The following is a 115,343-nucleotide window of genomic DNA, read 5'->3' as shown; positions in this document are numbered from 1 at the left end:
ACCAGGCCGAGCGCTCGCCAACACTCGGTGACCGCCTCCTGCCAGGGCAGCGTCCGGCCGGGTGGACCCGCGCCGTGCAGGCACGCCCCGGCCCGGTCGGCGGCGGCGATCGTGGCCAGCCAGGCGCCGCGCAGGTCGTCCACCGTGTCGCCGTGGCGCGCCCGCGCGGCCCGCTGCCCGTCGCGCGGGTCCGGTGGTCCGCCGTTCACTGCCCGGCCTCCGCGGTGGCCTTGACCAGGCGGGCGAAGAGGACGTCGGTGCATGGATAGTCCGCTCCGCAGCCGCAGACCCACCTGCGGACCACTCGTGGCGGATGGGCGAAGAGGGTGTCGTCGGCGTCCTCGACGTCCTGCTCGGACACGAGCCGCCGGGCTGGTGGGGATGCGGAGGGTGGTGGGTCGGTGGGCTGGTCGTCGGGTCGATCGGGCATCGGGTACTCCCGTCCGGTCGTCTCCTCGCTGACGCGCCCGGCCGGACGGGGGGACCGGCCGGCCGGGCGCTCCACCTGTGCGGTGGGGAAGAACCGTCTCCGGGTGTGCAGACCAAGGAGCCGGCAGCACCGAACTTTGCCACACTAGTATGTACAAGTCAATGACAGCACTAGTCCGTTCTTGTCCTGACTAGTGGGGTGTGATCAAATGGCGGTGCAGACCAGGGAGACAAGATGCCCGCCAAGCCCAAGTGGGCGCAGCTCGCGGACCACATCCGAGAGCAAATCGCGTCCGGTCAACTCGCCCCAGGGGACAAGCTTCCGTCCACCGCCCAGCTCCGTGTAGAACACGGCGTCTCGGCTGGGGTTGTGCGTCAAGCGATTCTTGTCCTGCAAACCCAAGGCCTTGTGGAAGGCGTGCACGGCCTCGGCGTGTTCGTCGCCGAGCGCTGACCGCTCGACGCCGCTAGTCCTGGCGAGTACTTCGAGATCTTGGACAGTCTCCGTTAGCTCAGGACGGAAGGTGTCCAAGATCTGGTGAATCCGGCCGGAATTCCTTCCGCAGGTCATGCGTGGGCGATCGAGCGGTCGCGCTCCGTGCGCGGATCTCGTACGCTCCCTTGTGGTCTCCGCCAGTGCGGTGGTGGAGGCGATGGTCGACCAGGGGGAGGATGCGCGTGAGCGCAGCACAGATCATCGCGAAGTTGGCGGCGGCGTCGCAGAAGCTCGAAGAGGCGAAGGCCAAGACCGCAGCGGCGGCCCAGGACGCGGCCGAGGCGCGGAGCCTCGTGGCCGGCGCGCTGGAGGGCGTCGCGGCCGGGCCGCTGGTCGGCATGATCGACGCGTACCGGCAGGCGTTGGCGCAGGCATCCCAGGGCGGTGAGCCGGCAAAGCAGCACGTCCAGGAGACGATCGCCAAGGTCCGCGCGCTGGGAAACTGACCACGGGTGGTGGTAGCGCAACCCACCGACTACCACCCGTGCGGCCAGCAGTTCCACCGCCCGAGCCAGGGGTTGGTCGACCTGCCCGTCCGTCGCCGGAGGCCCTCCAACCGCGCGAGCGAGATTCTGAGGCTCCCCGGTGGGAGCGCCGGGTAGACGCGGTCGTCGCCTATTCCCCACAAGGAGTCGGGCTGACCAGCGGCATGCCAGGTGTGCTGGTGGCGCCGAACAAGATCGTGGGTGTTGGGCTCGTGATACTCGGGTCCACTGTCGATACAGTCACCACCTGGTGGGACAGGCGACAGAAGCGGAGGAGCAGCGGTGCGGATTGACGAGCGTGTGGAGGGGGCGGTAAGGGAGGCCTACCGTGCTGTCATCGCAAAGGATGGCGACCGTCTCGCCGCGGCGTTCGCTGGCCTGAATGACGAAGAGGCTCAGATGGCCGTGAGCTACGCCGTCTTCGTCGTCGGGTTCATCGTCAGGGATGTCTTCCGTAACGGCGCGACCGAGGCTGACCTGTCGGACCTGGCCGACAAGATCATCGCTAGCGAGCGTACGTGGGTTGACCTAGGTGCCCGTGACGAACTTGCCGGGCTCTTGGCCGCAGCTACCAGCGGCAATGTTGCTGCTAGTTCGACTGCTCGGGCCGACGTTGTCGGCAACACCCTCGTGGCAGGAGGATTTCTGCTGACGAGCTTCCGGCTTGATGACCAGCGCTGGTGGGACTACCTCGATGAGATTTGGGCCGCCGTGGAGGCGGCGGGGTAACCAGGCACTCCTCGTCGGGCTCCGACCACTCCAGATTCCAGGGCGGAGAGCATCAGCTCAACCGGCGGACGACTGGACGCAGGACCGCGACGAGCCTGCTGGTGTCGGTCGTGGCGAGGTGTACCCGACACGCTTCGATGTTGTCGGCTTCGTTGAGTTCCGACCAGTCGAGGAGGAAGCCCGCAGCGGCGGCGAGCTGCCGAAGGAAGGCGCGGATGGTCCGGCCGTTGCCCTCGCGAAACGGGTGACACACGTTCAGCTCGCCGTAGTACTGCGCGAGAGTCTCGACGAACACCTCGTGCTTGAGACCGAGGAGGAAGCCGTCCGCCGTCAATCCACCAAGGACTGCGCTGACCTGGTCGTCGATGAAGCGCCAGTGACAGAAGCGCGCTCCCGGCTTGCTGATGTCAACGGTTCTGGTCTGTCCGGCCCACTCGTAGAGATCGCCGAAGAGCTGCCGGTGGAACGTCTGAAGATGGTCGAGGCCGTAGTTGCCGGGAATGATCATGCGCGATGCCTGAACCTCCCGGATCGAGGTCAGGCGAAACTCCGCTTCCCGCAGGAGATCCGGGTCGGTGATGCCCAGCTTGTTCTTGAGGCAGTCGGTCCCCGGCCAGCAGTACGGATCACTCACCCTTGAGGCGAGCAATCTCTTCGGAGATCAGGTCGTCCGCGCTGATCACCCCTGCTGCCACGTCGCGAAGCTTGTCCTGCCAGTTCTGGTCGAACTCAGCGCCTTCCAGGGCAGCGTTCGCGGTCGCGAGGCCGACGGCAGTTTCCGAATCTGCGATCTGCCGGGCGTAGTAGGTACGCATGAGATCAGTACTGATCCTCGCCGAGGAGTTGGCCGCCTCGGGAAGTCCGCCTCGGGCAGCCCGCCAGGGAAGCTCATTATGCGTCATAACGGACAGTTGGCTCGCCGAGAACTGCCCGTACTGATCCGTGACCCAACGGACGGTTCTACGCTCGTCCGGGGTTAGGCGGGACGCCTGCCCCTGCGGCCAGTCAGACACCGTGAGCTGCCCACGGTGGTGCCGGTAGAGGGGTGGTACGACCGGCCCTTCCCGCCAAGCCTCGATCGGTTCGGGGAACAGCAAGGCGCCCTCGCGCGCGAGATGCCACCCCTGGCAGTAGTAAACGAGCTTTTCCAGCTTCATGGCGGTGACGCTGCCGAGGTTGCCAAGCACTGTGGCAGCGACATCGTGCGCGGTAGCCATACGCTTACCACCTCCCACCTCAGCTTGCTCTCGACGCTAGCTACCAAAAGCGATGCTGTCGGCACTGAGCTGTCATGTCGAGCCCGATTTCGATCCTATCGGTCCGGGCGACACCGTCGTAGGACGCAGGTTGTTCTGCCAGAAGGTGCTGTCGGATAGGTGTCACCGCGTGTGTCGGGGGCTGTGCTCTGCGGTGATCTTCCCTATCCTGGCGTGTTCACCGCCGGCTAGCGACGTGGAGTGTCGTGGATCCTCGACAGGTACGACGTCTGGCAGAGCAATCCGCCAACTTCGGGTTCCTCCGTGATCACAAGCTACTGGTCTACTACGGAGCGAGCGCCGAGCTGCTCGTCTACGTCGACGCCCAGGCCGCGATGTTCAAGAGCCGGACCTTCGGCGACGAGCTTGCCAAGGAGCTGATCCGCCGTACCGGCGCGAAGCCGCAGAAGAACTTCTTCCAGCGGGTGCAGGCGCTGCACGCGGACGGAGCGTTCACTCCGGAGATCTACCGCGCGTTCGACCTGCTGCGTGACCAGGGCAACAAGGCCGTACACGATCACCTGGGTGAGGTCCGCGCGGCGCTCGACATGCTGCGGACATGCTTCGAGCTGGGCGTCTGGTTCCACCGGGCGCTGACCGGCGACCGCACACCGATCGGCTTCGTGCCTCCGACCCCACCTGCCCGTCAGGTGTCGCAGAGCATCACGGACGGCCTCCAGGCGGAGATCCAGCGTTACAAGGACGAGCTGGCCGAGACCAAACTCCTCCTGGAGGGCAAAGCGTCGCTGGCGCAGGCCCAGGCCGACGCGGTGGTCGCCGCGGATCGTGCCGTTCGTGATGCCGACGCCCGTCGTGATCAGGCCGCTGCCCTGGTGGCGAGCCTGACGCCGTCCGCCGAGGCCGAGCAGGCGGCGCTCGACAGCAAGGGGACGCCGAAGGTCTCGGCCGCTCGACGCGAGGAGTTCATCGCCCGCGCGCGTCGTGCATCGCACGAACCGCTCAACGAGATGCAGACCCGGGTCGAGATCGACCGGCAGTTGGGCGCGGCCGGCTGGATCGTCCAGAACGAGAGCCAAATCAACCTGTACGCCGGCACCGGTGTCGCCGTTCGTGAGGTGACCCTGGCAACCGGACGAGCCGACTACCTGCTGTACGTCAATCAGCGGCTGGTGGGTGTCATCGAAGCCAAGCGGGAGGGGACCGCGCCGCGCGGCGTGGAAGCGCAGCTCGACCGCTATCTCAACGGGCTCACGGCAGGGCAGAAGCTCGCCGCGTGGCGTCGGGACGATCCGCTGCCGTTCGGCTACGTCGCTACCGGCACCGAGACGGCCTTCGTCAACCGGCTCGACCCGTTTCCGCGTACCCGGGAAGTTTTTGCCTTCCACCGGCCCGAGACGTTCGCGCGATGGATGCGGGAGGCCGACGACGACCCGGCGGCGCCGACGCTGCGTGCCCGGCTGCGGCGGATGCCGGCGCTGGACCGGCTCGGCCTGCGCCCAGCTCAGGTGGACGCGATCGACGGTCTGGAGCGTTCGCTCGCGGAGGACCGTCCGCGCTCGTTGATCCAGATGGCGACGGGTGCCGGCAAGACGTTCACCGCCGTTACCAGCAGCTACCGGCTGCTCAAGCACGCTCGCGCGACGCGCATCCTCTTCCTGGTCGACCGGAACAACCTCGGCAAGCAGACCTTGCGGGAGTACGCGGGCTACCAGACCCCGGACGACGGGCGGAAGTTCACCGAGCTGTACGTCGTCGACCGGCTCTCCGGAGCCGGGATGCTCGAATCGTCCACGGTGGTCATCTCCACCATCCAGCGGCTCTACGGGGCGCTGCGTGGCGACGATTTGCCGGACCCCGACCTCGACGACCGGGCGTACGACGACTACGAGCTGGACGAGCCGGCCGAGGTCGCCTACAACCGGCTGCTGCCGCCGGAGACGTTCGACCTGATCGTGGTCGACGAATGCCACCGCTCGATCTACGGCAAGTGGCGGGGTGTCATCGAGTACTTCGACGCCTTCGTGGTCGGGCTGACGGCGACGCCGGTCAAGCAGACCTTGGGCTTCTTCCAGCAGAACCTGGTCTCCGAGTACACCTACGAGCAGGCAGTCGCCGACGGGGTGAACGTCAGCTTCGACGTATACCGGATCAAGACCGAGATCACCGAGAAGGGCGCCGACATCGAGGCCGGCACGGTAGTGCCGCTGCGCGACCGCCGCACCCGGGCCGAGCGCTACCAGGAGTTGGAGGACGACTTCACGTACGGCGGCAGCCAGGTCGGTCGATCGGTGATCTCCAGAGGGCAGCTCCGGCTGGTGCTGGAGACGTTCCGAAGGAAGCTCTTTGACGAGATCTTCCCCGGCCGCTCGACCGTGCCCAAGACGCTGATCTTCGCTCGGGACGACAACCACGCCGAGGAGATCGTGCAGATGGTTCGGGACGTCTTCGGGCGCGGCAACGACTTCGCTGCCAAGATCACTTACGCTTCGCGCAAGGGCGGCGACAACCCGGACACCCTCATCCAGGCGTTCCGCAACAGCCCGGAGCTGCGCATCGCGGTGACCGTCGACATGATCGCCACCGGCACCGACGTACGCCCCCTGGAGTGCGTGTTTTTCCTCCGGCCGGTCCGCAGCGCCACCTACTTCGAGCAGATGAAGGGCCGTGGCGCCCGCACCATCGATGCCGCAGAATTCCAGGCCGTCACGCCCGACGCCGAGGTCAAGGACCGCTTCGTCATCGTCGACGCGGTGGGCGTCACCGAAGCCGACCTGGACGAGGCGGTGCCGCTGCAACGCCACTCGGAACGGCAGATCTCCCTGCGCGACCTGCTCAAGAAAGCCGGCACCCTGACCGCCGACGCAGACGAGGTGGCCACCCTCGCCGCCCGGCTGGCGCGGCTGGAGCAGCAGTTGACCGACGACGAGCGCGCCGAACTGGCCGACCTCGCCGACCAGCCGCTGACCGGTATCGTGCGGGGCCTCGTCGACGCGATTGCCCCCGAACAACTCAACCCGGCCAAGGAAGCTGGCCCAAACGCCGTACGCGACCTGCTGGCCGGCGCGCTGCGCCCGCTCGCCGCGAACCCGGCCCTGCGCGAGCGCATCCTGGAGATCCGTCGCGCGCACGACATCACTATCGACGAGGTGAATGCGGACAAGCTGATCTCGGCGGCCGGTGTGCCGCCCGAGGAACGCGCCCAGGTCACCGTGAAAAGCTGGCACGACTACCTGGAGCAGCATCGCGACGAGATCACCGCGTTGCAGGTCTTCTACGAGGGGCGCGGGAGGGTCGGGTACGCCGAACTCAAGGAGTTGGCCGCGCGGATCGCCCGTCCGCCGCAGGCCTGGACGCCGGAGTCGCTGTGGAAGTCGTACGTGCTGCTCGGCCGCACCTCAGATGCCCCCGGCAGCAGGGGGGTGACGGATCTTGTCAGCCTCATCCGGTATGAGTTGGGGCTCGATCAGGAGCTGCGCCCGTACCGCAACCTCGTCGAGGAGCGCTTCCGTGGGTGGCTGCTCCGGCAGGAGCAGTCGGGCGCTACGTTCACTGCCGATCAGGCGTGGTGGCTGGAGAGGATCAAGGACGTGATAGCGGTGAGCGTGGAGATCACCCCCGACGACCTGGAAGGCGCGCCGTTCAGCGAGCGGGGCGGGATCGACGGGTACGCGGGCGTTTTCGGGAAGCGGGCCGAGCCGCTGCTCGACGAACTGAACCAGGAGCTGTCCGCGTGACAAATCTGCCTGCTGGCTGGGCTATCGCGCCCCTCGATGATCTCGTTGACGTCCTTGACAGTAGGCGGGTTCCAGTTAGTTCGAAAGAACGGGCGCAGCGTCCTGGACCTGTGCCGTACTACGGAGCGACAGGCCCGGTCGGCTGTATCGACGAGGCATTATTTGACGAAGATCTTGTCTTGCTCGGTGAAGACGGCGTGCAGTTCTTTGACCCGAGTAGGCCGAAGGCGTATGTTATCTCGGGTCCGGCGTGGGTGAACAATCACGTGCACGTTCTACGGCCCGGGAACGCAATTACCCTGGAATACTTACACCACTTTCTCAACTCCTTTGACTATCGAGGATTCGCGAACGGAACTACGCGGCTTAAGCTCACTCAGGCGGCAATGAAACGGATTCCGGTTACACTGCCGCCGCTCTCTGAGCAGCGGCGTATAGTTGCGGCCCTTGATGAGAGTCTTTCCCGGTTGGCGTTGGCTGAAAGCCAGGTTGCCCAGGCTTCTAGACGGCTTTCGAATCTGGAGCGTGCTTTCTTGCGGGCGATTGAGGAGGAGGTAACCCTTGCGCCAAATACTCCGCTCGAGAGCTTGCTGGCTGAGCCGCTTCGTAACGGACACTCCGCTCCAGCGTCCCAACAGGGAAAAGTGCGGACCATTAGTTTGACTGCTGTGACCCAAGGGGAGTTCAGCGAGCGTTTTTCGAAGATGACCGACGCGGATATCGTGCGGGTTCGGGATCTGTGGCTAAAGTCGGGAGACATACTAATCCAGCGGTCTAACACTCCGGAGTTGGTTGGCACTGCTGCCCACTATCGAGGTCCAGAGGGCTGGGCTGTCTTCCCTGATCTGCTTATTCGAATACGTCTGCGAGCCGGCGTCGAGACCGACTACGTGCTTATGATGCTGCAATCGCCTCGCGCGCGACGCTACTTTATTTCGAAGGCGAAAGGGCTCGCCGGGTCGATGCCTAAGATCGACCAGAAAACCATACGTGAGTTCTCGCTCAGGCTTCCCGAGATTGATAAGCAACGGGAAGTTGTGCGCAGAGGCAGCAGCGTGCGGGGTTATCTCGGGCGTCTCAAATTGACGTCAAAAGCGGTTACAAGAAAGGCCGCGCAGTTGCGGACGGCGTTGCTAGCGGCGGCGTTTTCCGGTCGGCTCGTGCCGCAGGACCCTAACGACGAGCCGGCGTCGGAGCTGCTAACACGCATCCAAGCCGAGCGAGCTGCCGCGCCACCCAAGCAGAGGCTGCGCTCCCGTACCCAGAAAGAGCTGGCGGCTCCGCCGACCAGGGTGACCGGCGACGACTATCAGCAGGAGGCACTGCCGCTGTGAGCACTGTGGATTCGCGCCGGCTGGTGCAGAAGCTCTGGAACTACTGCGACGTGTTGCGTGACGACGGCGTCTCGACCATCGACTACGTGGAGCAGTTGACGTTCCTGCTGTTCCTCAAGATGGCCGACGAGCGGGCCAACCGCCCGATCCGTCCCGAGCAGATCGTGCCGGACGAGCTGAGCTGGCAGACGCTGCTCGATGCCGAGGGCGACGCCCTGGAGGTGCAGTACCGGCACATCCTCACCGGGCTGGCCCACGAGGGCGGCACCCTCGGCACGATCTTCCGCAAGGCGCAGAACAAGATTCAGGACCCGGCGAAGCTGAAGCGGTTGATCGTCGATCTGATCGACAAGGAGCAGTGGTCGCAGGCCGGCGTCGACGTCAAGGGTGACGCCTACGAGGAGTTGCTGGCCAAGGGCGCTGAGGACGCCAAGTCGGGTGCGGGGCAGTACTTCACCCCGCGTGCGCTGACCGCCGCCATGGTCGACTGCATGCAACCCACACCTGACGACACGATCACCGACCCGGCCTGCGGCACCGGCGGCTTCCTGCTCGCCGCGTTCGACTTCATCCAGCGGCACCACGGCAGCGACCTCACACCGGACCAGCGGCGGCGGCTCGCCAACGGCGCGATCACCGGCACCGAACTGGTCGACGGCACCGCCCGACTGGCCGCGATGAACATGCTGCTGCACGGCATAGGCACCCCCAGCGGTGAATCTTTGATCACAATCGGGGATGCGCTCGGCAAGGAGCCGGCACGCCGCTACAGCCTGGTCCTCGCGAACCCGCCGTTCGGCCGCAGCTCGTCGATCCGGATGATCGGCGAGGATGGTCGTTCCTCCCGCGAGGAGCGCGAAATCGAGCGGAACGACTTCTGGGCCACCACCGCCAACAAGCAGCTCAACTTCGTCCAGCACATCGCCTCGTTGCTGGAGATCGACGGCCGGGCCGCGGTCGTCCTGCCGGACAACGTGCTCTTTGAGGGCGGCGCGGGCGAGACCATTCGCCGCCGGCTGCTCAAGCAGTACGACCTGCACACCATGCTCCGTCTGCCCACAGGCATCTTCTACGCTGGCGGGGTCAAGGCCAACGTGCTGTTCTTCGAACGCAAGCGGGCTCGTGAAGAGCCGTGGACCCAGAAGCTTTGGGTGTACGACTTCCGCACCAACCAGCACTTCACGCTCAAGCAGAATCCGCTGCGTCGCGAGCACCTCCAAGACTTTGTCGACTGCTACCTGCCGGGCAAGGACAGGACTGAGCGGGTCGAGACCGAGCGGTTCCGGGCCTTCCCCTACGAGGAGCTGATCGCCCGGGACAAGGTGAACCTCGACATCACCTGGCTCAAGGACGCCTCGCTGGAGGACGCCGACGCGCTCCTGCCGCCCGAGGTCATCGCGCAGGAGATTGTCGAAGATCTGGAGGCGGCGTTGCGGGAATTCGCCGCCATCGCGGACGCCCTGTCCTCACGCGCCGCTCAACCGACGGATAGCTGACGAGGTCGGAGTGCTCGCGGGAGAGTCACGCGAGCACTCCGGGTGGTGGTCAGCGGGTGATGCGGATCTCGCCGTCGAAGCGCGTCGAGTAGTCGCAGTCGATTTCGGTGCACAGCTCGATGCCCCCGTTGACGAGCGCGGTGCCCCGGTTGAAGGCGTAGCCGCCGGCTTCCGCGTAGACCCGGCCGGTCACGGCCTGCGCCGACCCTGTGCAGTGGACGGGCGCCCAGCCGCTGCCGTACGCGACGTGGTCGCTGGCGCGCTGACGCAGACTGAATTCTGCGCCGCCGTTCTGACCGGAATCGCAGGTCACGGTGATGGTGATGTCGACGGCGACGCCGCGTGCGACCAGTTTCGCCGAGGTGACCTCGACGGTAGTGGCCGCGCTCGCCGGCGTCGGTACGAGCAGCGCGAACAGGGACAGGCAGAGCAGGGCGATGGTGGTGGTGACGCGGCGCACGGCGGTCCTCCTCAGTGGAGTGGGTGCGTTTCCACGGTCACCGTAGCCATCGGCCGGACTCGCCACCATCGATCGATCGTGCGGGTGCTGGGCGGCCGTCGGGTGGGGGTGGTCGGCCGGGTGAGCGTGATGCCTGTGGGTCATCTTGATGACGCACAGGCATCAGAGAGTCAGGGGACATCGCTCCCCGGCAGCCGCAACAGCCGCACAGCCCCACAACCGCAACAGCCGCACAGCCCCACAACCGCACAGTCCCACAACCGCACAGCCCCACAACCGCAACAGCCGCGCAGCCGCGGTCAGGCGCGCGAGCGGGGCAGGCAGCACTTCTTGTACTTCGTGCCCGAGCCGCACCAGCAGGCGTCGTTGCGGCCCGGCGGCCAGGAGGTGATGCCGGCGTCGTCGAGGCTGTCGGCGTACTCGTCGAGGGTTTCCTCGTCGATGGGGTCGGCGCCGGCGAACGCCGCGAGACCCTCGACGGTGCCCGCCACGACGCCCAGGCCGACGCCGCCGCCGAGGCTGGACGCGTCGGCGAGGGCGCGCTCGGTCTGGGCGCGGTGCTCGTCCCAGGTGCTCGGGTAGCTCTCGGTCAGTGCCGGCCAGCGCACCAGCAGGGCGTCGAACTCCGGCTTCGGCCAGAACAGCAGCGTGGCCGGCCCGTCGTCGAGCGCGTCGGCGGCGTGGCTGGTCGCGTCGCGTAGCCGGTCGGCGAGGTTGTCGTGTTCGTCGTGCGGCAGGCCCAGCTCTTCGCGCAGGTCGTGCCGCCGCTGGGCCAACCCGTAGATCATGGCGGCGGCCGTGTCCTGGGCGTCCTCGGACTCGTGCTGGTGGGCGCGGCTGCGGTCCACCATCGCGTCGAGTGCGGCGGTGAGCCATTCGACCGCCGTCTCAGCATGGCCGGACTCGGTCAGCTCGTCGACCAGGTGGACGGCGTCGGGATCTGTCTCCAGCAGCGGACGCAGCTCGGACAGCTCCGCCAGGCCCTCGTCGACCCGGCCGAGGCGCAGCAGCAGGCCGCCGCGTACGGCACGGACGTACGTGTTGTCGTCGGGCTGTTCGGCGATGGCGCGGGTGGCCAGGGCGAGCGCGTCGTCGAGGTCACCCGCCTGCTCCAGGATGTCCGCGGCGACCAGCAGGGCGTACCCGGTGTCGGCGGGATCGGCGACCCGGCCCTCGTCGACGGCGCTCACCAGCTCGGTGACCAGCGCCGCCGGGTCGGGGCTCCCCGATCCGAGGGTGCCGATCTCGTCGATGCGGTCGGCGGTGAGCAGGTCGGGCATGGCACATCCTGACGAACGACGGGTGACGACCGGCCAGCGTACCCGGCACACGGCGCAGCCCGGGCGGCGAACCACCCGGGCTGCGACGCGGACCTCAGCGGGTCGCCGGCATGGTGGCGAACTCGCCCGCTAGCTCGGACTCGACGATCGCCGTGGCGGACGGCCGGCGACCGGCCGACGCCCGCCGGGCGGACGGGACGGCGAGGGCCGCGAGCGCGGCGGCGAGGGCGATCGCCGTGAGGAGGAGAAATCCGGCCGTGAAGCCGGCCTCCCGGGGCAGGCCGCTGGCCTGCGGGTGAGCGGTGATCACGCCGCTGACCACGGCCGCGCCGATCGCGCCGCCGATGGTACGGATGTTGGCGTTCATGCCGGTCGCCACGCCGGTCTGGCTGGCGGGCACGCTGGCGACGATGAGGTTGGCCATCGACGCGAAGGCCAGGCCGATGCCGAGGCCGACCAGGCCACCGGCGACGGCGACCTCCCAGCGGGTGGCGTGCGCGGCGGCGAGCATCGCGGACGCTGCCACGTTGAACGCCGCGCCGGTGGCGAGCTGCGCCTTGGCGCTGAACACGGCCTGGAGCCGGCCGGCGACGAGGCCCGCGACGAACATGGCGACAAGCATCGGCAGCATGAGCAGACCGGCCTGGCTGATGCTCGCGCCGAAGCCGTAGCCGGCCGCGGTCGGGGTCTGCACAAACTGGGGCAGGAACGCGTACACGGAGAACATCGAGCCGCCGTAGAGCAGGGCGACCAGGTTGGTGGTCCAGACGCCGGGCAGGCGCATCATCCGCATGTCGATCAGCGGGTTGGCCGAGCGCAGCTCGGCGGTCAGCCAGCCGACCAGCAGCACCACGGCGAGGGCCAGCAGGCCGAGCACGCGGGTGCTGGTCCAACCCCAGGCCGCGCCCTGGCTGATGGGCAGGAGCAGCGCGACCAGCCAGCCGGAGAGCAGCAGGGTGGCACGCCAGTCGATCCGGCCCGGGGTACGCACCGGGGACTCGGGGATGAACAGGTGTGCGGCGACGGCGGTCAACCCCACCACGACCAGCGGGATCCAGAACAGCCAGCGGTAGTCCAGCGCGGTGACGATCGGGCCGGCCAGCACGACGCCCAGGCCACCGCCCGCGGCGACAATCGCCGAGATGGCGGCGACGGCGCCGCCGACCCGCGCGGTGGGGAACTCGTCGCGGATGATGCCGAAGGACAGTGGGAAGACCGCGCCGCCGATGCCCTGTACGACCCGGGCGACGATGAGCACGCCGATGTTCGGCGCGACGGCGGCCACCAGGCAGCCGAGGGCGAGGGCGGCGAGCGAGACGACGAGCATCCGCTCCTTGCCGACCATGTCGCCGACGCGCCCGAGGATCGGCGTGAAGATCGACGCGGAGAGCAGGTAGGCGGTCAGGACCCAGGTCACGGTGTTCTGGGAGGTGTGCAGGTCCTGCTGGATGGTCGGTAGCACCGGGGTGATCAACGACTGGAGCATCGCGAAGAACCCGGCGCCGGCCGCGAGCACGGTGAAGGTGAGCCGACGCGAGCCGCGTCGGGAGGTCACTGCCACGAGAGAAAACTCCTGAAATGGTACGGAAGGAGACGTGTGTCACCCGTCGTCGGCGGCGGGCAGGTTGTCGGGTCCGGGCGATCGGGTGGCCAGGCGGATCGGGCGGGTCCCGAGGTAAGCTATCCGGAGGCAGGCCTCCGGGAGTTCCGGAGGGGTGCCTCCACTAAGCTAGCGGAGGGTTGCCTCCGGATGCAACCAGGACGAGGTGACGCACGTCATGACCAGCGCGGGGCAGGTGCCCGAGGTCTTCGCGCAGCGGCCGAAGCGGGCCGATGCGCGGCGTAACTACGACGCCCTGATCGCCGCCGCACGTGACGCGTTCGCCGAGAACGGCGCGGCCGCCTCGCTGGAGGACGTGGCCCGCCGGGCCGGGGTGGGCATCGGCACCCTCTACCGCAACTTCCCGACCCGGCGGCACCTCTTCGAGGCCGTCTACGTCGAGGAGGTCCGGGCGCTGAGCCGTTCCGCCGAGGACCTGGCCGGGCTGCCCCCGTGGGACGCCCTCGTCGCCTGGCTGCACCGCTTCGTCGCGTACGTCGCCACCAAGCGGGCGCTCGCCGAGCAGTTGCTGCACGACTCGGAAATCTTCGGGACCTGCCGGACGGAGATCTACGCCGCCGGCGAGCCGCTCATGAGTCGCGCCCAGGCGGCCGGCGTGGTCCGCGACGACATCGGCTTCGACGACGTGGTGCGGCTGATCAGCGGGCTCACCATGGCCCAGTTCCCGTCGCCCGAGCAGCGCGACCGCGTCCTCGGTGTCGCCCTCGACGGGTTGCGCCCGACGGCGGCCACCCGCTGACGACGCTCACTTGTCGACCAGCACCAGCCACTCGTCGTCGAGCCGTTTGACGATCGTGCCCGCCGGCCACCGGTGACCGGAGTCGACCACCGCCCGGGCCTGCTCGACCTGTGGTGGTCGGCTGAAGTGCGCGTCGCGGAAGCTGGCCATCCGGTGGAACCGGGCCCGGCCGAAGTTCGCGGCGTCGGTGAAGCGGGCACGGTCGAACAGGGCTTCCGCGCCGAAGGCCGTCCAGCGGAACAGTGCCATGTTCGCGAAACGGGCGGAGTGGAAGCTGGCCGGCCCGGCGAACCTGGTGTGCTCCATCGACAGCGCGCCGTCGAAGGCCGCCTCCTGAAACGTGGCGGCCTCCTCGAAGTGGGTCGCGTCGAAGCTGGTCGGCTGACCGAACGTCACCCGGTGCCACGAGGTCGGACCGGCGAAGTGGGACCGCCGGCAGGACAGGCCGTCGGCAAACTCGGCCCCGTCGAAGCTCGCGGTGCCCCGGACGTGGATGTCGTCCAGGACCACCTCGCCGCCGGCAGTGAGGCCGGCGAACACCACGTCGCCGAAGCTCGCCGCCCCGAGCAGCAGCCGTCCCCGCGTCGTCGCGCCCGCGAAACTGGTCGTGCCGCCGAACGCCGCCCCCGTGCAGGTCGCGTCGACGAGCGTGCAGCCCGCCGCATCGAAGTCGACGAGCGTCGCGCCGGTCAGGTCCAGCACCACACCCGGCCAGTACTCCGCCTCGTCCCGGGCGCGCAGGTGCCGGGTCAGGACCCGCTGCGCGGTCCGCCGGACCTCCGTCTCGCGCGGCTCGTCGTCCGGTGGGGACATCCGCAGGTACGCGCAGAGCACCGCCACGATCGTCGACCGCTGTGACGGATTGTCCTGGCCGAGGCGTTCCAGCGCGTGCAGCCCGCCGAGACGTACGGCCGCGCTGTCGTTGCCGAGCAGCTCGACCGCCCGGGTGTACAGCTCGGTCAGCCGGCGTTCGGCCGCGTCGTGTTCGGCGGCGGACGACTGCCGGTCCTGCTGGCGCTGCGCGGCCTCGGCCACCGACTCGGCGTGCGCCTGCACCCGGTCCCGGTGCGCCTGGTCGCGGGCGGCGACGGCCTCCTGGTGGCGCTGGGCCCGCTCGGCGATCCACTGCCGGCGCGCGGCCAGCAGCAGGGCCAGCCCGCCGCCCGTGCCCGCGACCACGGTCAGGCCGGTGCGGATCGCGTCGATGCGCAGCGTGGCCCGGGTGTCCGGCAGGACGGCCCGGTCGGCCTCGGTGAGCAGCAGGCCGAGCACCAGCCAGCCCAGTACGGCGGCGAGCAGCAGGCCGACCAGCACCAGCCACCACGGCAGCACCCGCAACTGACGCTCGGGGGGTTCGTCGGCGGCCACGGCCACAGCATGCCATCGGTCGTCGCGGCGCGGGGGTGCGCGGGTTCCTCCGGTGTCCGGTGTGGAGTGTGACCGATTTGCCGGTTCACGCCGTCGACGGGACAACGGGTTACCGGCGCGTAACAAGTCATTGACGTTGCCGAATTGTTGCGGGCATCATCGTCGCACGGTCGACCGGACACCCCCACCCACCTGCCCGGATCGTCGGGCGCCTCCCCCCGGAGGTGCAGCCATGCTGCTCCGAAAGACCGTCCTCGTCGTGTCCCTGGCCACCGCCGCCCTCCTCGCCTCGGCGGGAACCGCGACCGCCGCCCCCACCGCCGTCGCTCCGGCCTCCACCACCGCCGCCGCGGCCAACCCCGTCATCGTGGTCGGCGGGCTCAGCGGCGTCGCCGTCGCGTACGAGCCGATCGCCACCCGGCTGCGCGCCGACGGTTACCGGACCTTCGTCTACCAGCTACCCGGGCTGGGCCTCGGTGACATACCCGCCTCGGCCCGCGCGTTCGCCGGGTACGTCGAGCAGGTGCGGGCCAGCACCGGCGCGACGACCGTCGACGTCGTCGCCCACTCCGAGGGCGGCCTGGTCAGCCGCTACTACCTCAAACGGCTCGGCGGTACCGCCGCCGTCGGCCGGTACGTCAGCCTGGGCACACCCCAGTACGGCACGTACGTCGCCAACATCGCGGCGATCCTCGGCCTCGGTAGCTGCGCCGGCGTCGTCGCCTGCCAACAGATGACCATCGGTTCGGCGTTCCTCGCCGACCTGAACTCCGGCGACGACACCCCCGGCTCGGTGCGCTACACCACCGTCCGCACGCTCCAGGACGAACTGGTCCGCCCGACCGGCAACGCCGCCGTCAACGACGGCGCGACGAACGTGCTCATCCAGTCGTACTGCCCGCTGCGGGTGGTGGGGCACCTGGGCCTGGTGCTGGACGGCACGGCGTACACCATCGTGCGCGGCGCCCTGGTCGACGGCCCGGTGCGACCCAACTGCCTCGCGGTCTGAGCACGTCGGTGCGGCGGTCCCTGCGGGACCGCCGCACCGCGCCCGCGACGGCGACTGTCGGGTGCGTGACGATCCCGGGAAAGGGTGTGGCAGACATCAGACGACCTCGATAGCCTGCTCCGGCCGTCCACTCCGGACGGTGTGCACGTGGTCCGTCGAGAGGGAGCAGTGGGCATGACCGAGCCGCAGCGTGTGCCACCGGAGAGCACGCCGCCGACAGTGCCGCAGCTCGACGTCCGGGCCGCCGAACCCCCGGCCGCCGACATCCCGCCGCCCACCGGCGGGTTCGCCGACCGGCCACCGGGTTACCCGAACGCCCTGGTCTGGCTGCGCGCCGGAATCCTGCGGGACTGGCGGGGCGTGCTCGGCGCGTTCGTCGCCACCTGGTTCTACCTGCCGATCGCGCTGCTCCTGGCGTTCTGGGGCGGTCTCAGCTTCGCCGCCGTCGGCCTCTTCGCCGGCGGCACCGGCATGGACGACCAGATCCCCACCGCGCTACGCGACACGCCGCTGATCGGCTCACTGCTGGACGCGTTCCTCAGCCGCTCCGGCGGAGTGCTGGGTGGCGTGGCCGGCTTCGCGGTCGGTTTCCTCGCCGGCTTCATCTCGGTGCTGGTGCTGCCCTGGCTGCCCGTCGCGGACGAGCCTCTCGCACTGCTCACCGGCCTGGTCGGCACGGTCGTCGCGGCAGCGCTGATCGGCGTCGTCTACACGCTGTACCGGGTGCTGCTCGAACCGAGCCTGCTGGTGGTGTCCGGCGCGCGCCAGCCCAGCCGCCGGGAGAACGCGCGACTGCGTCCCCTGCTGGACGACTGCGCGCGACGACTCGGCCTGCCGAACGTGCCGCGGCTGCTCATGGAGGACGACCCGGTCCTGAGCAACGCCCGCACGTACGCCCGGCACGTGGTGGTCACCACCGCCGTGCTCACCGAGCCGGACGACGAGGTCGCGGCGCTGCTCAGCCACGAGCTGGTGCACTGGCGTACCGGGGACGAGATCACCAGTGCCTTCGTCCGCGGCGTCGGCCTGCCGCTGACCCTCACCCACGCCCTGCCCACCTGGCTGATGCGGACGTTCCCGCACCCGGCCACCAACTTCGTGGTGTTCCTGTTCTTCTGGCCGGTGCTGCTCACCATGCGGTACGTGGTGCTGCCCCTGCACGCCCGCGACGTCCGGGCCGCCGAGTACCGGGCCGACCTCGGCGCGGTGCTGACCGGGCACGTCGACGGGCTGCGGCGCATCCTGGAGCGGCGGCTCTCCTTCGAGAGCGGACGCAGCGGCTGGGACGAGGCGGTCTGCGCCACGCACCCGCCGCACGAGCTGCGGCTCGACGCGCTGGAGCGGGCGTCGGAGGCGGGCGCGGCCGCCCACGCCGGGGTACCCGCCGACGCCGCCGCGGCCGTCACCGCCGAGCGGCTGTTCGGCCACAGCGGCCCGGTCGGTACCCGCCGCACCTGGCTGCTGGTCGGCGTTCTCGCCCTCGTCGCCTGCCTCGGCGCGAGCGGGTTGAGCGTGGTGCAGTGGGCGTTCTTCCGCCCCCAGGCGACGGTCGACGGATTCTTCTCCGCCCTCGCCGATCGGGACAGCGAGGCCGCGCTCGACCACCTCGCCGACTCCGGCGACGGCACCGACCACAAGCTGCTCGCCCAGCTGCTGGGCGGCAAGGGTTACCAACCACCGACCGACGTCGAGGTCACCTCGGTGCAGCGTGCCGACGACACGGCCACCGCCACGGTGGCGTACCGGCTCGCCGACACGCGGCAGACGGCCACCCTCACCCTGCGCCGCGAGGACGAGACCACCGCCGGCCTGTTCCACGGCTGGCGTCTGGCCGGTGGGCCGATAACGCTCAACTCGTCGATCGCCGAGCCGGGCGTACGCCTCAACGGGGTGGAGCTGCCCGTCGCCACCGAGGGTCCGCCGCCGGTGCTGCTGCCCGGCCTCTACACGGCGACCGGCCCGTCCAGCGCGCTGAGCGAGACGCCCACCCAGACCCTGCTGGTCGGCCCGGGGGAGGGCTCGGCGATCCTGGAACTGGCGCCCGTGCTCAAGCCGACGGCGGTCGAGGCCGTCCAGACCCGGGTACGCGCCTGGTTGGACGAGTGCGCCAAGCAGACGGTCGCCGCCCCGCCGGGCTGCCCGTTCCGCTACTACGGCGGGTCGGCGCAGAAGATCACCTGGAAGATCCTGGAGTACCCGAAGGTCGCCGTCGAGCTGACCGGCCCGAGCACCGCCCAGGTGTCCACGCCGCTGGAGGGTCAGGGCCGGGTGCAGGTCAGCGGCACCACCACGTACTTCGGCACCAGCTCACCGTTCAGCGACGACAGCGCGCTGACCGTCGCGGGTGTCGCCACCGCCGACGGTGACACCGTCACCTTCCAACCCGCCTCCGACTGACCGGGAGACCCACCGTGACCGACAGCGACGCCGCTGCCCGGCTGCCCGTACGGCTGACCATCAACCCCCGGCAACGGCAGCCCGCGGCGGTCGACCTGCTGACCTGGATCCATCGGCGGCCGGAGTACCGGCCGGTGGTCCGGGCGGCCGGCGGTGGCGGGGGACGGCCCGGCTTCAGCGACGCCGTGATCATCGCGGTGCTGGCCCAGGGGCTGCTGCCGGGGCTGTTCAACCTGTTGCAGTCCTGGGTGGACCAGCAGCGCACGGAGGCGAGCATCCGGATCCAGTCCGGGGACACCGAGGTGGAGTTGCAGGTCAGTGGGCGCACGGACTCGGCCCGCCTGCTGGCCCAGGCCACCGAGGCGCTGCGCGCCGCCCAGGCCACCGAGGCGCTGCGTGCCGCCCGCGAGATCGGCCCGGACGCCGCCGACTGAGTCCACGACGTCCGGGCCGGCGCGGTCAGCTCGCCTTGGCCAGCGCCTCGAACTCGTCGTCGGTGAGCCGTACGTCGGCGGCCCCCACGTTCTCCTCCAGGTGCGCCACCGACGACGTGCCCGGGATCGGCAGCATCACCGGCGACCGACGCAGCAACCAGGCCAACGCGAGCTGCGCGGGCGTCGCGCCGTGCGCGTTGGAGATCGCGTCCAGTGGGCCGCCCGGCCGGGCCAGCTCCCCGGTGGCGATCGGGTACCACGGGATGAACGCCATGTCGTTGCGCTCGCAGTAGTCCAGGACGTCCTCGGCGCTGCGGTTGGCGAGGTTGTACAGGTTCTGCACCGAGACGATCTCGGTGATCGCCCGCGCCTGCTCGATCTGCTCCACGCTGACCTCGGACAGCCCGATGTGCCGGATCTTGCCCTCCTGCCGCAGCAGCGCCAGCTCGCCGAGCTGGTCGGCGAGCGGGACCTGCGGGTCGATGCGGTGCAGCTGGTACAGCGGGATGCTGTCCAGGCCCAGGTGACGCAGGCTCAGCTCGCACTGCTGGCGCAGGTACTCCGGCCGACCCACCACCCGCCAGTCGCCCGGCCCGGCCCGGGTGAACCCGGCCTTGGTCGCGATGACCAGGTCGTCGGCGTACGGGTGCAGAGCCTCGCGGATCAGCAGCTCGGACACGAACGGCCCGTACGAGTCGGCGGTGTCGATGAACGTCACGCCCAGCTCGATCGCCCGGCGCAGCACGCGTACCGCCTCGGCCGGGTCCTTCGGATCGCCCCACACGCCGGGGCCGGTGATCTGCATCGCTCCGTAGCCGAGGCGGTTGACCGTGACGTCGCCGCCGATCCGGTACGTGCCGGACGCCTTCGCGGGCTGCTTACTGATGTCGGTCGCCATACGCCCATCCTTCATCGTCGTGCCCTGTGGCGGGGACAGGTCGACACTCCGCCAACTGGTGATCGTCCCCCGGGATCCGCCCGTCATGCCGCCCCCCGCCCGATTGTGTAACGGGACACGCCCTAGCGCTCTCCGTGTCCGGTCTGCTACGCCTGATCCTGGTCGGCGCGGCCGGCCGGGGGAGGCACGATGTGGCGACGGTTCAGACCCGATCCCGTGGGTCGGTTGCGGGAGCGGCTGGACCGCTTCGGGGCCACCGGCGACCGGCGGGCGGTCCTCGACTCCGGTGCGATCCACGACGCCGAGGCCGTCGTCGACCTGGTGACGGCCACGCCCACGGACGGGCCGCTGCCCGAGCGGGTCGCCGAGGGCATGTCCCTCCTGGCCAGCCTGCACTGGTACCGCTACCAGCTACTGCCGTCGGGCGAGGACGCCGACGACCTCGACCAGGCGCTGCGGCTCACCGAGTTCCTGCTGCGCGTCGCGCCGGATCGGGTGCCACCGCCGCTGCGGGAGCTGCTGCGCTCCCGGCCCGCCCCGGGGGAACCGGCCCGCCGCACCTCCGGGAGGTCGGCCCGACACGTCCCCGGCGATGCGGGCACGTCATCGCAGGCGCGACCCGTCCGCCCCGCCGGCGCCGCCCGCGACGGCACGGCGAACGCCCGGTACGTCGAGGCCGTCCTCCTGATGGCCGCCGCCGAGACCAACCGTGACTACCGGGCGGCCGACCAGGCCGAGGCGCTGCTGCGACAGGCGCTGGCCGCCACGCCCGCCGGCGCGCCGGAGCGACTGCACTACCTGTCGGCCCTCGGCAAGGTGCACCGCGACCAGTTCCAGCATCTCGGCCGTCGTCGGGCCCTGGCGGCGGCCGTCGAGGCGCACCGGGAGAGCCTGGAGGCCACCGGTGCCGGCGACCCGGACCGGCCCGTGAGGCTGTTCAACCTCGGCAACGTCCTGGGCGACACGTACGAGGTCGACCGTGACCCGGCCGCGCTGGACGAGGCGATCACCGCGCTGCGGGACGCGGTCCGGGCCGCCGCGCCGGGCACACCGGTGCGCGCGATGGCGCGGATGAACCTCGGCCAACGGCTGCGCGACCGGTGGCGGCTGCACCGGCGGCCACGTGACCTCGACGAGGCCGTCGACGCCTTCGCCGCGGCCCGGGACAGCGCCGATCCCCGGGTCGCCGCGCTGCACGGCGCCGCGCTCGCCGAGCGGTTCACGCGCGACCGGACGCCCGCCGACCGGGACGCCGCCATCGAGGCGTACCGGTCGGCGTTGTCCGGGTTCGGTGGGCTCGCCCCGGACCTCGCCGGCACCGCCCGGTTCGGGCTCGCCACCCTGCTCGCCGAGCGGCACCACACCACCGCCGACCCGACCGACCTCGACGGGGCGATCGACGCGTACCGGGCCGCCGACGGGTCCGGGCCGACGCCCGACGGGACGGACGGCGACGACCTGCGCCACGTCGCGGCCGGTCTGCTGGTGAGCCGGTACGAGCTGCGGCGACGGGCCGACGACGTCACCGAGGCGGTACGGGTGCTGCGCGCCGGGGTGGCCGCCGCCCGGGACCCGGTCCAGCGGGCGCGTCGGCTCGCCGACCTCGGCCACGCGCTCGCCCTGGGCCACGCCGACCTCGGCGGGTTGAGCGCGCTGCGCGCCGGCCGCGACGCGCTGATTGAGGCGGAACGGCTGCTGCCCCGTACCGACCCGCTGCGACCGCACGTGCTCAACAACCTCGGCGAAACCCTGCGCCAACTCTCCGACCTGGCCGGCGAGCCGGCGCTGCTGGAGCCGGCCGCGGTCGCCCTGCGCTCGGCCGTGGCCGCCGCGGCGCCGGATGACGCGTCCCTGCCCCGCTACCGCTCGAACCTGGGCCTGGTGCTCCAGGCGCTGTTCGCCTCGACCCAGGACCTGGCGACCCTGACCGAGGCGATCCAGGTGCTGGCCCAGGTGACCGACACGACGCCGCCCGGGCACCCGGACCGCCTGCCGGCGCTGACCAACCACGGCTCCGCGCTGAACCGCCGGGTCGAGCTCTTCCTCGACGGCGCGCTGCCCGTCGACGGCCGGACCGCCGACGAGGTCGCGGCCGGCGTCGCCGAGGACTCCGACACCGCCGTGGCCGCCCTGCGCGAGGCCGCCGAGCTGGCCGAACAGGAGGCCGACCCCACCGAGTACGCCCAGACGGTCGGCACCCACGCGCTGGCCCACCTGCTGCGGCATCGCCTCAACGGCGACCTGCCGGCGCTGGACGAGGCGGTCCGGCAGCTCGATCGGCTGAGCCGGCGGCCGTCGGCCGACGCGGACCGGCACCGGATCCTCACCAACCTCGGCAACGCTCTCCTGCTGCGCCACCAGGCCGGCCACGCCGACGCAGACGCCACCGCCATGCTGGCCGCCTACCGGGGCGCGGTCGACGAGCTGAGCCCCGAGCATCCCGCCCGCACCATGTGCCTGAGCAACCTGGCCACCGCCCTGGAGCGGGTCGCCGAGACCGGCGCGGGTGACTCCGGCGCGTTGGCCGAGGCGACCGCCGCGCTGCGCGCCGCCGCCGATGTCGAGTCCGCGCCGTCGCTGCTGCGGGCGACAGCCGCCAGCCGGTACGCGTCCCACGCCGCCCGGGCGGGCGACCTGCCGGCCGCGCTCGACGGGTATACCACCGCCATCGAGCTGATCGACCTGGTGGCCTGGCACGGCATGGACCCCGACGACCAGACCCGCCTGCTCGCCCGCTTCCCCGGGCTGGCCAGCGACGCCGCGGCGGTCGCCATCGCCCTGGACCGCCCGGAGCGTGCGGTCGAGCTGCTCGAATACGGGCGGGGAGTCCTGCTCACCCGCGCCCACGACGCGGGCGCGGACCTGGCCGCGCTCCGCGCGCAGGCGCCCCGCCTCGCCGACCGCCTCGCCGACCTCCAGGCCGCCCTCGACGACTTCCCGTCGCCGTCGCCGTCGCCGTCGCCGTCGCCGGCCGGGCCGGTGCCGCCGGTCGCGTGGGGCGGCGGTGGGATGGCGACCTCCGGCACGGGAGCGACGCCGGAGCAGCGGTACGACCTCGCCACCCGCCGCCGTCACCTCCTGGCCGAGATCCGCGACCGGCCCGGCTTCGCCGACTTCCTCCGTCCACCGCCCTTCGACGAACTGGCCCGGGCCGCTGCCGGGGGTCCGGTGGTGCTGGTCAACGTCGCCGCGCGGCGCTGCGACGCGCTGGTCGTCGCCGACGGTCGGGTCACCGTGGCGCCGCTGCCGGAGTTGACCCTCGCCGATCTGGTCGTCCGTACGGCGAACTTCCTGACCGCGATCGCGACGCTCACCACGCGCCCGGCAGCGGACGTCCCCCCACCGCAGGTGCGGCGTCGGCACGCGGTGGCCCGCGCCGAGGTCACCCAGACCCTGGACTGGCTGTGGCGCGTCGTCGCCGTACCCGTACTCGACGTGGCTCTGCCCACCCAGCCGGCCACCGACGCCGAGCCGCCGGTCGGCGGTTGGCCCCGGCTGTGGTGGTGCCCGACGGGCGTGCTCACCCTGCTGCCGCTGCACGCGGCCGGCCCGGCCGGCGGCGGCGACGGGGTGCTCGATCGGGTGACGCCGTCCTACACCGCCTCGCTGCGGGCGCTGACGCACGCCCGCCGGGGCGGCCCGACACCTTCCGGGCCGGTCGACGCGGCGCTGTTCGTCGGCATGCCGCAGACCGCCGGCCTGGCCGACCTGCCCGGCGTCGCGCGCGAGGAGGAGATCGTCCGGCGGCACCTCGGCCGGGTGCGTTCGCTCATCGGCCCGGAGGCCAGCCCGACGACGGTGCTCGACGCCCTGCCCGAGCAGCCCGTCGCGCACCTGTCCTGCCACGGTACGCAGGACCTGCGCGCCCCGAACCGGGGACGCCTCGAGCTGGCGGGCGGCGCGCTGAGCGTCCGCGACCTGTGGCGGCCGGCGGGACGCCCGGCCGCGTTGGCCGTCCTCTCCGCCTGCGAGACGGTACTCGGTGGGGCGACCCTGCCCGACGAGGCGCTCACCCTCGGCACGGCCTTCCAACTGGCCGGCTTCCGGCACGTCATCGGCGCGCTGTGGTCCATCTCGGACGCGCTGACGGTCCGGCTCTGCGCCGACCTGTACGACGGGCTGGCGGTCGACGGGGGGATCGAGGCCGATCGCGCGGCCGTGGCCCTGCACGCGGCGGTCCGCCGCCTGCGCGCCGCCCTGCCCGACCACCCGGACACCTGGGCCGGCTACGCCCACCTGGGCCCCTGACCGGCGCCTGCCGCTGACGCCGACGGCGGGGGATCAGCGGCCGGGGGCGTACCAGGTCACACCGACGGCGGGGGATCAGCGGCCGGGGGCGTACCAGGTCACACCGACGGCCGCGACCAGCAGCGTCGTGCACAGCAGCACCAGCCCCACCCCGATGCGCAGGGACCGGACCGCCGCCGCGGCCTCCTGATGGTCACCGAGCGGAGCCGGTGGGAGGGCCGCCACGGGAGTCACCGTCAGCCGGCCGTGTGCCGCGCGCAGCAGCGCCAGCGCTCCGGCCACGCCCGCGGCCAACGCGGCGAGCAGCAGCAACCCGACCAGCGCGCCCCAACCGGCCGCGAGCGTGGTCACGTCGGAGCGGCCCCGGATCAGGCTGAACCCGACGAGCGCCACCAGCAGTCCACCCAGACCGTTGCGCCAGGCCACCGCCGCCGCACGTACGCGCTCCAGCTCGCCGCGCAGCAGTCCGGCGAGTTGCTGCGCGCGGCGCAGGTCGGCCACGGTCGCGGGCGGGCCGGGGCGGAGGCGGATCATGCCTCGACCTCCAGCCACAGCGTCCAGTACGCCCCGCAGCCCCGCAGCCCGGCGGGACACCCCGGGTGCTCGACCTCGCACTCGCACAGCAGCGTCCGGTAGCCCTCATCGGGGGTCGCGGCGTCCTTGCGGTAGACCTCGTCGACGAGGGTGGTGGCGCTCGCGTGACCGCACCGGGGACAGCGCCCGCTCAGCACCACCGCGAACTCGAACTCCTCGGCCCGGAAGTCCGCCGCGGCCCGCGTGGCGTACGCCTCGTCGGTCACCTCGGCGTACGGCAGTGGGCTCGGCGTCGGCCCGTCGTCACTCATCCCGACCTCCCGCCACCGACACCTGGACCGTCCACCGTAGCCGGTGACCACACCCGGGTACGCCCACGTGACCGTCCGCGTGCCGTCCGTTCCGGCGACCGACCCGGGGGAGTTGCGCGGAGCGCCGGGTGCCGCCCCGCTCGGCGTGCGAGGCTGGGCGCGTGCCGGTGACGCCGGCTCGGGCGGCCGGCCCGGTGCGTGCCGGCGACGGCGAAAGGGAGCGCCATGGCGGGAGCGCCGCAGGTCGACTTCGCACTCGACACGTACGAGTGCATCGTGATCTATCCCGGTGCGGCCGGACGGGCCCTGCCCCCGGAGACCGTGCAGCGGTTGCAGGCCGAGCACGCTGAGCACATGCAGGCGCTGCAGCGCAGCCGGATCATCCTGGTCGCCGGCTCGGTGGACGGCCCGGCCCGTACGCCGGAGCCGCCGATCGGCTTCGGGCTGGCCCGCACCGGCAGCGTCGAGGACGTGCGCAGCGTGCTGGAGGCCGACCCGGCGGTGCAGGCCGGCCTCTACCGGGTGGACGTGTTGACCTTCCTCTGCCCGGCCGGCTCGCTGGAGTTTCCGCTGGTCAAGGCCGGTAGCTGAGCGTCGGGCCGTACGACGGGTGTCGTGCCGTTGACGGCGTCGGGGCCGGCGCCGGTGTTACGGTCGCGCGTACGGCGGAAAGCCCTCGTCCGCGTCCGGCCGAACGGCCCACGACCCGGGTGACCTGCTCACCGGCGTGCCCGCTCGGCCCGTCCCCGGGGCGTCGGAGAGGGCCGTCGCCGGGAGCGGCCCGACACCGGCTCGGCGCGGAGGCGTACGATTCCCGGCGCGCGGTCGCCGTTGCCCGTCGCCACAACGTTCCGGTGCGCTTACGCCCGCCGGCCCGACGCGTGCCACGCGTCGTTGGACATCTGTTCCGCTGCCTGCAAGGGGTCGGCCCCGAGTCCGACCCGAAGGAGAGACTAGCCTGATGGGCGTGACACGCCGCGCGAAGATCGTCTGCACTCTTGGTCCCGCCACCTCGTCACCGGAGCGCATCCGGGGCCTCGTCGAGGCCGGTATGAACGTGGCGAGGCTCAACTTCAGCCACGGCAGCCACGCCGACCACGAGGCCGTCTACCGACTGGTCCGGGAGGCGTCCGAGGCGGCCGGCAAGCCCGTCGCCGTCCTCGCCGACCTTCAGGGCCCCAAGATCCGGCTCGGCAAGTTCGCCGACGGCCCGCACGAGTGGCGCACCGGTGACTCGGTCGTGATCACCGGCGACGACATCCTCGGCACCAAGGAGCGGGTTTCCTGCACCTACACCAAGCTGCCGCACGAGGTGAAGCCCGGCGACCGGCTACTGATCGACGACGGTCGGGTCGCCGTCGAGGTCACCGACGTCACCGGAAACGACATCCGCTGCCTGGTCACCGAGGGCGGCCCGGTCTCCAACAACAAGGGTGTCTCGCTGCCGAACGTGGCGGTCAGCGTGCCCGCCATGTCGGACAAGGACGCCGAGGACCTGCGCTTCTCCCTGGGCCTCGGTGTCGACCTGGTGGCGCTCTCCTTCGTGCGCTCGGCCGAGGACATCAAGCTCGTCCACAACATCATGGCCGAGGAGGGCGTCTTCCGTCCGGTGCTAGCCAAGGTCGAGAAGCCGGAGGCCGTGGAGCACCTCGAGGCCATCGTGCTGGCCTTCGACGGCGTGATGGTCGCCCGTGGCGACCTCGGTGTCGAGATGCCGCTGGACGAGGTCCCGCTGGTCCAGAAGCGCGCCGTGCAGCTGTGCCGGGAGAACGCCAAGCCGGTCATCGTGGCCACCCAGATGCTCGACTCCATGATCGAAAACTCCCGCCCCACCCGGGCGGAGGCGTCCGACGTCGCCAACGCGGTGCTCGACGGCGCGGACGCGGTCATGCTGTCCGGCGAGACGAGCGTCGGTAAGTACCCGGTGCTCACCGTCAGCACCATGGCCAAGATCGTGACGACCACCGAGGCGGGTTCGATCGGCGTGCCGCGGTTGCAGCACGACCCGCGTACGCACGGTGGCGCGCTCACCGTCGCCGCCTCGTCCATCGCCCGGGCCATCAACGCCAAGGCGCTCGTCGCGTTCTCGCAGACCGGCGACACCGTGCGGCGGCTGTCCCGCCTGCACTGCGACCTGCCGCTGCTCGCCTTCACGCCGGTTCCCGAGGTGCGCGACCAGCTCGCCCTCACCTGGGGCGTCGAGACCTTCCTCATGCCGTTCGTGCAGCACACCGACGACATGTTCCGCCAGGTCGACCAGGCGCTGCTCGGCCTCGACCGGGCCAACCCCGGCGACTACGTGGTGATCGTGGCGGGCAGCCCGCCCGGCACCCCCGGCTCGACCAACACGCTGCGCGTACACCAGCTCGGATCGCTGGTCGACGCCGCGTCGGCGCGGGCGCTGCAGTGAGCGACGGTCGGGTCGCGGTCGGCCAGGCAGCGGTCGACCAGCTGCTGGAGGTGCTGGACCTCGACCCGACCGGGGAGATGACCTTCCGGGGGATGAGCCCTCCGGTCGGCCCACAACGGGTGTACGGCGGCCAGGTTGCCGGTCAGGCCCTGGTCGCCGCCGGCCGCACGGTGGACCCGGAGCGGTTCGTGCACTCGCTGCACGGCTACTTCGTCCGCCCCGGCGACCCCGCCGAGCCGATCGAGTACCAGGTGGAGAACATCCGCGACGGCCGGTCGTTCTCGGTGCGCCGCGCGGTAGCCCTCCAGCACGACAGGCCGATCTTCTTCATGTCGGCGTCGTTCCAGCGGGCCGAGGAGGGGCTGGACCACCAGGCCCCCGCCCCGCTGGACGTGCCGCCGCCGCAGGACGTGCCGACGATGTCCGACCGGCTCTCCCGCTACCCGGAGCGCCTGGGCATCTGGGGCCAGATCCCCCGGCCCATCGACGTGCGCTACCTGGGGGAGCCCGGCTGGGTCCGCCCCGGCGACCGGCCGGCCGACCCGCACCAGCGGGTCTGGATGCGCATCGACGGCAAGTTGCCCGACGACCCGCTGCTGCACGCGTGCGCCCTCACCTACGCCTCGGACCTCACCCTGCTGGACTCGGTGCTCTCCGTGCACGGCGAGGTGTGGGGGCCGGGCGGCGTGGTCGGCGCGAGCCTGGACCACGCGCTCTGGTTCCACCGGCCGTTCCGCGCGGACGAGTGGTTCCTCTACGACTGCTGGAGCCCGTCGGCGTCCGGCGCACGCGGGCTGGCGACCGGCCGGATATTCACCACGGACGGCCGCCAGATCGCCAGCGCCGTGCAGGAGGGTTTGCTGCGCCGCGTCGGCGCCTGACCGGACCGCTCACGCCTGGTGGATGGCCTCGCCGGCGATCTCGATCTGCACGGTCTTACCGACGAGCACGCCGCCGCTCTCCAACGCGACATTCCAGAGCAGGCCGTAGTCCTCCCGGTTGATCTCGGCGGTCGCGCTGAATCCGAAGATGTTCTGACCGTACGGATCCTGGCGGGCGCCGCCGAAATTCACCTGCAGGTTCACCGCGCGGGTGATCCCCTTCACCGTCAACTCGCCGGCGAGCACAAATCGATTGGGCTCGGCTTGCGGTGGAGGATTGTGACTTCTGCCTCGTCCACCGAGTCTGTTGCTGCGCAGTCGTGCCCAGTAGAAAATCGGGTCGTCGTTGCTCTGCCAGGTGATGCCCGTGCTTCGATATTCGAGAGTGGGATAACGCTCCACATCGAGGAAGTCGGCGCTTTTCAGGTGGGTGTCCCGGTCGGCGCTCCCGGTGGAGATGCTCGCCGCCATGATGGTGGCGGTCACGCCGGAGCGCAGCGGATCCTCCGCGACCGTGATCTCCGCGGTCGCCTCCGCGAACTCGCCGCGCACGGGGCTCACCATCATGTGACGGGACAGGAAACCGATCCGCTTGTGCGCCTGATCGAGGCGGTAGGTGCCAGCGATCGGGATGGTCATGCCATCCCAGGTGCGTGTGGCGACATCGGTCATCGTGTTGCCTTCCCCCGGGGTTTGTCTATGTCCGGCCCGAGCCCAAGAAACCGGTCGGACTGGCATTCCGCCCGCCCAGCATAAGGACGCTTCGAATCGGCCTTTCGGGCCCCACCAGGTAGTGGATCACGGCGTACCGCGTTATTGGTTGTTCGTCGATGCGTGACCGATCGGCCGAGGGTCGCCGGTACCGGCGGATGACCTGCGGGCTAACCTTGCCGGCATGCGTCTCTCCGCCCGGGTCGACTACGCCCTCCGCGCGGCCGCCGAGCTGGCCGCGACGGCCAGCGGCCCCGGGCGAGGTCGGCCGGTCACCGCTGACCAGATCGCCCGTGCGCAGGAGATCCCGCCGAAGTTCCTGGAGAGCATCCTGTTGCAGCTGCGCCGGGGTGGCATCGTGCACGCCCAGCGCGGTCCGGAGGGTGGCTACTGGCTGGCCCGCCCGGCCGAGGAGATCTCGCTCGCCGAGGTGATCCGGGTGATCGACGGGCCGCTCGCGCACGTGCGTGGGCAGCGCCCCGAACAGCTCGGCTACCACGGTCCGGCGCGTGCCCTCCAGGAGGTCTGGATCGCGCTGCGCGCCAGCGAGCGCGAGATCCTGGAGCTGGTCAGCGTCGCCGACGTGGCCGCGGGGGCGCTGCCCGCGCGGGTCATCGAGCTGGCCGCCGACCCGCGCGCCTGGATCTGACCTCTCCCCGGGCTGACGCCTCGGCGTCGACCTGGTGGCGTCCCATCCACCGATCAGACACTTGACCCCGGCTCCACCGTGCCGCATTGTCGACCAAGTCGATAGGAGATACCGAAAAGTCAGGGGGCGCTCGTGCGCAAGCTGCTGGTCCTCGCTCTGGTCGGGCTCGTCGCGCAGTTGATCGATGGTTCGCTCGGCATGGCGTACGGGCTGACCTCGTCCACGTTGCTGCTGGTCGTCGGGGTCGCTCCCGCCGCCGCGTCGGCGTCGGTGCACCTGGCCGAGATCGGCACCACGCTCGCCGCCGGGGTCGCGCACTGGCGATTCGGCAACGTCGACTGGCGGGTGGTGACCCGCATCGCGCTGCCCGGCGCGATCGGCGCGTTCGCCGGCGCCACCCTGCTCAGCTCGATCTCCACCGAGTCAGCCGCGCCGTGGATGGCCGCCATCCTCTTCACCCTGGGGACGTACCTGCTGGTGCGCTTCGCCCGACCGCTGCGTACCGGCCGGGTCGGCGGACGGCTGCGCGGACGCTTCCTCGGCCCACTCGGCCTGGTCGCCGGCTTCGTCGACGCGACGGGCGGCGGGGGCTGGGGTCCGGTGGCCACACCCGCGCTGCTGGTCTCCGGGCGCATGGAGCCCCGCAAGGTGATCGGCTCGGTCGACACCGCCGAGTTCGTGGTCGCCGGCGCCGCCAGCGTGGGCTTCCTGATCGGGCTGGGCACGGAGGGGTTCCTGCTCCCCACCGTCGTGGCCCTGCTGATCGGCGGGCTCATCGCGGCTCCGCTGGCCGCCTGGCTGGTACGTATCGTTCCCGCGCAACTGCTCGGGGCGGCCGTCGGGGGCGTGATCGTGCTGACCAACGCCCGCACCCTGATCCGGTCCGCCGAGCTGGACGGCCCGCTCCGCCCCACCCTGTACGCCCTGCTGGCCGCCGGCTGGCTGACCGCGCTGTTCTTCGCCGTGCGGGCCCTGCGCCGTACCCGCCGAGCCCGCGCCACCGCCGCCGCTGCCACCGTGACGGCCATGGCACCCGCCGCTGGATTGCCGGTGCTTCCTGAGTCGGTCTCTGCCATCCCCAGCGCTGCCGCCGGTAGCACACCGGCCGATCTCAGCGTGGCGGGAACGCCGGGATTGCGTTGACCCGCGCGACGGCTGGCTGGGGCGAATCTCCCCAGCCACCCGTCGGTGCTCGCGGCGGGTGCCTTCCCTGTAGTGAGCGTGATGCCTGTGAGTCATCAAGATGACTCACAGGCATCACGCTCATGTGAGTCCTCGCCCCCACCCGGGGGGAGATGCGGCGTTGCCGCCGGCCATCAGCCCTGCCGAGCGGCAGCCCGGGACGCGGCTCCTCTGCCGCCGTCGCGGCGGAAGGTCGACCGCGGATCGGTCATGTGGCGGTGTCTGCAGGCGGCGACGCCGCGACGTCGGCGATCTGGCGGGGTCACCGCGCCGTGATGCCGCCACATCGGCGACCTGGCGGGGCCCGTCGATCGGTGGCGATCGGGCAGGCGGTAGCGCCCGGGCTGTCAGCGGGCCAACAGCTTGTCCGCTGCCTCGGCGAGCAGCGTCCACGTCTCGTCGATGTGCGCCTCGGTGGTCTGTGGTGCGCCGACGGCCAGGCGCAGCGTGTACCGGCCGGCCACCCGGGTGTGGGTCAGGTGTGCCCGCCCGGTGGCGTTGACCGAGGCCAGCAGTGCGGTGTTCGTGTCGTCGTCGGTCCGTAACCGGAAGCAGACCAGTGAGAACGGGTGCGGCGCGGCCAGCTCGAACCGGTTGTCGGCGCGGAGGTGGTCGGCGAACCGGGCGGCCAGGGCCACGCCGGAGCGGATGTGCGCCCGCAGCCCTTCGACCCCGTACCAGCGCAGCACGAACCACAGCTTCAGGGCGCGGAACCGCCGGCCCAGTGGCACCTGCCAGTCCCGGTAGTCGAGCACCGCTCCCGACTCCGAGGCGGCGTTGCGCATGTACTCCGGCAGCACGGTCAGCGCCTCGACCAGCTCGCTGCGGTCGGCGACCCAGAACGCGTCGCAGTCGAAGCCGGTGAGCAGCCACTTGTGCGGGTCGAAACAGTAGGAATCGGCGTACTCCAGGCCGGCGTGCGACCAGCGCAGCTCGGGGCAGACGGCGGCGGCGCCCGCGTACGCCGCGTCGACGTGCAGCCAGACGCCGTACTCGGCGCAGATCGCCCCGATCTCCGCCACCGGGTCGATGGCGGTGGTGGAGGTCGTGCCGATCGTCGCGACCACGATGGCGGGTACGTCTCCGGCGGCCAGATCCGCCTCGATCGCGGCGCGCAACGCGTCCGGGCGCAGCGCCTGGGTGTCCGGATCCACGTTGAGCGTCCGGACCCCGTCCGCGCCCAGTCCGGCGATCCGCGCGGCCTTCTCGATGGAGGAGTGCCCGTGCACCGACGTGTACGCGCGGTAGCGCCGGTCGATGCCGGTGGTGCGCCAGCGACCCGCGCTGGCGCGGTGCAGCGCGGCGAGGGTGGCCACCAGGGTCGCCGAGGACGCCGAGTCCTGGATGACGCCGCCACCGGGCCCGGTCGACGAGAAGCGCGACGGCAGGTCGAGCAGCTCGGCCAGCCAGTCCATCATGACCGTCTCCAGCTCGGTGCAGGCCGGGCTCGTCGCCCACATCATGCCCTGCACTCCGAGCCCGGAGCTGACCAGGTCGCCGAGCAGGCTCGGTCCGGACGTGTTCGCCGGGAAGTAGCCGAAGAAGCCGGGGTGCTGCCAGTGCGTCAGCCCCGGCAGGACGATGGTGTCCAGGTCGGCGAGGACCGCCTCGACCGGTTCGCCGCCCGTGGTGGGCGGCGAGCCCGCCAGGGCCTCGGCCACCGTGCCCGGCGGGTCGACGGAGGTGACCGGTCGTTGGTGCAGTGTCGTCCAGTAGTCGGCGATCCAGTCGACGACGGCGTGGCCGGCGCGGCGGAACTCGTCCGGGTCCATGTGCGGGGCGCTCATCCGGTCGAGTCGATCAGGAGGCGTGGGGGACGGTCAAGAGCCGTACGGGGTGACGGCCGTCGATATTGCGGACCGGAAAGCGCTTGCCCTACGATGCGGCTGAGCCGGATCCGAGTACCAGGGCGTCAACCCCCGACCAGATCGCCGTTCGTCGCCGCCGCGGCGGACCGTCCACCGTGCCACCCGGGCAGGGCAGGTGGGCCAGAGCGATCACCACCGGATCCCCGGAGGCAGTTCATGCACCCGTCAAGACAACGGCTGACCGTGCTCGCCGCCTCGACGGCGGCAGCCGTCGTGGCCGGCGCCGTCGGCGCGGTCGTCGCCTCGGCCGCCGCCGTCGGCTGCCGCGTCGACTACCAGGTCACCAACCAGTGGCAGGGCGGCTTCGGCGCCAACGTCACCATCACCAACCTCGGCGAGGAGGTCAACGGCTGGACCCTCGCCTGGTCGTACACCGCCGGCCAGCAGATCTCCCAGGCGTGGAACGCCACCGTCAGCCAGTCCGGGGCGCAGGTGAGCGCGCGCAACGTCGACTACAACGGCGTGCTCGCCACCAACGGCACCGCCTCGTTCGGGTTCAACGCTTCCTGGACCAGCAGCAACCCGGCGCCGGCCAGCTTCACGCTCAACGGCGTCACCTGCACCGGAGCGCCCCCCACGGGCGACCCGACCACGCCGGCCCCGACCACCCCACCGCCGACCACCCCACCGCCCACGACGCCTCCGCCGACCACCCCACCGCCGACGACGCCGCCGCCCACCAACCCTCCGGCCGGGGCGAAACAGATGGAGAACCTCGACCGGGGGCTGGTCAGCGTCCGCTCCGGCAACGGCAACCTGGTCTCCTGGCGGCTGCTCGGCACCGAGACCTCGGGCGTGTCGTTCAACCTGTACCGCGGCTCGACCAGGGTCAACGCCAACCCCATCACCGGCGCCACCAACTACCTCGACAGTGGCGCGGCGGCCGGCTCGACGTACACCGTGCGGGCCGTGGTGGGCGGCGCCGAGCAGGCGGCGTCCGCGCCGGCTCTGCAGTTCGCCAACGGCTACCTGGACGTGCCCCTGCAGGTGCCGGCCGGCGGCACCACCCCCAGCGGAGAGAACTACACCTACAGCGCCAACGACGCCTCCGTCGGTGACCTCAACGGCGACGGCACCTACGAGATCGTCCTCAAGTGGGACCCGTCGAACGCCAAGGACAACTCCCAGTCCGGCTACACCGGCAACGTCTACGTCGACGCGTACACCCTGACCGGCGCCCGGCTGTGGCGCATCGACCTGGGCCGCAACATCCGGGCCGGCGCGCACTACACCCAGTTCCAGGTGTACGACTACGACGGCGACGGTCGCGCCGAGGTGGCCATGAAGACGGCCGACGGCACCCGCTCCGGGACCGGTCAGCTCATCGGCTCGTCGTCGGCGGACTACCGCAACTCCAGCGGTTACGTGCTGTCCGGCCCGGAGTACCTGACCATGTTCAACGGCCAGACCGGCGCGATCGTCTCCACCGTCAACTACGACCCGCCGCGCGGGACCGTGTCGTCCTGGGGCGACTCGTACGGCAACCGGGTTGACCGGTTCCTCGCTGGCACCGCGTACCTGGACGGCCAACGCCCGTCACTGATCATGGCGCGCGGCTACTACACCCGCGCGGTGATCGCGGCCTGGGACTTCCGCAACGGGTCGCTGACCAAGCGCTGGACGTTCGACTCGAACTCCTCCGGCAACGGCGCGGCGGCCGGCCAGGGCAACCACCAGCTCTCCGTGGCCGACGTCGACGCTGACGGCCGCCAGGAGATCGTCTACGGCGCCGCCACCATCGACGACAACGGGCGGCTGCTCTACTCGACGGGCAACGGGCACGGCGATGCGATGCACGTGGGTGACCTGGACCCGGGCCGGGCCGGCCTGGAGGTGTTCAAGGTCGACGAGGACGCCAGCAAGCCCAGCTCCTGGTTCGCGGACGCCCGTACCGGTCAGATCCTGTGGTCCACGCCGGCCTCCGGCGACAACGGCCGGGGTGTCTCGGCGGACATCTGGGCCGGCAGCCCCGGCGCGGAGTCCTGGTCGGCGGCGGTCTCCGGACTGGCCAACACCCGTGGGCAGAACATCGGCCGCAAGCCGTCGTCGACGAACTTCCTCGCCTGGTGGGACGGCGACCCGGTCCGCGAGCTGCTGGACGCCACGAAGATCGACAAGTACGGCACCGGCGGCGAGACCCGGCTGCTCGACGGCAGCGGGGTCGCGTCCAACAACGGCACCAAGTCCACGCCGTCGCTCTCCGGCGACATCCTGGGCGACTGGCGCGAGGAGGTGATCTGGCGGACCACCGACAGCCGGGCGTTGCGCATCTACAGCACACCCACTCCGACCAGCACCCGGATCCACACCCTCATGCACGACCCGCAGTACCGGGTGGCGATCGCGTGGCAGAACACCGCCTACAACCAGCCGCCACACCCGGGGTTCTTCATCGGCGACCAGATGCCGAGCCCACCCACCCCGAACATCTACCTACGCTGATCCGACCCTGGCGGTACTGATCGCGTTCGCCTAAGGTGGCAGGCACCGGGCCGCAGCCGCGGAATCCGCACAGCTGCAGCCCGGTGCTCCACACCGCGGCATTCCCGACCCGTCCCGACCGGGAATGCCGTACCACCACCGGCACCAACATTAGGCACCGTCCGGGTCGCGGGAGTGACGCTGACGTGAAGATCGTGTTTCACGCGTCCCGACGCAGGCCCCCGGCACCTTCTCGGCGATCAACTCGTACGACCGCACCCGGTCGGCCACGTCGTACACCAGCGTGGTGAGCATCAGCTCGTCCGCGCCCGTGCGTTCCTGCAGCTCGGTGAGCTGCCGCAGCACCGTCTCCGGCGAGCCCATCGCCTGACCCTCGCGCCGTTGCAGCACGAACTCCCGCTCGAACTCCGAGTACGGGTACGCCGCCGCCTCGTCCGGCGTCGACAGCGGCTCCGGCCGACCGGAGCGCAACTTCAGGAACGACAGCGCGCTCGGTCCCGCCAGCCACTCGGCGCGCTCGTCGGTGTCGGCGCAGACCGCGTTGACCGCCACCATCGCGTACGGCTTGTCCAGCCACTGCGACGGCCGGAAGTTCTGCCGGTACAGCGCCAGCGCGGGCAGCGTGTTCGCCGAGCTGAAGTGGTGCGCGAACGAGAACGGCAGACCCAGCAGACCGGCCAGTTGGGCGCTGAAGCCGCTCGACCCCAGCAGCCACACGGCCGGCTGCTCGCCCCGTCCCGGGGTGGCGACGATCTGACCCGGCTTCTCGCCGCTGAAGTAGTTCATCAGGTCGGCCAGCTCACGCGGGAAACCCTCGGCAGACAGTCCCTCCATGGTGCGCCGCAGCGCCAGTGCGGTGACCTGGTCGGTGCCCGGCGCCCGGCCGATACCCAGGTCGATCCGGCCCGGGTGCAGCGCCTCCAGGGTGCCGAACTGCTCGGCGACCACCAGCGGCGCGTGATTAGGCAGCATCACTCCGCCCGAACCCAGCCGGATCGTCGACGTGTTCGCCGCCAGGTGCGCCAGCAGGACCGCCGGCGCGGAGCTGGCGATTGCCGGCATGTTGTGGTGCTCGGCCACCCAGAACCGGCGGTAGCCCAGCTCCTCGGTGCGCCGGGCCAACTCGGTGGTGGCACGGAGGGCGTCACCGGCGGTGGCGCCCCTCGCGACCGGTGCAAGATCAAGAACAGACAACGGTACGGTGATCACACGCAGTGCCAACTCCCGGGCCTGCCCGTTCATTCCGAGCGCCGCTCAGCCCACCCCACGCGCCTGCTCGAAGATCAGGCTGGTCTGCGTGTGCTGCACCGCCGGATCGACCGCCAGATGGTCCAGCACGAAATCCCGCAACGCGTCACCCGACGCCGCCCGCACGTGCAGCACGTAGTCCTCCGCGCCCGCCACGTGGAACACCGACACCACCCCGGGCAGCCGCACCGACCGCGCCCGGAACGCGTCCACCGCCGCCCGCTCGTGCGCCGTCAACCGCACCGACACCAGCGCCTGCAACGGCAGACCCAGCGCCGCCGGGTCCACCTCCGCGTGGAAACCCCGGATCGCACCGCGCTCACGCAGCGCCCGCGTACGCGCCAGACACGTCGACGGCGCCACCCCGACCCGCTCGGCGAGCGCGTTGTTCGGCAACCGGCCGTCCGCCACCAACTCGGCGAGGATCGCCCGGTCCACCTCGTCCAGGGGCGGATACCGCCGCACATCGTTCGGCTCAGGGGGCATCCGAGCATCCTGCCCCGAATCGCCGGCCAAAACCAGGCCCCTCGGCAGAATCATCCACCAAACTGTTGCCCGCCCACCGGCAGATGTTCGACCCTACCCGCATGACGACGGTGGACACCCGGGCCGTACACGCCGGCCGCGACGACCTGCGCACGCTCGGCGTGCACGTACCACCGATCGACCTCTCCACCACCAACCCGCTGCCCTCGGTCGACGACGGCGGCAACGCCTACGAACACCTCGCCACCGGCGGCACCCTCCCCGCCGACGCCAGCGCCGTCTACCAGCGGCTCTGGAACCCCACCGTCGCCCGCTTCGAAACCGCCCTCGCCACCCTCGAAGGCACCGACCAGGCCGTCGCCTTCGCCAGCGGCATGGCCGCCCTCACCGCCACCCTGCTCGCCGCCACCCGCGACGGCCACCGCCACATCGTCGCCGTCCGCCCCCTCTACGGCGGAACCGACCACGTCCTCGCCACCGGCCTGCTCGGCACCACCGTCACCTGGGCCCACCCCGACCAGGTCGCCACCGCCATCCGCCCCGACACCGCCCTCGTCGTCATCGAGACACCCGCCAACCCCACCCTCGACCTCGTCGACATCGCCGCCCTCGCCACCGCCGCCGGCGACGTACCCCTGCTCGTCGACAACACCGTCGCCACCCCCGTCCTGCAACAACCCGCCCGCCACGGCGCCGCCCTCGTCCTACACAGCGCCACCAAGAGCATCGGCGGCCACGGCGACGTCCTCGCCGGCGTCGTCGCCTGCGACGAGGCCTGGGCGACCCGCCTGCGCCAGGTCCGCGCCGTCACCGGCGCGATCCTGCACCCCCTCGGCGGCTACCTCCTGCACCGCGGCCTGCAAACTCTGCCGCTGCGGGTCCGCGCCCAACAGGCCACCGCCGAGAAACTCGCCGGCTGGCTCGCCGACCACCCCGCCGTACACCGGGTCCACCACCCCTCGGTGTACGACCCGGCGGCGCTCGTCGGCCGACAGATGTCCGGACCCGGCAGCCTGCTCGCGTTCGAGGTACGCGGCGGCGCGCCCGCCGCCGCCACCGTCGCCGCCGCCTGCCGGCTCATCACCCACGCCGTGTCCCTCGGCGGCGTCGACACCCTCATCCAGCACCCCGCCTCGCTCACCCACCGACCCGTCGAGGGCGACGCGAAGCCCGACGGCGCGCTGCTGCGCCTCTCCGTCGGCCTCGAAGACCCCGAGGACCTGCGCGCCGACCTCGCCCAGGCGCTCGACACGATCGCCTGATCAGCGCAGCTCGCGGTTGCCCAGCACCCGGGTCGGCGCGCCCTCCCGGGCCACCCGCAGCATCGCCCGGCCGATCCCGTCCGTCGTCGTCACCTGGTTCGGCAGCAGCCGCCGCAACACCGGGAACAGCGGACGGGTCACCGCGTACCCGATCCGGTAGGCCCGCGTCCGCGACACCGCCCCGTACGTCGGCTGGATGAACCCCGGACGCGCCGCGTACCCGTTCGGCAACAGGTCCATGATCGCGTTCTCGGTGCGCCCCTTCACCCGCGCCCACATCACCCGGCCCTGTCCGGTCGAGTCGGTGCCGACGCCGGAGACGTAGACGAACGTGACCTGCGGGCTCACCTCGGCCAGCAACCGCGCCGCGGCGAGTGGGTAGTCGTAGCTGACCCGGGTGTACGCCGCCTCGTCCAGACCCAGCGACGAGACCCCCAGGCAGTAGAAGCAGGCGTCGACGCCGGTCAGCTCCGCCCGTACCGACTCCAGGTCGCCCACGTCGGGGACGGTCAGCTCCCGCAGTTTCGGGTCCCGCTGACCGGTCGGCCGGCGACCGACGGTGAGCACCTCCCGCACGTCCTCGGCGAGCAGGCACTCCCGCAGCACGCCCTGACCGACCATGCCGGTCGCCCCGAAGATGACCACCCGCATCAGAACCCACCCTTCGTCGTGGACCCCGCAAGGCTCCCACGCACATGCGGGTCGCCGTCCCCACGCCGGTCGATCATGAAGTTTTTGCCTGCGACATCGGCGTGTCGGCCCAATAACCTCATGATCGACCGGGCCGGGCCGGGCCGGGCCGGGTGGGTCGGGTGGGGTTGGGGGTGGGGTGGGTCAGGATTTTGGTCCTACGTGTCGGTCGAGGGTGGCGACCGCGTCCCGGCGCGCCACCGACAGCGAGTTGCGGCGGTTCATCCGCCAGTCGACGCCGAGCAGGTCCAGGCTCCACTGGCAGAGCCCCATGATGTCGGTCGACTCGTTGACGAACATGTAGCGCGGGTAGACGTACTCCTTGCCCCGCACGGTCACCCGGTTGGCGACGCGGCAGCCGTCGGAGTGGAACAGGCCGCGTACGAAGTGGCCGGGGTGGCCTTCGATGATCGGCCGTTGCCAGTCGGCCAGGACGATCGGCCGCTCGTGCTTCTTCCCGGGACCGTGCTGAGGGAGCAGGCAGGGCCAGTGCTTGCCGGTGCTCTGCACCGCAACGCAGCCCTGTTTCTGGATGCGCTGGACCTTGTTGGCGAGGACGACCCGCATGGCGTCATCGCAGGCGTCGATCAGGTTGGGCCAGGCGTCGGAACAGTAGATGCGCAGGACCGGAACCCGATCAGTGGTGACCAGGTGGCCGTCGCCGAGATAGAGGCCAAGCAGATAGGCGTACGTCTCGGGATCGGTCGGATTGCCGACATCAGGCGAGCAGCGGCAGCATCGCAGCTCTGTGCCGAACTTCGCTGGTTCGGGTCGGTCGACGCACCAGTGCCAGACCGTGGTGTAGGGCAGGGAGAGCGCCCGGGCTACTGACTGGATGTTCTGTCCCCGAGCGCGGAGGGCGCGGGCGCGTGCCCGCATCTGCGGTGGATGCACCCCTGCATCATCGAACACGTGTATGACAAAGTGCCGGGAGCGGGATTCGAACCCGCAAGCCCTTTCGGGCAGAAGTGTTTGAGACTTCCGTGTATGCCGTTCCACCATCCCGGCGGGTGACGCTCACTGTACCCGACTACTCTCATGCGGGAGCATGGGTGGTGACCGTGCAGTGATCGATGGTGGGGGTAGGGCTGGTGGCTGAGACGCCGACGGATGCCGAGCGCAGGCGCGTGCTGATCGCCGAGGACGAGGCGCTGATCCGGCTGGACCTCGCCGAGATGCTGGTCGAAGAGGGCTACGAGGTGGTGGGGGAGGCCGGCGACGGCGAGACCGCCGTGCGCCTCGCCGAGGAGCTGAAGCCCGACCTCGTCATCCTCGACATCAAGATGCCGATCATGGACGGGTTGGCCGCCGCCGAGCGCATCGCGGGCGCGCGGATCGCCCCAGTGATCATCCTCACCGCGTTCAGCCAGCGGGATCTGGTGGAGCGGGCGCGGGCGGCGGGCGCGATGGCGTACCTCGTCAAGCCTTTCCAGAAGAGTGACCTGGTCCCGGCGGTGGAGATCGCGTTGTCGCGGTACTCGGAGGTCGCGGCCCTGGAGGCCGAGGTCGCGAGCCTGACCGACCGCCTGGAGATCCGCAAGACGGTGGAGCGCGCCAAGGGCGCGCTGATGACGACGTACGGGATGACCGAGCCGCAGGCGTTCAAGTGGATCCAGCGCACGGCGATGGACCACCGGATGACCATGAAGGAGGTCGCCGAGCGGATCCTCGCGGAGACCGCCGGCGGCGAGGTGGCGCAGCAGCCGAGCGTCTGACCGCTGTTCGTCGCTCGGCGGCGGGTGATCGGATCGATAGCATCGGCTATATGTCGGTCCGGCGTGCGGTCGCGGTGTTCGGGGTTGTCGTCACGCTGCTCGCGGGCTGCCGCGCCACGGACGACGACCCGCGTCCCGAGCCGGTCCGGCCGTTGTGGGCGATGGCGGATCTGCCGGTCCCCCCGGGTTCGCCGGGTCGGCTCATCGTGCGGGACGTGACCGTCTGCGCGGATCGCTGGGTCGCGGTGGGCGCGGTGGGCGCTCCGGACGGCGGAACCCGGCCGGCCGCGTGGCGGAGTGTGGACGGTCGCGTGTGGACGGCGTTGTCATTGCGTCCGATCAGTTACTACGGCGAGCGCGTGATCCTCTACGCCGTCGGGTGTTCCGAGGATCGGATCGCTGTGATCGGGGCGCGGTCGGGCGGCGCGCACGGCAATCCGCGGGTGCGGACGTGGCGGCAGGACGCCGACGGTGGTCTGACCGAGGTGCCGGCGGAGTTTGAGCTGTACGGCGGGCCGGAGGCGGTCAGTGCGAGCCGTATCGCGGGTGGCGCTGGCGGGTGGCTGATCGCGGGGGCCCGTACGGGTGGGGCGGCGGTGTGGCGTTCCGCGGACGCGGCCGGCTTCGCGTTGGTGGACGACGCTCCGGGGTTGGCCAGTGATGCGGGGTTGACGACGATCGCCACGGATGTGGTGGCGGTGCCCGACGGATGGTTGGTCGGTGGCGGCGGCCGGCCGGCGGATCGGGCCGACCGTGATCCCTACGTCTGGTCGTCGGCTGACGGCCGGGCCTGGACGCGGCTGGCGTTGCCGGCGACGGGCGCGGACGAGGTCGTGCAGCGTCTGGTTCGGGTGGGTGCCGTGGTGTACGCGCTGGGGGTGCGGGGGAGCGCGTTCCAGGCCTGGAAATGGTCGCCTGAGGCGACGGTTGCCGCGGGTGAATGGCGGGCTGTCGCGAAGTTCGGATCGACGGGCGCCGGCGCGGTGGCGGGGGTCGAGTCGGCCGCCGCCGGTGGTGACGTGGTGCTGGCGATGACGGTGGCGACCGACGGGCATCGGCTGTGGCGGTCCGCCGCGGATGCCTCGTCGTGGGTGCCGGTGGCCCTTCCAGGTCACGTTTCCGCTGGTGGGGACACATCGGCGGCGGTTGCGGCGGCAGGCGGTCGGATGGTGGTCACCGTCGACGACGGGGTGGCGGCGCGCGTGTGGTTCGCGCCCTTCGAGCCCGTCTGACGAGTTGTCGACAGGCGCCGATGTGACATCTAAACGCGAGGTTCTCCGCTTCTGGTAACGGTTGAGTCAATGCCGCCTACGACACCTTACGGGGAGTAGTGGTTGTGGGATAACGTCCCGGCCCAGACCGGGTGAACGGTCCGGTCCGTTGTGGCCTTGGCGTTCTGCCAGGCCGCCAGCGGGCTTCTGGACGGAGGAGGGTTCCAGCCTTGAGGCAAAACTTCGTGCGCGTCCTCGGCAGCGTCGCCATCGTGGCGCTTGTTGCCGGCGGCGCCAGCGCATGTAAGAAGGACGAGGGCACGTCGGGTGGTTCCGCCAGCAAGGCGTGCGACCTCAAGATCGGTTTCTTCGGGGCGCTCTCGGGCGCCGACGCCGGCCTGGTCACCCCGATGAAGCAGGGTGCCGACCTGGCCGTGGAGAAGTACAACGCGGCGAACGCGGACTGCAAGGTCAGCGTCCAGGCGTTCGACTCGCAGGGCAAGGCCGACCTGGCCGGCGGTCTGGCGACCAGCGCGGTCGCCGACTCGAAGATCGTCGGCATGGTGGGCCCGGCGTTCTCCGGTGAGAGCGAGGTCGCACTGCCGATCTTCGACACCGCGACCCTTCCCAGCATCAGCCCGTCGGCCACGCGGCCGAGCCTCTCCGAGAAGGGCTGGAAGGTCTTCCACCGGGGCGTCGGTAACGACTTCTCCCAGGGCCCGGCGATTGCCAGCTACATCAAGAACGTGCTGAAGGCGGAGAAGGCGTTCGTCATCGACGACCAGTCCGCGTACGGCGCGGGTCTGGCCGACGAGGCCAAGAAGGGCCTCGGCTCGCTGGTCATCGGTACCGACAAGGTCGTGGACAACGCGCAGGAGTTCGGCGCGCAGATCTCCAAGGTGAAGACCAGCGGCGCGACGGTGCTGTTCTACGCGGGCTACACCGAGGAGGCCGCGCCGTTCCTCAAGCAGCTCCGGGCTGCGGGCTGGACCGGCACGTTTATCGGTGGTGACGGCATCAACGACGCCAACATGCTGTCGGTGGCTGGTCAGAAGGACGTCGAGGGCACCATCGCGACCTGCCCGTGTGGCCCGGCGACCGCCGCCAAGGGCACCTTCGTGACCGACTTCAAGGCCAAGTACAACGTCGACCCGGGCGTGTACGCGGACGTGGCGTTCGACCTGGCCAACATCTACCTCGAGGCGATCAAGGCCGGCAAGACCACCCGCACCGACATCCAGGCCTTCCTCTCCACCTACAACAAGGCCGGTTCCGCCTCTGGCGTGACCTACAAGTGGGAGCCGAACGGCGAGCTGGACCCGGCCCAGGTCAAGGTGTGGGCCTTCAAGGCGAAGGCCGGCGCGTGGGCTCCGGACGTGGAGATCCCGAAGGCCTGATCCCGTCAGGGTCACAGGTTTGAGGGCGTGACGAACAGAGTTGTTTCGATGCGGTCGGGGTGCCTAACCCCGGCCGCATCGGCTCAACGCAACACCCTTCGGAGCATCGGTGGACTTTGCAGAACTCGTCCGGGGCTTCCCGGAACTGACCACAACCGGGTTGGTGCAGGGTGCGATCTACGCGCTCATCGCCCTCGGCTACACCCTCGTTTACGGCGTACTTCGCCTGATCAACTTCGCGCACTCCGAGGTCTTCATGATCGGCACGTTCGGTGCCATCTGGACCTGGGCGGCTTTCGGACTCGACAGCAACAGCGGCGCACCGTCGGTCGGTCGTTCGTTGATGCTGATCGCTCTGGCGATCGTTGTCGCGGCGCTGCTGTCCGGCAGTGTCGCTCTGCTCATCGAGGTTACCGCATATCGGCCGCTGCGACGGCGTAACGCGCCGCCGCTGGCCTTCCTGATCACCGCCATCGGCGCTTCGTACGCGCTGATGGAGCTGATGGGAACGCTGACCCAGCGGCGTCAGATCGGCGCCCCGGCCCTCCTGCCCGCCGACACGCTCTTCAAGATCGGTGGTTGGAGCGTCACGCCGGTGCAGATGCTGACGCTGAGCGTGGCCATCATCATGATGGTCGGGCTGGACTGGTTCGTTAACAAGACGCGGTTCGGCAAGGGCATCCGCGCCGTGGCGCAGGACGCCAACACGGCCGCGCTGATGGGTGTCAACAAGAGCCGTGTGATCGCGTTGGTCTTCGTGCTGGGTGGTCTGATGGCCGGCGTCGCTGCCGTTTTCAGTGACATGAAGAGCGGAAACACCCGCTACAACATCGGCTTCCTGCTCGGGCTCAAGGCGTTCTCCGCCGCGGTGCTGGGCGGTATCGGCAACCTGCGGGGCGCGGCGATCGGCGGCATCCTGCTGGGTCTGGTCGAGAACTACGGGTCGGCGCTCTTCGGCTCGCAGTGGCGGGATCTCATCGCGTTCGTGGTGCTGATCGTCCTGCTGATGTTCCGGCCGACCGGTCTGCTGGGCGAGTCGTTGGGGAGGGCGCGGGCATGACCGCTCTGCGAGAGCGCTGGCACTCCGCGTCGAGTGCCATCGGTCGGCGGGTCGACGGGCTGCCGAAGTCCGCCCGGATCACCGGGTTGCTGGCCTTCATCGCCTTCCTGTACGTCCTGCCGAACAAGTGGTTCTACGAATACCTGAACATCCCGGGTCTGTGGATTCCCCTGTACACCACGCGCAACGACATGGCGGCGGTGCTGTTCTACTGCGCGTGGATCGTGTTGCTGTCGCTCGGTCTCAACGTCGTGGTGGGCTACGCGGGCCTGTTGGACCTGGGGTTCTTCGGCTTCTTCGCCGTTGGCGCGTACACGGTGGCGTTGTTGACGTCGCCGGAGAGCAAGCTCATCACCGAGTACAACTGGTTGGAGAGCCCGTGGCCGTGGTTGGTCACGGTGCCGATCGCGATCGCGCTGGCGCTGTTGTCCGGTGTGCTGCTCGGCGCTCCGACGCTGCGGCTGCGAGGTGACTACCTGGCGATCGTGACCCTCGGTTTCGCGGAGATGATCCGGATCGTCGCCAAGAACCAGGACTGGATCCTGAACGGCGACCGGGGCATTCCCCAGGTGGGGCACCCGCCGGGCAAGTACCCGGACGGGACGGCGATCTTCCAGTTCGAGTTCAAGCCGTACTACTGGCTGCTGCTCACCGTAATCATCGGTGCGGTCTTCCTGATCCGGAATCTGGCCAACAGCCGGGTGGGTCGCGCCTGGGTGGCGATCCGTGAGGACGAGGACGCCGCGGAGCTGATGGGTGTGCCGACGTTCCGGTTCAAGCTGTGGGCGTTCGCGATCGGCGCGGCGGTCGGCGGACTGTCCGGCACGTTGTGGGCCGGCCAGGCCAACTTCGTCAACTCGTCCACGTTCTCCCTGGAGAATTCGATTCTGGTGTTGGCGGCGGTGCTGCTCGGTGGCGCCGGCAGCATCGGCGGCGCGATCCTCGGCGGCTTCCTGGTCATCTACATTCCGGAGTGGCTACGGTCGGTGGGTGACGTCTTCGGTCTGCCGGAGACGGCCACCGTCTTCGGCAACGACTTCGACGTCAGCCCGACGTCGTTGCGGTACTTCATCTTCGGGATCCTGCTGATCATCGTGATGATCTTCCGACCGCAGGGTCTGTGGCCGAACCGGCGGCGTGCCGCCGAGCTCAAGGACCGGCAGAAGGAGGTGGCTGTCGTTGAGTGAGCCACGGATGGGTAGCGAGCGCGACGTCACCAGCGAGCGCGACATGGCGATCGACGCGCGGACGACGGTGGGCAGCCCGGCGGAGACGTCGTCGACGCCGGACGAGGCCGTCAGCGAGCCGGCCACGCCGGTCGACGGCCGCAAGCCGCTGCTGGAGGTCGACCACGTCACGCTGCGGTTCGGCGGCGTGGTTGCCCTCAACGACGTCAACTTCACCCTGTACGAGGGCGAGATCCTCGGGCTGATCGGGCCGAACGGCGCGGGCAAGACGACCTGCTTCAACGCGATGACGGGCGTCTACACCCCGACGACCGGCCAGATCCGGTTCCGGGGCGAGAAGGTCAGTGGCCGTAAGCGCTTCCAGATCACCAAGCTCGGGATCGCGCGTACCTTCCAGAACATCCGGCTCTTCCCGGAGATGACGGCGCTGGAGAACGTGCAGGTCGGCGCGGACGCCAACCACAAAACCAGCGTCCCGAGCGCCCTGCTGCGGTTGCCGCGGCACTGGCGGGAGGAGCGGCAGGGCAAGGCCAAGGCACACGAGCTGCTGGACTTCGTGGGCATCCAGGGTCGCTCCGGCGACCTGGCCCGCAACCTGTCGTACGGTGACCAGCGTCGACTGGAGATCGCCCGGGCGCTGGCGACCGATCCCACGCTGCTCTGCCTCGACGAGCCGGCCGCCGGGTTCAACCCGGCGGAGAAGGTGGCCCTGCTTCAGCTCATCCGCAAGATCCGCGACTCGGGTGTCACCGTTCTGCTGATCGAGCACGACATGCGACTGGTCATGGGCGTGGTGGACCGGCTGGTGGTGCTGGAGTTCGGGCAGAAGATCGCCGAGGGGTCGCCGGCCGAGGTGCGCGACGACCCGAAGGTGATCGCGGCGTACCTGGGAGGTGTCGAGGATGCTGCTTGAGATCGACAACCTGAAGCTGCTCTACGGCCGCATCGAGGCGCTGCACGGCATCAGCCTGCACGTCGACCAGGGCGAGATCGTGGCGCTGATCGGCGCGAACGGCGCCGGCAAGACCACGACGATGAAGGCGATCTCCGGGCTGCACGCCATCTCCGGCGGCAGCATCAAGTTCGACGGCACCGACGTCAGCCGGCTACGCGCCGACCTGCGGGTGATCCGGGGCATCGGGCAGTCGCCCGAGGGGCGCGGTGTCTTCCCCGGCATGACCGTGCTGGAGAACCTGGAGATGGGCGCCTACACCCGCAGGGACAAGGCCGACATCGCCAAGGACCTGGCGATGGTGTTCGACCTGTTCCCGCGGCTGCACGAGCGCCGCAAGCAGGCCGGCGGCACGCTCTCCGGCGGTGAGCAGCAGATGCTGGCGGTGGGCCGGGCGCTGATGACCCGTCCGAAGCTGCTGCTGCTGGACGAGCCGTCGATGGGGCTGGCGCCGAAGCTGATCCAGCAGATCTTCGAGATCATCACCCGGATCAACGAGCAGGGCACCACGATCCTGCTGGTCGAGCAGAACGCCCAGCAGGCTCTCTCCCGGGCCCACCGGGGGTACGTGTTGGAGACCGGCCGGATCGTCAAGGAGGGCACCGGCCAGGAACTCCTGCACGATCCGGCGGTCAAGGAGGCGTACCTCGGCGTGGCCTGAGCCACGGCGATCCGGTGGCCGGTCGTCCCCGCGTGGGGTGGCCGGCCGCCGGCGTTCGGGCCGGTGGCGCGTTTTCCCCCGCCGGTGCGGTGCCGCCACCCGGGGATGTCGGTGCGACGGACTAGAGTCGCTGCCGTGACAGCTACGACGCCGCGCCTGCTCCTCGTCGACGGACATTCCCTGGCATACCGGGCGTTCTTCGCCCTGCCGGTGGAGAACTTCTCCACCACGACGGGTCAGCCGACCAACGCGGTCTACGGCTTCACCTCGATGCTGATCAACGTGCTGCGCGACGAGCAGCCCACCCACATCATCGTGGCGTTCGACGTCTCCCGCCGGTCCTTCCGCACCGAGAAGTACGCGGAGTACAAGGCCGGCCGCAGCGAGACCCCGACCGACTTCAAGGGCCAAGTCAGCCTCGTCAAGGAGGTCCTGGCGGCGTTGCAGATCCCGGTCGTCGAGATGGAGGGCTACGAGGCCGACGACGTCATCGCGACGCTCGCCTGCCAGGCCCGCGACCAGGGCATGACGGTGCTGATCAGCACCGGCGACCGGGACGCGTTCCAGCTCGTCGGCGACCAGGTCACCGTGCTCTACCCGCGCAAGGGTGTCTCCGACCTGGCCCGGATGGACCCGGCGGCGATCGAGGCGAAGTACGGCGTCGGCCCCGAGCGGTACCGGGACCTCGCCGCCCTGGTCGGCGAGACCAGCGACAACCTGCCCGGCGTTCCGGGCGTCGGGCCGAAGACCGCCGCCAAGTGGATCACCACGTACGGCGGGGTGGAGGGCGTCATCGCCCGCGCCGACGAGATCAAGGGCAAGGCCGGCGACAGCCTGCGGGAGCGGCTCGCCGACGTGATCCGCAACTACGAGATCAACTGCCTGGTCTCCGACCTGGAGCTGCCGCTGCGCCCGGAGGACGCCCGTTGGGCCGGCTGGGACCGCGAGGCCGTGCACCAGGTCTTCGACACGCTGGAGTTCCGCATCCTGCGCGACCGCCTCTACCAGTACCTGGAGGCCGTCGAGCCGGAGGCCGAGTCCGGCTTCGACCTGACCGGCGAGGTGCTCACCGAGCCGGGCGCGCTCACCGCCTGGCTGGACGCCCACGCCCCGAGCGGCACCCCGGTCGGGCTCGCCGTCAAGCTCGACACCGGCCCCAACCGCCGGCACACCGCCTCCATCACCGGGCTCGCGCTGGCCAGCGCCGGCGGCGCGGCCGCCTGGGTCGACCCCAGCGGGCTCGACGCCTCGGACGAGAGCGCCCTCGCCTCCTGGCTGTCCGACGCGCAGCGGCCCAAGGTGCTGCACGACAGCAAGCCCGCGGTGCTGGCCTGCGCCGCGCACGGCTGGGAGCTGGCCGGCATCGTCCGCGACACCCAGATCGCCGCCTACCTGGCGCGCCCCGACCAGCGGTCCTACGACCTGACCGACCTGGCCCTGCGCTACCTGCACCGCGAGCTGCGGGTGGACGCGCCCGAGACCGGCCAGCTCACCCTCGACGGGCTCGGCGACGAGGGGATGGCCGAGCAGAACCTCATGCTCCAGGCCCGCGCCACCCTCGACCTCGCCGACTCCATCGACGCCGAGCTGTCCCGCGACGGCGAGCAGTCCGCGCGGCTCATGGCCGGGGTGGAGCTGCCGCTGATGCGGGTGCTCGCCGGGATGGAACGCACCGGCATCGCCGCCGACACCGACTACCTCTCCGAGTTGGAGGCGCACTTCGCCGCCGAGGTGAAGGCCGCCGCCCAGGGTGCGTACGAGGCGGTGGGCCGGGAGTTCAACCTCGGCTCGCCCAAGCAGTTGCAGGAGATCCTCTTCACCGAGCTGGGCCTGCCGAAGACCAAGAAGATCAAGACCGGTTACACCACCGACGCCGACGCCCTGCAGTGGCTCTACGCGCAGCAGCCCCACCCGGTGCTGGCCCACCTGCTGCGCCACCGTGACGTCGCGAAGCTCAAGTCGACGGTGGACGGCCTGCTCAAGTCCGTGTCCGACGACGCTCGGATCCACACCACCTTCAACCAGACGGTCGCGGCAACCGGCCGGCTCTCGTCCACCGAGCCCAACCTGCAGAACATCCCGATCCGCACCGAGGAGGGCCGGCGCATCCGCCGGGCTTTCGTGGTGGGTGAGGGGTACGAGTGCCTGCTCACCGCCGACTACAGCCAGATCGAAATGCGGATCATGGCGCACCTCTCGTCGGACGACGCGCTGATCGACGCGTTCAACTCCGGGGCCGACTTCCACGCCGCCACCGCCTCGTCGGTCTTCGGCGTGCCGGTCGACGAGGTCACCCCGGACCAGCGACGCAAGATCAAGGCGATGAACTACGGCCTGGCGTACGGGCTCAGCGCGTTCGGCCTGTCCCAGCAGCTCACCATCAGCACCGAAGAGGCGCGCGGACTGATGGAGAACTACTTCGCGGGCTTCGGCGGGGTCCGTGACTACCTGCACCAGGTGGTCGCCAAGGCCCGTCAGGACGGCTACACCTCGACCATCCTGGGTCGCCGCCGCTACCTGCCCGACCTGGTGAGCGACAACCGGCAGCGCCGCGACATCGCCGAGCGGATGGCGCTCAACGCCCCCATCCAGGGATCAGCCGCCGACATCATCAAGGTGGCGATGCTGCACGTCGACACCGCGCTCGCCGACGCCGGCCTGCGCTCCCGGATGCTGTTGCAGGTGCACGACGAACTGGTCTTCGAAGTCGCGCCCGGCGAGCGGGACGCGCTGGAGGCGCTGGTACGGCGCGAGATGGGCGGGGCGTACCCGCTGTCCGTGCCGCTGGAGGTGTCGGTGGGCGAAGGCCGCGACTGGAACAGCGCGGATCACTGATCTTTTGGTTGCGGTGTGGGTGTTCCGGGGCAGCCCGACCCGCTCCGGGCGGTCAGGCTTGATCCCTGCGCGGGTCGGGCTGCCCCGGAACCCCTGACCTGGTCGCCGTGGTCGCGTCGCTTCCTGTCCAGCGTTGATCCGCGCAACTTCGGGGTACCTGCTGGGTCCCGGGCTTCGGAGGCCGCAACTGCACCGAAGTTGCGCGGATCTTGAGTCGTGCGTGGATCTTGCGCGGTCCGCACGTGGGGCCTTGGGGCGGGAGTCCGCGCAGGGGTTCGGTCCGTTACTTCATGGGGTCGTGACCCCAGTTCATGAGGGACCAGCGCCACTTCGTGTCGCGGACGTCGCCGGACGGGCGTTGCGCCATGTGCCGGCGGACGTAGCCCACCACCTTGCGCATGTGCTTGTAGTCCGCCTCGGACAGGTCGGCGCGCTTGCGGCGGAGCAGGTTGATGATCTTTCGGCCGGACTCGTGGCCGACGGACTCGCCACCACCGGTACGGCCGCCCTTGTGCCAGCCGACCTGCTTCGACTCGTCGGTCTCCAGCCACGTCGACAGCTCACCGGGCTTCATGTTCACCGCCTCGGTGAACTCCCGATAGGTGTCCCGGCCTTGGTCGTCAGCCTTGCTCATGACGCAACGCCTCCGGGCGGTGGGCCACGTCGCGGCCCGTGCCGTCACTGCGGACCCGGTACTGCGGGTCGTCCGGGGACGCGTTCACCGCGCGCCCGCGAATCCGCGTCCGGTCGGTGATCGTGCCCCGCACCACGCCGTACGCGCGGCTGCCGTGTGCCGACCAGGAGACACGGTCGCCCTGGTGGAATCTCTGTTCGGCCATGCCCCCGGCTACCCGACCCCGCCGGGGTGAAACGACTACGGTGTGATCTCGGCGATCGGCAGCTTCATGTCGAACGGCTCGGTCAGCTCGATCACATCGGCGCCGTCGGCGACCAGCTCGTACTGTCGCTCACCGCCCGGTCCGACGTGGTCGCCGATCCGGTACGCGTACACGTGCACCGGGTCCTGCTCGATCCGCCAGTAGAAGGGAATTCCGGCCGCGGCGTACTCACCGGGCTTGGCGAACCGGTCGGTCCGCCGCGTGCCGGGCGAGACGATCTCCACAGCGAGCACGACGTCCGCCGGCCGCAACGTGGACCGGTGGGACGGCACCTCGGCGCGACAGAGCAGCACGTCCGGTTGCCGGCTGGTGTTGCGGCTGAGGGCGACTCCGACTGCTTGGGCGGCACGAAAATCCGCCGGGGCGTGCGAGCGCAGCCACAGCCACAGCAGGCCGCAGATGTCTTGATGGCCCAGGGTGGGGGAGGGTGTCACCTGGATAACTCCGTCGACGAGTTCGACGCGGGGGGCGTCGTCCGGCAGGGTGAGCAGGTCCTCCAGCGTGTAGTCGGCACGCTGCTGCCGCATCGGATCCGGACACCAGGGGCCAGGTGATGTCGGGATGGGCTCGGCGCTCATGAGGTCGAGCCTACCGGCGATCGATGGGTTGCAGGTCGGACAACGGGTGCGGCACGCTCAGTCGGCGGGCCGCTCGGTGACGAAGATGGCGGTGCCGGGAAAGAGCCGTCCGCGCAGCGGGCTCCACTGGCCCCAGATCCCCTCGTGCCCCGGGGGCCACTCCGGCTCCACGAGGTCCAGCAGCCGGAACCCCGCGCCGACCAGTTCCCGGATCCGGTCACCGAGGGTCCGGTGCTGCTCCACGTAGGTGGCCACGCCGGTCTCGTCCTGCTCGACGTAGGGGGACCGGTCGAAGTACGAGTGCACGGCCTTCAGTCCGCCCTCGCCGGGGTCGTCCAGGAAGATCCAGCGCATCGGGTGGGTCACCGAGAACACCCACCGGCCGCCCGGACGCAGCACCCGGTGGACCTCGGCGAGCAGGGCCGCCGAGTCGTCCACGAACGGGACCGCCCCGAACGCCGTGCAGGCCACGTCGAACGACCGGTCGGCGAACGGCAGGGCGAGCGCGTCGGCCTGCACGAGCGGGACGCGTACCCCGGTGGCGTCGGCGGCCTTGGCGGCGTGCCGCAACATGCCGGCGGACAGGTCGAAGGCGACCGGCCGCGCGCCCTGGGTGGCGAGCCAACGGGCGGCCGCCGCCGCGCCGCAACCCACCTCGAGCACCCGCCGTCCCGACACGTCGCCGAGCAGGTGGGCGTCCGCCTCGCGCAGCCCCTCCGGGCACCACACGAAGTCCACGTCGCCGAGGAACGCGCCGTGTTCGGCCTGGTAGTCGTCGGCGTCGGCGTCCCACCAGCCGCGGTTGGCCCGCCTGACCTCGGCGTCACCCACACGGCGCCGGGTCACCCGGCTGTCGTCATCCACCCGCTCACGCTAGGCCCCACCCACCCCGTCGGGTACGGCGGCGCGTCCACCATCCGCGGGATTCCGCCCGGCAGGGCTGCCTGATCGACTCGGCCTCTGTGAAATCGGGGTGTGCAGGCCGGCGGGAGGCCCCGATTTGCAGGATGCCGAGTCGATCAAGAAGCGCCCCCGCGTGGGGCCGCTGTGACGTAAGAGACACGAGGGGTCGTTTCCGGGCGATTGTTCGGCTTTCGCAGGTCATCGCGCGGCGAGGAGGCGGGAGGGCTTGCACGCTGTGGTAATGCGCACGGTAGGCTAGACGATGCGCTCGCGGATCGTGTGTCTCGGCAGGGAGCAGGTGCGCGGTCGTCGGAGCCACATCATGATCTCACTAGGCGATCGTTCGGTGTGTCCGGCGACGGATCCGCTGGCGCGAACAGGTCACCGCGACACCAGCCTGCTGTGACAACCCACCGACCGGAGCAACCGCCCACATGACGAGCAGCATCGAGGCCCCCTCGAGCGCCACCCGGGTCACCCACGACGATCTCGGTTCCGAGGAGGCTTTCCTCGCCGCGATCGACGAGACCATCAAGTACTTCAACGACGGCGACATTGTCGAAGGCACCGTCGTCAAGGTCGATCGGGACGAGGTCCTGCTCGACATCGGCTACAAGACCGAGGGTGTCATCCCCTCTCGGGAGTTGTCGATCAAGCACGACGTCGACCCCGCCGAGGTTGTGACGGTTGGCGATCACATCGAGGCCCTGGTCCTTCAGAAGGAGGACAAGGAGGGGCGTCTGATCCTCTCCAAGAAGCGGGCGCAGTACGAGCGGGCCTGGGGCACGATCGAGAAGATCAAGGACGAGGACGGGGTCGTCCGCGGCTCGGTCATCGAGGTCGTCAAGGGTGGTCTCATCCTCGACATCGGCCTGCGCGGCTTCCTGCCCGCGTCCCTTGTCGAGATGCGGCGCGTGCGTGACCTGCAGCCGTACGTCGGGCGCGAGCTCGAGGCCAAGATCATCGAGCTGGACAAGAACCGCAACAACGTGGTGCTGTCCCGCCGGGCCTGGCTCGAGCAGACGCAGTCCGAGGTGCGCACCGAGTTCCTCAACAAGCTGCAGAAGGGCCAGGTCCGCAAGGGCGTCGTGTCCTCGATCGTCAACTTCGGCGCGTTCGTGGACCTCGGCGGCGTCGACGGTCTGGTGCACGTCTCCGAGCTGTCCTGGAAGCACATCGACCACCCGTCCGAGGTCGTCGAGGTCGGTCAGGAGGTCGAGGTCGAGGTCCTGGACGTCGACCTGGACCGCGAGCGCGTCTCCCTGTCGCTGAAGGCGACGCAGGAGGACCCGTGGCGGCAGTTCGCCCGCACCCACGCGATCCAGCAGATCGTGCCGGGTAAGGTCACCAAGCTGGTTCCGTTCGGTGCGTTCGTCCGCGTGGACGACGGCATCGAGGGCCTGGTCCACATCTCCGAGCTGGCCGAGCGCCACGTGGAGATCCCGGAGCAGGTCGTCCAGGTCGGCTCCGAGGTCATGGTCAAGGTCATCGACATCGACCTGGAGCGCCGCCGGATCTCGCTGTCGCTCAAGCAGGCCAACGAGGGCTTCGTCGAGGGCGAGGAGCACTTCGACCCGACCCTCTACGGCATGGCCGCGACGTACGACGCCGAGGGCAACTACATCTACCCGGAGGGCTTCGACCCGGAGACGGGCGAGTGGCTCGAGGGGTACGACAAGCAGCGCGAGACCTGGGAGAACCAGTACGCCGAGGCCCGTCAGCGCTGGGAGGCCCACACCAAGCAGGTGCAGACCTCTCGCGCCGCCGACGCCGAGGCCGCTGCCAACCCGGCCCCCGCCGTCCCGGCTGCCGGTGGCGGCACCACCTCCTCGTCCAGCCCGGCCCCGAGCCGGCAGACCGAGGAGCCGGCCGGCACCCTGGCCACCGACGAGGCGCTCGCCGCTCTGCGGGAGAAGCTCGCCGGCGGTAAGTGACCCGCTGAACGACGACAGGCCCCGTCTCCCGCGATCCTCGGATCGCCGGAGGCGGGGCCTTCGCCGTACGTGCCCGCCGGCCGGGTCGCCCCGGGGCCGCGCGCCAGCAGCCCCGGCGCGGGGCACAGGACCGTCCCGGGTGGGCGACGGCACCGGTCGGGACGGTGTGTTTGGCGGGTGGCCCGCGATCCGGTTGACTGTCCGGGTGCTGAGGGTGGGATTGACCGGCGGGATCGGCTCGGGCAAGAGCGCGGTGGCGGCGCGGCTGGTGGAGTTGGGCGCGGTGCTCGTCGACGCCGACACGGTCGCTCGGGAGGTCGTCGCGCCGGGCACCGAGGGTCTGGCGGAGATCGTCGCCACCTTCTCCGCGGCGGTGTTGGACCCCGACGGCGCGCTGGACCGCGCCGCGCTGGGCGCGCTGGTGTTCTCCGACGAGGCCGCCCGCCGCCGGCTGGAGGCCATCACCCACCCCCGGGTACGGGCGCGTACCGCCGAGCTGGTCGCGGCGGCGGCGCCGGACGCGGTCGTCGTCAACGACGTACCGCTGCTGGTGGAGGTGGGGCTCGCGCCGACGTACCACCTGGTGGTCGTGGTGCAGACGGCCGTGCCGACCCGACTGGAGCGACTGACGCGCGACCGGGGGATGGCCCGTGCGGAGGCCGAGCGGCGGATCGCCGCGCAGGCCGACGACGCCCGCCGGCGGGCGGTCGCCGACGTGGTGGTGACCAACGACGGGAGTCTGGCGGAGCTGCACACCGCCGTGGACACGCTGTGGCGGGAGCGGCTGCAACCCTACGAGCACAATCTGCGGCAGCGGCGGGTCGCGTCGCCGCCCGCGCGCGGTGACGCGGCGGAGGCCGACGCCAGCTGGCCCGAGCAGTACGGGCGGCTCGCGGCCCGGATCCGCCACGCGCTCGCCCCGGCTGACCTGCGGATCGACCACATCGGCGCGACCGCGGTGCCCGGCCTCGCCACCGACGACGTCATCGACGTGCAGCTCGCCGTGCCCAGCCTCGCGGACGCCGACGGGCCGCTGGCCGAGCGCCTGGCGAGCGCGGGGTTCCCCCGGGTCCCGGGGCACTGGTGGGACGACCCGCGTCCGGCCGACCGGGGGCGGTGGGAGAAGCGGTTGCACGGCAGCGCCGACCCGGGTCGTCCGGTGCGGTTGCACGTGCGGGCGGCGGACTCGCCCGGCTGGCGGTACGCGCTGCTCATGCGGGACCACCTACGCGCCGACCCGGACCGACGGGCCGGGTACCTGCTGTTCAAGCGCGATCTGGTGGACGCGGCGCCGCGCGTCGGTGACTCCGGCACGGCCCGCGACCCCTGGTTCGACGAGGAGTACCTGCGGGCCGAGCAGTGGGCCGCGCAGACCGGCTGGCGACCCTGACTCCCGGTCAGCGTGTTCCGCGCGGTCCGACGACGGTGCGCGGTGGCGGCGGGAGGCGGGGCACCACGGCGGGAGCGAGGTCAAGCTGTGCCCACGCGCCGGGGCGGGTGAGCAGCTCCACCCGGCGCAGCAAACCGTCCCGGTCGACCCAGTAGCGCAGCCGCGCGGCGTCCGTGCGGAACTCCACGACGTCCACCGTCCGCCCGTCGGCGAGGTCCTCGCGGACGCGTGCGGGCGCGTCCCGCCGTGCCGCCGGGTCGGCGGCGGCCACCGCGGCGTCGACCAGCACGTCCAGGTCGTCGCGGGCCGAGCGGGTGGTCCGCCACGTGCCGGCGGGGACCGGGAACGGCGGCCGCCCGGGCGCATCCGCCGTGCCACCACCACCGGCGTCGGCGGGTACGTCCGTCCGGGACAGGCCGGTGGCGTCGCGGTGCAGCAGGGTCCGGCGATCGGGTACGCCCAGGTCGGCGACCGCCGCGTAGGCGGTGCGGGCGGTCCAGCTCAGCCAGCCGGCACCCCGCAGGTTCACCTCGACGCCAACCGGCGCGGTCAGCGTCAGCGTGGCGCCGCCCTGGCCACGCAGCCGGGCCGGCAGCGCGTCCCACCGCCGCTGCTCGGCCGCCGTGAGCGCCCGGGGCAGACCGGGTCGACCGCCGAGCGCGTCCACCGGATGCAGGGTCGGACGGTCGATCCGGTCGAGGAGCACCGTGACCGGCCCGACACCGGGCAGACGTGTCACCAGCTTGTGCAGCCGGCCGTCCCGGTCGAGCCAGTAACGGGCCGACGCGTCCGTGCCGGCCGTCGGCGAGCTGGCCGGCGGGGTGCCGGGCGCTGCCGCGGTGCTGGCGGTCGTGGACGTCGCGGCGGCCAGTGACCCCTGGAACACGTCCACCGTCCCGGCCGCGGCCACCTCCTGAGCGATCCAGCGCGCGTCACCGCCCGTCGGGGTCGGATCCGGGCGGTCGGCGGCGAGGCCGAGGAGTAGGTCGAGGACCGACGCCAGGCTCGTACCGGGCGTCAGGTGACGCAGTCGCCAGCGGTCCGGCGGCGGCACCAGCGGAGGCGCGGCCGGGGTGGGCACGGCGGTCGGGTCCGGTCGGACCACCAGGACCGGCCCGGCGCTCTGCACCAGACCCCGGTCGGCGCCCGCCCCCGGCCCGCCCACGTCCAGGTAGAGCAGGGGGCGCGACCAGTCCACCCAGCCCACCAGCTCGGTACGGGCGGCACCCTCGCCCGCGGTGACGTGCACACCGGCCCGCAGGTCCCGCAGGTTGGTGACCCGCACGGCGGCCAGCCGCTCGGCCTCGGCGACGGTCAGCGGCCGGGCCGGTGCCGGTGGGTCGGGCGCCCAGCTCAGCAGCCCCAGCACCAGCGCCGCCGCCGACGTCACGGCGGTCAGGGCGAGCAGGAGCAGCACCGTACGGCGACGGCGGCCGGTCCGGGCCGGCCCGACGCTGTGGCCGGTGGCCCCGACGGGGGCAGTGGGGTCCCCGGCATCGCCGCGGGTGGGGCGCTCCCTGACGCCGCGCCGGGCGCCGCGATCCCGGTTGCCCGCGCGGGTGGCGCGGTGCGTGGTGCCGTTCGTGGCGTCGGCCCGGGCGTTGCGGTGCGTGGTGCCGTTCGTGGCGTCGGCCCGGGCGTTGCGGTTCGTGGTGCCGGCGGGGGTGGTGTCGGGGGAGGGTGCCGGGGCTCCAGAGGTGTCCACGGATGTGAAACGGGCGGGAGGGCGTCGGGTGACGAGCCCGGGGTGCGGAGCAGGGGCGCTCGCGGCGGCCGGTCTGCGCCGTGAGCGCGACCACACGGGTGCGCACGCCGGACGAGCCGGGTGCTGCGACCGCTGTGCCGGGGGCGGCCTGCCGTGATGACGGCCCGGCCACCGGCCCGGTCGGCCGCCGCGAGCGGCCTACATGAAGAGGGTAGTCCCGGTGACATGGGCCACACAATGGGAATATTGAAGCCGATCACGTACCCTCCGCGACGGCCGAACATGTCGGACCTGCGGCGTACCGTTGGTGTCATGGCGCTCGACATTCCTCGGCTCGACGGCCGCTTCCAGGTCGTCAGCGAATACCAGCCGGCCGGCGACCAGCCGACCGCCATCGACGACCTTGAGCGCCGGGTGCGGCGCGGCGACCGGACCTCCGTGCTCCTCGGCGCGACCGGCACCGGCAAGAGCGCCACCACCGCGTGGCTCATCGAGCGGCTCCAGCGCCCGACCCTGGTGCTCGCCCCGAACAAGACACTGTGCGCGCAGCTGGCCAAGGAGTTCAGCGAGCTGATGCCGCACAACGCGGTCGAATACTTCGTGTCGTACTACGACTACTACCAGCCCGAGGCGTACATCCCGCAGACCGACACCTACATCGAGAAGGACTCCTCGATCAACGAGGAGGTCGAGCGGCTCCGGCACTCGGCGACGATGTCGCTGCTCACCCGCCGTGACGTGATCGTGGTCGCGACCGTCTCGGCGATCTACGGCCTGGGCACCCCGGAGGAGTACCTGGACCGGGCGGTGAAGGTGAAGGTCGGTCAGGAGCTCGACCGCGACCAGTTGCTGCGCCGGCTCGTCGACATCCAGTACACGCGCAACGACATGGCCTTCCAGCGCGGCACGTTCCGGGTCCGTGGTGACACGTTGGAGATCATCCCGGCGTACGAGGAGCTGGCGGTCCGCATCGAGCTGTTCGGCGACGAGGTGGAGAAGCTCTACTACCTCAACCCGTTGACCGGTGACGTGGTCCGCGAGGTCGACCAGTTGGTGATCTTCCCGGCGACGCACTACGCGGCGGGCCCGGAACGGATGGAGCGGGCCATCCGCGACATCGAGGCGGAGCTGGCCGAGCGGCTGGCCGAGCTGGAGCGCCAGGGCAAGCTGCTGGAGGCGCAGCGGCTGCGGATGCGCACGACGTACGACATCGAGATGATGCGCCAGGTGGGCTTCTGCTCCGGCATCGAGAACTACTCGATGCACATGGACGGGCGGCTGCCCGGCAGTCCGCCGCACTGTCTGCTCGACTACTTCCCGGACGACTTCCTCACGGTCGTCGACGAGTCGCACGTGACGATCCCGCAGATCGGCAGCATGTATGAGGGTGACGCCTCGCGTAAGCGGATGCTCATCGACCACGGGTTCCGCCTGCCCAGCGCCGCCGACAACCGGCCGCTGCGGTTCGACGAGTTCCTGGAGCGGGTCGGCCAGATGGTGTGCCTCTCCGCGACCCCCGGCACGTGGGAGTTGGAGCAGTCCCAGGGCGAGTTCGTCGAGCAGGTCATCCGCCCCACCGGCCTGGTCGACCCGGAGGTCGTGATCAAGCCGACCAAGGGTCAGATCGACGACCTCATGCACGAGATCAAACTGCGGACCGACCGTGACGAGCGGGTGCTCGTCACGACGCTGACCAAGAAGATGGCCGAGGACCTGTCGGACTATCTGCTGGAGAACGGCGTCCGGGTGCGCTACCTGCACTCCGAGGTCGACACGCTGCGCCGGGTCGAGCTGCTCCGCGAGCTGCGCAAGGGCGAGTACGACGTGCTGGTCGGCATCAACCTGCTCCGCGAGGGTCTGGACCTGCCCGAGGTGTCGCTGGTGGCGATCCTGGACGCCGACAAGGAGGGCTTCCTGCGCAGTGGTCGGTCCCTGATCCAGACCATCGGGCGGGCCGCCCGAAACGTCTCGGGTCAGGTGCACATGTACGCCGACAAGATCACGCCGTCGATGGCGGCGGCGATCGACGAGACCGACCGGCGTCGCGCCAAGCAGATCGCGCACAACGAGGCGCACGGCATCAGTCCGGAGCCGCTGCGCAAGAAGATCCACGACATCCTGGACGACATCTACCGCGAGGCGGAGGACACCGAGAACTCGCGGGTCGGCGGCGCGGTCCGCCAGCTCTCCCGGGGTAAGGCGCCGGTCAAGGAGACCCGCAGCCGCAGCCGGTCGACCGCCGCCACCACGTCGCGGGAGGGGATGGCCCGCGCCGACCTCGCCCAGCTCATCCAGGAGCTCAACGACCAGATGCTGGCCGCCGCCCGCGAACTGCAGTTCGAGTTGGCGGCGCGGATCCGCGACGAGGTCGCCGACCTGAAGAAGGAGCTTCGCGGGATGGACGCCGCCGGCGTGAAGTGACGGCCGGGCCGCGCACGACCGACACGGTCATGAGTGGCGTGGGCGGGCGTGGCGCGCTCTGCGCTCGACGCGGGCGGGCCATGTGCGACCCCGTGTGGTTGCGGTGCCCGGGCGTGGGCGGGCGTGTTTCGGGTGGGCGGTTCGTGCGGCGAGCGGGAAGGGCGGTCGGATGCGATGACGCCGGTCGACGACGAGCTGGTCCTCGGGCTGCCCGAGATCCGCTTGCGTCCGTTCGTCGACCGGTACATCGGCTACCGGGAACGCGCGGACGTGCCCCTGGTCCGCCGGGAGACCGCTGGTGCCTTCGTGGTGCTGATCCTGGGCTGGGGCGCGCCGCTGGACGTCGCCGATCCGCGCAGCGCCGAGCGTGGGGTCGAGCGGGTGGATTCGTTCGTGGCCGGCACCTTCGACGGCTGGTGCACCACCCGCACGGTGGGCGTGGGGGAGGGCGTGGAGCTGCTGCTGACGCCGCTGACCGCCCGGCGCGTTCTCGGTCTGCCGCTCGCCGAGCTGACGAACCGGGCAGTGGGTCTCGGGTACCTCCCCGGCCGCTGGCTCGAGCAGCTACGGCACCGGCTGGCCGACGCCGACGGCTGGCCGCAGCGCTTCGCGCTCCTGGACGCGGCACTCAGTGACCGTCTGGCGGCGTCCCCACCCGTCGACGCCCGCCTCGACTGGGCCTGGCGATGGCTCGCCGCGAGCGGGGGACGCGGCGGTGTCGGCGAGCTGGCCGCCGAGCTGGGGTGGAGCCGGCGACATCTGGCGGCCCGGTTCCGGGAGGACGTCGGCCTGCCACCGAAGACGGCAGCCCGTCTGCTGCGCTTTCAGCACACGCAGACGGCACTGCGTGGTGTCGGCGCGACCGGATCGCCGTCCGGACGGGGACGGGCCATCGACTGGGCCGAGTTAGCGGTCCGGTGTGGCTACTACGACCAGTCGCACCTCATCCGGGACTTCCACCAGTTCGCCGGCGTCACACCGGCGGCGCTGCTCGCCGCACGCTCCACCGTTTGACGTGAGACCCGGCGGCCCCGGTCGGCGATCTGGCGGTGTCCGGCTGCCCTGATGCCGCCACGTCGCCGACCTGGTGTGGATCAACGTGTCGCCCCACGATCGACCCGGGTTCAGCGACGTGGGGGCGTCCCGACCGCGCCGACAGCCCGGTCTACGGGAACCTGCGGGTCGGGCCGCCGGCGATCCCGCGCAGGTCGGGCTACCCGGGTCACATTCGTCCAATCCGGGGTCGACTCTGGACCGGAGACTTGTCGGTATGCGAACTGTCTATCCGATCCTTCGGTATCCCGATCCCCGTGCGGCGATCGAGTGGCTCTGTTCCGCGTTCGGTTTCCAGGTGCACGCCGTGCACGAGGCGCCGGACGGCACGGTCGCCCACGCTGAGCTCGTCCTCGACACCGGCATGATCATGCTGGGTCCTCGGGTCGGCCCGGCGTCTCCGACGGCCGAAGACGACTGGTCCGTCTACGTGGCCCTGCCTGACGTCGACGCCCACTGCGCCAGGGCGCGTGCCGCGGGAGCGGACATCACCCGCGAGCCGTTCGACACCGACTACGGGTCCCGCGACTATGCCGCCCGTGACCTCGCCGGTATCTCGTGGTCGTTCGGCACCTACCGGCCCTGAGCCGCGTGTCGGCCCGACCGCACCTACCGGCCGCGTCCCGGCCTGACCCGCACCCACCGGCCTGAGCCTTGAGCAGGGAAGGGAGGCTTTGACGGCATCGGATTCCCCCGCCTGGCGAGATCGCTTCGATTGCGGTGCGCAAGCACGGTATTGCACTGGGTGATCGTCCTGCGTACGCTCCCTCGATGGGGAGGCGGGGATGCCGTTGCCAACAAGTCCTGTCATTCGACGCGCGCGCCTCGGCGCTGAGCTGCGTCAGCTACGCCGGCGCGAGGCGCTGACCCTGGAGCAGGTCTGCGACCGGCTGGGCTGGGCCTCGACGTCGAAGCTGTCCCGCATCGAGCTGGGGCAGAGCCGTCCGGATCTCGCCGACGTGCTGGATCTGCTCGACGTCTACCAGGTGCCCGGGCCGGCCCGGGACGCGTTGATCGTGATCGCGCGGGACGCCGCCACCAGCCGCGGCTGGTGGAAGACGCTCGGCGAGATGAGCGAGCGGCAGCGCGTGTACGCCGAGCTGGAGGCGGGTGCCGCCGACATCGTCGAGTACCAGCCGGCGGTCGTGCCGGGGCTGCTCCAGACGCCGGCGTACGCCCGCTCCCGGGTCGCCGCCGGCGTGCTGCTCACCCCCGACGTCGATGTGGAGGCCGAGGTGCGGGCCCGGGCGCTGCGGCAGGAGGTGCTGCGCCGGGCCGACCCGCCGCGCTACACGGCGGTGCTCGCCGAGGCGGTGTGCGACCCGGGGGACCTGCCGCTCGACGTCTGGCGGGAGCAGTTGCGGCACCTGGTGGCGGTGACCGGTCTGGCGCACGTGACGGTGCGGTTGCTGCCCCGCGGGCTGGCCGGCGACGGGCTGCACCCGCTCACGCCGTACTCCTGGTATGCCTTTCCGGACCCGGCGGACCCGCGGACGGTGATGTTGGAGGCGTTGACCACCGACGTCCGCCTGGCGACCGTGCTCGACGTCGACAGGTACGAGCGGATGACCGAGGCGTTGCTGGCGGCGGCGCTGTCACCGGAGGAGACGGTCACCACGCTGGCCCGCCGCGTCGGGCAGTGAGACTCGCCCGCGCGGCCACCGGGCCCGGCGCCCCCGAGTCCGTCGGGACCGGCGACCCGCGCGTGCGGGAGGCACGATAACCGCGGGGTACGACAGATCCACTCAGGCCGGTACGTCGAGGAAGTGCTCGACCACCGGCGGCCCGGCGAAGTGCGGCCCGATGAGCGCGCGCCACTGCGTGAACCGCTCGGTGTCCCGGAAGTTCTTCTCGTGCGCCTCGACCGAGTCCCACTCCACGAGCAGCACGAACCGGGTGGGGGACTCGATGCCCCGCGTCATCCGCACCGAGCGGCAGCCCGGGGTCCCGGCGAGCACCGGGTGACCCTGGGCGTACGCGGCGGCGAACGCGTCCTCGTGTCCGGGCAGTACGTCGATCAGCGCGACCTCAAGCACCATGCCGGCAAGCCTTTCACGGCTCGGGGTCGTACGGGTGCCGCGGGGTCTGTTCCGGCGTCGACACACGCCTTAAGGTGTGGCGACATGATCATCGACTGGCTCACCGGCACCGCGTTCCGCGTGGCGGGCGTCGGCACGACCTGGGCGGAGCTGCTGGGGTTCGCCACCGGCGTACTGAACGTGTGGCTGGTGGCCCGGCAGCGCGTCGCCAACTGGCCGATCGGCATCGCGAACGTGCTGCTGCTCATGCTGCTGTTCTGGACGGCCGGGCTGTACGCCGACGCCGGGCTCCAGGTCGTGTACGTGGCGCTCGGGTGTTACGGCTGGTGGCACTGGTTGTTCGGGGGTGAACGGCGGACCCGGCTCACCGTGAGCCGCACCGGCCGGCGGGAGTGGGTGGCGCTGGCGGTCGTGGGTGTGCTGCTCACCGGCGCGCTCTGGGTTCTGTTGGACCGGGCCACCGACTCGACGGTGCCGCTGCCGGACGCGCTGACGACGGCGCTGTCCCTGCTGGCGACGTACGGGCAGACCCGCAAGCGGGTGGAGAGCTGGTGGCTGTGGATCGCCGCCGACCTGATCTACATCCCGCTGTACGCCTACAAGGGACTGCACCTGACGGCCGTGCTGTACCTGGTCTTCCTCGCGCTGTGCGTGGTCGGGTTGCGGGCCTGGCGGGCCGATGAGCGTCGGCTCGACGGGGTGAGGGCGGCACCGCCCGGCCCGGCCCGGGTGACCGCGTGAGTGGGCCGGAGTCGGCGCGACGCCCCGAGTTCGGGCACGGCATGGTGGTGGGCAAGTTCTACCCGCCGCACGCCGGGCACCACGCCCTGATCGCGGCGGCGGCCGCCCGCTGCGCCACGGTCACCGTGGTGGTGGCGCCGTCGCGCCGGGAGTCCATTCCGCTCGCGGATCGGCTGGACTGGCTGCGCGACGCGCACGCGGACACCCCGTGGGTCCGGTTCGTCGGCCGGTACGACGACCATCCGGTGGACTACGCCGACCCGGCGGTCTGGGACGCGCACTGCGCGGTGTTCCGCGAGGCGGTCGGGCCGGAGCGGGTGGACGCCGTCTTCTCCTCGGAGGCGTACGGACCGGAGCTGGCTCGTCGTTTCGGGGCCGTACCCGTGGCGGTCGATCCGGATCGGCGGACCGTGCCGGTGTCCGGGACGGCGGTCCGCGCGGACCCGGCGGGTCACTGGCGGTGGCTGAGTCCGCCGGTGCGGGCGGCTCTGGTGCGACGGGTGGTGGTGGTCGGCGCCGAGTCGACGGGCACCACCACGATGGCCGAGGCGCTCGCCGCGCACTACGGCACCGTCTGGGTGCCGGAGTACGGGCGGGAGTTGACAGCCCGCAAGCTCGACCGGCTGCGGGAGCGTTCGCCCGAAGCGACGGTCTTCGACGTCCGCTGGGACCGCGACGACTTCCGTGCGGTGGTGCGCGAGCAGCAGGCGGCCGAGGACGCGGCGGCCCGGTCGTCGGGGCCGTTGCTGTTCTGCGACACCGACGCGCGGGCCACCGCGATCTGGGAGGAGCGTTACCTGGGCAGCGCGTCCCCGCAGGTGCGGGCGGCGGCCCGCCGGCCGGCTCTGTACCTGCTGACCGACCACCGGGGCGTGCCGTTCGCCGACGACGGGCTGCGCGACGGCGAGCACCTGCGGGCCTGGATGACCGGGCGGTTCCGCGACGAACTGGCCCGGTCCGGGGTGCCGGTGGTGGAGTTGGCCGGGCCGCACGCCGAGCGGCTGGCGCGGGCCGTGCAGGTCTGCGACGACCTGTTGGCCGCCGGCTGGTCGTTCGCGGACCCGATCACCGCACCCGACACGCTAGCCTCCTAGGACGACCAAGAGGGTGTGTCGTGGGCACACCACGCCCCAGGTGTGATCACGGCGCGTGGTGGGCAACAATGGTCACCGAGGAGGGGAGTATTCCCCCGCGACGAAGTCGTCAGCACGGACGATCGCCGGATTCTCGGCGGCCGACCCGGCTTCGTCGGTCGCCGTCCCGTTCGCGGGCCGGGGGCGGAAGAGACCTCCGACAGTCACCAGAGTGAGCGACAGCGGCACGCCGGCCCCGGCAGGGGCGTACGGTGTGCCCGACGCCGCGTGTCTGCCGGAGGAATGAACGTTGGACGTGTCCGGATTGGTGTGGGCGGGGACCCTCGTCGCACTGTCTGCGGTGCTGCTCGTCGATCTGTTGATCATCGGTCGGCGCCCGCACGAGCCGAGCGTGCGCGAGTCGAGCCTCTGGGTCGCCTTCTACGTCGGTCTCGCCCTGCTCTTCGGCGTCGGCGTCTGGCTGACCGCCGGGGCCAGCCCGGCGGGGCAGTTCTACACCGGCTGGCTCACCGAGTACAGCCTCTCGGTGGACAACCTCTTCGTCTTCGTCATCATCATGGCCCGGTTCGGGGTGCCCCGGCAGTACCAGCAGAAGGTGCTGCTCATCGGCATCGTGCTGGCGTTGGTGATGCGCGGCGGCTTCATCGCCGCCGGCGCGGCGTTGATCTCGCAGTTCTCCTGGGTCTTCTACATCTTCGGCGCGTTCCTGATCTACACGGCGGTCAACCTGGCCCGTCAGGGCGAGCCGGACGAGGACGAGTTCTCCGAGAACGTCCTGATCCGGTGGAGCCGCCGCGCGCTGCCGATCTCCAAGGGCTACGACGACGCGAAGCTGACGACCCACGAGGGCGGGCGGCGGCTGTTCACGCCGATGCTCATCGTGATGATCGCGATCGGCACCACCGACCTGATCTTCGCGCTGGACTCGATCCCGGCGATCTTCGGCATCACGCAGGAGCCGTACCTGGTCTTCACCGCGAACGTGTTCGCGCTGATGGGTCTGCGTCAGCTCTACTTCCTGCTCGGCGGCCTCCTCGACCGGTTGATCTACCTGAGCTACGGACTGGCCGTCGTGCTGGGCTTCATCGGGGTCAAGCTCGTGCTGGAGGCGCTGGCCGACAACAACCTGCCGTTCATCAACGGCGGGGAGCACGTCGCCTGGGCGCCGCACATCCCGATCTGGCTGTCCCTGCTGGTCATCATCGGCACGCTGGGCATCGCCACCGTCGCCAGCCTGGTCAAGTCCGCCCGGGACCGGCGTCGCGAGCTGGCCGAGGCCCGACGCTGAGGCTCCGGGCCCGGTGACGGGCCCGGCCGGTCAGACCCCGGTGACGGGCCCGGCCGGCCGGACCCGGTGCACGCCCACCAGGGTGGCCGTCCGGTCCGCCGGCAGGGGCTCCTCCACCACCCGCCGTCGGCGGTAGCAGGCGTGCAGCATCCGCCGGTCCGCCGAGCCGTCGGCCTCGGCCGTGACGATGCCGATGTGGTGGATCTTGCGGCCGGGACGGGCGAAGAAGTAGAGATCGCCGGGGCGCTCCGCGCCCAGGTCGAGCGGGGTCGTCGCCACGGCCTGGTCGTCGGCGTCGCGGGGGAGGAGCACCCCGAACCGCCGCCAGGCCAGGTGGACCAGGCCCGAGCAGTCGATGCCGTACGCCGACAGCCCGCCCCAGATGTAGGCCACGTCCAGCAGCCGCTGGGCCACCGCGAGGGCGTCGGCGGCGCTGGCCGGCCCGCTCTGCGCCGGGGCGAGGTGCCCGTCGGGCAGCCAGAGCGGCGCGGCCCGACCCGGCACGTGGACCTCCCGCCAGCCGTCGCGGGCGGGGCCGGCCGGAACGAGACGGGTGCCCACGACGACTCCCGGGAGCACCACCGGTCCGTCCGGGGCGGCGTGCAGCCCGGTGACGGTGGCGTCCACGACGAGCGGATCGCCGCCGACGCTGGGTTCGACGGGGGTCAGCTGGTCAGCCGGGAGCCACCCCGGGTAGCCACGGGGATCGAGCTTGGCTGCCGGCTGCTCGACGGCGACGACCCGGGCCCAGCCGTCCGGGCGCAACTCGTCGATCAGCACCCGCTCGCCGAGCAGGAGCTGACTCAACACGCAGTCACCGACCTGCTGGTCGGTGTCCAGGCCGGAGACCCAGGTCGCGATGTCGACGCCGGCGGTGAGCGCGGGACCGTCGACCGACCGGACCGCATCGGGGGACGACCACAGCGTCGCCACCGCAACCCGGACGACGGCCTCGCGGCCCGGTTGAAGCTCCACGTCGACCCCCAGCTCGTGTCGGCTGTCCGGGGAAACCCTATGAAGAAAAGCGACGATCCTCAACCACGAGTCTGCATCTTTACTTCAGTCAGACCGGAAATACCCAGGCCAGGCGCGTTCGGTAGCACCACTGTCGGCCCTTCGTAGCGGATTCCGCCCTGCACCGGCGACCAGGCCAGCCACCACGCGGCGTCCAGGTCGGCGACCGCCGTGGTGCCGTACGCGGCCACCAGACTCGCCGCCGCGCCGATGCCGACCTGACTCTCCATCATCGACCCGACCACCGTGCCGAGCCCGTGCGCGCGGGCCAGCTCCAGCAACGTGCGCGCCGGGTGCAGGCCACCGCACTTGGCCAGCTTGACGTTGACCAGGTCGGCGGCACGGCGGCGGATCACCTCCACCAGGTCGCGGACCCCGAAGACCGCCTCGTCGGCGAGGATCGGCACCGACACGCGGTCGCTGACCCACGCCAGCCCGTCCAGGTCCCAGCGGGCCACCGGCTGCTCGACCAACTCCACGTCCAGTTCGGCGTCCTCGATGCCACGAATCACCCGGACCGCCTCGCGCGGCGTCCAGCCCTGGTTGGCGTCCAGCCGGATGCGCACGTCGGCGCCGACCGCAGCGCGCACCGCCCGTACCCGGTCCAGGTCACCGGCCGCGTCCGTACCGACCTTGAGCTTGAGCACGCCGAAGCCGTCGGCCCGCCGCTGGCGGGCGGCCGCCGCCAGGTCGACCGCGTCGCCCGCGGCGAGGGTGACGTCCGTCGGGACCCGCAGGGTCGTGCCACCGAGCAACCGCGCCAGGGGTACGCCCAAACGCCGCGCCGCCAGGTCGTGCAGCGCCACGTCCACGGCCGCCTTCGCCGCCTCGTTGCCCACCACCGCCCGCTGCACCTCGGCGCAGCGTGCCACCAGGTCGTCCGGGTCGCGTCCGGTGAGCAGCGGACCGAGCAGTTCGCGGACGCAGGCTTCCGCGCCGGCGACCGAGGCCCCGGTGACCTGCCACACCTGCGGCGCCTCGCCGAAGCCGGACCGACCGTCGGCGTCAACCAGCTCGACGATCAGGGTGTCCACCGTGGTGGTACGGCGCAGCGCGGTGACGAACGGGGTGTGTAAGGGGGCGGAAACCCGGTGGGTGCGTACCGCCGAGATCGTCATGTCGGGCACCCTATACGCAGGCACACGGCGGTAGGGGGGCCAGATGGTCGTACGGGACTGGCAACTGGTGGGCGCGCCGAACGCCCGTGACCTGGGTGGCCTCGTCGGCGCCGGTGGTCGCAGGGTCCGCGCGGGCCAGCTCATCCGCACCCCGGCGCTGGGTCGGCTCACCGACGCCGACCTGCCGGTGCTCGCGACACTCGCGCCGGCCTGCGTGCTCGACCTGCGCGACGGCGCGGAGATCGCCGTCGCCCCGACCGACCGGCTGGCCGGCGAACCACTGACGGTGCACCTGCCCGTGCACGACCCGGAGCACCCGGTCTTCACGTACGTCTCGGCGGTGCTGCTCGGTCACGACCTGGACGCGTACGCCGAGTTGGCCCGGCAGGGCACGGCGGGGGCGATGGCCGAGATCTACCGGTGGTTCGTCACCGGCGAGTCGGCCCGACGCAACTTCGGCGCGGCGGTACGCCTGGCGGCCGACCCGGAGAACCTGCCGCTGCTGTTCCACTGCTCGGCCGGCAAGGACCGTACCGGTTGGCTGACCGTCATCCTGCTCACCGCCCTCGGGGTCGACGAGGAGGCGATCCGCGCCGACTACCTGCGCAACAACGCGCTGACCGAGAGCCTGCGCGCGGTGATCGTCGAGGCGATGCGCCGCCGCCAACCCGCGCTGGACGTCGACGCGGTGCTGCCCGTGCTGGAGGTCCGCCCCGCGTACCTCGACGCCGGTTACCAGGAGGTCCGGCGGGTGCACGGCTCGTTCGACGCGTACCTGCGCGACGGGCTGGGGTTGACCGACGAAATCGTCGGGGCACTGCGAACGAACCTGCTGGAGTGAGCTCGTCGGGCTCAGAGGCGGTGGCGGGCCGCCCAGGCCTGGGCCGAGACGCGGGCGAGGAGTTCGCAGGCATCGTCGTCGCCGTCACCCAGATCGGTGGTGGTGCACACGGCGATCACGTACGGCGCAGCATCGTCGGGCAGCACCACGCCGACGCCGTGGCGCACACCGCGTACCCAGCCGTTCTTCAGCGCGATGCGGGTGCCCTCGGGCAGGCCGGCGGCGAGGTCCTCGCGGTGCTCCTGGGCGAGCAGCACGTCGAACATGGCGGCGCAGCCGGCCGGCGAGGCCAGGCGGCCGGGCGTGGTCGCGCCGCTGGCCAGCGCGCCCAGCAGGGCGGCCAGGTCGGCGGCGGTGACGGTGTTGGTGATGCCGGCGTCGCGGGCCGCGAAGTCCTCGATGCCACGGCCGGTGACGCTGTCGCGCGCGCCCGCCAGGGCCCACACCTCGGCCACGGCGGGCAGCCCGACGTGCCCGATGACCAGGTTCGTGGCCAGGTTGCTGGAGCGCACGATCATCCGCTCGGCCAGCCAGCGCAGCGACGCCGTGCCGCCGAGCCGGTCCCAGACCGCGTCGTCGTTGTCGTAGTGCGGGGCGCAGGAGAACCGGGGCGCGCCGGGTTGGGCCGAGTCGAACTCGTTGACCACCGGGACGTCGGCGTCCAGGTCGAGTGTGCCGGCCTCGGCGGCGCGGTGCAGCGCCGCCAGCACCGCCACCTTCATGGTGCTGGCGGCGTAGTGGCCGGCGTGGGCGTGGCGGGTCCAGGTCGGCGGCGCGTCGAGTCGACCCACGTACGCCGAGACGGTGCCCGGCACCGCGTCCAGAGAGGCGTCGAGATCATCCCAGGTCATGCCGGTGACCGTAGTCGAGGAGGACGACATCGGACGGACGTACCCCGGTGGCAAAGCGCAGAGGGCGCGCCGGCCGCAAGCGGCCGACGCGCCCTCTGCCGGTGTGGGTCAGCCGGCGTGCTTGCGGCGGGCGGCGGCCCGGCCACGCTGCTGCTGGTCGAGCACCACCTTGCGGATGCGCACCGCGGTCGGGGTGACCTCGACGCACTCGTCCTCGCGGCAGAACTCCAGCGCCTGCTCCAGCGAGAGCTTGCGCGGCGGGATCAGCTTCTCGGTCTCGTCCGAGGTCGAGGCCCGCATGTTGGTGAGCTTCTTCTCCTTGGTGATGTTGACGTCCATGTCGTCGGAGCGGGAGTTCTCGCCGACGATCATGCCCTCGTACACCTCGGTGGTCGGCTCGACGAAGAGCTGGCCGCGCTCCTGGAGGTTGATCATCGCGAAGGCGGTGACCACGCCGGACCGGTCGGCGACAAGCGAGCCGTTGTTGCGGGTGCGCAGCTCGCCGAACCACGGCTCGTACGATTCGAAGACGTGGTGCAGGATGCCGGTGCCCCGGGTGTCGGTGAGGAACTCGGTGCGGAAGCCGATCAGGCCACGCGCCGGGACCAGCCACTCCATCCGGATCCAGCCGGTGCCGTGATTGACCAGCTGCTCCATCCGGCCCTTGCGGGTGGCGAGGAGCTGGGTGATCGCGCCCAGGTACTCCTCCGGGGCGTCGATGGTCAGCCGCTCGACCGGCTCGCAGGTCTTGCCGTCGATCTCCCGGGTGACCACCTGCGGCTTGCCGACGGTCAGCTCGTAGCTCTCCCGGCGCATCTGCTCGACCAGGATGGCCAGCGCCAGCTCACCGCGGCCCTGCACCTCCCAGGCGTCCGGCCGCTCGGTGGGCAGGACCCGCAGCGACACGTTGCCGATCAGCTCCTTGTCGAGCCGGTCCTTGACCATCCGCGCGGTGACCTTGGAGCCCTTGACCCTGCCGACCAGCGGCGAGGTGTTGGTGCCGATGGTCATCGAGATGGCCGGCTCGTCGACGGTGATCAGCGGCAGCGCCACCGGGTTCTCCACGTCGGCGAGCGTCTCACCGATCATGATCTCCGGGATGCCGGCGACGGCGATGATGTCGCCCGGACCGGCGGTCTCGGCCGGCTTGCGCTCCAGACCCTCGGTCATCAGCATCTCGGAGATGCGGACCCGCTGGGTGCTGCCGTCGGTGCGGCACCAGGCGACCGTCTGGCCCTTGCTGATGGTGCCCTGCCGGACGCGGCACAGCGCGAGCCGGCCGAGGAACGGCGACGCGTCGAGGTTGGTGACGTGCGCCTGCAGCGGCGCGTCGTCCTCGTACGCCGGGGCCGGGATGGTGTCCAGCAGGGTGCGGAACAGCGGCTCCAGGGAGTCGCTGTCGTCGGGCACCGAGCCGTCGGCGGGCTGGGTCAGCGAGGCGATGCCGTCCCGGGCGCAGGCGTAGACGATCGGGAAGTCGATCTGCTCCTCGTCGGCGTCCAGGTCGAGGAAGAGCTCGTAGGTGTCGTCCACGACCTCCTTGATCCGGGCGTCCGGACGGTCCACCTTGTTGATCACCAGGATGATCGGCATCCGGGCCCGCAGCGCCTTGCGCAGCACGAAGCGGGTCTGCGGAAGCGGGCCCTCACTGGCGTCGACGAGCAGCACGACGCCGTCGACCATGGTCAGGCCGCGCTCGACCTCGCCGCCGAAGTCGGCGTGGCCGGGGGTGTCGATGATGTTGATGGTGACCGGGTCCGAACCATCGGCGGGCAGGTACCGCACGCCGGTGTTCTTGGCCAGGATCGTGATGCCCTTCTCCCGCTCGAGGTCACCCGAGTCCATCACCCGCTCGGTGTTCTCGCCTCGTGCGCCGTACGCGCCGGCCTGCCGCAACATGGCGTCGACCAGGGTGGTCTTGCCGTGGTCGACGTGAGCGATGATGGCGACGTTGCGGAGGTCGGTGCGAAGCTGCATACCCTCTATCCTTCCGCCTGCGCTCGCGCAGGCTGCGTCGGGGTCACCCCCAGGTGCCCCTGATCTATGGTGAAACTGCTGTGCCGGTGGTTCCCCCGGCTGGCATGCTGGCTCCCGTGTCCCGGGGGCCTGAGTGCACGACCTGCTGACCTGGGTGCAGGGTCTGCCCACCCTGTGGATCTACCTGGTCGCCGCGCTGATCGTGGCGGGCGAGACCGCGGTGATCTTCGGCTTGCTGGTGCCGGGTGAGGCTACCCTGCTGCTCGTCGGCTTCCTCACCTACAACGGTACCTTGCGGCTCGGGCCGGCGTTGCTCGCGATGATCGCTGCGGCGTTGGCCGGCGACGCGCTGGCGTTCCGCGCCGGGCGGCGCTACGGCCCCCGGCTGCGCGCCGGGCTGGGTCACCGGGTCGGACCCGGGCGATGGAGCAGGGCCGACGCGATGCTCGCCCGCCTGGGTGGACGAGGCGTGTTCGCCGCGCGATGGGTGGCTTTCGCCCGCACCCTGGTGCCCCGGCTGGCCGGTGCGGCCGGCATGCCGTACCGGCGGTTCGCCGCCTGGAACCTGGCCGGGGTGGCGACCTGGGTGGGCGGCTCGATCCTGCTCGGTCACCTCGCCGGTGAGTCGTACGACACGGTCTCGCGGGTGCTCGGCAGGGCCACCGGCGCGGCACTGGCGTTGCTGGCGGGGCTGCTGTTGGTGGTGCTCGCCGGCCGCTGGCTCGGCCGTAACCCCGACCCGGCACGCGCGCTGCTGTCGCGGGCCGCCGCGCTGCCGCCGGTGCGCTGGCTCAGCGCCCGGTACGGGGTGCTGTTCTTCCTGGTGGCCATGCGGATCGGACCGGCCTGGACGTTGCTGCTCAACCTGGCCGCCGGGCTGCTGCTGCTCTTCGCCGCCGGGCTGGCGATCGCCGGCCTGCTCGCCGTGGTGGTCCGCAACAGCGGACTGGCGGCGCTGGACGGGGCGATCGATGCCTGGTTCACCGCCCGCCGTACCCCGGACGCCGCCGACGCCACCCTGGCCGTGGTGTCACTGCTACGGGGGTGGGCGCTGATCGTGCTGGTGGCCATGGTGGCGGCGGTGCTGGCGTGGCGTCGCCGACCGCTGCGCACCGACCTGCTGAGCGTGGTGGGCACGGTCGGCGCGTTCGTGCCGCTCGTGGTGCTTGCCGTGGTGGCCGAGTTGACCGGTACGCCCGGCGGCTTGAGCGGGCACGAGGCCGGACCATTCCCGACCCAGAACGCCGTGGTCGCGGCGAGCCTCTGCACCCTCGCCTGGTTGGTGTCGCGCAGCGCGCGCTGGCCGGTGGCGGTGGCGGCGTGGACGGCCGCCGCAGCGGGCGTGCTCGGGGTCGGCGTCGCACGGCTCTACCTGGGCCTGGACACGGCGAGCGGTACGGCGGCGGCGGTGCTGCTGGGCGTGCTGTGGACGGTGGTGTTCATGGTCGCCTGGGCCACCCGGGACCGCGCGGTCGGAGGGCGGGAGCCATCGCCCGGCCCGGCCCGGCCGTCGCAGGGGCAACCCCGACCCGTCGAACCTTGCTAATCTGCGGCGACTGTTCGACGGGGGAGGATCACCATGCGTCAACGAGCCGGTCGGGTGGGCGCGCTCGTGCTCGCCGGCCTCCTGTTCGCCGGCGGCACGGTCGGGTGCGCCGGCAAGGGGGAACGGCCGCAGGACCAGTCCGCCGCCCCCGTCTCGGTCACCGACGCGCCGGTCGACGAGCCGGTCGACGAGCCGGTCGACGAGCCGTCCGTCGAGGCGAGCCCGTCGGCGAGCGCGGTGGCGGCGATGGGCGCGGCCCCGAGTCGCAGCGCGTCGGCCTCCCCGAAGCCGTCGAAGAAGCCGACGCGTACGGCGCCGGCCACGAAGCCGCGCGTGGTCGCCAAGGCGCCCACCGAGACGAGGGTCCCGCCGGCGCCGCCCAAGCCCGCTCCCTCGTCCTGCAAGCCCAGCTACAAGGGCACGCAGGCGAGCCGTGCCGACGTGAAGGCGGCGCTGACCGACGCCGCCGCCCGTACCTACTGGCCCAGCTCGGCGCCGGACCTGAGGATCCCGCTCAACCTGGTCAAGGCCACCGCCTGGCAGGAGAGCGGCTGGCAGTCCAACATCTACGCCTGCGACGGCGGCGTCGGGCTGATGCAGGTGATGCCGGGCACCGCGACCTGGATGAACCAGCGCTTCGACCAGAGCTACGACATCGCCGACTACCGGGACAACGCCTACCTGGGTGCCAACTACCTGGCCTGGCTGACCAAGTACATCGGCGACATGTACTTCGAGTCCGACTTCCGGCTCGACGCGGACCTGTGCACCGCCGAACTGGACTCCTGCCTGCTCAACGCGGTTATCGCCGCGTACAACTTCGGGCACGGTGCGGTGGCGCAGGAGGGCGAGCCGCTGGCCATCCCGAACCCGTCGTACGTGCGCAACGTGCGGGCGCTGATGACCGAGTGCGTCTGCCTGGGCTACTGAACACCCGAAAAGGGGCGGGGTCGACCCCGCCCCTTTTTCGTGCGTGTCAGTCGCGTGCGGTCACCGGCTCGGGCGTCGCCGGAGCCTCGACGTCCGGGTGGGCCTCGACGCGGCCCGGCCACCAGAAGCGGTCACCGAGCAGGAAGGCCAGCGCCGGCACCAGGACCGTGCGGACCAGCAGGGTGTCCAGCAGGACGCCGATGCACACGATGATGCCGATCTGCGTCAGCGTGATCAGCGGCAGCACGCCGAGCACGGCGAACACCGCGGCCAGCAGCACACCGGCACTCGTGATGACACCTCCGGTGACCCGCAGCGCGGAGAGCATGCCGTCGCGGGTGCCGGCGCTGCGGGCGTCCTCCCGTGCCCGGGTCACCAGGAAGATGTTGTAGTCCACGCCCAGCGCCACCAGGAAGACGAAGGCGAGCAGCAGCACGCCGCTGTCCAGCGCCGGGAAGTCCAGCACGTGGTCGAAGAGCAGCCACGCCGCGCCGAGGCTGGCGAAGAACGACGCGATCACGGTGAGCACCAGCAGCACCGGCGCGACCAGGCCCCGCAGCAGCAGCACCAGCACCGCGCCGACCAGCAACAGGATGATCGGCAGGATCAGCCGCAGGTCGTGGTCGTTGGCCTCGTCGGAGTCGTACGTCGCGGCCACCGAGCCGCCCACGATCGCGCCGGACGGCGGGTCGGCGCCGGTGACGGCCGGGGGAGCGGAGTCGGGCACGGCGGCGACCGCGTCACGCAGCGCCTCGATCGCGCGGTCCGAGGCGGGTGTTCCGGGCTCGGCGTCCAGCACCACGTCGACCTGGGCGACGGCCTGGCCGGCGTCGCCCGGTCGCGCCGAGGCGACGCCGGGCACGGCGGACGCGACGTCGGTGACCGCCCGTACCGCCGCCGGTGTGGTGAGCACGGCGACCGGCTGGGTGCTGCCGGCGGGGAAGGCGCGGGCCAGGGTCTGCGCGCCGGTCACCGCCTCGGGCGCGGCCCGGAACTGCTCGGTCTCGGACAGTCCGGTGCGGATGCCGAGCCCACCGAGGGCCAGGCCGCCGAGCAACAGGGTCGACAGCACCGCGACCACCACCGGTCGGGCCTGCACGATCGCACCGAGCCGCCCCCAGAGCCGGCCCTCGCGTACCGGGCCGCCGACGCGGGGCACGAACGGCCAGAACAGGCCGCGACCGAACAGCACCAGCACGGCGGGGAGCACGAACAACGCCGAGAGCATGGCGAAGACGACGCCGGTGGCGCAGGCCACGGCGAGGGCCCGGTTGGTCTCCTGCTCGCTGAGCAGCAGGGTGAGCACGCCGAGCACCACGGTGCCGCCGCTGGCCAGGATGGGCTCGGCGGTACGGCGCAGCGCGGCCCGCATCGCGGCGAAGCGGTCCTGGTCGCGCCGCAGCTCCTCCCGGTAGCGGGCGATGAGCAACAGGGCGTAGTCGGTGGCGGCGCCGAACACCAGCACGCTGGCGATGCCGGTGACCTGACCCTGCTGGAGGTTGATGCCGACGGCCGGCACGATCGTGTCCACCGCGCGCAGGGTGAGTTGTTCGGTCGCGGCCACCACGACCAGGGGCACGATCCACAGGAACGGACTGCGGTACGTGATCAGCAGCAGCAACGCGACCACCGCGGCGGTCACCGCGAGCAGGGTGACGTCGGCGCCCTCGAAGACCGACGACAGGTCGGCGGTGAGGGCGGGAGCGCCGGTGACCTCGGCGGCCAGCGGGGCGGGCAGGTCCGCCAGCGCGTCGCGCAGCTCGGCGACCCGTGCGGTGACCTCCTCCTGACCACCGGAGGTGTCCAGCGGGACGGCGACGAGCGCGACCGTACCGTCCGGCGAGACCTGCGCGGGGCTGACCCGGCCACCCACCGCGAACCGGCCCAGGTCGCCGGAGCGGGAGGTCAGGGCGGCGCGGTCCGCCTCGTTCAACGCTCCGCCGCCCTCGCGACTGACGACCACGATGGCCGGTTGGACGTCGCTGGTGGGCAACTGGTCCTGGAGGCGTTGAACCTGGGTCGACTGCCACGTGGCGTCCAGGCCGGTGGCGGAGACCGGCGCCGGGTTGTCCGGCCGCGGGACACCGAAGACGACCGCGGCGACGACGAGCGCGGCGGCGACGGTGAGCCAGGCGGCGAGCCTGCCCCGCGCGACCCTGGTGAAGACGGACATCGCTGACCCCTAGGTCTTTCGAGCATCGAGTATCTTGATGGACGAGATTATCGGCGGCTGTTCTATGCTGCAACCCGGGAGACCGACGACGGGGAGAAGCGGCGCGAGGTGGCGACTCACGGCATGTACCGGCGGCGCGACACGCGCCGCGAGCAGCTGGTCGCGGAGATCACCAACAACCTCCGGCGGTACGCCGTGGACGCCCAGCAGGTCGGTCACGCCTTCGCGAACCTGCACGGCCTCAACCCGACCGACCTGAACGCGCTGATCGCCGTCATGGACGCCGAACTGTTCGGCGACCCGATCACCCCGGGCCGCCTCGGTGAGCAGCTCAACCTGTCGTCCGGCTCGGTCACCGCCCTGATCGACCGCCTGGAACGGGCCGGGCACATCCGCCGCGACCGGGACACCACCGACCGGCGCAAGGTGCTGCTCCACTACGCCGACCAGGGCGCCACCCTGGCGATGGAGTTCTTCCGGCCGCTCGGCGCCCGTACCGACACCGTGATGGACCGCTTCGACGACGGCGAGCTGGAGGTGGTGCACCGCTTCCTGGCGGAGATGGGCGAGTCGCTGCGGGCACACCGCGACGCCGTCCGTGCCGCCCGGCCCGGCGCGCCCCACCGGGCGACGGGCTGACCGTGCCCGGCCGGCTCGTCGCCCGCCTCGCCGCCGCCGCGCTACGGCTGCCCGCGACACGTCCCGGCCCGGTCCGGGTCACCCGTGACATCCCGGTCCGGGCCCGTGACGGCGTGGTGCTGCGCACCGACCACTACGCGCCGGACGGCCCGTCCGCGCCGACCGTGCTGATCCGCACCCCGTACGGCCGGGGAGGCCCGTTGCGGCTGCTCGGCCGGTTGCTCGCCGCGCGGGGCCGGCACGCCGTGATCCAGTCCTGCCGGGGCACCGGCGGCTCGGGCGGCACCTTCGCCCCGCTGGTGCACGAGCGCGACGACGGGGTCGACACCCTCGACTGGCTGCGCCGCCAACCCTGGTGGTCGGGTGCGCTCGGCATGTTCGGGGTCAGCTACCAGGGCTTCGCCCAGTGGGCGCTGGCCGCCGACGCCGGCGAGGAGCTGCGCGCGACGGTCGCGGTGGTGACCGCCTCGGCGACCCGGGACTCGACGTACGCGGGGGAGTCGTTCGCCCTCGACACCGTGCTGACCTGGGCCGAGCTGCTGCACGCCCAGACCGTGCCCTGGCTGGCCCGGCAGCGGGAGCTCAAGCGGGGACAGCCCCGGCTGGCCGCCGCCCTCGATCACCTGCCGCTGAGCGAGGCCGACCGGGTGGCCACCGGCGTCACCATCCCGTTCTTCCAGGAGTGGCTGCGTCACCACACCCCGGAGGCGGTGTACTGGCGCGAACGGGTCTTCGCCGACCGGGTGGCCCGGGTGCGGTCGCCGGTGGTCATGGTCACCGGTTGGCACGACATCTTCCTGCCCGCCCAGCTCGACGACCACGCCACCCTGCGTGCCACCGGCACACGACCGCGCCTGGTGATCGGTCCCTGGACCCACGGCAGCCCCGGGCTGTTCGTGGCGGCCCTGCGGGAGGGGTTGACCTGGCTCGACGAGCACCTCGACGGCCCGCCGGCCGACGAACGCCCGTCCCGCGCCGCCCCCGTCCGGCTGCACGTGGGAGGTCCCGGCGGCGGCTGGCGGAACCTGCCGGACTGGCCGCCACCGACGGTCGAGACCGCCTGGCACCTGCATCCCGGCGGTGAGCTGGCGGTACGTCCCCCGGTCGCGTCGACGCCCGACGAGTTCCGGTACGACCCGGCGGACCCGACCCCGTCGCTGGGCGGCCCGCTGCTGGTCGCCAAGCGCGCCGGTCGGGTGGACAACCGGCAGGTCGAAGCCCGCCCCGACGTGCTGACCTACACCAGCGCACCACTCGCCGAGCCGGTCGAGGTGATCGGTCCGGTACGCGCCGAGATCCACGTCCGGAGCGAACTGCCACACCTGGACGTCTTCGTGCGGTTGTGCGATGTGGACCGGCGCGGCCGGTCGTGGAACGTGTGCGACGGTCTGGTGCGGGTGACACCCGAACGCCTCCCCGCCGACTCGTCCGGGGTGCTGCGGGTACCGGTGGCGCTCTGGCCGACCGCGTACCGGTTCGCCACCGGGCATCGGCTGCGGGTGCAGGTCGCCGGTGGCGCCCATCCGCGGTGGGCACGCAACCCCGGCACCGGGGAACCTCTCGGCACCGCCGTGACGCTGCGTGCCGGTCGGCGGCAGGTCTTGCACGACCCGGCGCACCCCTCGGCGCTGCTGTTGCCGATCGTCCACACTGCCCCGGCTTCGTCTCCATTCTGAACAGAGCGCCTCTGAGCTGGGCATTCATCGGAAATGCGGGCTATGGTTGGGTCAACGCCCGGCGCCGTGCATCACCAGACCGGGCTCGCTCGAAGCCCGACACCGCGTACGCGGTGTGACGTCGTGCCCGGTCCCCGCCCCACCTGAGAGGGGGACCCCATGACCCGGGCCCCGGAAAACTTGTTGGCCCTTCGACGTCTGCTCCTCACCCACCTCGACAACGCCCCCGGCCCGGACGACCTGGATCCGGCGGAGGTCGGCATCGTCGGCGACCCGGCCCACCGGGGCGGCTATCACTGCGGCTCGGATCGGGTGGTTCCGAACGACTACTCGGTGGTCGAGTCACCCCGGGACCGGGCCGGACTGACCCTGGACGCGGCGGCGCTGGACGTCGGTGAGTTCGACGTCCGCTCCGCTGGCGGTAGGCACACCCTGGCCAGCTTCTCCGTGTGGTGTGTGGGCCAGTGCGCCGCCAACGCGGCCGACACCCGGGACATCCGCGAGATCATCTACAGCCCGGACGGTACGACCGTGAAGCGGTGGGACCGGCTCGGCAAACGCACCAGCGGCGACAGCTCGCACCGCTGGCACACCCACTTCAGCTTCTTCCGCGACGCCATCAAGGCGGGCCGTGACCAGCGGCCCCTGTTCAATCGCTACCTCAGCTCCATCGGACTCCTGGAGGACGACGACATGACCCCCGAAGAGCACAACTGGCTGGCCACCGTCCACAAGAACCTGACCGTGCTGGACGGCCGCAACCCGATCGGACAGATCTACACCCGGATGGCGGAAGGCCGGGACGAAACCGGTGTCCCGGTGACCGGCAACTGGAACCTGAAGTCGATGACGGCGCAGCTCACCGCCCTGCAGAACACGCTCAACGCGCTGGCCGGGAAGGACTTCACCGACGAGGAGGCGATCGTCCAGGGCGTGCTGGCCGGGCTGACGCCGGAGGAGATCGCTGCGGCCATTCCCCCCACCATCGCCAAGCAGGTCGCCGACGAGCTGGCCCGCCGGCTGGTCGCCTGAACGGAAGGCGGTCCGTCCCCACCGGACCGCCTTCCTCCGTCGGAAGATTCGCAACAAGTATTGAGCAACAATAGTTGCGCAACACCTCTTGCGAATGCCATGCTGCTGGCATGGAGAAGCCCGCCGTACGCCAGGTCACCGACTCGCGGGTGCTGGCCGCCATGGCCCACCCGCTGCGCCGCCGACTGATGGACGTGTTCAAGGTGCACGGACCGTCCACCGTCGGCATGCTCGCCGAACGCACCGACCAGGCGCCGGCGAACGTCAGCCATCACCTCAAGGTGCTGGCCGCCGCCGACCTGGTCACCGAAGCCCCCGAGCTGGCCCGGGACCGCCGCGAACGCTGGTGGAAACTTGTCACCCGGGGAGTGCGTTGGTCCACGGCCGACTTCGACACCGATCCCGCCGACCGTGCCGTCGCCGACGCCGCCACCTCGCTCAACCTGGACCGGCACGTCGCGTTGGCCCGCGCCTGGCACGCCGCCGAGGAGACGGCCCAGGCCGTCTGGGGCGACGCGCCGTTCTCCTCCGACCGGTGGCTGCACCTCACGCCCCAGGAGCTGGACGAGCTGGGCAGCGAGATCAACGCCCTGCTGGCCCGCTGGGAGGACCGGGAGTTGCCCGACGACAGCGCCGAGCGCCAACCGGTGTTCGTGTTCGTCCACGGCGTACCGGCCCGGCCGTGACGGCGGCCACCCGCACCGACCCCGCCCCGAACCGACAGGTCGGTGGGCTGCTGCGGCACCGCGACTTCCGCCTGCTCTGGGCCGCCCAGACGGTCAGCAGCATCGGCAGCAACGTCACCGTCGTCGCGCTGCCTCTGGTGGCGGTCGCCGTGCTTGACGCCAGCACCTTCCAGGTCGCGTTCCTCACCGCCGGGGCCTGGCTGCCCTGGCTGCTGATCGGCCTGCCGGCCGGCGCGTGGGTGGACCGGCTGCCGCGCCGACCGCTCATGGTGGTCTGCGACCTGATCTGCGCGCTCGCCTTCCTCAGCGTGCCGGTGGCCGCCCTGCTGGGCCGCCTCACCATCGCGCAACTGCTGCTGGTGGCCCTCAGCGCGGGCGTCGCGCGGGTCTTCTTCGAGACCGCCGACCAGGTGTACCTGCCGGTGCTGCTGCGACCCGAGCAACTCCCCGACGGCAACGCGAAGCTCCAGGCCACCCAGACGGTGAGCTACGTCGTCGGGCCCGGCATCGCGGGTCTGATCGCCCAACTCGCCGGCGCCGTCGCCGCGCTGCTGCTGGACGCCCTGACGTTCCTGCTCTCGGCGACCCTCCTGCTGCGCATCCACACCACCGAGCCGCGTCCCGTCCGGACGAACCGATCCCGGTCACTGCGCCGGGACATGGCCGAAGGGCTGCGCTTCGTCATGCGCGACCCGTACCTGCGGGTCCTCACGCTCATGGGGGCGGCCAGCAACATCGGGCTGACCGGCTACCAGGCGGTCCTGGTCGTGTTCCTGGTCCGCGAGCTACGACTCGCGCCGGGCCTGGTGGGCGTCCTGGTCGGTGTGATGAGCATCGGCGGGATCATCGGCGCGCTGCTCGCCACCGCCCTCGCCCGCCGCTGCGGCAGCGCCCGCGCCATGCTCATCGGGGCAGCGCTCACCGGCCCACCAGCCCTGCTCATCCCGTTGGCCGGGCCCGGCATCGGGCTGATCTGGCCGGCGCTCGGCGGCGTGCTGGTCGGCCTCGGGGTCGCCGTCGGCAACGTGGTCAAGGGCGCGTTCCGGCAGACGTACACGCCGCACCACCTGCTCGGACGCGTGACGGTGAGCATGCACCTGCTCAACTACGGCACCATCCCGCTGGCGGCCGTGCTGGCCGGGGCGCTCGGCGCGCGCTACGGCGTCGGCACCGCGGTCACCGTGATGACGGCCTGGTTGGCGTTCACCCCGTTGATCCTGCTGATCGGACCGCTCCGGCGGCGGCGGGACCTGCCCGCCGCCCCGGCAGCGTCGTGAGTGCACTGCGACGGCGGCCGGGAACCGACCGCCGTCACCGGCACGGAGCTACATCGGGCGGACGTTGTCCGCCTGCGGGCCCTTCTGCCCCTGGGTCACCTCGAACTCGACCTTCTGGCCCTCGTTGAGCTCCCGGTAACCGCTCGTCGCGATGGCGGAGTAGTGGACGAACACGTCCGGCCCTCCACCATCCTGCTCGATGAAGCCGAAGCCCTTTTCCGAGTTGAACCACTTAACCGTGCCGGTTGCCATGCATCTCTCCCTGTTCAAAGCGGCGGACCACCGGCCTCGAGGCCGATGGTCGCCCGTACCTGTTCGACAGTAACGGGCGAAACCCCGATCCGCCGGCCGAAGTGCCGTAGGTGTTTGCTCGAACTCAGATGAACTTCCCGCGACGCCCGCGTGCCAAAGCCGCCCCGACCACCCTCCCCTGCGGCATGCTTGCGCCGATGAGGGGTGCCGCAGCCACCGCGCTGTCCGAGCTGGAGCGCGAAATCGACGCGCCCGGCGCCGGCCTGGACCGGCTCCGGCTGGTGCCCACCCCGTTCGTCCCGGAGGTGCGGCTGCACCTCGCCGAAGACGCGATCGTCTGGTGGGCCCGGATGGAGGCGCTCGCGGGGCATGCCCTGGCGCCGCCGTACTGGGCGTCCGCCTGGGCCGGCGGGCAGGCCCTGGCCCGATACCTGCTGGACCACCCGGAGTGGGCCGTGGGGCGTCGCGTCCTCGACCTCGCCACCGGGTCGGGACTCGTGGGCATCGCCGCCGCGCTCGCCGGCGCCGCCGATGTCGTCGCCAACGACATCGACCCGTACGCCGTGGCGGCCGTCACGGTCAACGCGCGCGCCAACCGGGTCACCGTCGACGTCAACGGCGACGACCTGCTCGACCGCGACGGCGCCGACGCGGACCTGGTGGTCGCCGGTGACGTCTTCTACAGCCGCCCCATGGCCGCCAGGGTGCTGCCGTTCCTGCGCCGGGCCGTCGCCTCCGGCGCCGAGGTGCTGGTCGGAGACCCCGGCCGGGGGCACCTGCCGGCCGACGGGCTGCTGGTGCTGGCCGACTACCCGGTGCCCACCACCGAGCCGTCCGTGGACCCGTCGCCGCGTCGGGTACGGGTGCTGCGAGCCACCTGACACGCCGGCCCTCTCAGGGGTGACCCCGAGGTGGACACCAGGGGGCGGTAGGGGCTGCGACCGGATGTCCGCGGTGGCCCGGCGGCCATAGCGTACGAGGCATGACGCAATGGCTGGCCCAGGTCGGAGAGCTGCCCATCCTGGTGCTGATGGGCGTACTCGGACTGGTGATGCTCTTCGACGCCGTACCGCTGCTGGGTGTGCTCGTGCCCGGTGACGTGGCGATCCTGGCCGCGGTCGGGGTGGGCCGTCCGGCCATCGGGCTGGCCACCTTCGCCGCCGTGCTCGCCGGGTGCCTGGCCGGCTGGTCGCTGAGCTTCCTCATCGGTCGCCGGTACGCCGAGCCCCTGCGCCGCAGCCGCGTCGGCGGCTGGATCGGCGAGTCACGCTGGAGCGCGGCCGAGGGAATCCTCAGCCGTGGCGGCGGCCGGATGGTCATGGTCGCGCCGTTCCTGCCGGTGTTCAACGCCCTGTTGCCGCTGGCCGCCGGCGGGCTACGGATGTCGTACCGACGGTTCCTCGGCTGCGCCGCCCTCGGCGCGGCGGCCTGGGCCGGTCTCTACCTGGCGCTGGGCATAGCGTCACGGTCGCTGGCCGCGCTGCTGCCCGGAGCGCCCAGCCCGTTGCTGGTGACCATGGGCGTGGGGTTGGTGCTGGCCACCGTCGTGTTGCTGGGGGCACGGCGGCGGCTGTTCGCTCTTGCTGGCTGATCGCTCTTGGTTGCTGACTGTGGTTGCGGTGGGGGGCGGGGCCTGCCGTGCCCGGCTCCGGGCGGTCAGGCTTGATCCCTGCGCCGGGCACGGCAGGCCCCCGCCCCCGTCGGGGTCTTGGTCCGCCGGTCGGGTCGCGGTCTGTCGGCGGGTTGTTCGACCTTCGGTGGCTCCTGGTCAGCGTCGGGTGACCCGCTTGAAGTGGCTCGGTCGGGCTTTTCCGTGGGTGACCCGGTCCGGGGGTGGGTTACCAGCCTCGGGTTCGCCACTGGGGGAGGGCCGGGCGTTCGGCGCCCAGGGTGCTGTCCTTGCCGTGGCCCGGGTAGAACCAGGTGTCGTCCGGCAGTTGGTCGAACAGCTTGTGCTCGACGTCGTCGATCAACGCGGCGAAGCGCTGCGGGTCCTTGTCCGTGTTGCCGACTCCGCCGGGGAAGAGGCTGTCGCCGGTGAAGAGGTGGGCGGTGCCGGCCGGATCGCGGTAGAGCAACGCGATCGACCCCGGGGTGTGGCCCTTGATGTGGATGACCTCCAGGGCGCAGTCACCCACCGCCACTGTGTCGCCCTCGGCCAGGTGCTCCGCCTCGATCGGCAGCCCGGACGCGTCGTCGGCGTGCACCAGCGCCCGCGCGCCGGTCTTGGCGACCACCTCCTCCAGCGCCACCCAGTGGTCCATGTGCTGGTGGGTGGTGACCACGGCGGTCAGGCCGCCGTCGCCGATCAGCTCCAGCAGCCGGGGCGCCTCGTTGGCGGCGTCGATCAGCACCTGGTCCCCCGTGCCGGAGCACCGCAGCAGGTACGCGTTGTTGTCCATCGGGCCGACCGACAACTTGCTGATCGTGAGCCCGGCCAACTCCCGTACCGCCGGTGGGCCGCCGTGGGTGACATCTCCGCTGTAGGTCATGACGTGTCGACATCCATTCCGGGTCCAGGAGGTGCTCGGCGGCCGTGCGGTGGCGTTCCGCCGCGCCGATCGGGCCGCGCGGCCGGGCGCACGCGTCGACCCTAGCGGGCGCGCGTCGCGCCGTCGTCACGGAAATCGCTTTCGGCGCGTCGCGCCGGGCCCTACCGTCGGCGTCACATGCGGCACTCGGACGTCGGACGGAGGTGGTGTTCATGCCGGACGTGGCACGCGTGTTCCGCCATCACCAGCTCGACACCGATGAGGATGCCATGACCATCGATCTGATCGCCCTCGGCTGGGACGCCGACCGGGCGTCGTACGCCGCCCGACGGGGCGAGCGCCAGCCGGGCCGGGTGGCGCGCGTGGACCGGGGGGTCTGCACGGTGCTCACCGCCGACGGCCCGGTCCGCGCCAGCCTCGGCCCGTCCGTGCTGGCCGCCGCCGCCCAGGACTCCTCCGCGCTGCCCTGCGCCGGGGACTGGGTGCTGCTCACGTACTGGCCGGACCGCCGGATCACCGTGTCGGCCGTGCTGCCCCGGCGCGCCGCGCTGGTCCGTCGTACCGCCGGCAAGGACGCCAGCGGCCAGGTGCTGGCCGCGAACCTGGACGCCGCCGCCGTGGTGGAGCCGGTGCACCCGGAGCCGGACGTCGGCCGCATCGAGCGGCTGCTGTCCCTGGTCCACGAGTCCGGGGCCCGGCCGCTCGTGGTGCTGACCAAGTCCGACCTCGCGGCCGACCCGGCCGCGCTGGCCCGCCAACTCGCCGCGGTCGCACCCGGCGTGCCCGTGCTGCCGGTCAGCGCCGAGCAGGGCACCGGGCTGGCGCCGCTGCGCGCCGAGGTCGCGCCGGGTCGCACCCTGGGGCTGCTCGGACCGTCCGGAGCGGGCAAGTCGAGCCTGGTCAACGCGCTCGCCGGCGCGGTGGTGATGCCGACCCAGGCGATCCGCCGGGTCGACGGCAAGGGTCGGCACACCACCACCTGGCGGGCCCTGGTGCCGATCCCCAGGGGCGGCGCGGTGATCGACACTCCCGGCGTACGGGCGGTCGGTCTGCTCGACGGCGTGGCCGGGTTGGACCGGGCGTTCGCCGACATCGCGGAGCTGGCCGAGGGTTGCCGGTACGGCGACTGCCGGCACGACGACGAGCCGGCCTGCGCCGTCCGCGACGCGCTGCGTACCGGCGAGCTGCCCGCCCGCCGGTGGGAGAGTTGGCGGCGGTTGCAGGGCGAGGTGGCGCACGAGAGCCGGCGGCGTGCGGCGCGGCTCGCCGCCGAGCGGCGCGGCGGCTGGCGCTCGGCGCGGCGCCGGGCGGCCCGCCCGCCGTCACCCGGGGGTTACTGAGTGGGCTGGGCCGCCGGGTACGTGCCCGGCGGCCCGGGCCGGTGTCGACGGTCGCGGGTGGCGCGGCCGACCGCGCTGAGCTGGGGGAATGTGCGGGCGAGGGAAACTGTCGTACCTCGGGGCTAGAGTTGCCGAGGCGTGTTTTCCGCGCCCGTACGACCGCTCGTAACCAGCACAGAGCGGGACAGACCCTCCGCTTCACCTTCATCCGGGAGTACACGTACCGTGGCCGACCGACTCATCATCCGTGGCGCGCGCGAGCACAACCTGCGTGACGTCAGTCTCGACCTGCCCCGGGACGCTCTCATCGTGTTCACCGGGCTGTCCGGGTCGGGCAAGTCGAGCCTGGCCTTCGACACGATCTTCGCCGAGGGGCAGCGGCGGTACGTGGAGTCGCTGTCGTCGTACGCCCGGCAGTTCCTCGGGCAGATGGACAAGCCCGACGTCGACTTCATCGAGGGGCTGAGCCCGGCCGTCTCGATCGACCAGAAGTCCACCTCGCGCAACCCGCGCTCCACCGTCGGCACGATCACCGAGGTCTACGACTACCTGCGTCTGCTCTTCGCCCGCATCGGCGAGCCGCACTGCCCGGTCTGTGGCGAGCGGATCTCCAAGCAGAGCCCGCAGCAGATCGTCGACCGGGTCCTCGCGATGGCCGAGGGCACCCGGTTCATGGTGCTCGCACCGGTCATCCGGGGCCGCAAGGGCGAGTACGTCGACCTCTTCGCCGAGTTGCAGGCCAAGGGCTACGCCCGGGCCCGCGTCGACGGCGTGGTCCACCCGCTGACCGAGCCCCCCAAGCTCAAGAAGCAGGAGAAGCACACCATCGAGGTGGTGATCGACCGGCTCACCGTCAAGCCGAGCGCCAAGCAGCGGCTGACCGACTCGGTCGAGGCCGCGCTGGGCCTGTCCAGCGGCCTGGTGCTGCTCGACTTCGTCGACCTGCCGGAGGACGACCCGGACCGGGAGCGCCGTTACTCGGAGCACCTGGCCTGCCCCAACGACCACCCGCTCGCCATCGAGGACCTCGAGCCCCGGGTGTTCTCCTTCAACGCCCCGTACGGCGCCTGCCCCGAGTGCACGGGCCTCGGCACCAAGAAGGAGGTCGACCCGGAGCTGCTGGTTCCCGACCCGGAGCGCAGCCTGCGCGAGGGCGCCATCCAGCCCTGGTCCACCGGTCACAACCTGGAGTACTTCCTGCGCCTGCTGGAGGCCCTCGGCGAGTCCCAGCACTTCGACGTCGACACCCCGTGGCGGGCGTTGCCGGCGCGGGCGCAGAAGACGATCCTGCACGGCTCCGACGACCAGGTGCACGTGCGATACCGCAACAAGTACGGCCGCGAGCGCTCCTACTACACCGGTTTCGAGGGTGTGGTGCAGTGGATCGAGCGCCGGCACTCCGACACCGAGTCCGAGTGGTCCCGCGACAAGTACGAGGGCTACATGCGTGACGTGCCGTGCGCGGCCTGCGGGGGCGCCCGGCTCAAGCCCGAGGTGCTCGCCGTCACCCTGGCGGGCAAGAGCATCGCCGAGGTCTGCAACCTGTCCGTGGGGGAGTGCGCCGACCTGCTCGCCGGCATCGAGCTGACCGACCGGCAGAAGCTGATCGCCGAGCGCGTCCTCAAGGAGATCAACGCCCGGCTGCGGTTCCTGCTCGACGTCGGCCTGGACTACCTCTCGCTCGACCGGCCCGCCGGCACGCTCTCCGGCGGTGAGGCGCAGCGCATCCGGCTGGCCACCCAGATCGGCTCGGGCCTGGTCGGCGTGCTCTACGTGCTCGACGAGCCGTCGATCGGGCTGCACCAGCGCGACAACCACCGGCTCATCGAGACGCTGATCCGGCTGCGCGGGCTGGGCAACACGCTGATCGTGGTGGAGCACGACGAGGACACCATCCGGGTCGCCGACTGGATCGTCGACATCGGGCCCGGCGCGGGCGAGCACGGCGGCAAGATCGTGCACAGCGGCTCGGTGCCGGCGCTGCTGAAGAACAAGGAGTCGCTCACCGGGGCGTACCTGGCGGGCCGCCGGTCGATCCCGACACCCGCGCAGCGCCGTCCGCAGACCAAGGACCGCGAGCTGGTGGTGCACGGCGCGCGCGAGCACAACCTGCGCAACCTGACCGTCTCGTTCCCGCTGGGCCAGTTGATCGCGGTCACCGGCGTCAGCGGCTCGGGCAAGTCGACGCTTGTCAACGACATCCTGTACGCGGTGCTGGCCAACCAGATCAACGGCGCCCGCCTGGTGCCCGGCCGGCACACCCGGGTCTCCGGGTTGGAGCACGTGGACAAGGTCGTCGGCGTGGACCAGTCGCCGATCGGCCGTACGCCCCGCTCGAACCCGGCCACCTACACCGGTGTCTGGGACCACGTCCGCAAGCTCTTTGCCGAGACCACCGAGGCCAAGGTCCGGGGGTACGGGCCGGGCCGGTTCTCCTTCAACGTCAAGGGTGGCCGCTGCGAGGCGTGCTCCGGCGACGGCACGATCAAGATCGAGATGAACTTCCTGCCCGACGTGTACGTCCCCTGCGAGGTCTGCAAGGGCGCCCGGTACAACCGGGAGACCCTGGAGGTGCACTACAAGGGCAAGACCGTCTCGGACGTGCTGGAGATGCCGATCGAGGAGGCCGCCGAGTTCTTCTCCGCCATCCCGGCCATCCACCGGCACCTCAAGACGCTTGTCGACGTCGGCCTCGGCTACGTCCGCCTCGGTCAGCCCGCGCCGACCCTCTCCGGCGGTGAGGCGCAGCGGGTCAAGCTCGCCTCCGAGCTGCAGAAGCGCTCCACCGGTCGCACGGTCTACGTGCTCGACGAGCCGACCACCGGACTGCACTTCGAGGACATCCGCAAACTGCTGATGGTGCTCGAGGGTCTGGTCGACAAGGGCAACACCGTGATCACCATCGAGCACAACCTCGACGTGATCAAGACCGCCGACTGGCTCATCGACATGGGCCCGGAGGGTGGCCACCGGGGCGGCACCGTGCTCGCCACGGGCACCCCGGAGGAGGTCGCCGAGGTGGTCGAGAGCCACACCGGCCAGTTCCTGCGCCAGGTCCTCAAGCTCGACGGCGAGGCCAAGGGCGCGGCGGCGGCCACCACGCGGGCCGCGAAGGCCAACGGTGCGACCAAGGCGCGGGCGACCCGCAAGGTGCCGGCCGGCGCGCGCTGACCGCTCCGTACCTCTCTCGGGGCGGGTCGGACGACGGCCCGCCCCGCCCCTTTTGCCGGGGTAGCACGGATGCCGGGGTGAACTATCCGGCACAGTTGCGCGTGGAAAGAAGTGTGGCCGGCTCTCGGACCGGCGCACTGGGCGAGAGAGAGGCGAGGCATGAGCGACGATCAGGCGCTGACCGGACCGGGTACGCAGACCCGTCGTACCCTGCTCACCGGCGTCGGGGCGGTCGGCGCGGCCGTCGTCCTGGCTGCCTGCGGCAGTGACGACGGCAGCGGCAGCGACGGACCCACCAGTGGCGGCCCCGCCGTGCCCAGCACCGGTGACGCCGGCGGCGGCGACCGGCAGAACGCCCAGTCGCTGGCCACCACCGCCGACATCCCGGTCGGCGGCGGCAAGATCCTCGCCGCCGAGGGCGTGGTGATCACTCAGCCCACGGCCGGCCAGTTCAAGGGCTTCAGCCCGATCTGTACGCACCAGAACTGCCCCGTGTCGAACGTCGACGGCGGCACCATCAACTGCACCTGCCACGGCAGCAAGTTCTCGATCGAGGACGGCTCGGTGAAGGCCGGTCCGGCCACCAAGCCGCTGCCGCCGAAGGAGATCAAGGTCACCGGCGACCAGATCTCCCTGGCCTGACCCACCTGGGCTCGGCGGTCGCGCCGGTCTGCCTGGCGATCGACTCGCGTTTCCGGAAGTCGGGGTGTCTGCGGCTCTCCGACACCCCGACTTCCGGGAAGCCGAGTGGATCACGCGCCTGCGGTGGGGTGTCGGGGGTGCGGACTAGGCTTGATGGCGTGGCTGACCCCTCGACCTACCGTCCCGCGCCCGGCACCATCCCGGAGTCACCGGGGGTCTACCGCTTCCGTGACGGCACCGGCCGGGTGATCTACGTCGGCAAGGCGAAGAACCTGCGCAGCCGGCTCAACTCCTACTTCGGGGACGTCTGGAATCTGCACGAGCGCACCCGCCAGATGGTCACCACCGCCGAGTCGGTGGACTGGATCACCGTCGGCACCGAGGTCGAGGCGCTCCAGCAGGAGTTCACCTGGATCAAGCAGTACGACCCCCGGTTCAACGTGCGCTACCGCGACGACAAGTCGTACCCCTATCTCGCCGTCACCCTCGACGAGGAGTACCCGCGACTCCAGGTGATGCGCGGCGCGAAACGCAAGGGTGTCCGTTACTTCGGGCCGTACTCGCACGCCTGGGCCATCCGCGAGACCCTCGACCTGCTGCTGCGGGTGTTCCCCGCCCGGACCTGCTCGGCCGGCGTGTTCAAGCGGGCCGGCCAGGTCGGCCGTCCCTGCCTCCTGGGCTACATCGGCAAGTGCTCCGCCCCGTGCGTCGGCACCGTCTCGGCCGACGAGCACCGGGCCATCGTCGACGGGTTCTGCGACTTCATGGCCGGAAAGACCGACACCATGGTTCGCAAGATCGAGCGCGAGATGACCGAGGCCAGCGAGGCGCTGGAGTTCGAACGGGCCGCCCGCCTGCGCGACGACGTGGCCGCCCTGCGCCGGGCCATGGAGAAGCAGACCGTCGTGCTCGGCGACGGCACCGACGCCGACGTGGTCGCGTTCGCCGACGATCCCCTCGAAGCGGCCGTGCAGGTCTTCCACGTGCGCGACGGCCGGGTCCGCGGCCAGCGCGGGTGGGTCGTGGAGAAGACCGAGGACCTGACCACCGGCGACCTGGTGCACCACTTCTGCACGCAGGTGTACGGCGGCGAGCACGGCGAGGCCGACGTACCCCGTGAGTTGCTGGTGCCCGAGCTGCCGGCGGACGCCGACGCGCTCGCGGACTGGCTCACCAGCCACCGGGGCAGCCGGGTGTCGTTGCGCGTGCCGCAGCGGGGTGACAAGCGCACCCTGCTCGAGACGGTCGAGCGCAACGCCAAGGACGCGCTGGCCCGGCACAAGCTCAAGCGCTCCGGCGACCTGACCACCCGCGGCAAGGCGCTGGACGAGATCAGCGAGGCGCTGGGCATGCGCACCTCGCCGTTGCGGATCGAGTGCTTCGACATCTCCCAGATCCAGGGCACCGACGTGGTGGCCAGCATGGTGGTCTTCGAGGACGGGTTGCCCCGCAAGAGCGAGTACCGGCGGTTCATCGTCCGGGGCGCCACCGACGACCTGTCCGCGATGTCCGAGGTGCTGCGTCGCCGCTTCGCCCGTTACCTCGACGCGCGCGCCGAGACGGGCGAGGTGGGCGTGGAGTCGGCCGACGATCCGGGTGCCCCGGTGGACCCGGTCGATCCGCAGGTCGGCGTCCTGATCGACCCGACCACCGGCCGGCCCCGGAAGTTCGCGTACCCGCCGCAGCTGGTGGTCGTCGACGGTGGCGCCCCGCAGGTCGCGGCCGCCGCGCAGGCCCTCGCCGACCTGGGCATCGACGACGTCGCGCTGTGTGGCCTCGCCAAGCGGTTGGAGGAGGTCTGGCTCCCGGACGACGAGTTCCCGGTCATCCTGCCACGCACCTCCGAGGGTCTCTACCTGCTGCAACGCGTCCGCGACGAGGCGCACCGCTTCGCCATCACGTTCCACCGCCAGCGCCGCTCCAAGCGGATGACCGAATCCGCACTGGACAACGTCTCCGGCCTCGGCGAGGTACGCCGCAAGGCGTTGCTGCGGCACTTCGGCTCGCTCAAGCGGCTCTCCACGGCGACCGTCGACGAGATCACCGAGGTGCCCGGGGTCGGTCGTCGTACCGCCGAGGCGATCCTGGCCGCCCTGGACACGGGCCCCCGGGTCGACGACAGCACGCAGTCGACCCCCGGCGCGGGGAGCCCACCCGATGCGGCGGCGACTTCTGTCCCTGGGCCAGCCGTCGAGGGCCTGCCCTCACCATGATCCACTCGACGTCGCCGATGTCGCGGTATCAACCCGCCGTGAATAGCCCGACATCGCCGAAGTCGAGTGGATCATTCACGCGGCCGCCTCGCGACCCCGGCCGAGGTGCGGCAGATAGGGCCTATGTCCGGTGCTCGGACGCCCGCTGGGTGCCGCTGTGGGCGCTGCGCGGATTGTCGACCCCAACCCGGGCCCGGCCAGAGATGGGGATTTCGGCCAGGTTGGTCGCGATGAGCGGCTAACTGTCGTCCGGGGGATGTTTCCGGTCTCGGGGAAGATGCGCGCGGAGGATGGCCCTCGGCCGAGGCCGGATTCGTGAGCCGGGGCGGTCGTTATGCCAGCCCTGACCACCGCCCCCGGGTGGCGGTTCCCATCTCGGCTGATCCACTCCAGGTCGGCGATGTGGGGGTATCCCTGCGCCCGGATGCCCCCAGATCCGCGATCTAGTGACGATCACACCGGGGAGCGCCGCGCATGGCGTCACGGATGCGATGTTTGTCCGTTTCGACCGCCGGCGTGCTGTGGCCGGTGACACCGGGCGGGCGGAATCGTGGGCCGGGCGGGGTCGTTGTACCTGGCACGCCGCCACGACCCCCGGGTCGCAGGCCGCCGGGAACACCCGCCCGGCCGGCGTCGTTACATCCCCCGCACCACCGAGCACGCTGGCTCGCCCCGGCCCACCGCCGCCGGGAACACCCACCAGGCCAGCGTCGTTACACCCCCCGCACCACCGAGCACGCTGGCTCGCCCCGGCCCACCGCCGCCGGGAACACCCGCCGGACCGGCGTCGTTACACCCCCGCACGGCCGAGCAGCACCCGGCCGGCCCCCGGTCCGCGGCGGGAATGACCCGCCGGCCCGGACCGTTGCACCACCCCCCGCGCAGACCCCCCCGACGGGTCGCCGGAACCGATCCCCGCTTACACGGACTTTCCCGCCCGGCACACCCCCCCCGTGTGCCGCGCGCATATCCCCCGAATGAAGCAGAGGAGCACGCCATCATGCGTACCGATCTGATTCGCAAGACCGCTCTGACCGCCGCTGGCCTCGCTTTCACCGGTGGCGCGATCGCCGGACCGGTGACCGCCGCCTACGCCATGGCCGATGCCAAGCCCACCACCCAGACCGTGTCCGACCGCAAGGGTCACGGTCATGGTGAGCGGGAGCTGGGCGTGCGGTACGAGGCGCAGCCGAACTTCTACTACTGTGGTCCCGCCGCGACCCGTAACGCGTTGAGCGTGCAGGGTAAGAACATCGACGTGGACTCCATGGCCAAGGAGATGGGCACCACCGAGGCCGGCACCAACTCGATCAATGACATCACCCCGGTGCTGAACAAGGAGACCGGCAAGGCCGACGCCTACCGGTCGGTGGAGATCAGCAGCCCCGACGCCGACGCCAAGCAGACCGACACGCTGCGCGCCGACATCGTCAAGACCGTCGATGACGGTCGGGCCGTGGTCGCCAACATCGCCGGCACCAGCGTCGACACCGACGGCAACACCCACTCCTACGAGGGCGGGCACTACATCAGCGTGACCGGCTACCGCGACAACGGCAACGTCGTCACGATCGCCGACTCCGCCAACCCCGACACCGCCTCCTACCAGATCACCGTCGAGCACCTCGCGGACTGGATCGCCACCCGCGGCTACGCCACCAGCTAAGGAGCAACCGACAAGGGCCGGACCCCCATCACGGGGTCCGGCCCTTTCGGCGTGCCCGGGGTCATTCGGCGAGGACGGCCAGGATCTGCTCGCCGTACTTGGCCAGCTTGTTCTCGCCGACGCCGCTGACGCGCGACAGCTCGGCCAACGAGGTGGGCCCGTCGCCCGCGATCTGACGCAGCGTCGCGTCGTGGAAGATGACGTACGCCGGGACGCCCTGCTCTTTCGCGGTGGCCGCCCGCCAGGCGCGCAGCCGCTCGAAGACGGACGCGGCGGCCGGGGTCAGCTCGGCCACGACGGTGGACGAGCCGCGCGGCTTCGACGAGCGACTCGATGCCGGCTTCTCCGGTTCGCGGCGCATCGTGACGGTACGGCGGCGGCCCAGCACGTCGGCGCTCGCCTCGGTCAGCGCGAGCGTGCCGTAGTCGCCCTCGACGGCGAGCAGCCCCTCGGCGAGGAGTTGCCGCACCACGCCCCGCCACTCGGCCTCGCTCAACTCCGTGCCGATACCGAAGACGGTCAGCGAGTCGTGGCCGTACTGGCTGATCTTGTCGGTCTGCTTGCCGAGCAGGATGTCGACGCAGTGCCCGGCGCCGAACCGCTGGTTGCGCTCGCGGTCGAGGCGGAACACGGTGGACAGCAGCTTCTGGGCGGCGACCGTGCCGTCCCAGGACTCCGGTGGGTTGAGGCACGTGTCGCAGTTGCCGCAGGCCGAGGTCTCGGCCTCGCCGAAGTACTCGAGCAGCTGCACCCGGCGGCACCGGACCGTCTCGCAGAGCGCGAGCATCGCGTCCAGGTGCGCGGCGAGGTTCCGCCGGTGCGCGAGGTCGCCGTCGGACGTCTCGATCATCTTGCGCTGCTGCACCACGTCCTGGAGGCCGTACGCCAGCCAGGCCGTCGACGGCAGCCCGTCGCGGCCCGCACGGCCGGTCTCCTGGTAGTAGCCCTCGACCGACTTGGGCAGGTCGAGGTGGGCCACGAAGCGTACGTCGGGCTTGTCGATGCCCATGCCGAAGGCGATGGTGGCCACCATGACCAGCCCGTCCTCGCGCAGGAAGCGTTGCTGGTTGGCGGCGCGGGTCGCCGCGTCGAGGCCGGCGTGGTAGGGCAGTGCGGCGATGCCGTTGGCGGTCAGGAACTCGGCGGTCTTGTCGACCGAGGCGCGGGACAGGCAGTAGACGATGCCCGCGTCGCCGGGATGCTCGTCGCGCAGCAGGGCCAGCAGTTGCTTGCGGGGCTCCCGCTTGGGCACGATCCGGTACTGGATGTTGGGCCGGTCGAAGCTGGCCACGAAGTGCCGCGCGTCGTCGAGGCCCAGCCGGCTGGCGATCTCGCGGCGGGTGGCGCTCGTCGCGGTGGCGGTCAACGCGATGCGCGGGACCTGCGGCCACCGCTCGTGCAGCATCGACAGGGCCAGGTAGTCGGGCCGGAAGTCGTGCCCCCACTGGGACACGCAGTGCGCCTCGTCGATCGCGAACAGGGCGATGCGCCCCCGGTCCAGCAGCGCGAGGGTGGACCGGACGCCGAGTGCCTCCGGCGCCAGGTAGAGCAGGTCCAGTTCGCCGGCGACGAAGGCCGCCTCGACGCGGCGGCGGGCGTCCAGCGTCTGCGTCGAGTTGAGGAAGCCGGCGCGTACGCCGACCGCGGTGAGCGCGTCCACCTGGTCCTGCATGAGCGCGATCAGCGGCGACACGACGACCGCGACACCGTCGCGGACCAGGGCCGGGATCTGGTAGCAGAGCGATTTGCCGCCACCGGTGGGCATCAGCACCAGCGCGTCGCCGCCGGCGACGACATGGTCGATGACCTGCTGCTGGAAGCCGCGGAAGGCGTCGTAGCCGAACACCCGGCGCAGCGCCGCCAGCGCGTCGTCGGTACGCAGGTCGATCGGGGAAGCCATCCGCGGAGTCTACGAGTTCTCCCCGACAGCACCGCCCGCACGCCAGCCCGGCGCGCCCAACCCACCGCGACCGTTACTGACCCCTCGCGCGGTCTCCGTCGCCCCAGCAGAGCCCGCCGATGCCCGCCGCGCTGTGGAAGCCGGGGTGTCCAGTGACGTCCATGCACACCTCGTTGTCGGGGCCGATCCGGCCGCAGAACACCGGCTCGACGTGGTGCCAGGCGTCGGCCCGGGACAGGAGCGCGGCCCCGGCGGCCACCTCGGGGCGCAGGGTCGTCAACCCCTCCGTGTAGACCACGGCCTGGTCGCGGGCCTCCATCAGGTCAGTCGCCAGGTACGACAGGTGCAGCGTCCAGCGTCGGCCCGCCGGCCGCTCGCGCTCCGCCGGACCCAGAGCGATGAGGTACGACGACAGGGCCTCCGGCTTCGCCAACGCGAACGCGATGGCGGCCCGGACCCGCTCGGACACGTCGGACCGGTCGAGCAGAGCGGTCAGGTCGTCGTGGACGTCGCGGGGTTGCCGTGGCTCCCGCTCCCAGCGAGACGATCGATTGTCCGTCACGATTCCCTGCCTCTCCGTAGCGGGCGCTCACCAAGAGACTGAACCAACCACGCCTAAAATGCAACGTCGTGATTTCTTTGAGGTGATGCTTGTTCCGGCGTGGCGCTTGGACAAGAATCGATCCATCACAACGGAGGTGATGGTGGCGATGGCGCAGGTGCCCAGTCCGACGATCAGGGCCCGCCGGCTGCGGCGTGAGCTACGCCGCCTGCGGGACCGCACCGGGCACACCGCCGAGGAGGTCGCCAAGATCCTGGGCTGGCACCGGACGAAGGTCATCCGCTTCGAACTCGGACACTCGCGGGTGATGCCGAAGGACCTGCCCCCGTTGCTCGACCTCTACGACGCGTCGGGGGACGAGCGAGAGTCGCTGACCGCGTTGCTCCGGCAGTCGCGCCAGAAGGGATGGTGGAGCGCGTACGGCGACGTGCTGCCGGACGACTACGTCGGCTTCGAGGCGGAGGCGACCTCGATCAGCACGTTCGAGTGTCTGTACGTGCCCGGCCTGTTGCAGACGGAGGAGTACGTCCGCGCCATCGTCAGAGCGGGCCGCAGCACCGCCGACCAGGACGAGACCGACCGAGTTGTGGCGGCGAGGCTCGCCCGCAAGGCCCTACTGTCGCGTGACCTGCCGCCGTCATTGTGGGCGGTGTTGGATGAGGCGGCGGTTCGACGGGTGGTGGGCGGCCCGAAGGTGATGCGTGCGCAGCTCACTCGCCTGATCGAAGCGTGCGCGATGCCCTCGGTCGAGATCCAGGTCCTGCCGTTCTCGGCCGGGGCGCACGCGGCGATGGCCGGAGCCTTCACCCTGTTGCGCTACGCCGACCCGATGCTCGACCCGGCCGTCGTGTATCTCAGCAACGACTCCAGCACGCTGTTGCTGGAGGAGGACCGGCAGGTGGCCCGATATAGACTCATGTTCGACCACCTCCGGGCCAAGGCACTCGACCCTGACCGGTCTGCGGACCTTCTTACGCGGATCGCTGCCGAGGTCCCGGACTGAGTCCGACACCTTGGAGCGCTGCCGATGACCCCCGCGAAGCTGGCACGGGTTTCCTGGCACAAGAGCAGCCGTAGCGGCGCGAACGATTCGAACTGCGTCGAGGTGGCCGTACTCCCCGAAGGGCTGGCGGTGCGGGACTCCAAGGACTCGGGCGGCCCGGCGCTCGTCTTCGACCGGGACGCCTGGTCGTCGTTCGTGACCGGCCTGCGGCGCGACCCGCGCGCCTGAACGTTCCGTCACCGGAGGGCGGCGCTACCACGCCCGCGGCGCGCGGCGACGGGCGTGCCCGTGCCCACCCCGACCGGCGGGATAGAGTCGCTGATTGACCAATCGCGGCCGACGGCGGCCGCGGCGCCACGTCTTGGGGGTACGGGTGAGCGAGGCGCACACAGCCGGTGACGGGCAGCCGACGGCCGAGTCGGAGACCACCCTGGTGGTGGTCACCGGACTGTCCGGTGGCGGTCGCAGCACCGTCGCCCGCGCGTTGGAGAACGTCGGCTACTACGTCGTCGACAACCTGCCGCAGGCGCTCATGCTCGACATGGCCGAGCTGGCGTTCAAGGCCGGTGGGGCCGCCCGGCGTACGGCGATGGTCCTGGACGTGCGCTCGCGCGCCTTCTCCACCGACCTGGCCGGGGCGATCCGGGAGCTGAAGGAGCGCGGCTTCTCGCCCCGCGTGGTGTTCGTCGACGCCGACGACGAGGTGCTGATCCGACGCTTCGAGAGCGTCCGGCGTTCGCACCCGTTGCAGGGTGACGGACGGCTCGCCGACGGTATCGCCGTCGAGCGCGGGCTGCTGGAGGAGGCCCGTGACCAGGCCGACGTGATCATCGACACCAGCCACCTGAACGTCAACCAGCTCCGCCGACGCATCGAGGAGCTGTTCGGCGGCGAGGACGCCCGGCGGCTGCGGGTGACCGTGCTGTCGTTCGGCTTCAAGTACGGCCTGCCGCCGGACGCCGACTTCGTGCTGGACGCCCGGTTCCTGCCCAACCCGTACTGGGTGCCGGAGCTGCGCGAGCACACCGGGCGGGAGGAGGCGGTCAGCGCGTACGTGCTGGGACAGGAGGGGGCGGACGCCTTCGTGGCCTCGTACGCCGACCTGGTCAACGCCACCACCACCGGGTTCGAGCGGGAGGGCAAGCGCTACCTGACGGTGGCCGTGGGCTGCACCGGCGGCAAGCACCGCAGCGTGGCCATCGCCGAGGAGCTGGCCGGTCGGCTGCGCCAGTCGGGGCTGGCGGCCAACGCCCAGCACCGCGACCTGGGGCGGGAATGACGGCGCGCCGTGTGGTGGCGTTCGGCGGCGGGCACGGCCTGTCGGCGTCGCTGCGCGCGCTGCGGCACTGCGCCCCCGAACTCGACCTGGACATCACGGCTGTGGTGACGGTCGGCGACGACGGCGGTTCCAGTGGCCGGTTGCGCGCCGAACGGGGTGGCCTGCCCCCGGGTGACCTGCGGCAGGCCCTGGTCGCGTTGGCCGGTGACCATCCGGCCACCCGACGCAGCGCCGGGCTCTTCCAGCACCGCTTCGCGGCGGCGCAGGCTGTCCGCGTACCCCCCGACGGCGGGACCGCCGCGGTCCCGGCGGCGGCGGGCGCGCCCGGCGCGGACGCGGACCCGGTTGCCGGAAACCCGACAGACGTGGACCCGCGGGCGGGTGACGCGGCGCGCACGGACGGCCTGGCCGGGCACGCGGTGGGCAACCTGGTGCTCTCCGGGCTGATGGAGCTGCTCGGCGACCCGGTGGCGGCGCTGGAGCACGCCGGGGCGATGCTCGGCGCGGTCGGGCGGGTGTTGCCGATGTCGCGTCAGCCGGTCGACATTGAGGCGCGGGTGCGCGGCGTCGACCCGGACGCGCCGGACGAGGTGCGGACCGTGCGCGGTCAGCACCAGGTGGCGGTCACGACCGGGCGGGTCGAGTCGCTGCGCCTGACGCCGGCCGCCCCGGCGGCCTGCGCCGAGGCGCTCGCCGCGATCGGCGCGGCGGACTGGTTGATCTTCGGGCCGGGCAGCTGGTACACGAGCGTGCTGCCGCACCTGCTGGTGCCGCAGTTGGCCGACGCGATCGTGTCCAGCTCGGCCCGACGGTTGGTCACGCTGAACCTGGCCGCGGAGAAGGAGACCCTCGGCCTCTCGGTCGCCGATCATCTGGCGGCGCTGCACTGGTACCTGCCCGAGCTGAAGGTGGATCTCGTGCTGGCGGACGCCAAGGCGGTGGGTGACCCGGAACCGGTCGAACGTGCGGCAGAATCGCTGGGTGCCCGCCTGGTCCTCGCCCCCGTCGCCGTCACCGACGGCACTCCCCGCCATGATCCGGCTGCCCTGGGCGCCGCGCTGGTGCCTGTCCTGGGCGCCGATCGTTAGACACGTACGTAATCACCGGCGACACGCCGGAACAGGTCCGTGAGGGGACGCACAATGGCGATGACGGCTGCGGTCAAGGACGAGCTGAGTCGGGTCGACGTGCCCAAGCCCTGCTGTCGGCGGGCGGAGATGGCCGCGCTGCTGCGCTTCGCCGGAGGGCTGCACATCGTCTCCGGCCGGGTGGTGGTGGAGGCGGAGCTGGACACCGGCGCGGTGGCGCGTCGGCTGCGCCGGGAGATCGCCGAGGTCTATGGCTACCCGAGTGAGATCCACGTGCTCGCCTCCGGCGGGCTGCGCAAGGGCAGCCACTTCATCGTCCGGGTGGTCAAGGACGGCGAGGCGCTCGCGCGGCAGACCGGCCTGCTCGACGTGCGCGGCCGGCCGGTGCGAGGGCTGCCCCCGCACGTGGTGGCGGCGAACGTCTGCTGCGCGGTCTCGGCGTGGCGGGGCGCGTTCATGGCGCACGGCTCGCTCACCGAACCCGGCCGCTCCAGCGCGTTGGAGATCACCTGCCCGGGACCGGAGTCGGCGCTCGCGCTGGTCGGCGCGGCCCGCCGGATCGGCATCACGGCCAAGAACCGTGAGGTACGCGGGGTGGACCGGGTGGTCGTCAAGGACGGCGACGCGATCGCCGCGCTGCTCACCCGCATCGGCGCGCACTCCAGCGTGCTGGCCTGGGAGGAACGTCGGGTACGCCGGGAGGTGCGGGCCACCGCGAACCGGCTGGCCAACTTCGACGACGCGAACCTGCGCCGCTCGGCGCGCGCCGCGGTGGCCGCCGCCGCCCGGGTCACGCGGGCGCTGGAGATCCTGGCCGACGAGGCGCCCAACCACCTCACCGACGCGGGGAGGCTGCGCCTGGAGCACCGGCAGGCGTCGCTGGAGGAGTTGGGGGCGCTGGCCGACCCGCCGCTGACCAAGGACGCCATCGCCGGGCGGATCCGCCGCCTGCTGGCGCTGGCCGACAAGCGGGCCCGGGACCTCGGCATCCCGGATACGGAAGCAGCCGTCACGCCCGACATGCTCGTGGTCTGATAGGACGGTGGGCCCGTACGGTGCGCCGGGAGCACGACCCGGCGCAGCATGCTCCCGCACGCTCGGATAGGGTCGCTGAGTACGGCAAGGGGGCCGACACCGGCACTTCTCGTCGTGCCCACCGCCTCGGGCGGTCAGGTCCTCAGACCGCGCGGCGGGGTGGCCGAGATGAACCGTCGACGGCCGGCTCCAACGGTCGGCGCACACCATTCCCGCCGGCCCGTTGAGTCAAGCCGGCGGACCAGAACGCGAGGAGATGGGACCTGTGACCATCCGGGTTGGCATCAACGGCTTTGGCCGAATCGGCCGTAACTTCTTCCGGGCAGTGCTGGCGTCCGACGCCGACATCGAGGTCGTGGCGGTCAACGACCTGACCGACAACGGCACGCTCGCCCACCTGCTCAAGTACGACAGCATCCTCGGCCGCCTGCCGTACGAGGTGAAGGCCACCGCCGACGAGATCACCGTCGGTGGCAAGACCATCAAGGCGTTCGCCGAGAAGGACCCGGCGGCGCTGGCGTGGGGCGAGGTCGGCGCGGACGTCGTCATCGAGTCGACGGGCTTCTTCACCGACGGCACCAAGGCCAAGGCGCACATCGACGGCGGCGCCAAGAAGGTCATCATCTCCGCCCCGGCGAAGAACGAGGACGTCACCGTGGTCATGGGTGTCAACCACGACACCTACGACCCGGCGAAGCACACCATCATCTCCAACGCCTCGTGCACGACGAACTGCCTCGCGCCGATGGCGAAGGTCCTGCAGGACACGTTCGGCATCACCAAGGGTCTGATGACGACGATCCACGCGTACACCCAGGACCAGAACCTGCAGGACGCGCCGCACAAGGACCTGCGCCGGGCGCGCGCCGCCGCGCTGAACATCGTCCCGACCTCCACCGGCGCCGCGAAGGCCATCGGCCTGGTGCTGCCGGAGCTGAAGGGCAAGCTCGACGGGTACGCGCTGCGCGTGCCGATCCCGACCGGCTCGGCCACCGACCTGACCGTCGAGGTCGGCCGGGAGACCACCGTGGACGAGGTCAACGCCGCGCTGAAGGCCGCCGCGGAGGGCCCGCTCAAGGGCATCCTGGTCTACAACGAGGACCCGATCGTCTCCGCCGACATCGTCACCGACCCGGCGTCGTGCATCTTCGACGCGCCCCTGACCAAGGTCATCGGCAACCAGGTCAAGGTCGTCGGCTGGTACGACAACGAGTGGGGCTACTCGAACCGCCTCGTCGACCTCGTCAAGCTGGTCGGTTCGTCGCTGTGAGTGCGAGGAGTGAGCTTGCGAGCCCCGCAGTCACGAACGGAGGGCTAGCTCTGTGAGCATCCGGACCCTCGACGACCTGCTCGCCGAGGGGGTGTCGGGTCGGCGCGTGCTGGTGCGCGCCGACCTGAACGTCCCGCTCGACAAGCAGACCGGTGCGATCACTGATGACGGGCGCATCCGCGCGGTGCTGCCGACCCTCGGCGCGCTGGTCGAAGCCGGCGCGAAGGTGGTCGTCTGCTCGCACCTGGGCCGCCCCAAGGGCGCGCCCGACCCGCAGTTCAGCCTCAGCCCGGTCGCCGGGCGACTCGGTGAGCTGCTGGGCGCGCCGGTGCGCTTCGCCACCGACACGGTTGGCGAGTCGGCCCGCTCCACCGTCGCCGACCTGGCCGACGGCCAGGTCGCCCTGCTGGAGAACCTGCGCTTCAACGCCGGTGAGACCAGCAAGGACGAGGCCGAGCGCGGCGCGTTCGCCGACCAGCTCGCCGCGTTCGGCGACGCCTACGTCGACGACGCGTTCGGCGCCGTGCACCGCAAGCACGCCAGCGTGTACGACGTGCCGGCGCGGCTGCCGCACGTGGCCGGCCGGCTGGTGCTGCGCGAGGTCGAGGTGCTCTCCAAGCTGGCCAGCGAGCCCGAGCGGCCGTACGTGGTGGTGCTCGGCGGGTCCAAGGTCTCCGACAAGCTGGCCGTGATCGAGGCGCTGCTGCCGACGGTCGACCGGCTGCTCATCGGCGGCGGAATGTGCTTCACCTTCCTCAAGGCCCAGGGCCTGGAGGTGGGCACCTCGCTGCTGGAGAAGGACATGGTCGAGACCTGCCGCAACCTGCTGGAGCGGGCCAACGGCAAGATCATGCTCCCGGTCGACGTGGTGGTCGCGGACGCGTTCGCGCCGGACGCCGCGCACGACACGGTCCGCGTCGACGGCATCCCGAGCCACCGGCTCGGCCTGGACGTCGGCCCGGAGACGGTCGCCGGCTTCGCCGCCGCGCTGTCGCAGGCCAAGACGATCTTCTGGAACGGGCCGATGGGCGTGTTCGAGATGGCCGCCTTCGCGGCGGGCACCCGGGGCATCGCCGAGGCGATCACCAAGGCCGACGCGTTCAGCGTCGTCGGCGGCGGCGACAGCGCGGCTGCCGTACGGGCGTTGGGCCTGGACGAGTCGAGCTTCGGTCACATCTCCACCGGCGGCGGCGCCTCCCTGGAGTACCTGGAGGGCAAGACCCTCCCCGGCATCGCGGCCCTGGAGAACTGAGCATGGCGAGCACGACCCGCCGGCCGCTGATGGCCGGCAACTGGAAGATGAACCTCAACCACCTCGAGGCCAACCTGCTCGTGCAGAAGCTGGCCGCGAGCCTCACCGAGAAGCAGCTCACCGACGTCGAGACCGTCGTGCTGCCGCCCTTCACCGACCTGCGCACGGTGCAGACGGCGGTGGACGGCGACAAGCTGCTGATCGGCTACGGCGGGCAGGACCTCTCGCCGCACGCCTCCGGCGCGTACACCGGGGACATCTCCGGGCCGCTGCTGGCCAAGCTCGGCTGCACGTACGTGGTGGTCGGGCACTCCGAGCGGCGGGCGTACCACCACGAGGACGACGCGCTCGTCAACGCGAAGGTGAAGGCGGCGCTCACGCACGGCCTGACCCCGATCCTCTGCGTGGGGGAGGGGCTGGACGTGCGCGAGCAGGGCACCCACGTGGCGCACTGCTCCGACCAGCTCGACGGCGGCCTCGCCGGGCTCACCCCCGAACAGGTACGCCAGGTGGTCATCGCGTACGAGCCGGTCTGGGCGATCGGCACCGGCAAGACGGCCACCCCCGAGGACGCCCAGGAGGTCTGCGGGGCGGTCCGCCAGCGGTTGGCGGAGCGCTTCGACCAAGAGACCGCCGACGCGGTACGGGTCCTCTACGGCGGCTCGGTCAAGGCGTCGAACGTCGCCTCGATCATGGCCCAGCCGGACGTGGACGGCGGCCTGGTGGGTGGCGCGAGCCTGGACGCGGAGGAATTCGCGCAGATCTGCCGGTTCCCCGAGCACATCGCTCGCTGATCGCTCGCTATTCTGGACACCGCCCGTCCACCGGCCGGTGCCGGAGTGCCCGACCTGTCCGGGCGAGGATCGCTACGAGAGGACTGCCCCCAGCCATGCCGATCTGGTTCGCATACACGTTGATCGTGTTGCTGGTCATCACGAGCGTTCTGCTCACCCTGCTCATCCTGCTGCACCGCGGTAAGGGCGGCGGGTTGTCGAGCATGTTCGGTGGCGGTGTCAGCTCCAGCCTCGCCGGCTCCTCGGTGGCCGAGAAGAACCTGGACCGGTACACCGTTCTGGTGGGTGTCGTCTGGTTCGCGGCGATCGTCGGGCTGGGCCTCTGGCTCCGTCTCCAGATGAACAGCGGCACCTGAGCGAGCCCGCCAAGTCGTACAATCTGCGCGCGGTCCGTCACTCGACGGGCCGCGCGCAGTCTTTTCTCCGCTGCACCGCGTCGCCCGCCGCCCATCCCCGACGGCGGCGGGTCCCCTCCGACGACAGGAGCGAGCAGCCGTGCCCAGTGGCAACGTCATCCGTGGCGCCCGCGTCGGGTCCGCGCCCATGCGCCCCGACGAGCGGCACCAACCGGCCCCCCGACAGGCCGTCACCTACTGGTGCCGCAACGACCACCAGACCGACATCCGGATCGCGGCCGACGCCACGGCGCCGCCGCTGTGGGACTGCCCCCGCTGCGGGCTCCCCGCGGGGCTGGACGCCGAGAACCCGCCCGGACGCGTCCGCGCCGAGCCGTACAAGAGCCACCTGGCGTACGTCAAGGAGCGGCGTACCGCCGAGGAGGGGGAGGCGTTGCTGGCCGAGGCCCTCGCCGCGCTACGCCGCCGACGCGGCGAATAGACGACACAGGGCCCCTCGCGGTGCGCGAGGGGCCCTGTCGTCGCGGTCAGCGCAGCCTGCGGCGTGCCGTCGGCCCAGCGGAGCCTGCGGCGTGCCGGTGATCTAGCGCAGGCTGCGGAAGCGGGCCGGCACGTCGGCGGCGGCCGCGCGGTCGAGCAACCAGCGGGTACGGTCCACGCCGTGCACCCCGGCCGCCGGGATCTGCATCGGCCCCGCGCCGGCCAGCGCCATGCCCACCGCGCGTGCCTTGTCGGCGCCGCCGGCCACCAGCCAGACCTCCTCGGCGGTGTTGATCGCCGCCAGGGTGAGGGTGGTCCGCACCGGCGGCGGCTTCGGGCTGCCCCGCACCGCGCTGACCGGCCGCGTGTCGTGGTGCACCGGGTGCTCCGGGAAGACCGAGGCGACGTGCCCGTCCTCGCCCACGCCGAGCATCAGCACGTCGAAGTGCGGCAGCGCGGCGTGCCCCGGCCGGGCGGCGCGGGCCAACTCCTCGGCGTACGCCGCGGCGGCCGCCTCGGGGTCGTTGCCGGCCGGGCCGTCGGAGGCCGGCATGGCATGCACCCGGGCCGGGTCCAGCGGCACCGAGTCCAGCAGGGCGGCCCGGGCCTGGGTCTCGTTGCGCTCCGGGTCGCCGGACGGCAGGAACCGCTCGTCGCCCCACCACACGTCGACCCGGGACCAGTCGACCGCGTCGCGGGCCGGCAGCTGCGCCACCGCCCGGTAGACGGCGGCGGCGATACGCCCACCGGTCAGGACCACCGCGGCCGCACCCCGGTCGGCCTGGGCGTCGAGCACCTTCACCAGCAGTCGGGCCGCCACGGCCTGCGCCAGCAGATCGGCGTCGGCGTGGACGGCGACACTCGCCTCACTCATGGGTTGTGCCTTCGTTTCCGGACCGCCGGGCGGTCGCTGTCGCGTCGTGCCCGGACGCCGAGCGTCCGGAATGGGACGGCCAAGGGCCGGGACGTGACGTCCCGGCCCTGCCGGTGTCGTGCTGCTCAGCTCTCGCCGCTCGTGCCGGTGTGCGCGGTGACCCCCGCCTCGGCGCGCTGGGCCGTGGCCGGATCCTTCCAGACGTGCACCCGCTGCGGTGGGCGCTGTTCCAGACCGCGCAGGCCGGCGGTCGCGCCCAACGCCTCCGCGTACACCTGGTCGGCGTCGAGGCGGCGCAACTCCTCGGCCAGCTCGTCGCCGAGCGGCCGACGGACCAGCGGCAGCGTGCGGTCCTCCTGGCCGGTCCGCCGGAACACCGCCAGGCTGTCCTCGCGGGTCAGCGTCAGCTTGTCGCCGTTGGCGCAGGTCAACTGCACCTCGCGCATCCGGGGGAAATCGTCGGTGTCCACCCTGCGCGGGGTGATGCCGAGCCGGCTGGACAGCCAACCGGCCATCAGCGCCGCCGTCGGGTCGGTGGGCGGCGCGACGATGGTCGCCTCGGTGACCTTCGCCTCGGTGGTGTCGAACGCACCGGCCACCAGGGTCCGCCACGGGGTGATCCGGGTCCACGCCAGGTCGGTGTCGCCCGGGGCGTAGTCCCGGGCCCGCTGGCGCAGCGCCTCCACCGGGTCGGTGGCCTGCGCCGTGTCGGTGATCCGCCGGTCGGCGACCACACCGAGGAAGTCGGTGGCGATCTCGGCGGGCGGCTCACCGTGCCACCAGGTCACCACCGGCACGTCCGGCACCAGCAGCGGCATCACCACCGACTCGGCGTGCAGGGCGAGTCGCCCGTACATCCGGGTGACCACCGCCTCGCACGGCCCGAGACGACCACCGACCACGATTTCCGCGTCCAGCCGGTTACGCTCCCGCTCGATGTCGGAGCGGACCACGACCACCAGCCGGCACGGGTGGGCGGCGGCGGCGATGGTCGCCGCCGCCTCCGCCTCGCGGACGCGCTTCTCGTCCACCACCACGATGAGGGTGAGCGCCATGCCGCTGGCCACACCACCGGCGCTGCGCCGTTCGGCGGCCAGCGCCTTGACCACCTCGTTGCCGGTGGTGTCCCACAGCCCGATCATGCTCTTCTCCAAGCGCGGCCCTCGCGGGCCAGCATCTCGTCAGCCGCCCGTGGACCCCACTCGCCGGCCCGGTACGGCTCCGGCGTGGTGCCCGCCCAGGCGTGCTCCAGCGGGTCGATGACCTGCCAGCTCTGCTCGACCTCGGCGGCGTCCGGGAACAGGGTGCGGTCCCCGATCAGCACGTCCAGGACGAGTCGCTCGTACGCCTCCGGGCTGGACTCGGTGAACGCCTCGCCGTACTGGAAGTCCATGGCGATGTCGCGGACCTCCATCGTCGTGCCCGGCACCTTCGAGCCGAACTTGAGCACCACGCCCTCGTCCGGCTGCACCCGGATCACCAACTGGTTGTTGCCCAGCGACTCCATGTCGGCGTCGTTGAACGGCAGGTGCGGCGCCTTCTTGAACATGATGGCGACCTCGGTGACCCGCCGGGGGAGACGCTTGCCGGCCCGGATGTAGAACGGCACCTCGGCCCAGCGCCGGTTCTGGATGCCGAGGCGCACCGCCACGTACGTCTCCGTGGTGGAGTCGGCGGGGACGTCCTGCTCCTCCCGGTAGCCGACCGCGCGCTCGCCGCCCACCCAGCCGGGCAGGTACTGGCCCCGGACCGTGTCCCGGGCCACGTCCTTGGGCAGGGTGATCGCCTTGAGGACCTTCAGCTTCTCGGCGCGGATCTCGTCGGCGTCGAAGCTGGTCGGCTCCTCCATCGCCACCAGGGCCAGGAGCTGGAGCAGGTGGTTCTGCAGGACGTCGCGGGCGGTGCCGACGGTGTCGTAGAAACCGGCCCGGGTGCCGATGCCGACGTCCTCGGCCATGGTGATCTGCACCGAGTCGACGTACTTCGAGTTCCACAGCGGCTCGAACAGGTTGTTGGCGAACCGCAGGGCAAGGATGTTCTGGACCGTCTCCTTGCCCAGGTAGTGGTCGATCCGGAAGACGTCCTGCCGGGTGAACACGTCGTCGACGAGGTCGTTGAGCGCCTTCGCCGACGGCAGGTCGTTGCCGAACGGCTTCTCCACCACGACCCGCCGCCAACCGCCGGACTTGTCGTTGTCGGCCATGCCGGTGCGGGCCAACTGCTTGAGCACCACCGGGAAGGCAGCCGGGGGGATGGAGAAGTAGAACGCCGCGTTGCCGGCGATGCCGTGGCTCTGCCGCAGCTCGTCCAGGGTCGAGGCGAGCTGGTCGAAGGCGGCGTCGTCGTCGAACGAGCCGCCCACGAACTTGATGTTGCCGGCCAGCCGCGCCCACACCTCGTCCCGCCACGGCGTACGGGCGTGCTTCTTGGCCGCCTCGCAGGCCAGCGTCTCGAAGTCACCGTCGCCCCAGTCGCGGCGCGCGAAGCCGAGCACCACGAAACCGGGCGGGAGCAGCCCCCGGTTCGCCAGGTCGTAGACCGCGGGGAGCAGCTTCTTGCGGGCCAGGTCGCCGGTCACCCCGAAGATCACCAGAGCGCACGGCTCGGGGATCCGGGGCAACCGGCGGTCCTGCGGGTCACGTAGCGGGTTCGTCGAGCCGCCTTCTGTCACAGCGTCCATCCTCACGCCCGCAGCTCACCGGCCGCGTCGAGTAGTTGGGCGACGCCGGCTGCCCGGTCGGTCAGGTGCAGCCGCAGCACCGGACGCTCCCGGCCGGCGAGGGCCTGCCGGTCGCCGGCGGCCTGCGCCGCCTGCAACTCGCCGAAGGTGTACGGCTTACCCGGCACGTCCAGGTCCTCCGCGACCGCGCCGGTCACCTGGAGGTAGCTGCCCACCTGCGGGCCGCCCTTGTGGTACTGGCCGGTGGAGTGCAGGAACCGCGGCCCCCACCCGAAGGTGACCGGCCGGCCGGACGCGCCGGCCAGCAGCGGCCGCAGCCGGGCCGCGTCGGCGTCGGCGAACCGGTCGAGGTACGCCATCACCGCCAGGTAACCGTCCTCGCCCAGCCCGTCGAGCAGCCACCGCAGCACCCCGGCCAGGTCACCCGGGGCGCCCTGCGGCGCGTACACCTCGATCGCGCCCTCGGTGAACGACGGCGTCTCCGTCGGCAGCCCCGAGGCCAGGATCTTGTTGGTGTTCTCCTTGGACTCGGTGACGTTCGGCTGGTTGAACGGGTCGATGCCGAGCACCACGCCGGCCACCGCGGTGGCGTACTCCCAGGCCAGGAACTGCGCGCCGAGCGGGCCGTTGACGGCCACGTCCGGGGCGCCGCCACCGCCGGGCACGTCACCGGCGGCCAGCGCGCCGCCGTAGCTGACGGTCAGCACGTCGGGGCCGGTCGCGCCGGGGCTCTGCGGTGACTCCACGACCACCGGCAGGATGCCCACGCCGGCCTTGCCGGTCGACTCGGCGATGAGCTGCTCGGCCCAGTCGCCCAGACCGTCGATGCCGGTGCCGTCGGACACCAGGGCGACCTTGTCACGGGCCAGCGTGGCGGCGGCGCCCAGGGCGGCACCCAGCGCCAGCGCCGGGTTGTCGCGGTCGGCGGCGAGTGACTGGGCCAACGCGTCGGCCTGGTCGATCAGCTCCGACACGTCGACGCCGGCCAGCGCGGACGGCACCAGCCCGAACGCGGTCAGCGCGGAGTACCGGCCGCCCACGTTCGGGTCGGCGAGCACGGTGAACGCGCCCATCTCGGTCGCGGTCTTCTCCAGCGGCGAGCCCGGGTCGGTGACGATGACGAAGTGCCGGCCGGCCTCCGCCTCGGTCATCCCGGCGTCCAGGAACGCCTGCCAGTAGGCGCGGCGGTGGCTGTCGGTCTCCACCGTCGAGCCGGACTTGCTCGCGACCACCACCACGGTGCGTTCCAGCCGGTCACCGAGGGCCGCCCGGACCTGGCCCGGATCGGTGGTGTCCAGCACGGTCAACGGCCGGCCCAGGGTCTGCGTGATCACCTCGGGGGCGAGCGACGAGCCGCCCATGCCCGCGAGCACGACGTGGTCCAGGTCGGCCAGCTCCGCCTTCAGTTCGGCGAGCTGCGCCAGCAGGTCCCGGCTGCGCCGGTGGGTGTCCACCCAACCGAGCCGGATCTTCGCCTCGGCCTCGGCGTCCGGACCCCACAGGCCCGCGTCCTTGGCGGCCAGCCGCCCGGGGACGCCGGCCTTGACCAGCGCCTCCCGGGTCGAGGCGGGCGCGGCCTTGTCGACCGCGTCCGCGCCGTAGACGGCGAGCCCGGCAGCGGCCTCCACCGGCCCTGCGAGAAGGTCACTCATGCCGTCACTCCACTTCGCTGCGTGCTGATCCGGTCGCTCACGCGCCACCGGCCTTCTCCGCGGCCTTCGCGTTGCCCTTGGCCGCCTTGTTCGGAGCGCCCTGGCCCGTCCCGGCCGCCTTCAGCGACTTGCTGACGCCGTCGAGCAGCTCCTGCCAGCTCGCCTCGAACTTCTCCACGCCCTCGCGCTCCAGGGTGGCGATCACGTCGGCCATGTCCACCCCGACCGACTCCAGGTCCGCGAAGACCTTGCGGGCCGCGTCGTAGGACCCGGTGACGGTGTCACCGCGGGTCTCGCCGTGATCGGCGTACGCGTGGATGACCGACTCCGGCATGGTGTTGACCGTTCCGGCGGCGATCAGTTCCTCGACGTAGATGACGTCCCGGTAGTCCGGGTTCTTCGTCGAGGTGGAGGCCCACAGCGGCCGCTGCGGGTGCGCGCCGGCCGCCTCGAGCGCCTTCCACCGGTCCGAGGAGAAGACCTCGGTGTAGCGCTCGTACGCGAGCTGCGCGTTGGCCACGGCGGCCTTGCCGCGCAGCGCCTTGGCCTGGTCGGAGCCGATCTTCTCGAGCCGCTTGTCGACCTCGGAGTCGACGCGGGAGACGAAGAACGACGCGACCGAGCCGATGGTGGACAGGTCGTGGCCGTTGGCCTTGGCCCGCTCCAGACCGGCCAGGAACGCCTCCATGACCGCCGAGTAGCGGTCCAGGCCGAAGATCAGCGTCACGTTGACGCTGATCCCCTCGGCGAGCGTGTCGGTGATCGCCGACAGGCCCTCCTCGGTGGCCGGGATCTTGATGAAGAGGTTCGGCCGGTCGACCAGCCACCAGAGCGCCTTGGCCTCGGCGACCGTCTTGTCGGCGTCGTGCGCGCTGCGCGGGTCCACCTCGATCGAGACCCGGCCGTCCACGCCGGCGCTGCCGTCGTACGACGGGCGCATCACGTCGCACGCCCACCGTACGTCGTACGTGGTGAGCATCCGTACGGCCTCTTCCACGTCCACGCCACGGATGGCCAGGTCGCGCAGCTGCCAGTTGTACTCGTCGGCGTCGCTGAGCGCCTTCGCGAAGATGGTCGGGTTGGTGGTGACCCCGGCCACGTGCTTCTCGCGGCGGAGCTGGTCCAGCCCGCCGGAGCTCAGACGTACCCGGGAGAGATCGTCGAGCCAGACCGCCACACCCGCGGCGGTGAGCTCATTCAGCTTGTCGGTCATGCCGTCCACGCTCCCTCAGTTGCCGGTCGTGAAACCGGTGATGTCGCCCACCCGGGCCAGCGAGGCGTGCGCCGCCGCCACGATCCGGTCGGGGGTGAACCCGAACTGCTCGAAGAGCACGGTGTACGGGGCGCTCGCGCCGTAGTGCTCGATGCTGACGCTCTCGCCCAGGTCGCCGACGATCCCGCGCCAGGACATCGCGATGCCCGCCTCCACGCTCACCCGTGCCTTTACCCCGCGGGGGAGCACCGACTCCCGGTACGCCTCATCCTGCTCGTAGAACCACTCCTGGCAGGGCATCGAGACCACCCGGGTCGGGGTGCCGTCGGCCTCCAGCCGCTCCCGGGCGGTCAGGGCGAGCTGCACCTCGGACCCGGTGGCGATGATGATCACCTGGGGCTTGCCGTTGGACGCCTCGGCCAGCACGTAGCCGCCCTTGGCCACACCCGCCGCGTCGCCCAGGACCTCCCGGTCCAGGGTCGGCAGGGCCTGGCGGCTCAGCGCCAGCGCGGTCGGTCGGTCGGTGTGCTCCAGCGCCTGCCGCCAGGCCCACACCGTCTCGTTGCCGTCCGCCGGGCGCACCACGTCCAGGCCCGGGATGGCCCGCAGCGCGGTCAGGTGCTCCACCGGCTGGTGGGTCGGACCGTCCTCGCCCAGGCCGATCGAGTCGTGCGTCCAGACGTACGTCACGGGCAGCTTCATCAGCGCGGCCAGCCGCACCGAGGGGCGCATGTAGTCGCTGAACACCAGGAACGTGCCGCCGTACGGGCGGGTGCCGCCGTGCAGGGCGATGCCGTTCAGGATCGCGCCCATGGCGTGCTCACGGATGCCGAAGTGCAGCGTGCGGCCGTACTCGTCGCCCGGGAAGTCCTTGGTGGCGTGCTCCGCCGGGATGAACGACGGCTCGCCCTTCATGGTGGTGTTGTTGCTCTCGGCCAGGTCGGCCGAGCCGCCCCACAGTTCCGGCAGCACCGGCGCGAGCGCCTCCAGCACCTTGCCGGACGCCGCGCGGGTGGCCACGCCCTTGGCGTCGGCGGGGAAGACCGGCAGCGCGTCGGTCCAGCCGTCGGGCAGCACCCGGCCGGCGAGCCGCTCGTAGAGCGCCGTGCGCTCCGGGTTGGCCTTCTTCCAGGCGTCGAACGACGCGGTCCACTCCTGCTCGGCGTCGGAGCCACGACCCATCACCGTGCGGGCGTGACCCAGCACCTCCTCGTCGACCTGGAAGGTCTGCTCCGGGTCGAAGCCGAGGATGCGCTTGGTGGCCTTGACCTCGTCGCCGCCGAGCGCCGAGCCGTGGATCTTGCCGGTGTTCTGCTTGTTGGGCGCGGGCCAGCCGATGATGGTGCGCAGGGCGATGAAGGAGGGGCGGGTGGTCTCCGCCTTGGCGGCCATCAGCGCGTCGTACAGCGCCTCGACGTTCTCGTGGTAGTCGCCCTGGTCGGCGTCACCGGTGCGCCAGTCGACGGTCTGCACGTGCCAGCCGTACGCCTCGTAGCGGGCCGCGACGTCCTCGCTCTTGGCGATACGGGTGTCGTCCTCGATGGAGATCTCGTTGTCGTCGTAGATCAGCGTGAGGCTGCCCAGCTGCTGGTGACCGGCGAGGGCGCTGGCCTCGTGGCTGATGCCCTCCTCGATGTCGCCGTCGGAGGCGATGCACCAGATGTTGTGGTCGAAGACCGACGTGCCCGGCTCGGCCTCCGGGTCGAACAGGCCACGCTCGCGGCGGGCCGCCATGGCCATGCCGACGGCGTTGCCCAGACCCTGTCCGAGCGGACCGGTGGTGGTCTCGACGCCCGGCGTGTGGCCGTGCTCCGGGTGGCCCGGGGTCATCGAGCCCCACTGGCGCAGCGACTTCAGGTCGTCCAGGCTCAGCGGGTAGCCGGACAGGAAGAGCTGGATGTACAGCGTCAGGCTGGAGTGGCCGGCGGAGAGCACGAACCGGTCCCGGCCGGGCCAGTTCGGGTCGGCCGGGTTGTGCCGCATGACCCGGTTGAAAAGAAGATAGGCCGCGGGCGCGAGGCTCATCGCGGTGCCCGGGTGGCCGTTGCCGGATTTCTCCACGGCATCCATGGCCAGCACGCGGACGGTGTCGACGGCCCGGCGATCGAGGTCGGACCAGTTGAGTGCGGAGTGCTCGGGTCGGTTGGCAGCCACGATGGTTGTGCTCCTCGGCAGATGGGCGGAACCCTCACTGGTGACCCTATCGAGCGTGACTAAACGTCCGCCCGGGGATCTCGCATGGTGTGCGGTACGTGACGGCCGGCCAGGTGGTTCAACCCGGTGGTGTGACGGCCCGCACCGTTGTCGGGTCGCCCGGGCAGCCAAAACGACAACGCGTAGTGTGTGGGTCGGTGTGCGGTCCCCGAGCGGGCCTCGCCGGTCCGAACTCCCCGTGCTGATGCCGGAAGGTGGCAATCCGTGAGCATGATCACCGAGCGCCCCGCGAGCAGCCCCGCCGGGCAGTCCCCGGCACGGGCGGCCGAGGGTCCGGTGGCGCGGCGGGACGTACGCGCGATCGTGTCGGCGTACGTGGCGCTGACCAAGCCGCGCATCGTCGAGTTGCTGCTGGTCACCACCATCCCGGCGATGATGCTCGCCGAGGGCGGCCTGCCGTCGCTGTGGCTGATGGCCGTCGTGCTCATCGGTGGCTCGCTCGCCGCGGGTGCGGCCAGCGTCATCAACTGCTACATCGACCGTGACATCGACCAGTTGATGCGGCGGACCAAGCGGCGTCCGCTGCCGGCGCACACCGTGTCGCCCCGTAGCGCGTTGGTCTTCGGTCTGGTGCTGGCGGCGGTCTCGATCGTCCTGATGGCGGCGTTCACCAACCTGCTCGCCGCGGGGCTGACGCTCGCCGCGATCGTCTACTACGACGTCGTCTACACGATGTGGCTCAAGCGCTCCACGCCGACGAACACCTTCTGGGGTGGGGCCTGCGGCGCGGCGCCGGTGCTCATCGGGTGGGCGGCGGTCACCGGCGGACTGGCCCCGGCGGCCTGGGCGCTGTTCGCGGTGGTCTTCTTCTGGCAGATGCCGCACTTCTACCCGCTGGCCATGAAGTACAAGGACGACTACGCCCGGGCCGGCATCCCGATGCTGCCCGTGGTCGCCTCGACCCGCCGGGTGAACGCCGAGATCCTGATCTTCGCCTGGCTCACCGTGCTCACCTCCCTGGCTGTCTGGCCGCTGGGGCTCAGCGCGATCTACGGGGTGCCGACCCTGGTGGTGGGCGCGATCTTCATTCTCGAGGCGCACAAGCTCTGCCGGCGGGCGACGCGGGGCGAGGCGGTCAAGCCGATGCGGCTGTTCCACTGGTCGACGACGTACCTGACGATCGTGTTCGTGGCCGTCGCGCTCGACGCGCTGATCTGACCCTGCCCGCGCGCGGCGTGGGTTTTGCGCGCGCGGCGCGAGTTTGGCCGACAATCCTGTTAACAGTCATCATCATGGATGAGTTGTCCCGGTTTAACGTCACATCAGAGTAACTTTCGGCATGAGTCGGATCGGCTCAACCTGCGCGGGCTGCGGCCTGGTTTGCCCCGGCAGTTGAGGCGGGAAAGTCCTGATTTAAGTGGACAAAGAGTCTGTCCTCTTCCTTAAACCTCTAGGTAATTGGCATCACAAAAGGTTCATGGTTCTCGCACGCGCGAGTGGAACTCTGCTTAGGCTTCGCGTCATGGCAGATGGTTCCGATACGACGCTGACGGCCGAGCAGAGCTCCGGCGAGCAGGCCCCGCAGGGCCTGGTCGCGGGTCTCAAGTCGTTCGCCGCCGGGCACGGCGGCGCGAAGGCCGTCATCGAGTACGTCGGTAAGCGCGGCGCACGGATCGTCCTCGTGGGCGCCGACGGTGAGTGGGGCGACCAGTTCGCCGAGGACACCGTCACGGCCCGGGAGGCGTGCGCCAAGGCGGGAGTCACCGTCGAGAACGCCTGGGAGCGTGAGCTGATGGACCAGATGCGACCGAGCAACGACCTCTGGCGGTCGATGGCCCGGCGCACGATGGCCCGTTGAGATAGATAGCTGAATTGACCAACCACCACCAGTCGACCCGGGGGGAACCCCGGGTCGCTCTCGTCACCTGCTCCCGCCTGGTCGAGCTGGACCCCGACGACCGCCTCGTCCTCGATCCGCTCGCCGCGCGGGGGATCACCGCCGAGGCCGCCGTCTGGGACGACCCGGACGTCGACTGGTCCGCGTACGACCTGGTCGTGCTCCGCTCGCCGTGGGACTACGCGCTGCGCCGCGACGAGTTCGTCG

General features: G+C 71.3%; 100 protein-coding genes, 1 tRNA gene and 1 pseudogene (2 of these 102 running past the window's edge). 63 read left to right on the top strand and 39 right to left on the bottom strand.

All coding sequences use genetic code 11. From position 1 onward, the window contains the following. Both ACTFTM_RS22990 and ACTFTM_RS22985 read right to left on the bottom strand, forming a co-directional pair. Window positions 1–209, bottom strand: partial view of a hypothetical protein gene (locus ACTFTM_RS22990; RefSeq protein WP_449562546.1) — the beginning only. The gene continues 508 nt to the left of window position 1, outside the view; the window shows 209 of its 717 coding nt (coding positions 1–209); it begins with the start codon at window positions 207–209; the stop codon falls past the left edge of the window. Further along, complete coding sequence (locus tag ACTFTM_RS22985) at window positions 206–430, bottom strand: hypothetical protein (RefSeq protein WP_449562545.1); 225 nt, start codon at window positions 428–430, stop codon at window positions 206–208. Before ACTFTM_RS22985 ends, ACTFTM_RS22990 begins: the two co-directional genes overlap by 4 nt. A gap of 234 nt (window positions 431–664) precedes the next feature. On the opposite strand from ACTFTM_RS22985, the gene ACTFTM_RS22980 reads away from it, so the two are divergent. The 3 genes from ACTFTM_RS22980 (at window position 665) to ACTFTM_RS22970 (ending at window position 2,139) form a co-directional block, all read left to right on the top strand. Then, window positions 665–883, top strand: coding sequence for a winged helix-turn-helix domain-containing protein (locus ACTFTM_RS22980; RefSeq protein WP_449562544.1), 219 nt, complete (start codon window positions 665–667; stop codon window positions 881–883). A gap of 224 nt (window positions 884–1,107) precedes the next feature. After that, a complete protein-coding gene (locus ACTFTM_RS22975) occupies window positions 1,108–1,371 on the top strand; it encodes a DUF6244 family protein (RefSeq protein WP_433534849.1) in 264 nt (87 codons plus the stop codon). A gap of 321 nt (window positions 1,372–1,692) precedes the next feature. Beyond that, window positions 1,693–2,139, top strand: a complete 447-nt coding sequence (locus ACTFTM_RS22970) for a hypothetical protein (protein WP_449562543.1) — start codon at window positions 1,693–1,695, stop codon at window positions 2,137–2,139. Window positions 2,140–2,191: 52 nt separating this feature from the next. Here the strand turns inward: ACTFTM_RS22970 and ACTFTM_RS22965 are convergent, their stop codons facing one another. Together ACTFTM_RS22965 and ACTFTM_RS22960 are read right to left on the bottom strand one after the other, a co-directional pair. Further along, entirely contained in the window at window positions 2,192–2,773 is a 582-nt protein-coding gene (locus ACTFTM_RS22965; protein WP_449562542.1) for a Fic/DOC family protein, read from the bottom strand. Next, window positions 2,766–3,356 carry a Panacea domain-containing protein gene (locus ACTFTM_RS22960; protein ID WP_449562541.1) on the bottom strand — a complete coding sequence of 197 codons (591 nt, stop codon included), beginning with the start codon at window positions 3,354–3,356 and terminating at the stop codon, window positions 2,766–2,768. Before ACTFTM_RS22960 ends, ACTFTM_RS22965 begins: the two co-directional genes overlap by 8 nt. Window positions 3,357–3,601: 245 nt before the next feature. Here ACTFTM_RS22960 and ACTFTM_RS22955 point away from each other — a divergent pair, with 245 nt between their 5' ends. From ACTFTM_RS22955 to ACTFTM_RS22945, 3 genes are read left to right on the top strand one after another with little or no spacing between them, the layout of a single operon-like run. Further along, a complete protein-coding gene (locus ACTFTM_RS22955) occupies window positions 3,602–7,090 on the top strand; it encodes a DEAD/DEAH box helicase family protein (protein WP_449562540.1) in 3,489 nt (1,162 codons plus the stop codon). Beyond that, window positions 7,087–8,424 (top strand): restriction endonuclease subunit S, encoded by a 1,338-nt coding sequence (locus tag ACTFTM_RS22950; RefSeq protein ID WP_449562539.1) that lies wholly within the window; start codon window positions 7,087–7,089, stop codon window positions 8,422–8,424. The genes ACTFTM_RS22955 and ACTFTM_RS22950 overlap by 4 nt, the downstream gene beginning before the upstream one ends. Further along, window positions 8,421–9,920, top strand: a complete 1,500-nt coding sequence (locus ACTFTM_RS22945; RefSeq protein ID WP_449562538.1) for a type I restriction-modification system subunit M — start codon at window positions 8,421–8,423, stop codon at window positions 9,918–9,920. Before ACTFTM_RS22950 ends, ACTFTM_RS22945 begins: the two co-directional genes overlap by 4 nt. 49 nt (window positions 9,921–9,969) lie before the next feature. On the opposite strand, the gene ACTFTM_RS22940 is transcribed toward ACTFTM_RS22945, so the two are convergent. From ACTFTM_RS22940 to ACTFTM_RS22930, 3 genes are all read right to left on the bottom strand, one after another. Beyond that, window positions 9,970–10,380 (bottom strand): hypothetical protein, encoded by a 411-nt coding sequence (locus tag ACTFTM_RS22940; RefSeq protein ID WP_449562537.1) that lies wholly within the window; start codon window positions 10,378–10,380, stop codon window positions 9,970–9,972. 299 nt (window positions 10,381–10,679) lie between these two features. Then, window positions 10,680–11,660, bottom strand: coding sequence for an SEC-C domain-containing protein (locus ACTFTM_RS22935; protein ID WP_449562536.1), 981 nt, complete (start codon window positions 11,658–11,660; stop codon window positions 10,680–10,682). Between the two features lie 94 nt (window positions 11,661–11,754). Continuing rightward, the gene (locus ACTFTM_RS22930) at window positions 11,755–13,221 is read right to left on the bottom strand and encodes an MFS transporter (protein ID WP_449562535.1); all 1,467 of its coding nucleotides are present in this window, start codon (window positions 13,219–13,221) and stop codon (window positions 11,755–11,757) included. 217 nt (window positions 13,222–13,438) lie between these two features. Here ACTFTM_RS22930 and ACTFTM_RS22925 point away from each other — a divergent pair, with 217 nt between their 5' ends. Beyond that, complete coding sequence (locus ACTFTM_RS22925; RefSeq protein ID WP_449562534.1) at window positions 13,439–14,020, top strand: TetR/AcrR family transcriptional regulator; 582 nt, start codon at window positions 13,439–13,441, stop codon at window positions 14,018–14,020. Window positions 14,021–14,026: 6 nt separating this feature from the next. Here ACTFTM_RS22925 and ACTFTM_RS22920 read toward each other — a convergent pair whose 3' ends face one another. Further along, window positions 14,027–15,388, bottom strand: a complete 1,362-nt coding sequence (locus tag ACTFTM_RS22920) for a pentapeptide repeat-containing protein (protein ID WP_449562533.1) — start codon at window positions 15,386–15,388, stop codon at window positions 14,027–14,029. Window positions 15,389–15,620: 232 nt separating this feature from the next. Here ACTFTM_RS22920 and ACTFTM_RS22915 point away from each other — a divergent pair, with 232 nt between their 5' ends. From ACTFTM_RS22915 to ACTFTM_RS22905, 3 genes are all read left to right on the top strand, one after another. Then, window positions 15,621–16,397 carry an esterase/lipase family protein gene (locus ACTFTM_RS22915; RefSeq protein WP_449562532.1) on the top strand — a complete coding sequence of 259 codons (777 nt, stop codon included), beginning with the start codon at window positions 15,621–15,623 and terminating at the stop codon, window positions 16,395–16,397. A gap of 174 nt (window positions 16,398–16,571) precedes the next feature. Continuing rightward, window positions 16,572–18,794, top strand: coding sequence for a M48 family metalloprotease (locus ACTFTM_RS22910; protein ID WP_449562531.1), 2,223 nt, complete (start codon window positions 16,572–16,574; stop codon window positions 18,792–18,794). Between the two features lie 14 nt (window positions 18,795–18,808). Next, complete coding sequence (locus ACTFTM_RS22905; RefSeq protein ID WP_449562530.1) at window positions 18,809–19,228, top strand: effector-associated constant component EACC1; 420 nt, start codon at window positions 18,809–18,811, stop codon at window positions 19,226–19,228. Window positions 19,229–19,253: 25 nt separating this feature from the next. Here the strand turns inward: ACTFTM_RS22905 and ACTFTM_RS22900 are convergent, their stop codons facing one another. Next, a complete protein-coding gene (locus tag ACTFTM_RS22900; protein WP_449562529.1) occupies window positions 19,254–20,126 on the bottom strand; it encodes an aldo/keto reductase in 873 nt (290 codons plus the stop codon). A 216-nt stretch (window positions 20,127–20,342) separates the two neighbouring features. Here ACTFTM_RS22900 and ACTFTM_RS22895 point away from each other — a divergent pair, with 216 nt between their 5' ends. Next, entirely contained in the window at window positions 20,343–24,374 is a 4,032-nt protein-coding gene (locus tag ACTFTM_RS22895) for a CHAT domain-containing protein (protein WP_449562528.1), read from the top strand. Window positions 24,375–24,449: 75 nt separating this feature from the next. Here the strand turns inward: ACTFTM_RS22895 and ACTFTM_RS22890 are convergent, their stop codons facing one another. Both ACTFTM_RS22890 and ACTFTM_RS22885 read right to left on the bottom strand, forming a co-directional pair. After that, window positions 24,450–24,908, bottom strand: coding sequence for a hypothetical protein (locus tag ACTFTM_RS22890; RefSeq protein WP_449562527.1), 459 nt, complete (start codon window positions 24,906–24,908; stop codon window positions 24,450–24,452). Then, entirely contained in the window at window positions 24,905–25,219 is a 315-nt protein-coding gene (locus ACTFTM_RS22885; RefSeq protein ID WP_449562526.1) for a hypothetical protein, read from the bottom strand. The genes ACTFTM_RS22890 and ACTFTM_RS22885 overlap by 4 nt, the downstream gene beginning before the upstream one ends. A gap of 225 nt (window positions 25,220–25,444) precedes the next feature. On the opposite strand from ACTFTM_RS22885, the gene ACTFTM_RS22880 reads away from it, so the two are divergent. From ACTFTM_RS22880 to ACTFTM_RS22870, 3 genes are all read left to right on the top strand, one after another. Beyond that, window positions 25,445–25,810: a YciI family protein gene (locus ACTFTM_RS22880; protein WP_449562525.1), complete on the top strand. Its 366-nt coding sequence runs from the start codon at window positions 25,445–25,447 to the stop codon at window positions 25,808–25,810. Between the two features lie 370 nt (window positions 25,811–26,180). After that, window positions 26,181–27,629 carry a pyruvate kinase gene (gene pyk / locus ACTFTM_RS22875; protein ID WP_449562524.1) on the top strand — a complete coding sequence of 483 codons (1,449 nt, stop codon included), beginning with the start codon at window positions 26,181–26,183 and terminating at the stop codon, window positions 27,627–27,629. After that, the gene (locus ACTFTM_RS22870) at window positions 27,626–28,510 is read left to right on the top strand and encodes an acyl-CoA thioesterase (RefSeq protein ID WP_449562523.1); all 885 of its coding nucleotides are present in this window, start codon (window positions 27,626–27,628) and stop codon (window positions 28,508–28,510) included. Before pyk ends, ACTFTM_RS22870 begins: the two co-directional genes overlap by 4 nt. 9 nt (window positions 28,511–28,519) lie before the next feature. On the opposite strand, the gene ACTFTM_RS22865 is transcribed toward ACTFTM_RS22870, so the two are convergent. Next, a complete protein-coding gene (locus tag ACTFTM_RS22865) occupies window positions 28,520–29,182 on the bottom strand; it encodes a YceI family protein (RefSeq protein WP_449562522.1) in 663 nt (220 codons plus the stop codon). 223 nt (window positions 29,183–29,405) lie between these two features. Here ACTFTM_RS22865 and ACTFTM_RS22860 point away from each other — a divergent pair, with 223 nt between their 5' ends. Further along, the gene (locus ACTFTM_RS22860; RefSeq protein ID WP_449562521.1) at window positions 29,406–29,870 is read left to right on the top strand and encodes an RrF2 family transcriptional regulator; all 465 of its coding nucleotides are present in this window, start codon (window positions 29,406–29,408) and stop codon (window positions 29,868–29,870) included. 132 nt (window positions 29,871–30,002) lie between these two features. Then, on the top strand, window positions 30,003–31,013 hold the full coding sequence (locus ACTFTM_RS22855) for a sulfite exporter TauE/SafE family protein (protein WP_449562520.1): 1,011 nt from the start codon (window positions 30,003–30,005) through the stop codon (window positions 31,011–31,013). Between the two features lie 386 nt (window positions 31,014–31,399). Here ACTFTM_RS22855 and ACTFTM_RS22850 read toward each other — a convergent pair whose 3' ends face one another. Then, a complete protein-coding gene (locus tag ACTFTM_RS22850) occupies window positions 31,400–32,839 on the bottom strand; it encodes a pyridoxal-dependent decarboxylase (RefSeq protein WP_449562519.1) in 1,440 nt (479 codons plus the stop codon). A 237-nt stretch (window positions 32,840–33,076) separates the two neighbouring features. Between ACTFTM_RS22850 and ACTFTM_RS22845 the strand changes: the two genes are divergently transcribed. Then, on the top strand, window positions 33,077–35,362 hold the full coding sequence (locus ACTFTM_RS22845) for a rhamnogalacturonan lyase family protein (RefSeq protein WP_449562518.1): 2,286 nt from the start codon (window positions 33,077–33,079) through the stop codon (window positions 35,360–35,362). 150 nt (window positions 35,363–35,512) lie between these two features. Here the strand turns inward: ACTFTM_RS22845 and ACTFTM_RS22840 are convergent, their stop codons facing one another. Both ACTFTM_RS22840 and ACTFTM_RS22835 read right to left on the bottom strand, forming a co-directional pair. Next, window positions 35,513–36,604: an LLM class flavin-dependent oxidoreductase gene (locus tag ACTFTM_RS22840; RefSeq protein WP_449562517.1), complete on the bottom strand. Its 1,092-nt coding sequence runs from the start codon at window positions 36,602–36,604 to the stop codon at window positions 35,513–35,515. A 12-nt stretch (window positions 36,605–36,616) separates the two neighbouring features. Further along, on the bottom strand, window positions 36,617–37,096 hold the full coding sequence (locus ACTFTM_RS22835) for an Lrp/AsnC family transcriptional regulator (protein ID WP_449562516.1): 480 nt from the start codon (window positions 37,094–37,096) through the stop codon (window positions 36,617–36,619). An 83-nt stretch (window positions 37,097–37,179) separates the two neighbouring features. On the opposite strand from ACTFTM_RS22835, the gene ACTFTM_RS22830 reads away from it, so the two are divergent. Next, window positions 37,180–38,358, top strand: a complete 1,179-nt coding sequence (locus ACTFTM_RS22830) for a trans-sulfuration enzyme family protein (protein WP_449562515.1) — start codon at window positions 37,180–37,182, stop codon at window positions 38,356–38,358. On the opposite strand, the gene ACTFTM_RS22825 is transcribed toward ACTFTM_RS22830, so the two are convergent. The 3 genes from ACTFTM_RS22825 to ACTFTM_RS22815 all read right to left on the bottom strand — a co-directional run bounded on the left by ACTFTM_RS22825 (window position 38,359) and on the right by ACTFTM_RS22815 (window position 40,056). After that, on the bottom strand, window positions 38,359–39,009 hold the full coding sequence (locus tag ACTFTM_RS22825) for an NAD-dependent epimerase/dehydratase family protein (RefSeq protein WP_449562514.1): 651 nt from the start codon (window positions 39,007–39,009) through the stop codon (window positions 38,359–38,361). Between the two features lie 183 nt (window positions 39,010–39,192). Further along, the gene (locus tag ACTFTM_RS22820; RefSeq protein ID WP_449562513.1) at window positions 39,193–39,942 is read right to left on the bottom strand and encodes a transcriptional regulator; all 750 of its coding nucleotides are present in this window, start codon (window positions 39,940–39,942) and stop codon (window positions 39,193–39,195) included. A 31-nt stretch (window positions 39,943–39,973) separates the two neighbouring features. Further along, window positions 39,974–40,056, bottom strand: a tRNA-Leu gene (locus ACTFTM_RS22815). Between the two features lie 83 nt (window positions 40,057–40,139). Here ACTFTM_RS22815 and ACTFTM_RS22810 point away from each other — a divergent pair. The 8 genes from ACTFTM_RS22810 to polA all read left to right on the top strand — a co-directional run bounded on the left by ACTFTM_RS22810 (window position 40,140) and on the right by polA (window position 50,066). After that, window positions 40,140–40,763: an ANTAR domain-containing response regulator gene (locus ACTFTM_RS22810; protein WP_355049623.1), complete on the top strand. Its 624-nt coding sequence runs from the start codon at window positions 40,140–40,142 to the stop codon at window positions 40,761–40,763. Window positions 40,764–40,813: 50 nt separating this feature from the next. Continuing rightward, entirely contained in the window at window positions 40,814–41,995 is a 1,182-nt protein-coding gene (locus ACTFTM_RS22805) for a hypothetical protein (protein ID WP_449562512.1), read from the top strand. Window positions 41,996–42,204: 209 nt separating this feature from the next. After that, a complete protein-coding gene (locus ACTFTM_RS22800; protein ID WP_449562511.1) occupies window positions 42,205–43,371 on the top strand; it encodes a branched-chain amino acid ABC transporter substrate-binding protein in 1,167 nt (388 codons plus the stop codon). 109 nt (window positions 43,372–43,480) lie between these two features. Further along, complete coding sequence (locus ACTFTM_RS22795; protein WP_449562510.1) at window positions 43,481–44,431, top strand: branched-chain amino acid ABC transporter permease; 951 nt, start codon at window positions 43,481–43,483, stop codon at window positions 44,429–44,431. After that, window positions 44,428–45,618 carry a branched-chain amino acid ABC transporter permease gene (locus ACTFTM_RS22790; protein ID WP_449562509.1) on the top strand — a complete coding sequence of 397 codons (1,191 nt, stop codon included), beginning with the start codon at window positions 44,428–44,430 and terminating at the stop codon, window positions 45,616–45,618. The genes ACTFTM_RS22795 and ACTFTM_RS22790 overlap by 4 nt, the downstream gene beginning before the upstream one ends. Before the next feature lie 43 nt (window positions 45,619–45,661). After that, a complete protein-coding gene (locus ACTFTM_RS22785; RefSeq protein WP_396799370.1) occupies window positions 45,662–46,531 on the top strand; it encodes an ABC transporter ATP-binding protein in 870 nt (289 codons plus the stop codon). Next, window positions 46,521–47,231, top strand: a complete 711-nt coding sequence (locus ACTFTM_RS22780) for an ABC transporter ATP-binding protein (RefSeq protein WP_449562508.1) — start codon at window positions 46,521–46,523, stop codon at window positions 47,229–47,231. The genes ACTFTM_RS22785 and ACTFTM_RS22780 overlap by 11 nt, the downstream gene beginning before the upstream one ends. Window positions 47,232–47,366: 135 nt before the next feature. After that, entirely contained in the window at window positions 47,367–50,066 is a 2,700-nt protein-coding gene (polA, locus tag ACTFTM_RS22775) for a DNA polymerase I (protein WP_449562507.1), read from the top strand. A 286-nt stretch (window positions 50,067–50,352) separates the two neighbouring features. On the opposite strand, the pseudogene ACTFTM_RS22770 reads toward polA, so the two are convergent. The 4 genes and pseudogenes from ACTFTM_RS22770 to ACTFTM_RS22755 all read right to left on the bottom strand — a co-directional run. Continuing rightward, window positions 50,353–50,700, bottom strand: a pseudogene (locus tag ACTFTM_RS22770) (DUF3140 domain-containing protein); the annotation flags it as partial. Continuing rightward, window positions 50,687–50,905 carry a DUF2945 domain-containing protein gene (locus tag ACTFTM_RS22765; RefSeq protein WP_449562506.1) on the bottom strand — a complete coding sequence of 73 codons (219 nt, stop codon included), beginning with the start codon at window positions 50,903–50,905 and terminating at the stop codon, window positions 50,687–50,689. The pseudogene ACTFTM_RS22770 and the gene ACTFTM_RS22765, both read right to left, overlap by 14 nt. 35 nt (window positions 50,906–50,940) lie before the next feature. Continuing rightward, window positions 50,941–51,543, bottom strand: coding sequence for a Uma2 family endonuclease (locus tag ACTFTM_RS22760; RefSeq protein WP_449562505.1), 603 nt, complete (start codon window positions 51,541–51,543; stop codon window positions 50,941–50,943). Between the two features lie 57 nt (window positions 51,544–51,600). Further along, a complete protein-coding gene (locus ACTFTM_RS22755; RefSeq protein ID WP_449562504.1) occupies window positions 51,601–52,407 on the bottom strand; it encodes a class I SAM-dependent methyltransferase in 807 nt (268 codons plus the stop codon). Between the two features lie 473 nt (window positions 52,408–52,880). On the opposite strand from ACTFTM_RS22755, the gene rpsA reads away from it, so the two are divergent. Together rpsA and coaE are read left to right on the top strand one after the other, a co-directional pair. After that, window positions 52,881–54,380: a 30S ribosomal protein S1 gene (gene rpsA / locus ACTFTM_RS22750; protein ID WP_449562503.1), complete on the top strand. Its 1,500-nt coding sequence runs from the start codon at window positions 52,881–52,883 to the stop codon at window positions 54,378–54,380. Between the two features lie 205 nt (window positions 54,381–54,585). Beyond that, entirely contained in the window at window positions 54,586–55,770 is a 1,185-nt protein-coding gene (gene coaE, locus ACTFTM_RS22745) for a dephospho-CoA kinase (RefSeq protein ID WP_449562502.1), read from the top strand. A 7-nt stretch (window positions 55,771–55,777) separates the two neighbouring features. Here the strand turns inward: coaE and ACTFTM_RS22740 are convergent, their stop codons facing one another. Then, window positions 55,778–57,475 carry a hypothetical protein gene (locus ACTFTM_RS22740; RefSeq protein WP_449562501.1) on the bottom strand — a complete coding sequence of 566 codons (1,698 nt, stop codon included), beginning with the start codon at window positions 57,473–57,475 and terminating at the stop codon, window positions 55,778–55,780. A gap of 312 nt (window positions 57,476–57,787) precedes the next feature. Between ACTFTM_RS22740 and uvrB the strand changes: the two genes are divergently transcribed. The 4 genes from uvrB (at window position 57,788) to ACTFTM_RS22720 (ending at window position 62,592) form a co-directional block, all read left to right on the top strand. Then, window positions 57,788–59,896 carry an excinuclease ABC subunit UvrB gene (uvrB, locus tag ACTFTM_RS22735; protein WP_449562500.1) on the top strand — a complete coding sequence of 703 codons (2,109 nt, stop codon included), beginning with the start codon at window positions 57,788–57,790 and terminating at the stop codon, window positions 59,894–59,896. Between the two features lie 174 nt (window positions 59,897–60,070). Further along, window positions 60,071–60,910, top strand: coding sequence for a helix-turn-helix domain-containing protein (locus ACTFTM_RS22730; protein ID WP_449562499.1), 840 nt, complete (start codon window positions 60,071–60,073; stop codon window positions 60,908–60,910). Between the two features lie 256 nt (window positions 60,911–61,166). After that, window positions 61,167–61,535, top strand: a complete 369-nt coding sequence (locus ACTFTM_RS22725; protein ID WP_449562498.1) for a VOC family protein — start codon at window positions 61,167–61,169, stop codon at window positions 61,533–61,535. A gap of 199 nt (window positions 61,536–61,734) precedes the next feature. After that, on the top strand, window positions 61,735–62,592 hold the full coding sequence (locus ACTFTM_RS22720; RefSeq protein WP_449562497.1) for a helix-turn-helix domain-containing protein: 858 nt from the start codon (window positions 61,735–61,737) through the stop codon (window positions 62,590–62,592). A gap of 102 nt (window positions 62,593–62,694) precedes the next feature. On the opposite strand, the gene ACTFTM_RS22715 is transcribed toward ACTFTM_RS22720, so the two are convergent. Next, a complete protein-coding gene (locus ACTFTM_RS22715) occupies window positions 62,695–62,988 on the bottom strand; it encodes an antibiotic biosynthesis monooxygenase family protein (RefSeq protein ID WP_449562496.1) in 294 nt (97 codons plus the stop codon). A gap of 84 nt (window positions 62,989–63,072) precedes the next feature. On the opposite strand from ACTFTM_RS22715, the gene pnuC reads away from it, so the two are divergent. The 3 genes from pnuC to ACTFTM_RS22700 all read left to right on the top strand — a co-directional run bounded on the left by pnuC (window position 63,073) and on the right by ACTFTM_RS22700 (window position 66,111). Continuing rightward, window positions 63,073–63,729, top strand: coding sequence for a nicotinamide riboside transporter PnuC (gene pnuC / locus ACTFTM_RS22710; protein WP_449562495.1), 657 nt, complete (start codon window positions 63,073–63,075; stop codon window positions 63,727–63,729). Further along, window positions 63,726–64,823 carry an AAA family ATPase gene (locus ACTFTM_RS22705; protein WP_449562494.1) on the top strand — a complete coding sequence of 366 codons (1,098 nt, stop codon included), beginning with the start codon at window positions 63,726–63,728 and terminating at the stop codon, window positions 64,821–64,823. The genes pnuC and ACTFTM_RS22705 overlap by 4 nt, the downstream gene beginning before the upstream one ends. Before the next feature lie 289 nt (window positions 64,824–65,112). Continuing rightward, the gene (locus ACTFTM_RS22700) at window positions 65,113–66,111 is read left to right on the top strand and encodes a TerC family protein (protein ID WP_449562493.1); all 999 of its coding nucleotides are present in this window, start codon (window positions 65,113–65,115) and stop codon (window positions 66,109–66,111) included. 30 nt (window positions 66,112–66,141) lie between these two features. Here ACTFTM_RS22700 and ACTFTM_RS22695 read toward each other — a convergent pair whose 3' ends face one another. Further along, on the bottom strand, window positions 66,142–67,086 hold the full coding sequence (locus ACTFTM_RS22695; protein WP_449562492.1) for a C40 family peptidase: 945 nt from the start codon (window positions 67,084–67,086) through the stop codon (window positions 66,142–66,144). 59 nt (window positions 67,087–67,145) lie between these two features. Next, complete coding sequence (locus tag ACTFTM_RS22690) at window positions 67,146–68,243, bottom strand: mandelate racemase/muconate lactonizing enzyme family protein (protein WP_449562491.1); 1,098 nt, start codon at window positions 68,241–68,243, stop codon at window positions 67,146–67,148. Window positions 68,244–68,286: 43 nt separating this feature from the next. Between ACTFTM_RS22690 and ACTFTM_RS22685 the strand changes: the two genes are divergently transcribed. Then, window positions 68,287–69,084 (top strand): tyrosine-protein phosphatase, encoded by a 798-nt coding sequence (locus tag ACTFTM_RS22685; RefSeq protein ID WP_449562490.1) that lies wholly within the window; start codon window positions 68,287–68,289, stop codon window positions 69,082–69,084. 11 nt (window positions 69,085–69,095) lie between these two features. Here ACTFTM_RS22685 and ACTFTM_RS22680 read toward each other — a convergent pair whose 3' ends face one another. Both ACTFTM_RS22680 and typA read right to left on the bottom strand, forming a co-directional pair. Beyond that, window positions 69,096–69,935, bottom strand: a complete 840-nt coding sequence (locus ACTFTM_RS22680) for a serine hydrolase (protein ID WP_449562489.1) — start codon at window positions 69,933–69,935, stop codon at window positions 69,096–69,098. 108 nt (window positions 69,936–70,043) lie between these two features. Next, entirely contained in the window at window positions 70,044–71,912 is a 1,869-nt protein-coding gene (gene typA, locus ACTFTM_RS22675; RefSeq protein ID WP_449562488.1) for a translational GTPase TypA, read from the bottom strand. Between the two features lie 133 nt (window positions 71,913–72,045). Here typA and ACTFTM_RS22670 point away from each other — a divergent pair, with 133 nt between their 5' ends. Continuing rightward, window positions 72,046–73,458, top strand: a complete 1,413-nt coding sequence (locus ACTFTM_RS22670) for a DedA family protein (RefSeq protein ID WP_449562487.1) — start codon at window positions 72,046–72,048, stop codon at window positions 73,456–73,458. Window positions 73,459–73,491: 33 nt separating this feature from the next. Further along, entirely contained in the window at window positions 73,492–74,388 is an 897-nt protein-coding gene (locus ACTFTM_RS22665; RefSeq protein ID WP_449562486.1) for a lytic transglycosylase domain-containing protein, read from the top strand. A 46-nt stretch (window positions 74,389–74,434) separates the two neighbouring features. Here ACTFTM_RS22665 and ACTFTM_RS22660 read toward each other — a convergent pair whose 3' ends face one another. Then, window positions 74,435–76,561 carry an MMPL family transporter gene (locus ACTFTM_RS22660; RefSeq protein WP_449562485.1) on the bottom strand — a complete coding sequence of 709 codons (2,127 nt, stop codon included), beginning with the start codon at window positions 76,559–76,561 and terminating at the stop codon, window positions 74,435–74,437. 123 nt (window positions 76,562–76,684) lie between these two features. Between ACTFTM_RS22660 and ACTFTM_RS22655 the strand changes: the two genes are divergently transcribed. The 5 genes from ACTFTM_RS22655 (at window position 76,685) to ACTFTM_RS22635 (ending at window position 81,871) form a co-directional block, all read left to right on the top strand. After that, a complete protein-coding gene (locus tag ACTFTM_RS22655; RefSeq protein WP_449566702.1) occupies window positions 76,685–77,200 on the top strand; it encodes a MarR family winged helix-turn-helix transcriptional regulator in 516 nt (171 codons plus the stop codon). A 2-nt stretch (window positions 77,201–77,202) separates the two neighbouring features. Further along, entirely contained in the window at window positions 77,203–78,876 is a 1,674-nt protein-coding gene (locus ACTFTM_RS22650) for a CocE/NonD family hydrolase (protein WP_449562484.1), read from the top strand. A gap of 159 nt (window positions 78,877–79,035) precedes the next feature. Next, entirely contained in the window at window positions 79,036–79,908 is an 873-nt protein-coding gene (locus tag ACTFTM_RS22645) for a hypothetical protein (RefSeq protein ID WP_449562483.1), read from the top strand. A 110-nt stretch (window positions 79,909–80,018) separates the two neighbouring features. Continuing rightward, window positions 80,019–80,594: an ArsR/SmtB family transcription factor gene (locus ACTFTM_RS22640; protein ID WP_449562482.1), complete on the top strand. Its 576-nt coding sequence runs from the start codon at window positions 80,019–80,021 to the stop codon at window positions 80,592–80,594. Beyond that, on the top strand, window positions 80,591–81,871 hold the full coding sequence (locus ACTFTM_RS22635; RefSeq protein WP_449562481.1) for an MFS transporter: 1,281 nt from the start codon (window positions 80,591–80,593) through the stop codon (window positions 81,869–81,871). Before ACTFTM_RS22640 ends, ACTFTM_RS22635 begins: the two co-directional genes overlap by 4 nt. A gap of 48 nt (window positions 81,872–81,919) precedes the next feature. On the opposite strand, the gene ACTFTM_RS22630 is transcribed toward ACTFTM_RS22635, so the two are convergent. Continuing rightward, a complete protein-coding gene (locus ACTFTM_RS22630) occupies window positions 81,920–82,123 on the bottom strand; it encodes a cold-shock protein (protein ID WP_007072071.1) in 204 nt (67 codons plus the stop codon). A 185-nt stretch (window positions 82,124–82,308) separates the two neighbouring features. Here ACTFTM_RS22630 and ACTFTM_RS22625 point away from each other — a divergent pair, with 185 nt between their 5' ends. Both ACTFTM_RS22625 and ACTFTM_RS22620 read left to right on the top strand, forming a co-directional pair. Beyond that, window positions 82,309–83,004 carry a class I SAM-dependent methyltransferase gene (locus tag ACTFTM_RS22625; RefSeq protein ID WP_449562480.1) on the top strand — a complete coding sequence of 232 codons (696 nt, stop codon included), beginning with the start codon at window positions 82,309–82,311 and terminating at the stop codon, window positions 83,002–83,004. Window positions 83,005–83,105: 101 nt separating this feature from the next. Further along, window positions 83,106–83,714 (top strand): DedA family protein, encoded by a 609-nt coding sequence (locus ACTFTM_RS22620; RefSeq protein ID WP_449562479.1) that lies wholly within the window; start codon window positions 83,106–83,108, stop codon window positions 83,712–83,714. A gap of 247 nt (window positions 83,715–83,961) precedes the next feature. Here ACTFTM_RS22620 and ACTFTM_RS22615 read toward each other — a convergent pair whose 3' ends face one another. Then, window positions 83,962–84,615, bottom strand: coding sequence for an MBL fold metallo-hydrolase (locus tag ACTFTM_RS22615; protein ID WP_449562478.1), 654 nt, complete (start codon window positions 84,613–84,615; stop codon window positions 83,962–83,964). Window positions 84,616–84,884: 269 nt separating this feature from the next. Between ACTFTM_RS22615 and rsgA the strand changes: the two genes are divergently transcribed. The 5 genes from rsgA (at window position 84,885) to ACTFTM_RS22590 (ending at window position 93,647) form a co-directional block, all read left to right on the top strand. After that, the gene (gene rsgA / locus ACTFTM_RS22610; protein WP_449566701.1) at window positions 84,885–85,955 is read left to right on the top strand and encodes a ribosome small subunit-dependent GTPase A; all 1,071 of its coding nucleotides are present in this window, start codon (window positions 84,885–84,887) and stop codon (window positions 85,953–85,955) included. Window positions 85,956–86,180: 225 nt separating this feature from the next. Then, window positions 86,181–89,126, top strand: coding sequence for an excinuclease ABC subunit UvrA (gene uvrA / locus ACTFTM_RS22605; protein ID WP_449562477.1), 2,946 nt, complete (start codon window positions 86,181–86,183; stop codon window positions 89,124–89,126). A gap of 159 nt (window positions 89,127–89,285) precedes the next feature. Next, a complete protein-coding gene (locus ACTFTM_RS22600) occupies window positions 89,286–89,768 on the top strand; it encodes a Rieske (2Fe-2S) protein (RefSeq protein ID WP_449562476.1) in 483 nt (160 codons plus the stop codon). 158 nt (window positions 89,769–89,926) lie between these two features. Continuing rightward, window positions 89,927–91,981: an excinuclease ABC subunit UvrC gene (gene uvrC, locus ACTFTM_RS22595; RefSeq protein WP_449562475.1), complete on the top strand. Its 2,055-nt coding sequence runs from the start codon at window positions 89,927–89,929 to the stop codon at window positions 91,979–91,981. A gap of 1,000 nt (window positions 91,982–92,981) precedes the next feature. Beyond that, on the top strand, window positions 92,982–93,647 hold the full coding sequence (locus tag ACTFTM_RS22590; RefSeq protein ID WP_449562474.1) for a C39 family peptidase: 666 nt from the start codon (window positions 92,982–92,984) through the stop codon (window positions 93,645–93,647). A gap of 61 nt (window positions 93,648–93,708) precedes the next feature. On the opposite strand, the gene recQ is transcribed toward ACTFTM_RS22590, so the two are convergent. Both recQ and ACTFTM_RS22580 read right to left on the bottom strand, forming a co-directional pair. After that, window positions 93,709–95,547 (bottom strand): DNA helicase RecQ, encoded by a 1,839-nt coding sequence (gene recQ / locus ACTFTM_RS22585; protein ID WP_449562473.1) that lies wholly within the window; start codon window positions 95,545–95,547, stop codon window positions 93,709–93,711. A 73-nt stretch (window positions 95,548–95,620) separates the two neighbouring features. Then, entirely contained in the window at window positions 95,621–96,109 is a 489-nt protein-coding gene (locus ACTFTM_RS22580) for a hypothetical protein (RefSeq protein WP_449562472.1), read from the bottom strand. 148 nt (window positions 96,110–96,257) lie between these two features. Here ACTFTM_RS22580 and ACTFTM_RS22575 point away from each other — a divergent pair, with 148 nt between their 5' ends. The 10 genes from ACTFTM_RS22575 to ACTFTM_RS22530 all read left to right on the top strand — a co-directional run bounded on the left by ACTFTM_RS22575 (window position 96,258) and on the right by ACTFTM_RS22530 (window position 104,667). After that, window positions 96,258–97,112, top strand: coding sequence for a DUF5753 domain-containing protein (locus tag ACTFTM_RS22575; RefSeq protein WP_449562471.1), 855 nt, complete (start codon window positions 96,258–96,260; stop codon window positions 97,110–97,112). A 24-nt stretch (window positions 97,113–97,136) separates the two neighbouring features. Continuing rightward, window positions 97,137–97,340, top strand: a complete 204-nt coding sequence (locus tag ACTFTM_RS22570; protein WP_449562470.1) for a DUF397 domain-containing protein — start codon at window positions 97,137–97,139, stop codon at window positions 97,338–97,340. 145 nt (window positions 97,341–97,485) lie between these two features. Next, complete coding sequence (gene rapZ, locus ACTFTM_RS22565) at window positions 97,486–98,391, top strand: RNase adapter RapZ (RefSeq protein ID WP_355049588.1); 906 nt, start codon at window positions 97,486–97,488, stop codon at window positions 98,389–98,391. Next, on the top strand, window positions 98,388–99,479 hold the full coding sequence (locus ACTFTM_RS22560; protein WP_449562469.1) for a gluconeogenesis factor YvcK family protein: 1,092 nt from the start codon (window positions 98,388–98,390) through the stop codon (window positions 99,477–99,479). Before rapZ ends, ACTFTM_RS22560 begins: the two co-directional genes overlap by 4 nt. A gap of 54 nt (window positions 99,480–99,533) precedes the next feature. Continuing rightward, window positions 99,534–100,514, top strand: a complete 981-nt coding sequence (gene whiA / locus ACTFTM_RS22555; protein WP_030337350.1) for a DNA-binding protein WhiA — start codon at window positions 99,534–99,536, stop codon at window positions 100,512–100,514. Between the two features lie 265 nt (window positions 100,515–100,779). Further along, window positions 100,780–101,784, top strand: coding sequence for a type I glyceraldehyde-3-phosphate dehydrogenase (gene gap, locus ACTFTM_RS22550; protein ID WP_449562468.1), 1,005 nt, complete (start codon window positions 100,780–100,782; stop codon window positions 101,782–101,784). A gap of 52 nt (window positions 101,785–101,836) precedes the next feature. Further along, the gene (locus tag ACTFTM_RS22545) at window positions 101,837–103,036 is read left to right on the top strand and encodes a phosphoglycerate kinase (protein ID WP_449562467.1); all 1,200 of its coding nucleotides are present in this window, start codon (window positions 101,837–101,839) and stop codon (window positions 103,034–103,036) included. A gap of 2 nt (window positions 103,037–103,038) precedes the next feature. Continuing rightward, window positions 103,039–103,830, top strand: coding sequence for a triose-phosphate isomerase (gene tpiA / locus ACTFTM_RS22540; protein ID WP_449562466.1), 792 nt, complete (start codon window positions 103,039–103,041; stop codon window positions 103,828–103,830). Window positions 103,831–103,925: 95 nt separating this feature from the next. Next, window positions 103,926–104,186: a preprotein translocase subunit SecG gene (gene secG, locus ACTFTM_RS22535; protein WP_355049593.1), complete on the top strand. Its 261-nt coding sequence runs from the start codon at window positions 103,926–103,928 to the stop codon at window positions 104,184–104,186. Window positions 104,187–104,325: 139 nt separating this feature from the next. Beyond that, the gene (locus ACTFTM_RS22530) at window positions 104,326–104,667 is read left to right on the top strand and encodes an RNA polymerase-binding protein RbpA (protein ID WP_357134282.1); all 342 of its coding nucleotides are present in this window, start codon (window positions 104,326–104,328) and stop codon (window positions 104,665–104,667) included. Between the two features lie 102 nt (window positions 104,668–104,769). On the opposite strand, the gene pgl is transcribed toward ACTFTM_RS22530, so the two are convergent. The 6 genes from pgl to tkt form a co-directional block, all read right to left on the bottom strand. Beyond that, a complete protein-coding gene (pgl, locus tag ACTFTM_RS22525) occupies window positions 104,770–105,540 on the bottom strand; it encodes a 6-phosphogluconolactonase (protein ID WP_449562465.1) in 771 nt (256 codons plus the stop codon). Window positions 105,541–105,665: 125 nt separating this feature from the next. Next, on the bottom strand, window positions 105,666–106,682 hold the full coding sequence (locus tag ACTFTM_RS22520) for a glucose-6-phosphate dehydrogenase assembly protein OpcA (RefSeq protein WP_449562464.1): 1,017 nt from the start codon (window positions 106,680–106,682) through the stop codon (window positions 105,666–105,668). Continuing rightward, window positions 106,679–108,220, bottom strand: a complete 1,542-nt coding sequence (gene zwf, locus ACTFTM_RS22515) for a glucose-6-phosphate dehydrogenase (RefSeq protein ID WP_435207571.1) — start codon at window positions 108,218–108,220, stop codon at window positions 106,679–106,681. The genes ACTFTM_RS22520 and zwf overlap by 4 nt, the downstream gene beginning before the upstream one ends. A 2-nt stretch (window positions 108,221–108,222) precedes the next feature. After that, window positions 108,223–109,872, bottom strand: coding sequence for a glucose-6-phosphate isomerase (locus tag ACTFTM_RS22510; protein ID WP_449562463.1), 1,650 nt, complete (start codon window positions 109,870–109,872; stop codon window positions 108,223–108,225). Window positions 109,873–109,909: 37 nt separating this feature from the next. Then, a complete protein-coding gene (gene tal, locus ACTFTM_RS22505) occupies window positions 109,910–111,085 on the bottom strand; it encodes a transaldolase (protein ID WP_449562462.1) in 1,176 nt (391 codons plus the stop codon). 15 nt (window positions 111,086–111,100) lie between these two features. Next, window positions 111,101–113,239, bottom strand: a complete 2,139-nt coding sequence (gene tkt, locus ACTFTM_RS22500) for a transketolase (protein ID WP_449562461.1) — start codon at window positions 113,237–113,239, stop codon at window positions 111,101–111,103. A gap of 264 nt (window positions 113,240–113,503) precedes the next feature. On the opposite strand from tkt, the gene ACTFTM_RS22495 reads away from it, so the two are divergent. The 3 genes from ACTFTM_RS22495 to ACTFTM_RS22485 all read left to right on the top strand — a co-directional run. Next, window positions 113,504–114,457 carry a heme o synthase gene (locus tag ACTFTM_RS22495; protein ID WP_449562460.1) on the top strand — a complete coding sequence of 318 codons (954 nt, stop codon included), beginning with the start codon at window positions 113,504–113,506 and terminating at the stop codon, window positions 114,455–114,457. Between the two features lie 304 nt (window positions 114,458–114,761). Continuing rightward, the gene (locus ACTFTM_RS22490) at window positions 114,762–115,097 is read left to right on the top strand and encodes a hypothetical protein (RefSeq protein WP_357134296.1); all 336 of its coding nucleotides are present in this window, start codon (window positions 114,762–114,764) and stop codon (window positions 115,095–115,097) included. Window positions 115,098–115,111: 14 nt separating this feature from the next. After that, window positions 115,112–115,343, top strand: partial view of an ATP-grasp domain-containing protein gene (locus ACTFTM_RS22485; RefSeq protein ID WP_449562459.1) — the 5' portion only. Its footprint extends 689 nt past the window's final position; only the first 232 of its 921 coding nucleotides appear in the window; the start codon lies at window positions 115,112–115,114; the stop codon falls past the right edge of the window.

The sequence above is a fragment of the Micromonospora sp. RB23 genome (genome assembly GCF_053585025.1).
This window is presented reverse-complemented; position numbering and strand designations above follow the sequence as displayed.

Coding starts and splice junctions, on each gene's coding strand:
- ACTFTM_RS22985 (WP_449562545.1), bottom strand. CDS start 430: ATGCCCGATCGACCCGACGACCAGCCCACCGACCCACCACCCTCCGCA.
- ACTFTM_RS22980 (WP_449562544.1), top strand. CDS start 665: ATGCCCGCCAAGCCCAAGTGGGCGCAGCTCGCGGACCACATCCGAGAG.
- ACTFTM_RS22960 (WP_449562541.1), bottom strand. CDS start 3,356: ATGGCTACCGCGCACGATGTCGCTGCCACAGTGCTTGGCAACCTCGGC.
- ACTFTM_RS22935 (WP_449562536.1), bottom strand. CDS start 11,660: ATGCCCGACCTGCTCACCGCCGACCGCATCGACGAGATCGGCACCCTC.
- ACTFTM_RS22925 (WP_449562534.1), top strand. CDS start 13,439: ATGACCAGCGCGGGGCAGGTGCCCGAGGTCTTCGCGCAGCGGCCGAAG.
- ACTFTM_RS22915 (WP_449562532.1), top strand. CDS start 15,621: ATGCTGCTCCGAAAGACCGTCCTCGTCGTGTCCCTGGCCACCGCCGCC.
- ACTFTM_RS22910 (WP_449562531.1), top strand. CDS start 16,572: ATGACCGAGCCGCAGCGTGTGCCACCGGAGAGCACGCCGCCGACAGTG.
- ACTFTM_RS22900 (WP_449562529.1), bottom strand. CDS start 20,126: ATGGCGACCGACATCAGTAAGCAGCCCGCGAAGGCGTCCGGCACGTAC.
- ACTFTM_RS22890 (WP_449562527.1), bottom strand. CDS start 24,908: ATGATCCGCCTCCGCCCCGGCCCGCCCGCGACCGTGGCCGACCTGCGC.
- ACTFTM_RS22885 (WP_449562526.1), bottom strand. CDS start 25,219: ATGAGTGACGACGGGCCGACGCCGAGCCCACTGCCGTACGCCGAGGTG.
- ACTFTM_RS22880 (WP_449562525.1), top strand. CDS start 25,445: ATGGCGGGAGCGCCGCAGGTCGACTTCGCACTCGACACGTACGAGTGC.
- pyk (WP_449562524.1), top strand. CDS start 26,181: ATGGGCGTGACACGCCGCGCGAAGATCGTCTGCACTCTTGGTCCCGCC.
- ACTFTM_RS22865 (WP_449562522.1), bottom strand. CDS start 29,182: ATGACCGATGTCGCCACACGCACCTGGGATGGCATGACCATCCCGATC.
- ACTFTM_RS22860 (WP_449562521.1), top strand. CDS start 29,406: ATGCGTCTCTCCGCCCGGGTCGACTACGCCCTCCGCGCGGCCGCCGAG.
- ACTFTM_RS22850 (WP_449562519.1), bottom strand. CDS start 32,839: ATGAGCGCCCCGCACATGGACCCGGACGAGTTCCGCCGCGCCGGCCAC.
- ACTFTM_RS22845 (WP_449562518.1), top strand. CDS start 33,077: ATGCACCCGTCAAGACAACGGCTGACCGTGCTCGCCGCCTCGACGGCG.
- ACTFTM_RS22840 (WP_449562517.1), bottom strand. CDS start 36,604: ATGAACGGGCAGGCCCGGGAGTTGGCACTGCGTGTGATCACCGTACCG.
- ACTFTM_RS22835 (WP_449562516.1), bottom strand. CDS start 37,096: ATGCCCCCTGAGCCGAACGATGTGCGGCGGTATCCGCCCCTGGACGAG.
- ACTFTM_RS22830 (WP_449562515.1), top strand. CDS start 37,180: ATGTTCGACCCTACCCGCATGACGACGGTGGACACCCGGGCCGTACAC.
- ACTFTM_RS22825 (WP_449562514.1), bottom strand. CDS start 39,009: ATGCGGGTGGTCATCTTCGGGGCGACCGGCATGGTCGGTCAGGGCGTG.
- ACTFTM_RS22805 (WP_449562512.1), top strand. CDS start 40,814: ATGTCGGTCCGGCGTGCGGTCGCGGTGTTCGGGGTTGTCGTCACGCTG.
- ACTFTM_RS22790 (WP_449562509.1), top strand. CDS start 44,428: ATGACCGCTCTGCGAGAGCGCTGGCACTCCGCGTCGAGTGCCATCGGT.
- ACTFTM_RS22785 (WP_396799370.1), top strand. CDS start 45,662: ATGGCGATCGACGCGCGGACGACGGTGGGCAGCCCGGCGGAGACGTCG.
- ACTFTM_RS22780 (WP_449562508.1), top strand. CDS start 46,521: ATGCTGCTTGAGATCGACAACCTGAAGCTGCTCTACGGCCGCATCGAG.
- ACTFTM_RS22765 (WP_449562506.1), bottom strand. CDS start 50,905: ATGGCCGAACAGAGATTCCACCAGGGCGACCGTGTCTCCTGGTCGGCA.
- ACTFTM_RS22760 (WP_449562505.1), bottom strand. CDS start 51,543: ATGAGCGCCGAGCCCATCCCGACATCACCTGGCCCCTGGTGTCCGGAT.
- rpsA (WP_449562503.1), top strand. CDS start 52,881: ATGACGAGCAGCATCGAGGCCCCCTCGAGCGCCACCCGGGTCACCCAC.
- uvrB (WP_449562500.1), top strand. CDS start 57,788: ATGGCGCTCGACATTCCTCGGCTCGACGGCCGCTTCCAGGTCGTCAGC.
- ACTFTM_RS22730 (WP_449562499.1), top strand. CDS start 60,071: ATGACGCCGGTCGACGACGAGCTGGTCCTCGGGCTGCCCGAGATCCGC.
- ACTFTM_RS22725 (WP_449562498.1), top strand. CDS start 61,167: ATGCGAACTGTCTATCCGATCCTTCGGTATCCCGATCCCCGTGCGGCG.
- ACTFTM_RS22720 (WP_449562497.1), top strand. CDS start 61,735: ATGCCGTTGCCAACAAGTCCTGTCATTCGACGCGCGCGCCTCGGCGCT.
- ACTFTM_RS22715 (WP_449562496.1), bottom strand. CDS start 62,988: ATGGTGCTTGAGGTCGCGCTGATCGACGTACTGCCCGGACACGAGGAC.
- pnuC (WP_449562495.1), top strand. CDS start 63,073: ATGATCATCGACTGGCTCACCGGCACCGCGTTCCGCGTGGCGGGCGTC.
- ACTFTM_RS22690 (WP_449562491.1), bottom strand. CDS start 68,243: ATGACGATCTCGGCGGTACGCACCCACCGGGTTTCCGCCCCCTTACAC.
- ACTFTM_RS22685 (WP_449562490.1), top strand. CDS start 68,287: ATGGTCGTACGGGACTGGCAACTGGTGGGCGCGCCGAACGCCCGTGAC.
- ACTFTM_RS22680 (WP_449562489.1), bottom strand. CDS start 69,935: ATGACCTGGGATGATCTCGACGCCTCTCTGGACGCGGTGCCGGGCACC.
- typA (WP_449562488.1), bottom strand. CDS start 71,912: ATGCAGCTTCGCACCGACCTCCGCAACGTCGCCATCATCGCTCACGTC.
- ACTFTM_RS22665 (WP_449562486.1), top strand. CDS start 73,492: ATGCGTCAACGAGCCGGTCGGGTGGGCGCGCTCGTGCTCGCCGGCCTC.
- ACTFTM_RS22660 (WP_449562485.1), bottom strand. CDS start 76,561: ATGTCCGTCTTCACCAGGGTCGCGCGGGGCAGGCTCGCCGCCTGGCTC.
- ACTFTM_RS22655 (WP_449566702.1), top strand. CDS start 76,685: ATGTACCGGCGGCGCGACACGCGCCGCGAGCAGCTGGTCGCGGAGATC.
- ACTFTM_RS22645 (WP_449562483.1), top strand. CDS start 79,036: ATGACCCGGGCCCCGGAAAACTTGTTGGCCCTTCGACGTCTGCTCCTC.
- ACTFTM_RS22640 (WP_449562482.1), top strand. CDS start 80,019: ATGGAGAAGCCCGCCGTACGCCAGGTCACCGACTCGCGGGTGCTGGCC.
- ACTFTM_RS22630 (WP_007072071.1), bottom strand. CDS start 82,123: ATGGCAACCGGCACGGTTAAGTGGTTCAACTCGGAAAAGGGCTTCGGC.
- ACTFTM_RS22625 (WP_449562480.1), top strand. CDS start 82,309: ATGCTTGCGCCGATGAGGGGTGCCGCAGCCACCGCGCTGTCCGAGCTG.
- ACTFTM_RS22620 (WP_449562479.1), top strand. CDS start 83,106: ATGACGCAATGGCTGGCCCAGGTCGGAGAGCTGCCCATCCTGGTGCTG.
- ACTFTM_RS22615 (WP_449562478.1), bottom strand. CDS start 84,615: ATGACCTACAGCGGAGATGTCACCCACGGCGGCCCACCGGCGGTACGG.
- rsgA (WP_449566701.1), top strand. CDS start 84,885: ATGACCATCGATCTGATCGCCCTCGGCTGGGACGCCGACCGGGCGTCG.
- ACTFTM_RS22600 (WP_449562476.1), top strand. CDS start 89,286: ATGAGCGACGATCAGGCGCTGACCGGACCGGGTACGCAGACCCGTCGT.
- ACTFTM_RS22590 (WP_449562474.1), top strand. CDS start 92,982: ATGCGTACCGATCTGATTCGCAAGACCGCTCTGACCGCCGCTGGCCTC.
- recQ (WP_449562473.1), bottom strand. CDS start 95,547: ATGGCTTCCCCGATCGACCTGCGTACCGACGACGCGCTGGCGGCGCTG.
- ACTFTM_RS22575 (WP_449562471.1), top strand. CDS start 96,258: ATGGCGCAGGTGCCCAGTCCGACGATCAGGGCCCGCCGGCTGCGGCGT.
- ACTFTM_RS22570 (WP_449562470.1), top strand. CDS start 97,137: ATGACCCCCGCGAAGCTGGCACGGGTTTCCTGGCACAAGAGCAGCCGT.
- ACTFTM_RS22560 (WP_449562469.1), top strand. CDS start 98,388: ATGACGGCGCGCCGTGTGGTGGCGTTCGGCGGCGGGCACGGCCTGTCG.
- whiA (WP_030337350.1), top strand. CDS start 99,534: ATGGCGATGACGGCTGCGGTCAAGGACGAGCTGAGTCGGGTCGACGTG.
- tpiA (WP_449562466.1), top strand. CDS start 103,039: ATGGCGAGCACGACCCGCCGGCCGCTGATGGCCGGCAACTGGAAGATG.
- secG (WP_355049593.1), top strand. CDS start 103,926: ATGCCGATCTGGTTCGCATACACGTTGATCGTGTTGCTGGTCATCACG.
- pgl (WP_449562465.1), bottom strand. CDS start 105,540: ATGAGTGAGGCGAGTGTCGCCGTCCACGCCGACGCCGATCTGCTGGCG.
- ACTFTM_RS22520 (WP_449562464.1), bottom strand. CDS start 106,682: ATGATCGGGCTGTGGGACACCACCGGCAACGAGGTGGTCAAGGCGCTG.
- zwf (WP_435207571.1), bottom strand. CDS start 108,220: ATGGACGCTGTGACAGAAGGCGGCTCGACGAACCCGCTACGTGACCCG.
- ACTFTM_RS22510 (WP_449562463.1), bottom strand. CDS start 109,872: ATGAGTGACCTTCTCGCAGGGCCGGTGGAGGCCGCTGCCGGGCTCGCC.
- tal (WP_449562462.1), bottom strand. CDS start 111,085: ATGACCGACAAGCTGAATGAGCTCACCGCCGCGGGTGTGGCGGTCTGG.
- ACTFTM_RS22490 (WP_357134296.1), top strand. CDS start 114,762: ATGGCAGATGGTTCCGATACGACGCTGACGGCCGAGCAGAGCTCCGGC.